A 115,343-nucleotide genomic window follows, 5' to 3' on the forward strand; every position below is an offset into this window, starting at 1 on the left:
CAAGTGCCTGACCTGTGTGGATGATTTCACGAAGGAGTGTCTGACGATCACCGCTGCTTTCGGTATTTCAGGCGTTCAGGTCACGCGTATTCTGGACAGCATCGCGTTGTTTCGGGGCTATCCGGCGACAATAAGAACCGATCAGGGCCCGGAATTTACCTGCCGCGCGCTCGATCAATGGGCCTTTGAGCATGGTGTGGAACTACGGCTTATCCAGCCAGGTAAGCCAACGCAGAACGGATTTATTGAGAGTTTTAACGGACGCTTTCGCGATGAGTGTCTGAACGAACACTGGTTCAGCGATATCGTTCACGCCAGGAAAACCATTAACGACTGGAGGCAGGATTATAACGAGTGTCGTCCACATTCGGCACTGAATTATCTGACGCCATCAGAGTTTGCAGCACGGTGGCGAAATGGAAAATGTGAAGGTAAACAAACCGACATTACTAACTGACGGTTGTATCTAATCCTGGGGGCAGGTCAAAGAAGATATTAAAATAATTGGCGAGACATATAATAGAGGTATTAGGCCAACATTAGAAGAGATAAAAAGAAACACTAGTTACGGTGATTTTATTGTACGAAATTGGAAAAAATTTCATAAGCTAGTATGGAGGTAACATGAGGGTTTTATTAAGGATTTGCATTTTACTTATTTATCTTTCTGCTATGCTTTTATTGTATGTACTTGGTGTTGATAAGTACTCATGGATAAGTGAAATGGACCCTTCGATGCCTCCTCACTCTATTGTTAATGATTCAAGTAATCAGCATCTTGTTTCCTCTATACTGGTTGCCTTTATCATCATGATGCAACTTTTCTATTTTATTTTTGAAAAGAGTAAAAAGTGGAAGGCTATCTCAGTGATATTATTTTCCCTTATTGTTTCATTGTACGTCTTCAGATAGTTCATCCCCGTACCTGTCAGCCCGGATCGCCCCGCAAATGATCGCTCCTCGATTATCCCCATAAAACAAGACAGGCATTAACCCGAGAGTGGCTGACCTTGTGGTCTGGTTGGCCAGCACAACCGACCGAGCCGTGGTGCTCACCCTTAGCCCGGGGCGCTCGGAAAAAAGGTTCGCGACTGCGGATGTATGCATGCCTTATTTATGGGGATGCCTCATTGGGTCCCCATTATTTTTCTGCATTACTGGCCCCAGAAACCGCACTGAAATAAAAAAAATTTTTTTTTCGAATAGAAACCCGCCCTGAGACGTTAACCGATCATCTTCCCCTGTGACAGGAAACCGATCGCCATGTCTCACACCTCTCTCCCGCTGCGTCAGCGCTATGACGCCTTTGCCCTGACGCTGCACTGGATCACTGCCGCCAGCGTCATTTTCCTTTTTGCTTCTGCCCATATCTGGGAACTGCTGGCGCGTGGCACGCCGCTGCGTAAAGGGTTGCAGTCCGTACATATATCCTGCGGCATTTTGTTGGCACTGGTGATGATTGTGCGACCGTTATGGCGTCTCTACAGCCAGCGACAGGCGCGTTTTGCCATGCCACCCGTGGCCGGGTCGCGACCGACGCGCATCCTGGCGCATGCCATGCACGGAGCGCTGTATCTGCTGCTGTTTGCACAAATCTCTCTGGGATTTCTGTTCCGCTGGGCACAGCAGGAGCCGTTCAGCTTTTTTGGCCTGTTAGATATTCCGGCCTGGATCGCGGTCGATCCGTCACTGCGTCATCAGATCGGCGGCTGGCACGATAACGTGGCCTGGGCGCTGATTATCCTTGCCTGCGCTCACGCGCTGGCTGCTCTGTTCCACCACTATGTTCTGCGCGATAACGTGCTGCGCCGTATGCTGCCCGCGCGTCGTTCCTCATCATCCCAATAAGGCTAACATCATGAAAAAATTAACGATAATCCTGCCTGCACTGTTACTGACGTTGTATGCGCCCCTGGCTCTGTCCATGGGCGACAGCAGCAGTGAAAGCAAAACCCCGGATTGCCCGAAAGGCCAGGTGTATGACAGCGGCAGCAAGCAGTGTGTACCCGAGAAAACCAGCCGTCTCAGCGATGATGATAAAACCCGTTATGCTTATCATCTGGCGAAAAAAGGGGAGTATCAGTCAGCACTTAACCTGCTGGATACCCTGAAAAATCCGGATACCCGCGAAGCCTGGAACTATCGCGGCTACGCCACACGCAAATTAGGGCGCACCGATGAAGGGATCGGCTATTATCAACGCTCGGTGGCGCTGGATCCGCGCTATGCCAAAGTGCGTGAATACCTGGGTGAAGCCTGGATGATCAAAGGACGTCCCGATCTGGCCCGTGAGCAGCTTGCTACCATCAAGACCTTGTGCGGTGTGAACTGTGAAGAGTATCGGGATTTGCAGGCCGCGATTAACGGTCACCCTGAATCCTGATGATGAATCCGTGTGGAGGGTAGAAAAATCACCCGTAGTGAAGTCCGAAACCATCTGGCTGCCCATCTTGAACGCTTATGGCGTTACGGGATGGTGCTGTCACGTAATCGTGATGTGGCCGAAGAGCTGGTACAAACCACCTGTGTACGGGCGCTGGAACGCAGCGCCCAGTTTACGCCGGGAACACGCATCGACCGCTGGCTGTTCACCTTGTTGCACTCGGTGTGGATCAACGATCTGCGTGCCAGGCGCGTGCGGCTCGGGCAGGGATTTGTCGACAGTGAGGATCTGCACGCAGCGGATACCTGGTCGCACGAAGAGGACCGTATGCAGTATCAGCAAGTGATGCAGCGCGTGGAAAGGCTGCCGGAGGCTCAGCGTAATGCGGTGTTTCTGGTGTATGTAGAAGGGTTTACCTATCAGGAAGCGGCTGACACGCTGTCCGTGCCGATCGGCACCATCATGAGCCGTCTGGCAGCGGCAAGAGCCACGTTGTCCCGTGCGACAACCTCAGCGCCTGCACAGGAGAAACGCCGGTGAACAGAGAACGTTTTTGTCCCCCATACAGCGATGAGGCGATAGTCGCGTGGCTGGACGCAGAAATGGATGCGGAAGAGGCTCAGGCCTTTGAGCAACAGTTAAAGCGCGATCAACCGCTGGCGGCCCGCACCGCCGAATTGATGAAAAGCAATCAGCCGTTTGCCGAGGCTTTCGACCCCCTGCTGGAGGCCGCCCCCAGCGCACGCCTGCACGCAAACCTGGAGCGTCTGCTGGCGCAAACCCCGGCAACGGCGCCCGTGGTCCGCGCTCAGGTCAGCCGCCGTGCGCTGATTGCTGCGTCACTGAGTTTCCTGGTGATCGGTTCCGGCTTCGGTTACTTCGTGCGCCCGGATAATCGCTCGCGCCGCGATAGCGAGAAAATCCGCGATCTGGAATCGCAGTATATGTCGCTCTACAGTCCGGAAACGTTGGTGGATGTGGACAGCACCGCAGCGGTGATCGACCGCTCACTGGCCAGAACGGCACAGACGATGGGCCTGCACCTGAACGCGCAACAGCTCATGCTGCAGGACGCTGAGTTAAAAAGCGTGCGCCTGCTGCGCTATGACGATACCCGCATTGTGCAGATTGCCTGGGAGCACAGTGCGTATGGCCCGATGGCGCTGTGTGTTTCCCGCGAGGATCATAACAGTGCCACCCCGGTGCTGGGCGAACAGCGCCACGGCATGAATCTGGCCTGGTGGCACGCGGGAGGTTACCAGTACGTGTTGATTGGGCGAAGCCCGGCACCGTGGCTACAGCAGAGCGCCGGGTTACTGCGTCAGGGACTGATGCCGACGTGATGACCACAGGCTTTGCCGACAGGGCGAAAATATCCTTGTTTTCACTCTGATGTTTATGACAGGGTGAACACCGGACATGTCACCCTTTCAGGAGCCACCGCATGAGTTCACATCCTCTTCGCCAGATCATCGAAGCCTGCGACCGCGCGATCACCGCCCGTGATTTTGACCAGTTGATGACGTGGTATGCGCCCGATGCCGCACTGGTGATTAAGCCGGGCATGATTGCCCGCGGCCACGATGAGATCCGCCGGGCGTTTATCGCCATCTCTGACCATTTTCAGGGGCAGCTGCGGGTTGAGCAGGGAACGATGCAGGTAATTGAAGGGGCGGGCGATGCGCTGGTGCTGATGGAAACGGTGCTGCATTACCCGGATGGCGCGGGCGAGACCCTAACCGTCACCCGTCGCGCCACCTATGTATTCAGGCAGGAGCCTGATGGCCGCTGGCTCTGCACCGTTGATAACTCCTACGGTACCGACCTGCTGGATGCCTGATATCGGCCCATTATTTGCGCGCAGCACGGCGATACAGCGTGCTGCGTGCCACGCCCAGCGCTTCTGCCGTTTTGCTCACATTGCCGTTGAAGCGTTGCAGAGTGGCGGCGATCAGTTGTTCATCATGCTGTTGCAGTGCAGGCAGCGGTTCACTCACCGCCAGCTGATACTCCGCAGGGAGGCTGTCGCAATCCAGCACGTCGTTATCATCGGCGAGCGCCAGCAGCACTTTCAGTACGCTGCGTAACTGACGCACGTTACCCGGCCACGGATGTTGCGCCAGAGTATCCAGCAGCAGCGGCGTCATCTCAATACCACGCTGCTCACCGCCCAGTTCCTGCCAGAGCTGGCGAATAAAAGCAGGCAGTTCTGCCCAGTCGCGCAACGGTGGCAGCGTCAGAGAGAACTCCTGCAAGCGATAAAGCAGATCCTCACGGAACGCACCCTCAGCCACTAACTGTGGCAGATTACGGTGGGTCGCGCAGATCACCGCAAAACTCACCGGCCAGCTGCGGCTGGAGCCGAGCGGGGCCACTTCTTTCTCCTGCAACACGCGCAGCAGACGGGTTTGCAGCGCCAGCGGCATATCGCCAATTTCATCAAGGAACAGCACGCCGCCGTCAGCTTCACGAATTTTCCCGATATAGCCATTCTTACTGGCCCCGGTAAAGGCACCGGGCTGATAGCCAAACAGCTCTGATTCGATCAGTGACTCCGGGATGGCCGCGCAGTTGATCGCCACAAACTTCCCCTGATGCCAGCGGCTCTGCTGATGCAGCGCCCGGCTGACATATTCTTTACCGCTGCCGGTTTCTCCATGCAGGCACAGCGACACCCCCGCATTGATCAGCCGCACCATCTTCTCGCCGCCATCACGCAGCGAGAACGGCAGAGTGGAGGAGGTGATGGCGGTCGAGGCAAAGTGTGTGCGGGCCGGGGCACGCAGTCGGAAAAAATAGTGCTGCTGGCTGCGGGTGGTGAGCGGCTGTGGCACCTGGTTTGCCTGCTGTTCGAGCTGTGGGAACAGCTGCTGGAAGGTCAGGCAACCCAACTGTTCCGCTCCCAGTTCCAGTTCACGCATCGCCACGCGGTTGGCGGCCATCAGAATATTGTCAGAGAACACCAGCAGCAACTCTTCCACACGGTCAATGCCCTGAACCTGGCGGTGCAGACTCATCATCCACTGATCGGGGTGCAGGCTCTGCTTGATCCACAGATATTCAATGTGCTTCGCGGCGTCTTTGATCCAGGCCAGGGTATGCGGATGCGCAAAGTGTGCCGGGCCGGAGATATCCAGCACCCCGGCAATCTGTCCACCAGGGCTTTGCAGCGGGATCGCCGCGCAATACAGCCCCTGGTTGCTGGTGAGAAAATGCTGCTGGCCGTCGATTTCACAACAGTCATCAATCGCCAGAGCGGTGCCGATGGCATTGGTGCCGCGCCCGCACTCACTCCAGAGATTGCCCGGTGCCAGCGCAAAGCGTTCCGCTTTTTGCAGCGCCTGCATATCACCAAAGGTGTTCAGCACCAGCCCGCTGGCATCCGACAGGATCACCACGGCCTGTTTCTCGGCAATTTTCTCGGCTAATGCCCGGATGGCAGGCTGGGCAAACTGTTGCAGCGTGGCGTGGTGGGCGAGAGCATCGGCCAGTTCTGCCTGGCGAATGCGGGGAAAGTCGTCGGACAGGCGATCCAGACCGTAAAGCTGGCTGCGAAACCAGGAGTCACTCAGCACTGGGTTTGGCGCAAACGGTGGCGTACTGACGGCTGACGAATTTCCCTGCATTGATAACCTCATGCCCTGGTGAAAGTGTTGCAATATTGTAGCCATCTGGTTTTATCGGTGTTGCGATTTGCAACACAGATGCGAAAAGTTTCCATTATGGCTTGCGATAGCGGCGGTCACTCACTTCGTATTACTCTGATAATCATCATTATTTTTACAATTCCACTAAGGTAAAAAATTGGCACGGGGTGTGCAATGGGAAAGAGGCAATCGTAACAACGTCCGGGACAGGATCGCGCTGCGGTTGTTTATCTCTCAAAGACCTACCCTACAAGAGGATTTTGCGATGCGTTATTCCCATCCTGGTACACCCGGTGCTTTAGTTTCTTTCAAAGCGGCCTATGGCAACTTTATTGATGGCAAATTCGTCGAACCGCAAAGCGGTCAGTATTTTATGAACACCTCTCCGGTGAACGGCAGCGACATTGCGCAGTTCCCGCGTTCTGATGCCCGTGATATCGAGGCGGCGTTAGATGCCGCCCACCGTGCGGCCGACGCCTGGGGAAAAACCAGCGTGCAGTATCGTTCTAATCTGCTGTTGCAGCTGGCCGATCGTATAGAAGCCAATCTGGAATACCTTGCCGTGGCAGAAAGCTGGGATAACGGTAAGCCAATCCGCGAAACGCTGAATGCCGACCTGCCGCTGGCGGTTGACCATTTTCGTTACTTTGCCGGGTGCCTGCGTGCCCAGGAAGGGAGCGCCAACGAAATCGATGAAAAAACCGTGGCCTACCATTTCCATGAACCGCTGGGCGTGGTCGGGCAGATTATCCCGTGGAACTTCCCGCTGCTGATGGCCGCCTGGAAACTGGCCCCGGCGCTGGCAGCCGGAAACTGTGTGGTGCTGAAACCCGCAGAGCAAACCCCACTGGGTATCACGCTGTTGCTGGAACTGGCAGGCGACCTCTTCCCGGCGGGCGTGCTCAACGTGGTGCAGGGCTTTGGCCGTGAAGCGGGCGAAGCCCTGGCAACCAGCAAGCGCATTGCCAAAATCGCCTTTACCGGCTCCACACCGGTTGGCCGTCATATCATGGCCTGCGCGGCAGAAAACATTATTCCCTGCACCGTCGAGCTGGGCGGCAAGTCACCGAATATCTACTTCGCCGATGTGATGAACGGCGAGCCGGAGTTTATCGACAAGGCGGTAGAGGGGCTGGTTCTGGGCTTCTTCAACCAGGGCGAGGTCTGCACCTGTCCGTCACGCGCACTGATCCACGAATCAATCTATGCGCCGTTTATGGAAAAAGTGATGGCGAAAGTGGCGACCATCCGTCGTGGCGATCCGCTGGACACCGACACCATGATTGGCGCACAGGCATCACGCCAGCAGTTCGACAAAATCCTCTCGTATATTGATATCGCGCGCCTGGAAGGCGGAAAAATCCTGACCGGCGGCGAACGTGCCAGCATCAGCAAAGAGCTGGATAACGGCTATTACATTCAGCCAACGCTCATCCAGGGCGACAATCAGATGCGCTGCTTCCAGGAAGAGATCTTTGGCCCGGTGATCGGGGTCACTACCTTTAAAGATGAAGCCGAAGCGCTGTCCATCGCCAATGAAACCCAGTTCGGGTTGGGCGCAGGTATCTGGACGCGTGACACCAATCTGGCGTATCGCATGGGCCGCAGCATCAAGGCCGGGCGCGTATGGACTAACTGCTATCACATCTACCCGGCACATGCGGCCTTTGGGGGATACAAACAGTCCGGCGTGGGCCGTGAAACGCACAAGATGGCGTTGAATGCCTATCAGCAAACCAAAAATCTGCTGGTCAGTTATGACACAGCACCGTTAGGGCTGTTTTAAGCCTGTTTTCTTTCGAGGATTGAATAATGAAAACGATGAAAGCCGCAGTAGTGAAAGCCTTTGGCGAACCGCTGGTGATTGAGCAGGTGCCGATCCCTGAAGTCGGGCCGGGCCAGCTGCTGGTGAAAGTGGTGGCCACGGGTGTCTGTCATACTGACCTGCATGCTGCCGAAGGTGACTGGCCGGTGAAACCTCAGCCGCCGTTTATTCCGGGCCATGAAGGCGTGGGGTATGTGGTCGCGGTAGGTGATGGCGTAAAGCATATAAAGGAAGGGGATCGCGTGGGCGTCCCCTGGCTGTACTCTGCCTGTGGCCACTGCGAACACTGTCTGGACAGTTGGGAAACCCTGTGCCATTCGCAGCAAAACGCCGGTTATTCGGTTAACGGTAGCTTTGCCGAATACTGTCTGGCCGATGCTAACTACGTTGGCATCCTGCCGGATAACATCGATTACAATGAAATCGCCCCGATCCTCTGTGCCGGGGTTACCGTGTACAAAGGTCTGAAAATGACCGAAGCCAAAGCGGGGGATTGGGTGGTCATTTCCGGTATTGGCGGGTTGGGCCATATGGCCGTTCAGTACGCCGTAGCCATGGGCTTTAATGTGGCCGCCGTCGATATCGACGACGAAAAACTGGCCTTTGCCAAACGTCTCGGCGCCACTGTCACAGCAAACGCCCGTAACGTTGACCCGGCAAAAGTGTTTAAAGACGCGTTCGGCGGCGCACATGCGGTGCTGGTGACGGCGGTATCACCCAAAGCCTTTGAACAGGCGATTGGTACGATGCGTCGCGGCGGCACCATGGTACTGAACGGTCTGCCACCGGGTAAATTTGACCTGTCGATCTTCGATATGGTGCTGGACGGCATTACCGTGCGCGGTTCGATCGTGGGGACGCGTAAAGACCTGCAGGAAGCGCTCGACTTTGCGGGTCGCCACAAGGTAGCGGCAAATATTTCGGTTGAGCCGCTGGCAAATATCAATGATATCTTTGCCCGCATGCATGCCGGGAAAATTGAAGGCCGCATCGTGGTCGATCTGGCCCTGTAATGTCTGTCTGACGACGGCAACACCGGATTAATCCGGGTTTCACAGCAGGTATAGCTTCAGCGCTATGCCTGTTCGCAAAATGTAAAGTATCAGTGATATCATCTGCCAGGTGTTCACTTATTAAAAGCCCGCATATGATCCTGACCCCGCAGAACATTGACTCTCTTAATACCATTTCACACTGGCTTGCCGTTAATGATGTCAACGGCGAACAGGAGCTGCACGCTGATGTGGCTATTCTGGCTGGCCATGCCGTGCTGCCGGGGCTGATCGGGGCCTTTACCCGGCTGGCTGACACCTCAATTCCTTTGTTACTGAGTGGCGGCACAGGTCACTCCACCGAACTGCTGAAAACCGCATTGAACACAGTACAGGTCAACAGCGATGCATCGAGCGAAGCACAGCTGCTGGCCGATGCAGCCGTGCAACTCTCCGGCATTAAGGCAGATCGGCTGATTATTGAAGATCAATCGCGTCACTGCGGTGAGAATGCTGCCTTCAGCCGTCGAAATCTGCTGGCGCGGGACCTGCCGGCACAGCGTATCATTCTGATTCAGGACCCGCTGATGCAGCGCAGAACCACCGAAACCTTCCATCATGAGTGGCAGCGCCAGGGGCAACAGGTCGATTTCATCAGCTGGCCGGTGTTCGTGCCGCAGCTGGTGCTACAGGACGGCCAGCCGGTGATCACCGGGGCGGCATCGCCACAGGGATTGTGGGCACTGGACCGCTATGTTTCGATGGTGCTGGGAGAAGTGCGGCGGCTGCGTGATGACAAAGAGGGCTATGGTCCCCTGGGCCTTGGGTTTATCGGCCATGTGGATGTGCCTCACGCAGTGGAACATGCCTGGCAGCGGCTGATGGCCGAACCTGAACTGACGGCGCTGGTGCGCTGAAATGACGACGGAACCCGATCTCAACTTACTGATTGCGCTGGATGTGCTGCTGAATGAGGCCAGCGTGGCGGCAGCGGCACGCCGTCTGGGTTTAAGCGCCTCGGCCATGAGCCGCACGCTCAGCCGCCTGCGCAGCGTTACGGGCGATCCGTTGCTGGTGCGTGCCGGGCGCAACATGGTGCTGACGCCCTGGGCCGAAGCGATCCGCGAACGCAGTCAGAACGCGGTCTTAGAAGCCCGTGCGGTGCTGCGTCCTGCGGTGGCCGAACAGCATCCCGCCAGTCTGGACTGCACGTTTACGCTGCGCGCCAATGACGGATTTGTTGAAGCTTTTGGCCCGGCATTGATTGCGACAGCAGCGCTATCCGCGCCGTTGGTCCGTCTGGTTTTTGCCCCCAAACCGGAGAAAAGCGTCAAGCCGCTGCGCGAAGGACGCGTGGATCTGGAGATTGGTGTGCTGGGCGAGATGGGCCCGGAAATTCGTGTGCAGGCGCTGTTCCGCGATCGTTTCGTCGGTGTGGTGCGTCAGGGCCATCCGCTGTCGCAGTTACCTGATGTCAGCGTCAGTGATTATGTTGCCTGGGGGCATGTGGTGGCCTCACGCAGCGGAAGGGCGGAAGGCCCGGTGGACCAGGCGCTGGCAGAACAGGGCGTGCAACGGCGGGTCAGCGCCGTGGTGCCTGCTTTTCCGGCTGCGCTGGCCGTGGCGCGCGCCTCCGATCTGGTGGCGCTGGTGCCGGCATCCTTCCTGCTTAATCAGCCAGCCGGGCTGTTGTACCGTTTTGAACTGCCGGTCAAAACCGGTGCCATCACCGTGTCACAGATGTGGCACCCGCGCTCGGAAGTGGACCCGGCGCACCGCTGGCTGCGGCAACTCCTGTTGACAGTATGCCGTCAGCGGGTGCCGGATTGATCTTCTCCTCCCAGGTGGATCGTCACATGATGGTGCTGCCCCTCATCCCGTAGGGGAATGCAATCCTCCGTCAGATCCGCGCCATCCAGCGTGATGTGATAATCCCCCTCACTGCGCACCACCTGAATATGATATTCGCTGCTGCCATGCTGATACGTCAGGCTGACGGAAGGCCAGTGTGCAGGCAGTAATGGCCTGACTGCCAGCGCATCCGCATGGCGGGTAATCCCCAGCAGAGACTCCACCAGCAGGCGGTAAGCCCAGCCCGCCGATCCGGTGTACCAGCTCCATCCACCGCGTCCGGTGTGTGGTGCGACACTGTAGACATCCGCCGTCATCACCCAGGGTTCAACTTTATAGCGTGCCACCGCATCGGCATCCAGGCTGTGATTGATTGGATTGATCAACGACCACAGTTGCCAGGCTCTTTCACTGTTGCCCATTTGGGCAAAGGCCATCACCGCCCAGATAGCACCATGCGTATACTGCCCGCCGTTTTCATGCACGCCCGGGACGTAGCCCTGAATATAGCCGGGATTCGGCCCATCGCCATTAAACGGCGGCGTTAACAGTTTGATCATCCCTGCGTTGTCATCAACCAACCGTGCATCCAGTGATTGCATGGCTTTTGTGCACTGTTCCGGCGTTCCGGCACCGGAGAGGACAGCCCAGCTCTGCGCGATAGCATCAATCTGGCAGGCCTGCGACAGATGGGAACCCAGCGGTTCGCCGTTATCAAAATAACCGCGTCGATACCATTCACCGTCCCAGCCGGCGCTGTTAAGGTTATCGCGAAGCTGGTCTGCCTCTTTGCGGCATTGCAGGGCAAAGCAGTTTTGGGCAATGACTGATTCATTGTCGTCCAGACGTTTCAGCAGATACCAGGGGATTTTATCAGGTGATAATCGATGCGAACGCGCCAGTTTCTGACCGAAATGCGCCATCTGGGCGGCTGAAAATAATTCTGCTTTAATCACACTATCCATCGCCCGGGCAGGTGCCCCCGTCCAGGCTGTTTTTATTGTGGCGATTTTTGCGCGTAACATCGTCATAAATGGAGATTTAATGCTTAATTTCATATTATTGCTCGTCAGGCGGGGAAACGCACAGGAGCAGTTGTGAAATCATTTCAGAAACGATCTCTCTGAATGGTGTAAACAATCAAAATTCAGCAGCTGCGAGAAGGGTGGTCGATGAAATAGGTGAAGTCGCGTTTACTGATGATTAACAATAAACAGTGATTTACAGGCAGGGCAAAGTAATGTCTGGTTTTGACGAATTTTGCTGGCTGCATGAGATGAACGGTGTCCACACAACGGGCACGTTACCGTCGATGTCGTTGCCGTGTTAATACGCTTCATAACATCACTAAGAAATGACATGGTACAGGCCTCACAAAACGAGAAATTAATTTCATTATGGCGATGTAGTTGTTTTTTTAAATTCTTTTATCCAGTTAGTGTAGAGATCTATCATTGCCACAATGTCTGTTCCTGGCGAAACATCACGGATAAATAATTTTGCTTTATTTTCATTGACATCAAAGGCATACAATGAAGTTTTGGCATTAAAGGTTCCATGATCGCCATCCTGAACAATGTTGGCATGATCGAATTTGATCAACGGCCACTTTTCCAGACGCGAGAAGAGATGATTTTTATCCATAACTCTCCGAATTAAAAGGAAAATAGACTTACCACAAAGAAAACAACACTAAAAATAAACACCCCTGCCTCGGCCTGATATGATCATTTTTAATGATTAAGTTTAGCCTTTGAAGGGTATTTATAAATCAACCTTCTTTTAACACTCTATACCCAGGGGGGGGCAATGTCGTGTTAAATCCTTAAAATATCGAATTACACCTCAATCTCTGTTTTAATGGCGCCAGGCGGTTGTTAAGCACCTTTCTACTGCGTCATTCAGGAGATACCACTGCAATTTGGTTTTTTTCCTAATTTTCACAACTCCAAATCCATAAAAAAACCTGGAAAATAAAATTTCATCCTATCGTGGCAATATTCTATTTCAGCGCATTCCTTTTTTACTTTTTTCATCATGATTTTCATTTAAAATTTATCTGTCGCAATGGTCATGAAAACAGCCCGTTGCTAAAGCCCCGCGCTTCGCCTGAATGCAATAATAACGTCATTTATTTACCGCCCCTCTTTTTTTATCGTTCTTTTATTGTGAAGTACGCCAGGCTTGTTAGGTCAGCACTCTAATTATCCCTGCTACTTATTGGAAGAAAATATTATGACAATTAAAACGCTTGAAGATCTTTTTATTCATGAATTATCTGATGTTTATAGTGCAGAAAAACAGATATCCCGTGCATTGCCAAAAATGGCGCGGGCAGCAACAGACGAGCAGTTGGTCGCCGCTTTTAAGCTGCACCTGGAGGAAACGCGCGGACAAATTGAGCGTATCGATCAGCTGGTGGAGATAACGGATGGCGTAAAAATCAAGCGCATGAAGTGCCACGCTCTGGAAGGTCTGGTGGAAGAAGCGCAGGAGATTATCGACTCCGTTGAGGCAGGCCCGGTACGTGATGCGGGCTTAATCGGGGCCGCGCAGAAAGTGGAGCATTACGAGATAGCGACTTACGGCACGCTGTCGGCGCTGGCCACCAAACTCGGCTATAAAGAGGCGGCTCAACTGCTGAATGAAACCTTGCAGGAAGAAAAAGACACGGACGATAAGCTGACAGCCATTGCACAACAGCAATCGGAGTGAGTTATGTTCAGACCGGTGCAGAACGACAACACACTATGACTGCCGGATAGTAAAGCACGCGGGCTCCTTCGGGGGCCTTTTTGCCGTTCAACGACCCCGTCGCCGTTCAGTATGCCAGGCTTAAAGAGTGGCCTGATGGCCAGATAGCATCAACATGAAATGAAAGGACGTGCGTGCATGAAGGCATTTGACTACCAGCAGGATTTTAAACAGATCGACTTTCGCCAGCATCCTGAGCAATACCAGGTCGGACGCGGTGAGCAGGGGGTATTGATGGTTGAACCTTACAAAAGTGAGATTCTGCCGCACTGGCGGTTCAAGACCGTAGCCCTGGCTGAAACATCGTCCGAAAAGATCATGTCACTGTTTGAACACTACCGCACTCACGATGATTTTGTCGGTATGGACATGGCCCGGAAGTTTATACAGATGGGCTACACGCGCGCCCGGCGTTATGCCAATCATAAAGGCGGGAAGAAATACGATGCCGATGGCAAGCTGCTGCCTTATGAAGTTAATGAGGAGAAAGCGGCTGCCGCCGCTGTATTTAAAACCTGCTGGGATAAGATCCGCGCCGATAAAGATTATCTGGCGCGGAAGAAAAAACATCAGCAGGCGTTTGGCTAGCAGGGCAGAAGACATTCTCGTATTCCAGGAAAAACCACTAGAGACGTAATCTCATATAATTGTTAAGGTTTAAGTCTCTTTGGCTTCTACATTCAATGTACCCATGACAGAGGTTTACAGCCATCCAGAAATTGCCAGGAAAAATAAAACAGAAGCGAGCACAGCAAAATGGAATTAATGAAATGCTTAATAGCTTCAATTTTGTTGATTCTCCCTTTATCACTGCAGGCTGGTGTGGAAATCACTCATCTGGAGATAGTGGAAAGCGGTCATTCGGTGGAAGACACTAAAGACGATCCCAATAACTATCGGATGATTTGTAAAGGCTGGAACCCGACCAAAGATCAATTGATCGATTTTTTTGCTAAAGCGCAGGTATCGGATCAAGGCTATAGATGGTTACACGACTATTACTCTCCTTGTATCGTGACGGGAACGGTCATTTTTAAGGATGGATCTTCTGGGAAGTGGGGTATTTACGATACTGGATATGGGTCTGTAGATTTCAAGGACGGAGCAAATAACATCGTAAAACAAAAGTATTTTCTTAATTTAAACAATCAGTGGTTGAAGGAATGATCCGCGCCGATAAAGATTATCTGGCGCGGAAGAAAAAACATCAGCTACCTGAGGCGTTTAGTCAGATAATGACGCTGCATACCCGGGTCGGGAAAATCGGGCAATGTCATTTGCAGCACAAATCCCTGCTTTTCATAAAAGGGCAGTGCCTGAAAGCTGAAGGTATCAACGAGAACATGCTGTGCACCTTTTGATTTCGCTTCTTCTTCGGCTATCTGAATCAGTTGAGCGCCAACGCCCGCGCCTCTGATATTTTCGCTGACCCATAAATAGTCAATCGACAGCCAGATCCCCACCAGAGACGCCATCACTCCCCCGATGATAATGCCCTGTTGATCGCGGCAAAAAACGCCGACAGGTCCCCAGCCGCTTTTATCAATAAACTGGCGGTTATATCCTCTCAGCCCTTCTAGCAGCGCTTCTCTGTCTGCCTCAGGGATATCGCCAACCTGGGTAAATTCCATTCATCAGTCCCTCTGAAATTGTGACCATTACGTGATAATTAAGTAACTAAATAAACTGTTTATTTAACAAATCCTGCCGATAACTGAGCGATTTTCTTAAACAATTGTTGTTCAACAACGGAAGGTTATCCAATGAAAAAGTTGTTTGTTTACTTTGAAAATATGAGCGTTGGGAAAAAATTGATGACAGGTTTCGGCATTGTGCTGATCCTCAGCATCGCTGTCGCACTCTGTGGCATTAAGAATCTTAATGATATCGCTGTCCGGGCAGAAAAAGTTCGTATGCTGAAACTCGTCACCGATCAGTTTGCGCTGGCGAAGGATACGCGTATGCAATTTATTAAAACCCATGACGAGCAGTTTATCATCGCTAATGATAAACACTTGCAGCAAATCGAAACCGAGATCGGCCTGCTGAAACAGCTGCCCTGGCACCCTGAGCAGTTGACCTTGCTCAACAGCCTGACCGGACTGATCGCGGAGTATCGTGATAAACGAGCCCAAACGGTGCTTGAAACCCAAAAACGCGTTCAGATAGCCGCAGCACTTTCTATCAGTAACGAGAAAAATGCGATCGCGCAGATTTCTTCAGGCTTTGCAGGCCGGGCTGATGCGGCAGCGCTGGAAGCAGCACTGTCTGAGGTGAACAAGCATCTTGATGGCGTCTCAACCCGCTTAACGCTGCTGGAATTGCAAAATACGGAAGCCGCGCAGAATGCGTTAACCGGTTTCCTGGCAGAGTCCGTGCAGTTAATACAAAATCTGGTGCCGCAAATGACGCCTGACAACAGCGAACGTTTACAGAACATCGCCAGTGTACTGAATCAGAAAAAAGAGAGCGTGGCGGGCTATCGCACCTCATTCCTGGCAGAACAGGAGGCGACAGGCACGTTGGCGAAGGCGGGTTCCAGCCTCACGACCATTAGCGGTCAGCTGTTTGAAGACGAGATCGGTGCCACGCAAACCGATATCGACGACGCCATCTTCTGGATGACGATCATTCTGCTGGCGGCGGTGATCATGGGCGTAGCCACCACCCTGATTATCACCCGTCAAATCACCACGCCGTTATCCGCCATTCTGGCCTTTACTCAGCGTATTTCTGGTGGGGACCTCAGTACCAGCCTGACCACCTCGCGCCGCGATGAGATGGGCACACTGACTAATGCCATCGGCGGTATGAATGAAGATCTGCGCCGCATCATCGGTGATATTCGCAACGGTGTTGCACAGGTGAACATGGCTTCTGCCGAGATTGCCGATGGCAATAATGATTTGTCTTCGAGGACGGAAGAGCAGGCTGCCGCACTGGAGCAGACCGCTGCCAGCATGGAGCAGTTAACCGCCACGGTTAAGCATAACGTTGAGAATATCCATCATTCCACCAGCCTTGCCCAGACCACGGCGGAAATGGCCAATAAAGGCGGGGTAATTGTCAGCCAGGTGACGGAAACCATGCGGGCGATTACGGCCAGTTCGACAAAAATCAGTGATATCACGTCAGTCATTAACAGTATTGCGTTCCAGACCAACATTCTGGCACTGAATGCCGCAGTTGAAGCTGCGCGTGCCGGGGAGCAGGGGCGCGGTTTTGCTGTGGTGGCCAGTGAAGTCAGAAATCTGGCGCAGCGCAGCGCCGAGGCAGCGAAAGAAATTGGCGGGCTGATTGAGGCATCGGTCAGGCAGATCGATATGGGGGCCGGGCTGGTGGAGCAGGCAGGTGGCACCATGCGTGACATTGTCACTTCTGCGGAGAGCGTAACCGGCATTCTACAAGAGATTGCTCAGGCTTCCGACGAACAGAACCGGGGTATTTCGCAGGTGGGCGTAGCGATTAACGAGATGGATAATGTGACACAACAGAATGCGGCGCTGGTTGAGCAGTCGTCATCAGCGGCAAATTCCCTGCGCGATCAGGCGGAGGGTCTGCTGCATTCCGTTTCGCGCTTTACCACCGCGGCATAAGGCGGTAACACTCTTAACCTAACCCCGGCACGGCAGAGAGCAGCGCCGGGGTTAGGCCGCATCAAACTTTATGCGGCCAGGCCACGGCAGGTATTCCATTAAGCAGCGGCCGGGCAAAAAGGTAACCCTGGAAATGGCGGATACCTGCGGCTTCCAGCCAACGCCACTCGGCAGCGGTTTCCACGCCTTCTGCCACCACGGTGATCTCCAGTGAGGCGCAGCAGTTCACGATAGCCTGAACAATTGCCTGCTTAGGGCCATTGGTATGAATCGCTTCGATCAGACAGCGGTCGATTTTCAGCTTTTCTGGCTGAAGGCGGGCCAGCAGTGATAACCCGGCAAATCCCGCACCAAAATCGTCAATCGCCAGGCTGATCCCGGCATGACGTAGCTGATGGATGGCTTTTTCAAACTCATCGAAACGGGAAATAAACTCATCTTCGGTCACTTCAACTACCACCTGTTCCGGCACCAGACCATTACGGGCGATTTGTTCCAGCAATATATTCACCGCATCAGGCAGCATCACCAGCGACATTGGTCGCAGGTTCACCGCGATTTGCGCGCTGCCAATATCCATTTGCCTGGCCAGCGCAAAGGCGACATCTTTGGCCTGGAGATCGGCTTCGTAGAGCTTATCGGCCGGAATGGTGGCGAAATAATCCGCGGGGGAGCCGCCGGAAGCACTGCGGATCAGGGCTTCCAGATAGCTTATTTTCCCTGTGGCCGGTTCAACAACAGGCTGTAGTGCAAACTGGCAGGCTGCCTGTTCAGATGCCACCGGCACGACCTGGACTGACGGTGCCCGGCATTGAAAATCCCACTGCGCGCTGTCATCAGGCTGGGCCAGATCGTTTTTACGCGGGCCTTTAACAAAGGTTCGGATGAATTTAAACACCCGATCACCGTAAGTGAGCAGGTATCTGGCGGTGCCCTGGTTCAGGACCTGCTCAATGATTGCCTCAGCGCTGGCATTGCGCATATCAATCACCGCCATGCCCAGCTTGCCGAAACGGCGATCCGGCGCATAATCACGCATCAGTTGCACAATCTGGGTGTGCCGGGAGTCAGCACAGACGCGGTGGAACACCTGATCAATCGACTCAGAAGGACCTTCCAGTATCTGAAAGAAATAGTCGCCGTCGAAAAGTAAAATTCCGGTGACATTGACCGTTTCATTAAAACGTTGCGCTTTAGCCGCAAGGCGTTCCAGAAAATGCGGACTGACGCTTTTGCACAGGCGACTACGATAAATAAGCGTCGTTAACATACATTCCGGACCTGATAGAGAGGTGAGCCATTTTGTCTTAGAGAACGAATCTATCGCAGACTCCGCCTCTGCCGCAAGCAAGCGTTAATGCAGATGGACGTAAAAAAACCGGCCCGAAAGCCGGTTGAGGGAGCGTGCCAGTCTATCAAGTGATAACAGCCTGTCCGGCAAGGGGGGTAACACACCGGATCAGGAGAGGTGCAAACTCACCTCCAGATTACCCCTGGTGGGCATCGAATTTTTTCCAGGTTTCCGTTAAATCAATGACCTGACGTGTTTTTCTCGCTTCATCAATCTTTATCGCGGTCAAACCGGCTTCCAGTGCATCTACCACGGAGACTTTCAGCGGCGTTCCCTGAGTGATGTGTTTGACGATCTCTTCCGCCATCAGTGCATCGGCACCGTAATGACCGTCGTACGCATTGCCACCGTAAGAGGTATCCACTTCTTTTTCGCCCGTACGCGCGTTGTGAACGCGGAAGTAGTTACGCACAAAGTCCCCTTCGGCCATACCGTCGGTGCCCATCACGCAGAAACGGCGGAACTCGTCAGGCACATTCAGATTGGCATGGAAGGACAGGGTGGCACCGTTGGCGTATTCAATGATCGCTGTCTGGTAGTCAACAATATCTGCGTCGCTGTCAAAGACAGCATCCGTGCTGGACCAGCCGCTCGGTTTCTCGTGATAAATCTCGGATGCTGCGGTGATCGCGCCCTGCGGGGCATGTTGGGGAGTGAACGACTTACGGCCGCCAAAGCTGGCCACCCGCACCGGGCGTTCAGCCATCAACCCCTGATAGAGGTCGATATCATGGCAGCATTTTTCCAGAATGTAGGGACCGGCATACTTCTCCAGACGGCGCCAGTCACGCTGGAAGAATGCACCGTGGTAAGGCTTGATGTGTTCGGTGGCTTCCATCGAGGTGATTTCGCCCAAACGGCCCTGATCGCGGGCGGCCAGCAGATCGTGGTAGAGCGGGGAGTAACGCAGTACCAGACCGACCAGAATACGTTCCTTGCCGTACTGGCGCACCAGCTTCGCCATCTCCATCGTCTGTTCTTCGTTAATCACCACCGGCTTTTCAGTGAACACGCGGTAACCCGCCGCCAGCGCCTGGCGAATATGTTCCAGATGCATAAAGTTAGGGGAACCCACCAGAATCAGATCGAGTTCACCCGCTTGCAATAACGCCTCGATGGAATCAAAGGCCGTACCGGGTGCAATACCGAAGCTGGCCAGATTAGGCAGCCCCGCCGGGGCGGGATCGAAATAGCCGGCGATTTCAAATGATGGGTCGGCTTTGCTGAACTCGTGAACCACATGGGACAGGCGAAAACCAAGACCGATAATGCCTACTTTCATGTTAAAACCCCTGACGGAAATGCATGAGCGTGAGGTGAAGGCCAGTTAACCGTATGCAGACAGGTTCGCTGGAGATTATCTGACCACCAACTTATTACGGCAAGAAAACTAATGTCAACACGCGCACTGAGACATTTCACCAGGTTATTGGTTAATGCATTGTTATAAAACATTTTTAATGAAGGTGATTTTCGTCATATTTATTTGTTATTGCGATTTAAGTTTTTTTCACCTATCGTTCGGTCAATAATGAAACAACGATTAACGTGGGAGCAGCCCGTGCATTCTGACTATCTCCTTGGTATTGACGGCGGTGGCACCCATTGCCGTGCAAGGCTGACCGATAAACAGGGCGTTCTACTGGCCGAAGTGACGGGGGGAGCGGCCAATGTCTGGTCAGACTTCGCACAGGCCATCGACAGCGTTGAGCAGTTGATCGCCCGGGCGATGGCCACGGCGGGCCTTCCGCCTGATGCATTGAAGAAAACCGCGCTGGTGGCGGGTCTGGCAGGGGCCAATGTCGCTTCCGTTGCTGCGCAGCTGGCAGACTGGCAGCCCGCCTGTGCCTCTTTGCAGGTGCTGAGTGATGTTGAGATCGCCTGTGCAGGCGCTCACGCAGGCAGCGCGGGTGCGGTGTTGATTGTCGGCACCGGCAGCCAGGGTGCCGCCTGGGACGGTGAACGCTTTACGCTGCTGGGCGGTTGGGGGTTTGCACTTTCCGATCAGGGTTCGGGAGCCGAACTGGGCCGTCGGGCGTTGCGGCAAGCGCTGCTGGCTCATGAAGATCTCATTGTCAAAACCGACTTTACCCAGACCGTGATGGCGCGTTTTCAGCACAGCGCGGAAACCATGCTGTTGTGGACACGTACGGCAACGCCGGGCGACTGGGCACGTGTGGTGCCTGAGGTGTTTAGCGCTGCCGCCGCGCAAGACCCTCATGCGGTAAAATTAATCCGGCAGACTGCCGAGGATATTGCGATGATAGTCCGCCGCCTGCGCCTGCTGAGCAGCGGTCATATTGCACTGATGGGCGGGCTTGCTGCGCCGATCGAACGCTGGCTGGATGATGATATCCGGGCGCTGCTGGTGCCGCCGCAACAGGATGCACTGGCAGGCGCATTGCTGCTGGCCCACTATCACGCCTCATTTGCTGAATAAGGGAACGATGACAGCGCCAAATGTAACCGCGCGCATTCTGCGCCTGATTGTTGAAAACGCCCCGATCAGCCAGTCCGACCTAAAAGTACGCACCGGGCTGAGCATGTCGACGGTCTCACAGGCCACTAACCGGCTACTGGCTCAGGAAATTATTCAGGAGTTGGGGCTGCGGCGGGTGTCGATGGGACGGCCTAAAACGCTGCTGGGACTGAATCCTGAACGCGCCAGCGTGGTCGGTATTCAGCTCAATGCTGAACGCAATCTGATCGTGATGACGGATCTCAACGGGAACTTACTCGGTGAACAGCAGATCCCGTCGGGCGCCATGACGCCACGCCAGCTCAGTGATGCGCTGGCGAAATTTTTACGTGGCGTGGAGGGAAAGCGCGTCAGTGCCATCGGGCTGGCGCTGTCCGGGCTGGTCGACGCGGAGCAGGGCATCTGTATCCGCTCTAATGTGCTGGACTGGGATAATGTGCCGATTGCGCAGCTGCTGTCCGAGCGTTTCTCGTTGCCGGTGTTTATTGAGAATGATGCGAATGCGATGGCGATGGCTGCCATGGTGTTTGGTCAACTGGGCAATGTACACTCTGCGGTGATTGCCACCTACGGTAAAGGGATTGGTGCCGGCATTCTACTGGATCGCCAGCTTTATCGTGGCCGACATGGTAAAGCGGGGGAGATTGGTCACGCACTGCTGGGTGATGGCTCGATGCGTCTGTTGGAGGATGTCGCTTCTTCCCGCGCTATTCTTCAGCGTCTGGCTTCAGGTCAGGCAAGCAAATCAGTAACGCTGAAGTCGCTGGACGCGGCACCCACGCCGGATGCGCTTGAGGCACTGGAGGAGGCGGGGCGCCATTTAGGCATTTCGCTGGCCAACCTGTCGATTGCTTATGATCCTGACGTGGTGTATCTGGCGATGGAGCCGCAGATGGCCTCACGCATCCTGCTCGACCATATTACCCTCAACTTCCAGGCTTACCGCCTGAAGCTGACGCCGCAAACCACGCCCCTGCAATTTTTGACTGAATCCAGCCGTATGTGGGCGCTGGGGGCGGCCGGTTTTGCGATCAATAAGCTGTTGGATTTGCTGGCGGCGCAGGCGAATGATGAGGCAGAGAATCCCGTTAGTTAGTGCTGACGTTGTCAGGGGCAAGGTCTTATGGTCCAGGTCAAAGGCGTTTCGCTTTCCCGCTGCGCGGGCGAAGCGACAAGGGGCGGCCAGTCGCCGCCGCCCCTTGACCCCGGGCTTGCGGCAGGCGCTGCGCCCGCTTGCAGCGGGTGCCTTCGCAAGCGTTGTTCACCGACGGACCGTTCGTGACGTCACATCCCTGTGCCGACACGCCCTTTCACCGCCGTCCTGGCGGTTCATCCTGGTTCACATCGCTTCCTCAGCGCAGCTTAATTGCCGCCTCAACATCAAAACCCAAACCCAAACCCAAACCCAAACCCAAACCCAAGAAATTAAAACACCAACAAAAACCCAAAATAGTTCTTTTGTGTTTGGTTTATTTTTAGTCTGTCTTTGATTGTTCTTTTGAAGTGGATTTTGACCTTTGAGCGGCAATTAAGCCTCGCCGAAGGAGAGTGGATTTCCAGGACAAGCCAACAGGACGTTGGCGAGAGGGCGTGTCGGGACAGGGATGTCCCGTCACAACCAGTCCGTGCGGAAAGCCAGTCGACTGAGGGAATCCACGCAGTGGACGATGCGCCTGCCGCAAGCCCGGGTCCCCAGGGTGGTGGCGATTGGCCACCCTGGGTCGCTCAGCCCGCGCAGCGGGAAAGCGAAACGCCCTTGACCTGGCCGTAGACGTTGACCCGGCCGTCAGGCCCCGTCAGCGCACTCGCTGTCCCTGCTCATCAAATACCAGACAATGCGTTGGCGGGATCACCCATTCCACCCGTGTACCGATCTCCCGCTGATGCACTTCGCGCTCCTCCACCACCAGCATCTGCTCATCCCCGGTATTCAGATAGAGATAGTTAGTGTGCCCCAGCAGCTCACAGTAGGTCAGCTCCGCACTGAACTGCGAGGGGCTGGCGCTGTCTTTCACCGGCTGGAAGTGCTCAGGGCGAATACCCAGACGCATTTTCTGCCCTTCGTGGCAGGGGGTATCCAGCGCCAGCGTCAGATTATCAATGCCCAGCGACGGCAGACGCAGTTGCACCTGGCCTTCGCGGGTCGCAACCACCTGGGCATCAATGAAGTTCATTTTTGGCGAACCGATAAACCCGGCGACGAACAGATTGTCCGGGTTGTGATAGAGATCCAGCGGCGTACCCACCTGTTCAATGCGCCCCTGACGCAGCACCACAATGCGATCTGCCAGCGTCATCGCTTCCAGCTGATCGTGGGTCACGTAAATCATCGTATTCCCGAGGGAGGCATGCAGGCGGGCAATCTCAATACGCATTTGAAGGCGCAGTTCCGCATCCAGATTCGACAGAGGTTCATCGAACAGGAAAATACGCGGTTGGCGAATAATGGCACGCCCGATGGCCACACGCTGACGCTGGCCGCCTGAAAGGGCACGTGGATGCCGATCCAGCAGTTCGGTCAGATGCAGTTTTGCCGCGGTTTCGGCAATGGCGCTGGCGATCTCGGCTTTAGGCCGTTTGGCCACCTCAAGCGGATAGGCCAGATTGCCGCGCACCGTCATATTCGGGTACAGCGCATAGGACTGAAAGACCATCGCCACACCGCGTTCGGTCGCGTGACGCTGGGTCATATCCTCTTCATCAATCAGCAACTGACCACCGCTGATCTCCTCCAGCCCGGCAATCATTCTCAGCAACGTGGACTTACCGCAGCCAGAGGGGCCGACAAACACCACAAACTCACCGCTGTTAATCGTCAGGTCGATACCTTTGATGACACTGATGTGATCGTAAGACTTTTGAACGTTCTGCAATCGCAAACTGGTCATGAACTGCCTCACTCAAAGTAACTGGCCCATATAAATGGCATTGCTGCGCAGCAGAGGCTGGAAGCCCAGGCGCTGATAGAACGCGCACACCTGTTCATTTTGCAGGCTGACGCCAAGATGCACACCACCGACACCCGCTGCGCGCAGGGCATTCAGCTGATGTTCAATCAGTTTGCGTCCCCAGCCCCCCTTTTGTTGTGCAGGTAACAGATTGATATGGAGATGGGCAGGATAGAGCGTGACCAGTTCCCCGGCGGCAGCATCAGGATGGCGAATACTGTTTAGCACGTTGGCATCCAGCGCAGCCTCAGGCTGACGCTGGCGATATTTTTCCTGTAATTCAGGCCACCATACGTTGTTCAGCGTGGCTTCAAAGGCGCGCGTATCAGGGGCGGCAACCACATAGCCCATCACCTCACCGTCCACATCCAGCACGAACGCGAAGTCGGGCGCAAAGCGCGCATAGGGAACAGCAAAACGTTGCCCGGGGTACTCCGGGTCGGAATAGAGCGCACTGGCATCAACCCCCGCATTCGCCGTTTGCAGGCAAATTTGGTAGAGCGCCGGATAGTCGTCCGGGGTGGCTGCACGGATCACAGGGTCATTATTCATCATCAATTCTCGTTGGTCAGCAGATGAGCAATTTCAACGTTAATGAATGCCGACTTAGTTTTCAAGATGAAATAATTGCGTGACATCACAAAGCAGACGTAATAGTGCATCATTCTGCTCACCGATAACCACGGTCATCCGCCGGGTACGCCTTTAGCGCTGCGGCCTGCGCCTTTCATGGTGTAGTGGAACCCGCAACGCGACCGGAAAATATATGATTTTCGTATGGTAAAACAGGAGGTTAGTTTTCCCCAATTTTTATCAGCTTAAGATGCTGGCAACAGGGAGATAAGCGGAGTGAATCACAGGCTATCGACCGCGTCTGCGCGATGGCATGCTGAATCGGTGCACAATATGTTGCTTTTATGCACGCGCTCACAGTGCTGTAAATCGCTACAGGCGGTGTTTGACTTTATTTTCCTATTAAAGTAAGTATGAAGGGGTGCATAAATAATCGTAGCTTCAATCTGCGGGATTGGCAGATGTCGACATGAAAGGATGCCCATTCAGTGATGGAGAAACCGAGCACTATGTCTAGTTCATCCGTTCGTTCGTCCCAGTTTCGTACTTCAGTGCGCCTGCTCTCACGTTTGATAGCGGCCGGCGCGCTGGTCGGGTGTATGGCGCAAAGCGCCCATGCCGTCACGCTTAATGAATGGGATATCTATAACTATCCTCAGCAGACCGCCGCAGTAGATGAAGGGATAAAAGAGTTCTCACAGAAAAACCCGTCAATTGTGATCAACCGATCCGTTCACTCGTTTGAAGATACCCGCATCCCGCTCAAGCTGGCGCTCACCGCTGGCGATGGTCCGCAGATTGCCCAGGTCAATCAGGGCGGCGGCGATATGGGGTCATTGGTGAAAGACAAGCTGCTGGTGCCGCTGGACGGTTATGCCAGCATCTATGGCTGGACCAAACGCTTCCCGGATTCCATCCTGAAACGTAACCGCTGGTCCGACACGCAGGACTTCGGCAGCGGTAAGCTGTATGGCGTGGCAAGCCTGGGGGAGATGGTCGGGCTGTATTACAACAAAGCGCTGCTGGATAAAGCCGGCATTGCCGTGCCGAAAACGCTTCCCGAACTGGAAAGCGCAATGGCAAAACTGAAAGAGCAGGGCGTGGCCCCGATGATGCTGGGCCTGCTTGATGGCAATATGGGTCAGCAGATGCTGAGTACACTCTGGCAGGCGCAGATCGACAGTAAGGATCGTAAAAAGCTGGATGACCTTATCTATGATGTTGGCGGCACCTTTAAAGATGACAAGCTGAGCCGGGCGGCAACGATGATGAAGGACTGGAACGAGAAAGGGTACTTCTTCCCGGGCTTCCAGGGCATCGGTAACGATGATGCCGCAACACTGTTCCAGAACGGGCAGTCGGCCTTCCTGATCAGCGGGACCTGGTATCTCGGCCAGTTTAAAGATAATAAAGATCTCCACTTTGCCGCGATGCCTGCAGGCGAGGGCGTACAGCATGCGCTGATGGTCGGGGGCACCGATTTAGCGTTCTCCGTGACCAGCACGGCGAAGGATAAAGCGCAGCAGGATGCCTCGGCGAAATTTATCGATTATATGGTGTCAGATGCCATGGCCGACCGCTGGTTAAAAGCCGGTTTCCTGCCGGCCAGCTCCAGTAAGAATGCCCAGGTTCCTGCGGATAACGTGCTGCTGAAAGAAGCCTGGCAGGTGTGGTTAACCCTGAATGAGAATGACGGCCTGGGCCATTATGTGGACTGGGCGACGCCGACCATGAACGCGGAGCTGAATCAGAATGTTCAGCTGCTGCTGGGAGGGCGTCAGACGGTCGATAAGATGGTGACCAATTTCGATAATAACTATCAACGCTACCTCAAAAGCATGAAACATTAAGCCGCATTGCCCGGCAATCCTGCCGGGCAGTCAGACGTTCTGGCCTGTGAGTCCGTTTATGTTGAATCTAAGCCCCTGGCGTAATTTTCTTTATCTTCTTCCTGCGGTGCTGGTGTATGGCGTCTTTTTGCTGCTGCCACTGTTGGCATCGCTGGGTATCAGCTTTACCGAATGGGACGGTACCTCGTCCCCGGTATTTGCCGGTATCAGTAACTATATGCGGATGTTCAGCGATCCGGTGTTCTGGATTGCGCTGGGGAACAACGCCCTGCTGATGCTGTTTTATACGCTGCTGCCTATCGGCATTGGGCTGCTGCTGTGCAGTTTCCTGAATGATATGCGCAGCAATACAGAACGCAGTCTGCTGCGCATCCTGTTCTTCCTGCCGTACATTATGCCGATGGCGGTACTGGGCGTTGTATGGCGCTGGCTGTATAACCCGGCCTTTGGCCCCATCGATCAGCTGTTGCGCGCCATCGGCCTGCCACATCTGGCGCTCTCCTGGCTGGGCGATTTTACCTGGGCGCTGCCCGCCGTTGGTATGGTCGCGACCTGGTATTTCTTCGGCTTTTGTCTGGTGCTGTTTATGGCGGGCCTGCAACGTATGGATCCGTCACTGTTGGAAGCGGCCGATCTTGATGGCTCGTCAAGACGACAAAAATTTATGCGCATCACGCTGCCGGGGTTAAGACCTGAGGTGCGTATCGCACTGCTGCTGACGGTGATCGCCAGCCTGAAAACGTTCGACCTGGTGTATGTGATGACGCAGGGCGGCCCCGGCACCTCGACCATGGTCACCAATATCTTTATGTATAAGCAGGGCTTCGACCTGCACTATTTCGGCTATGCCTCTTCGGTTGCGGTCTTCAGTATGGTGATCGTCTTGCTGATTAACTGGCTGATTCATCTGGCGTTAAAGGAGCGTTAATCATGCACAAAACGCCGGTAAGTTCCCGTGCGCTGATCTGGGTGGTGGCGCTGCTCACCGTGCTGCCGTTTATGCTGGCGCTGCTGACTTCATTTAAAACGCAGATGGAGCTGTTTCAGGGTGTGTTTACGCTGCCTGGCTCTTTCAATGTGAAAAATTACATCACGGCCTGGCAGCAGGGGCATTTTAATGTCTATTTCCTGAACTCTGTGCTGGTGGTGATCCCGGTGGTGGTGTGCAGTATTTTTCTCGGCATTCTGGCGGGGTTTGGGTTCGCCTGGTTGAAGATCCCCGGTAAGAAAGTGATTGCCGCGATGTTTGCCCTCGGCATGGTGCTACCGAGCGAGGCGTTTATCATTCCGCTTTACCATGAGTTGCGCTGGATGGGGCTGACCAATACCTATCTGGCGTTGATCATTCCGCAGATCGCGCTGTCGCTGCCGTTTACCACGCTGATGATTGCCAGTGCGTTTCAGCAGGTGCCGAAAGAGCTGGTGGAAGCGGCGGTGATGGACGGCGCATCACGGGTGAAAATTCTCTGGGGGTTGCTGGTGCCCGCCATCGGGCAGACGCTATCAACGCTGGCGCTGCTGCTGTTTATCTGGACGTGGAATGAGTTTTTGATGCCGCTGATTCTGGTGAATAAAGATGAGCTGCGCACGCTACCCATCGGCATGATGTTATTCCAGAACCGCAACACCATTGATATTCCGGTGCTGATGGCCGGCGCGATGATCGTTATCCTGCCGTTGATGGCGGTGTTTTTAATCTTCCAGCGCAAGTTTATCAGCGGCGTGACCGAGGGCGCGGTGAAATAGGGGGCTGATATCCCCCATCCTGTTAACGACCTTTTTCTTTTCTGACTAATGCCGGGTAACTGTATTCCGCCGCGTTCCCGGTGCGGATGTCTAAGACCGTGTAACGGGCATCCGGGAAACGGCCTGCTTTGCCGGTTACCAGCAGGGCGCGGCCGCGCTGATCGTTAAACATCTTTCCCGCAGGGAACCTGGGGGCGTCCGGGTTTTTACAGGGGCAGTCAGAGCGGCATGTCATGATGGTGCCTCGCGATGGCAGAGGGATAACAGGAATAGGTCCGGGTGATATTGTGCCACAGCGGCGGCCAAAACGTCGTGGTGGAACGAGGTTTTTTGGCGCCTATCGGTAAATTTTGCCTGTGGTTAAAACGTGTTAGCCGGATATACTGCGCGCAAACTTATTCAATGACTCTGCGGGTAATGCAAAAAAAATACACTTTCCCTTTGATTGCGCTGCACTGGCTGACGGTGTTTCTGCTGCTTCTGGCTTATGGTTCCATTTTGATCAGCGACTATGCACAGCCGGGAACCTGGCACGGTTATGCTATTGCAGTGACCCACGTGACCGCCGGGGCAACGGTGCTTGTCACCATGATCATGCGTTTGATGATCCGTATGCGCAGACGATCGCCCGCAATTATTCCCCCACCGAAACGCTGGCATACCGCGCTGAGTCATTTAACCCATACCTGCATTTACGCCCTGTTTATTTCCCTGCCAGCGCTGGCGCTGACCTCCCATTACTTCTGGGGTGGGGAGTGGAGCCTGTACGGACTGCCGATGCCCGTGGCCGCCGTGCCCGATACTGAACTATCGGAAACGCTGATCCACTGGCACGCCGTAATGGCGCCCCTCGGCTACTGGCTGATTGGTTTACACGCGCTGGCGGCGCTGGTGCATCACTATATTTTTCGTGATAACACCCTGATCAGGATGATGCCATCACTGCGCAAAAGAGCATAAATTCCGAAGCAATCCTGTTTATGAAAAGGTTAACTGACTGGCGCTAATATCATCGGGCCATATCAGGTATCGTGATGATAGCCATGATGGTTAACTTTTCAGAAAAGGACGTTATATGAAAATTTCTAGCCTGACCGCCTGTTTAATACTGGTGGGTTCTTGCTTTGCGGTGAATGCCGCGATGCAAGATAATGTGATGGTCTACGCTTCAGCCAGATCGGATGGATCAATGTCAGCCGGAGCGAAAAGCTTTTATACGAAAACTTTTGATGTCAGCATCACAAACATGTCCAATAAAACCATTGATTTATCGAAATATTGTTTAACAGCTTACTCACCCGATCATCAGGCGTTTAAGCTGGACACCGTTGATGACATGCTCACCAACGGTAAACTTAATGAAGGCAAATCAGTCAAAGGTCAGGCGGTGTTCTCCTCCGAAAGTGAAAAAGTCTATCACGCCGCGATGATTAAAATTAAAGCCTGCCAGTAAAATAAAGCAGCCGGTAACGGCTGCTATTTACCCCTGACCGACAGACTATTCCACGCCCGCATTTGACGCGGTTTTACGCTGTTCCCACTCCTCGTTGCTCAGGGTTTTGATATCGAACTGGTCGCGCGTGCGGGTATACGTGTGCCCGCCCATACGGCCAACGGCATCCATCAACTGCTGATCGACATGCAGGTTTTCCAGGTTAACCGCATCGCTGCGGACATAAACGCCCAGCACTTCGCCGAGGATAATCTCGCGTGCCGGGCCCACTTGTAAAGTGGTATGGCGGCGGCACTCCAGCGCGGCCGGGGCGGCCAGAATCCGCGGACTGCGTACCATTTTACCGGGTGTGGTTTCCAGCCCGGCTAACGCTAGTTCGTCCACCTCCGGGCCAAACTTGATGGCGCAGATCTCCATCTGTTCAACCAGTGCATCATCCACGATATGCACTGTAAATTCGCCCGTTTCACGGATATTGCGCGCCGTATCTTTAAAACGCATATCCGCATAGTTTTCCACGCCGATGGCGACAATCGCCGGATCATGCGTCAGTACGTTAAAGAAGCTGAACGGGCCGGCATTGGGCATACCGTCCTTACTCAGGGTGGTGACCAGTGCGATAGGGCGCGGGATTACCGTCCCGATGAGCAGCTTATAGCGATCGCGTTCGCCCAGCTGGGCAAAGTCAAACCAGGTATGTCCCGGCATATTTTTCATTTCAGACTCCGGCAGTTATGCGGTGAGTGTCCAGCGGGGTATGGTGGCTGAGGTTTTCAAATCCCTCTTTCGTGACAACGTAACAATCACCGATATTGCAGCCCGCTGACAGCGGCTCCAGCCACTGTGTGTGCATCACGAAAATCATGCCTTCTTCCAGACGCTCGTAGTTATGAGAGGAGATGTTGAAACTGTTCTGACCGCCCGCCATGCCGACCGAATGGCCCAGGTTCGGGTTATGCGGCCCGTGCGTTGCCGGGTAGACGTGCATCAGCTTGCGCCCCTGGGCTTCATAATCGGCATCAGGCACATACTGCTGTGGGATCAGACGCGCTGTTCCGTCGGGCATCGGTGACCAGTTATAGGGCATGGTGCGCGCCTCCGGGGAGGTCAGCAGCCCGGCATCAATCATCGGTGCAAACGCCGCGTTGTTGATATCGCGCATCAGCGCCCCCGGTTTAATCAGCTTTTCGGCCTGCTTCACGCCAGCGGTGCAGGCAGCCAGCACGCGCTCCTGACGTTCAGTTATCTCACCCACCGCAATCATCCGCGCGGTCTGTGCGGTATAGCCGCGCCAGGTCACGTTGGAAATGTACAGATTGATCAGATCGCCCGGCCGCACAACGTGACCATAAGGTTTGCCGCAGTGGGTGCCGAACTGGTTAATGCCAATCTGATAGCCATCACCCGTTTCGCCGCCGAACGCCAGCTGCGCACAGCTGAAGGCCGCATAGATTTCATGATCGGTGACGCCCGGTTTCGTCACGTGATACGCCGCCTGGGTGCCAATGCTGATGAGCTGCGCGGCAGCGCGGAACATCTCAACTTCACGCGGCGAGCGGACCTTCTGCAAACGCTCAAGGATGGCACTATCCTCGACATATTTCGCAGCGGGTGTCAGCGATGCCAGCGCCGCCCAGAAGGTTAACGAGGTCCGATCACCGATTTTGCCCATCTGCGCTTTTGCCAGCCCGAAACGGGCCAGCACCTCAGCACATTTTTCTGCCGTTTTGACCACCGAATCGCCGGGGCGGTCAGCGTATTCGCGACCAATCGGGCCAATCTGCCAGATTTCATCAACCAGCAGCGGCTCACCACCGGGGGGAAGCAATACCGACTGCGTGAAAAAGGAGAGCAGTACCAGCGGTTTGTTACTGTCGGTCGGGATAATCAGCACACCTTCACGCATCCAGTCACAGAGATAGCGCAGCCAGGGGTTAGAAGCATGGAACCAGCCAACGCTCCCGGCATGGACGATAATCGCGTCATGTCCCGCCTCCACCGCCTGACGACGCACTTTACGCAAACGTTCTTCGAACTCTTCTAACGGTAACGGCAGCGGCGCTGAAAATTCAAAATCCGGCTGGAAATCGGCCAGCAGCGCGCCAATGCGATAGCCAGCGGCCTGAGTCGCACGAGTATTCATAGTCTTTCCTTGTCGTCAAAAAATCAGGGTTGCTGTGGTCGCGGTGCCAGCACGCGCCGGGCGACCAGCAGACCAAGCAGGGTGATCGCGATTAAAATCCCGGAGATGGCCGCAACACGAACGTCGAGCGACTCCTCGATCAGTGCGAACATACGCAGCGGCAAGACGGTGGTGCGGGCATCGGCAAGGAACAGCGAAACCGAGACATTATCCAGAGACTGAATAAACACCAGAAACGCCCCTGCCATAATGCCCGGCATCAGCAGCGGTAAGGTGACGCGGCGCAGTGTCATAAACCAGCTGGCCCCCATCGTGGCCGAGGCTTCCGCCAGCGAAGGGTTCATCCCCTGCGCCACCACCGACACGGCGCGATACATCAGGGGGCCAAACACCACAACATGGCCAAGAATGGTCAGCCACAATGACGGCGGGAAGCCGATAAAATTGGCAACAATCAGCGCGGCCAGCCCGTAGACCAGGCTTGGCAGCACCAGCGGTGCCAGCAGCAACGGTTCGATGGTGCTGACATTTCTGCGCTTCATCCGCGTCATACCGATGGTGGCAGGCACGGCGAAGATCAGCGCACCCAGTACGGCCAGGGCGGCGATTTTTAACGAATTTCCGGCGGCAACGTGCTCCGTGGCTGAGCGGACCGGATCTAACAAGGCCTCGTACCAGCGCAGAGAGAAACCCTGCGGCGGGTATTTCAGGGTCTGCCCGGAGGTGAATGACATCATCAGTGCAATCACTATCGGGGCCACCAGATAGATCACGCAAAGCGAGCCAAATCCGTAGACAAAGAGTTTATACAGCAGGCCGGGAACAGGGTTTTCGCGTCGATTAAGCATGACCGTTCAGTCTCCGGTGGCGTGAAATCATCGTGAGTGCGACCAGCAGGCACCCGGTGGACACCAGGAGCACCACGGCAATAGCGGAAGCCAGCGGCCAGTCGAACAGCGTACCCACTTCGCGGTAAATCAGCTGAGGGACATACACATTACGCGCTCCGCCAATCACCGCCTGGGTAACGAATGAACTGCTGGTACTGGCAAACACCAGTATCCAGCCTGCCAGCAGGCCCGGCAGCATCAACGGCAGCAGCACGGTGACCAAAATTCGCCATGCGCCCGCTCCGGACACCTGAGCGGCTTCGGTCAGTTGATAAGGTGTGCGCGACAGAATGGCGATCAGCGGCAGGATGATCAGCGGGAGATCAATCTGGCACATCGCCATCACCAGTCCGGTTTCGGTAAACATCAGACTGGTCGGCATTCCCGTTATCCCCATGGCCATCAGCGCCTCGCTGATCGGCCCCTGGCGGCCAAGGATGACAATCCAGGCAAAGGTGCGTACCACGTTACTGGTCAGCATCGGGATCAGCGTCAGGAAGATCAGCACCTGACGTAAGTGACGCCCGCTGTGCCAGTAAAGCAGGGCAATCGGCACGCCCAGCAGTGTCGTTCCTATGACCGTTTCAATCCCCAGCCTGGCGGTGTTCATCAGCACACGGAAGTTAAAGCTATCACCAAAGAAACGCGCGTAATGGCTTAACGTGACACCGTCACCGGACGTGAAGCTGAAACCAACCAGAACCGCCAGCGGTGTGGCAAAGAACACCAGTGAAAGCAATAACATGGGGACAACATAAGGAAAGCCGCTCTGTTTCATCACATCACCTTAACCGGCAACCAGGGAATCAAACTGGCGTATCCAGTTATCACGGTTTTTGTTAATCGCAGTCCAGTCCGGGTAGACCAATGATTTCAGCTGCTCACGCGTGACATAGGCAGCAATTGCCGGTGTCAGGGCGACGTTTTTATTGGTCGGGAACATCTCGACGGGGGGTTGCATCAGTGCGGTTTGTGCCGCCTGAGAGATGGCGGCATCCATATAGGCATAGGCCGCAAGTCAGTGATTTGTTAACCTTAAAGGAATCGTCAATGAAGTTAGGCATCGATGGGTTGAAACTACCCGAAGTTAAAAAACGTGGCCCGCTGGCCAGCCTGGATCATGTTAAGTCACTGGGGCTTCAGGGCATCTTCTTCAGCACGGTGCTGGATATGAGCCCCGATCTGGACAGCGGTTTACTGCGGGATATCCGCGCAAAAGCCGATGAACTGGGTCTGTATCTGGAAAGCGGCCTCGGAAAAATCAACCCTTATTGCAGCGCAGAAGCACCAGAACTGCGGGCCATCGGCAATGGCGATATTATTGCAGGGCTGACCCGCATGATTGAAGCCAGCGCAGCGATTGGCTGCCGGGAAATGTGGGTTTCACCGGGTAATTTTAAACCTGCCTATCCTGGCCGTCTGGCGGCCGACCGTTTCCGTACCGATGTCACATGGGAAGAGCAGCTGGCAGGCATGGCAAATGTCATGCGTAAGCTGGCCCCGGTTGCCCGCGCTCACGGCGTGCATATGAATATCGAGACTCACGATGAGATCACCTCTTTCGAAATACTGCGGATGATTGAGGCCGTAGGGGAAGAGTGCGCGGGGGTGGTGCTGGATACTGCCAATATGCTGCAACGCGGCGAAGACCCGGTGCTGGCCACTCAACGCCTGGCACCCTGGGTGCGTCAGACCCATATTAAAGATGCGTACATTGGACGCGCTCCGGGGGGACTGGATTTTCAGCCGCGCCCATGTGGCAGCGGCGTGGTGGATTTTGCTGCTATTCTGTCGATTCTGGCACAGGTCAACCCACAGCTGAATCTGTCGCTGGAAATCGCCCAATCGACCGACGATAATCGACGCCGTCCTCATCCGCGTCAGTGTATTCAGATTGACGATCCGCTCTGGCGCGCCGGGCATCCCGACCTGACGGCCAGCGAGCTGGAGGCGTATTTTGCCACCATTGATGCCTGTGCTCAGCGCGTTGCCGCTGGCGAGGTTGAAGACTGGGAAAGTTATGAACGTAGCCGCTACGGTTACCCAAGCTACGAGCATCAATCTTACGGGTTTAATGAAGCGATTCGTTTTATTCAGCAATCGGCAGCACATATCCGGGCCATCTGTCGCGCTCAGGGCATCGTGTTATAACCCGGTTACGTATCAATATCATTATCACGATATAGAAGGCAGTCACCGTTGTGTTGCGGTAACGTACTCAGCATGCGGTCAGGGTTCAGACAGAGGATGAACAAGCTAATGAAAAAAACGCGTGCCAGGGCGACACCGGTTGCTAGCGCCGACAGTCATGATGACGTATCCGAGCGGATTCGCGTCACGCTGGCGGCGGCAATTGGTGAAGGGGCGCTAAAGCCCGGCAGTAAAATTCTTGAGGAAGCTATCGCCGAACATTTCGGCGTGAGCCGGACGGTGGTGCGGGGCGCGCTGGGCGTGCTGGAAAGCGATCATCTGCTGGAGCGCAAAAGAAATCGCGGCACTTTTGTTGCCGAACCGAGCGTTGAGCAGGCCAGGCACTTGTTTGAAGCCCGGCGTCAGTTAGAGGGTATCCTGCTGGCGTTCGTGGTGGATCGGGCCACCCCAGAGCAGCTGGATAGCCTGGAAAAGCTGGCAGATGAAGAAGAACAGATCCATCATCATGGCGACGAGAAATCGAAAACAGTGTTGTCCGGCAAGTTCCATATCGTTCTGGCAGAGCTGGCCGGTAATCCCGTGCTGACCGAGATGCTGACGAAGATTGTTGCGCGGCTGTCGCTGGTGATGTCGCTGTATGAGGAGGATCGCAAAGATGATTGCGGTGCTGACCATCATCGCCAGATTGTCGCGGCGCTTAAAGCGAAAGATTTAGCTAAGGCCCGGGCGTTGATGGACCACCATCTTGCCGATATTGAGGGGCGGGTGCGGCTGACGGAAGGCCATGGTGACCGGCATTCCTTTATGTCGATGTTGGAAAACTTTTCCTGAGCCGACATCACAGTATTGTCACCAGGAGCGCAGATAATGTCAGCTGGCTCCTCAACTGATAACGGGATTATGACGATGACGGAGAACATTTCTGCTCAGTGCCACTGCGGCGCAGTGGCCTTTAACGTTACGCTTATTGATGGCCTGAATAGCGCGCGGCGCTGCAACTGCACTTTTTGCCGGATGCGGGGCGCCGTGGTGGTGTTTGCGTCAGCAATCGATGTGATAAAGGGCAAAGAAGCCCTGACGGAGTATCGGTTTAACAGCCGGGAAGTGGCACACTATTTCTGTTCTGTCTGCGGCATCTATACCTTCCATCAGAGCCGCTCGAATCCTCATCAGTACGGGGTCAATGCGGCCTGCCTCGAAGGCGTATCGCCGTTTGATTTTACCGCTTTGAATGTCACAGATGGAGTAAATCATCCGAAGGATGGCGGTGCAGGCGGGGTGGCGGGTGTATTATCGTACGTCCCCAGCGAGAGGAAATAACGCAGGCGTTGAGAAAAAGGGTAAGCGGCATGGATCCGCTTACCCGCAGGAATTACTGAACGTCGAAACGATCGAGATTCATGACTTTCGTCCAGGCAGCGACGAAATCGAGCACAAACTGATGCTGGTAACTGTCGCTGGCATACACTTCCGCCAGTGAACGCAGTATTGCGTTGGAACCAAACACCAGGTCTGCACGTGTTGCGGTGTATTTCAGCTGACCAGTGGTACGATCATGCCCTTCATAGTGTTCTTTAGCGTCATCACTTGCGCGCCAGACGGTGCCCATATCTAACAGATTGACAAAGAAATCATTGCTGAGCACACCCACCCGGTCGGTAAACACACCGTGCGGGGTGTTATCGACGTTCGCCCCGATAACACGCAGCCCACCGATTAACACCGTCAACTCAGGTGCGGTCAGCGTAAGTTGCTGCGCTTTGTCGATCAGCATATTTTCTGTCGATGCACTGCTTCTGCCACTTTTGTAGTTACGGAAACCGTCAGCAACCGGTTCAAGTACCGCAAAGGAAGCCACATCCGTTTGCTCAATGCGCGCATCCACCCGGCCAGGTAAGAAGGGCACATCAATCAGGACGCCCGCAGCTGCGGCCGCTTTTTCAACGCCCACTGTACCTGCCAGAACAATCGTGTCGGCGAGAGAGAGCTTCCCTGACTGCTGTTGAATCGCCTCAAGCTGAGGTAGCACACGACTGGCGATACGGTTAACTTCCCAGTGACGTTGCGGCTCAAGGGCCAGACGCGCACCGTTGGCACCACCGCGTTTATCGCCACCGCGGAAGGTGGAAGCAGAGGCCCACGCCACTGATACCAGCTCACTCACCGAAAGAGAGGAGTCCGCAATCCGCTTTTTCACCGCGGCAATATCCGCAGGCACCGGGTGATGCACCGCAGCAGGCAACGGATCCTGCCAGATAAAATCTTCCGCCGGGATTTCAGGCCCCAGATAGATACTTTTCGGCCCCAGATCGCGGTGGGTCAGTTTGAACCAGGCGCGGGCGAAGGCGTCATTGAACGCATTGTGATCGTTCAGGAAACGACGTGAGATTTTCTCAAACTCAGGGTCAAAACGTAACGTCAGGTCGGTTACCAGCATCGTCGGTTTACGTTTTTTCGTTGCATCAAACGGATCGGGGATCAGGTCTTCCGCATCTTTAGCTTCAAACTGGATCGCGCCTGCCGGGCTGCGGGTCTGCACCCACTCATATTTGAACAGGTTCTCGAAAAAGTAATGGCTCCAGTGCATTGGCGTCTGGCTCCAGATCACTTCCAGACCTGAGGTGATGCTGTCCGCGCCGATGCCCGAACCGTGAGTACTGACCCAGCCAAGTCCCTGCTGCTCAAGCGATGCCGCTTCAGGTTCAGCGCCAACGTGGGTCGCTTCGCCCGCGCCGTGGGTTTTGCCCAGCGTATGGCCACCGGCAATCAGGGCAACGATCTCTTCGTCATCCATCGCCATATTGCCGAAGGTTGCCCTGATGGCCGCCGCTGCCGAGGCCGGGTCGCCGCTGGCGTTCGGGCCTTCAGGGTTAACGTAAATCAGCCCCATTTCAGTGGCAGACAGAGGATTGCTGGCGAGACTTTCCGGGTGACGGTGCGTCAGCCATTCTTTTTCATCGCCCCAGTTCACGTCCAGATCGGGTTCCCAGACATCCTGGCGGCCCGCCGCAAAGCCAATCGTCTGGAAACCGGAGTTTTCCAGTGCCACATTCCCCGCCAGAATAATCAGGTCAGCCCAGGAGATCTGTTGACCGTATTTTTGCTTCACCGGCCACAGCAGACGTCGTGCTTTATCCAGACTGACGTTATCCGGCCAGGAGTTGAGCGGGGCGAAACGCTGCTGACCGCGCCCGGCACCGCCACGACCATCCACCATGCGGTAGGTGCCAGCACTGTGCCAGGCCATACGAATAAACAGCCCGGCATAATTACCCCAGTCAGCGGGCCACCACGGCTGAGAATCGGTCAGTAATGCTTTGAGATCGGCTTTAAGGGCAGGGTAATCAAGCTTCTTGAATTCTTCACGATAGTTAAAATCAACGCCGAGGGGATTGGAACGGTTGGAATGCTGGCTCAGAAGATCGACTCTTAGCTGTTTTGGCCACCAGTCATTGCTACTGGTGCCACTGCCTGCAATGGGTTTGGCGGCTCCCGCGTGGAAAGGACACTGCGCGGCTGAAGCATTTGGGTTTTCCGACGATTGGCTCATTTCTCTATCCACCTTTTTATTGTGTGGTTTTAAAATAGTGCATTCTGAGGTGGGGGTACATCTGGATAACCCTATTAATGTGATAGAGAATAAGTACGTGGCTAACAAAGGGGCTGAGTGGCCACGCTGGCGGTGGCCACAACGGTAAGTTAGTGTTTTTCACCCACAGGCAGGATGCTGCGACCGAACTGCTCATTCAGCACTTCAGCCATCGCCAGATAAAACGCGCTGCCTCCGCAGACAACACCAATCCAGCCAGCAACGTGAATGATCGCCGGGTTATCCACCAGATGGCCAATCGCCAGCAGGGCGAACAGCACGGTCAGGCTGAAGAACACACATTGAAGTGCGCGGTTGCCTGCCAGGGTGCCGAAGAACATGAATAACGTAAACACGCCCCACAGACCCAGATACGCCCCGAGGAAATGCCCGTTTGCTGCCTCTGTCAGACCCATTTTCGGCATCAGCAAAATCGCTACCAGCGTCAGCCAGAAGCAACCGTAAGAGGTAAATGCGGTTAAACCGAAGGTGTTCCCTTTTTTATATTCCAGCAGACCCGCGAATATTTGCGCGATGCCGCCATAAAAGATGCCCATTGCCAGGATAATAACATCCATTGGGAAAAAACCTATATTATGCAGGTTCAGCAAAATGGTGGTCATGCCAAAACCCATCAGGCCCAGCGGAGCCGGATTAGCTAACTTAACGGTGCCCATAAATCCCCAGAAATATTGATTAAGATGTTGAAAGGGTTCAACCCTCGCCAGCACTCCCTGGCAGGGCGCGAGATCATAATCAGAGCCCATCAAAGCTTCTTTGATCTAAAGAGGGTGAAACTCACTATTTATATTCTTATATGCTGCTGGGTATCTCAGCCAGTGAAATAGGTGCGTATAAAATAGATTGAGACTCAGGCCATCGTTCTTTTCATCGCCAACCGATGCCCATGGCGGAAGAACAACAACCCGGCTGCGGAGAAGCCTATCAGAGCAATAAACATGACCGGTGGAGGGGTATAGCTGAGTAAGAATCCACACAGTACGGGGTTAACGGCACCGCCGATATTGCTCAGATTTTGTACACCGTAGTAACTGCCTTTCATATTATCGGGCGCGATGAAATCGATGAACATATATTCCACGGGGATCACAATCAGCTCGCCGAAACTGAAAATCACCATCGCTATCATCCAGAGCAGTATCGAAGGCCCCGCGAGCATAAAGCCGGCCAGGCCGAGGATAAAGAATAACGTGCCGAAAAATAACCATCTCAGCAGGTTGTCCTGTTTCATGCGGCTGCTCATCACGTACTGAAAGGCAATAACAATCACCGCGTTGGTGATCATAATGGCGCCAATCACTTTATAGGCGTAAGCGGCATCCGCGATAATAATCAGGTATTGCGACAGATATCCGGTGAACTGACCAAAAACAATCGCACCGAAGGTGCTGCCCAGCGTGAAATAGATCAGGCAGCGATCACGCATCAAGATGGATAAAGTCTGGCGTAAGTCGGGTTTTTCCAGTGGTTTCAGCTCAACATCGTTACGCGCAGGGCTGTTGGGGATATTGCGTAATCCCACCATCAGCGCAATAACCGTGACCAGCGCCAGAGTGCCCGAAATCATAAACGGTAGCGTTGGGTCAAACCCCGCCAGCCAGACACCTAATGAAGAGCCAACGGCCCAGCCCACATTGATCAGCGTGTAGTTCATCGAGAATGCTTTGACACGTTTCTCGACGGGAAGCCACGCGGCAATGCAGGCTTTGATGGTGATGCTCAGTAGCGCATAGGATGCGTTGAGCAGGGCGATTACCACGACCACACTGCCGACCTCTGGCAGTAGCGGAAGCAAGAAAAAACTGAGGGCGAACAAACTGATAGAGACACCAATTAACAAGCGGTGGCTGAATTTATCGACCAGGTAGCCACCGTAGAGACTGCTGAAAATACCGATAGCAAGGCTTGCTCCCATAATGATGCCGACACTTTTGGGCAGCAGATTATAGTGCTCGGTGAGGTAAATAGTCAGAAAGGGCAGCGTGACCCCACGGCCAATTGTCAGCACCAGTGAGCCAGCAAGCAGGGCAAGAATAATTGGCGGCATTCCTTTCATTTATTACATTCATCCATCAATTTATTAACAACCAGACCCGTTACTCTACTCTGTTATCAGGCATTTTTTGTATCGTAAAACCATAATGTTTCAAGGTGTTAACTGGAGAAAAAACTATAGAAATATCTTATTCCAGTGGGGAATACTGCGCTGACGTCAGGCGTTCCCGCTCTCCCTTTTTCAGGGTATGAGCGGGGTGCTGGTTTTACTTCTTACGCGTCAAGGTGATGCGGGTCAGTTCCGATGGGCGTCCTACTCTTACCGCCATACCTGGCCAGAGCCCGGTACCGTTATTCACGTACAGTTGCATGCCATCCACATCATAACGGCCTGAAACAAAACCATTATTGGGTTTGGCAAACAGCCGATCGAATCCCCAGATTAAGCCACCGTGCGTATGGCCTGAAAGCTGGATATCGACGCCCTGTGTGGCATTTTCACGCGCATTTTTGGGCTGATGATCGAGTAACACAATCGGTGCGTTTTCCGGTGCGCCTGCTAACGCTTTGGTGAGATCCGGGCCATCGGCACCTCGCGCGGTGGCTGATGCATCGGTCAGGCCGGCGATCACCAGTTTTGCCTCTCCGCGTGCGATCACCTTGTGGCGGTTGAGCAGGGGATCTAACCCTAAGGAAGCCAGATGCTCCGTCCACGCCTGTTGTTCGAAGAAGTATTCGTGGTTGCCGGTGATGGTCAGTACGCCATCCGGGGCATGCAAACCGCGCAGCGGTTCGACATCGTTACGGCGGTTTTCCAGCGTGCCATCAATAACATCACCGGTGATGACGATCAGGTCCACATTCAGCGACATTGCCTGTTTCACCATGGACGCCGTCCAGCTGGCATTGAAAAGCCGGGTGATGTGCAAATCGGTGAGCTGGAGCAGTTGATAACCTTCAAATGCCTGCGGCAAATTGGCGACCTCAAGAGTGACATCTTTCAGCGCGGGAACGCGGGTGGCCTGTTGAACGCCATACGTAGCCAGACCCATGGCAAACAGTGCAGCCAGGTAACGAATGCCAGGCGCAATCTCAAGCGGGTGCCTGACAATCAGTGAAATCAGTGCGACCACATCAATCACCAACTGCGTGAGCGCGAGGAACAGCACCGCACTGAACGCCCAGTTAAAGAGAATAATCACCATGCGCGGCATTTCAGGCGCAAAAATGCTGCCAGAGGTGAACCGGCTAACCAACAGATACTGAGAAGCCAGCAGCACCAGCAGCGATAACAGGATTTTTAGAGCAATGGGCATGGAAAGCGGGATAAGAAAACGGGCGATAACATACCAACTCGGTATGCTGAAGATCAGGTGAAACATGGAAATATTCCCTTTAAAAGTGGTGCACGATAATGCAAAGATGAAATGAAAAGCATCGGTCACTGAACAATCTGAAAAGTTGTAGCATAGATCCCGTATTAATCTAAGTGCTAAGGTCATTACACAGAGCAAAAGGAGGAGGGTACTCATGCGGACCGTGACTGTGACCGCTTACGACAAGCGGTGGCCCGATCTATTCGAGGCAGAAAGCGCGCTATTACTGGCCACCCTGGGCAATATTATTTTCCGCATTCACCACATTGGCAGCACGTCAGTACCCGAGCTGGCAGCAAAACCCGTCATAGACATATTGTTAGAGGTGAATGGGCTGATAGAACTGGATAACGCCAATGCTGCAATGAAGCTCAATGGCTACACAGCCCGTGGTGAAAATGGCATCCCCAATCGTCGATATTTCACTAAAGGTGGCGATCAACGCAGTCATCAGGTTCATGCTTTTGCTGTAGGCGACAGCCAAATCATAAAGCATCTGGCGTTCCGGGATTATCTGATCAACAACAAGGACGCAGCAGAAAAGTATGCCGAAATAAAACGTGCTGCGGTGCTGGCAAGTGGCAACGATGTTCATCGTTACAGTGCTTTCAAGACGGCGTTTATTGAACACCATCTTCGGTTGGCACTTACTGGCGCTGAGTGTTCAGCCAGTCACACCAAGCCTTAGCTGTGAATTTCATCAGTGGAGAGAGAGCTTCAGACGCCATCAGTGAACAGCAGAGGATGAACCGCGGATAAACATCAGATTCAATGTACCGCTACGTTGGTGCGCATAATGTATATTATGTTAAATCTTGTTTAATGGACACTTAGTTCATGAATGCTCCATGGTTACCTAGAATCATGAAGTTACAGTAACCCTCACCTTTCTCTTGCTTGATGTTATGTTTAAGAGTTATTTTCTTCATATCCATACTTTTAATGAGGGATTTATGGTGTTTGTAGTCACTCAACTCAATGTTGTGCCGCACCAGAGACTGTGGGTGTTGGTCGATTCAGAAACAAGCTTGCCACTCTTGTTTCCACTTAGATTTCTTATAGATCGCCTGTTTTTGCGTTCTGCGTCCACTCAGGCAACTGCACTCCAGTCGCTAAAGTTTTTCTATGATTTTTGGTTTAAGAAATATGGAGTAACTTTCTGCTTCAGTTTTCACCAGTCGGGACACAACCCTCTGATTGCTATCGAAGAACTTGAATCCTTTTTTCATTATTTGGAATTTGGAAACTCTAATGTTCCTAAACTCAGGATCGTAAACCATCATAAACCCGCGACTCACAGTTGTACGAATGTAAGGCATGTGCATGCGGTCATTCGTTTTATCACATATATGATTAATACTTATATTTCGCCACGGTATATGGATGAGTCTCCCAAGGAATTGTCTCGTCTTTCCTCTCGATTAACAAATCGAGTGTCGATGCTCCGGGATGAGTTTCAAACTGGTAAGATAAAGAACTCTCACAAACAATTCCGTAGTTTAACGGCTGAGATGGTTAGAGTTTTTTACGAGGTTATCCGACCGAGTTCAAGCTCCCGAATAAACCAGCTTAACCCCTTCCCTATCGGTGAAATTCAGTTTCGTAATTATTTGATTTGTAGGCTTCTTCTAAATTATGGTTTGCGTGTTAGTGAAGTTCTACTTCTGGAGATAAATTCAATTAAAACAAATATTCGCGGAGATCAATTCAGTATTATTGTGTCTTCTGTCGAAGATGATGTAATGGATCCTAGAAAACGTTTACCAGCGTTAAAGAACACTTGGGCAAGTCGTGTTTTAGCACTTGAACGGCATGATTATCAGCATTTGATTGTTTATATGAATAAAATACGACATAAAGTCAAACATGATTTTTTATTTACTTCCACTAAAAATAAATTCTCCCCACTATCCTATCACTCTGTATATAGTCTATTTACTAGAATAGATAAAATTTTAGATGATAAATATTCAAAATACAAAAGAGCAGACTATTTCGATTCTGTTGATAACATCACCCCTCATATCACTCGTCACACATGGGCTTACCAGACATTGCAACGAATATACTGTGAGAAATATCATAAAATTAAACATGATTCACGGCTTTCTGGAGTTGATTTCTCAATTGCTGGTTTAATGAGTGAAGCAAAGGATGAACTACGGATTCTAGGAGGGTGGAGCCACGACAGTAATATGCCAGATCTTTACGCACGTCGTTTTCTGTCAGAACGAGCGAATTTAGCCAACATCAACAGAATTATCATGGATATGTCAGAAGATAATGTTTTTGAGATTACAGATCAGATATTTACGGAGATAAATACATGAACAATAATCAGTTGGAAATTGGTGGGCCTGAGCATGGTCTTTATGACGTTAAACAAATTGAGAAAATAAATAAACTTAAAATTCCATTTGAAATATATCTAAAATCGGCTGATGCCTTTGATGATAAGCATATAGTGTCAAAAGATAATGACTGGATTTTTAACTACTCTGGTTGCCGCTTGCACATTCACTTAAAAAAAGATAAAAACAGCAACGGATTACTTAAGTACATATTGTATCATTATGCTTCAACTAGATCTCCAGCATCATTATATCGAGTATATCAGGCATGGTCAGATGTTATTGACCACTGTAATAATCAGCAAATTTTTAACTTTCAGGTCATAAAAAATTATCTTGAATGTAATAGCATTCATTCCACATATTTCTTCTTCATTATTTTTGGCCTAAAGGTGCTCTGCTTCGAAGAATTCCCCGGTTTCACCCTCGACAATTACGAAGAACTCGAATTCATCCCTCGTCCGCATTCTAATTGCTGGGGTATCTATCAAGAAATTGACAATGTCCTGGATCCACTTGAGAAAAGCATGATCAGTAAGGGCCTATTCGAAATGGGTTCTAACATACGCAAGGGTAGGCTTTACCAGCTAAAAGTTCTGCGTGATGCTGCCGTCCTTGGATTAACCTATGTCACTGGCGCTCGTCCAGTACAGCTTGCCAAACTGGCAGTAAGGGATTTCCGTATTGATACTCGCAGTCTTGATACCGGGCTAATTCGCTATAGCATTCTTCTGCCCTACGCAAAGCAGCGTCGTATAACCACTGAAAAGTTGTTTTTGGCGATCCCACCGGAAATCGGGGGACTTATTCTGCATTATATCGAACGTACTGAAATGGATCCATGCGACAAACTATTTGAGATGGGCTACTCCGCACCTGAATTTGTTTCAAATGCTATCAACCGCGCCATACTTAACTTTAGTCCGCCAGATTATCAGGCAGCAATCATTCGCGGAGAGGCTGCCGAATCCATAATTACACCCACTGATTTACGGCACAACGTTGGTCACTCTCTGGCCATGCAAGGTGTAAGCGCTGAGGAAATAGCCCATATACTTGGACATTCCTCATTGGTGGCCGCAAAGCATTATATTTTAGCTACACCAGCGCTGGCATTGATTAGAGCCAAAGCGCTCGGGGTTAATCCTGTCTGGCAAAATATGGTTGCCATGATGCTGACAGGACAACTGACCTCCGCTCAAGAGTGGCAAGGTTACCGAGTGGCAGGAGTGGTTGGCGACCAATTGCATTATGATATAGGCGGCTGTTCCAGAACTGATTGTGAGTGCCCTTTCTGTGAAGTACGCTGCTGCTATGGCTGCTTATATTACCGCCCTTTTACTGACGGCGACCATCAGGCAGTTATGGATAGTGTAATCAAAGAAGTCGATGAATTAATAGTTATTTCAGATAGTGTTGGTAACGCGAGAAACCCTCTCATTTCCATTCATGAAATAACACAATTTGAAATCCAGTCTGTTATTTCCCGCTGCCGTTTTCATAAGAAAAAAGAGGCAAAAGATGAAAAAGAATTTTGAGCAATTTCAAACATTCATTACCGAACAAAAAACCTGGTTTGAACAACATCTGGCAGCTGACTTTTCCCCGTCATGGGATGATTATGTGTGGCCATGTGGTGCTAAAGGCAGCGGTTGGTTACGAGGTAACGGCAAAGGCTCGTTACGGTTTGATGAAATAAGTCACTTTAAAGGTATTACAGGGATGCTAACAATTGATGATGCCTATATAGAGTTTATGAAGTCCATGCTGGTACTTGTATACCGAGGAAGGAACCGCACCATATCTCCGGCTGTAGCAACAGCAACAATGATGATTTTGAAACGCTGTTACCACGCGTTGGTGGAGATCACAGGGCAAACCCACCCGGTGTACTTAACCACAGACGTTATTCGTCGTGCAATGGATGTTCTCAGTGCCTCGTCAACACCGAATGATTCAAATACGGCCAATTATAAAGGCCGCTGTGTCAGCCTTCAAAAACTGATCAATCATCAGGCGTTTACTTTAGTGAGTTTGCAATACGTTTCAGATATCCAATATACCAATCACACGAATTTGACTCGTAAGGCTCGGGAAACCATTTCCTTAAAACACCAGGATAAATTGGATGATACGACCACGAATGGTGAGGACTCATTGATTACTATTCGTGGTTTCTTGAATATTGTCACTTTAATCTATCGAGTGGAAAGTATTGCAGAGAAGATCGCTCTGAATTGTTTGTTGTTACTCGTTATCACCGGCTTTCGTTCTGTTGAAGCATTTAACCTCCGGCAGGATGCGTTAGTCAAACGTCATATTGATGATTCAGTAGCAAGTAAACGACTTAAGGATAAGGGACTACCAGATTATTTCCTCGGCATACGCTATGTTGGTGTTAAAGGAGCAGGAGAGCGTACACACTGGGTTGAACCGTTGGCTATACCACTCGTTGAGAGCATTTTCAGCGCTGTCAAAAAGCTAACCGCACCGATGCGGAATCATCTGATCTTTTTGCGGGGAAAAGCATTCAGCGATTACCTGCCAATTGGCATCAGCAACCAGCCCTGCGAATTAGTCGAATTGGATAATGTAGTTGAGCATATCGTCCAAACCTCATCAAATAATCGTGGCCGCGCTGGACGGCGCGATAAGGCTACCAAGGCGTTGACAAAGCGCAACATTCTACCTGTCAAAGAAATTCCGGGACCGAGAAACACCAAATCCATTTATTATTTTAAAGCAGACCTAAGCGGATACCTCAAAACTGAATTCGGAGGGGACGATACTCGTTCCCCCTGCACTCACGCCTGGGCCGAAGGCGGAAAAAATCATACGATCAACTATGAAGACTTGCTATTCATACACGCCAAGGGTTCGTTGGCATTGAGGCGTACTCTGTCATTAATGGCTGTTCCTGTACCGTTTGATAACCGGTTGATCAATACATTTCTAGGTAATTATGATCCTGCTGGGTCGGTGTTCAGTAAATACAAATTGCTTGAAGATGATGGTATCCCCACGCAGATGCGTACCCACATTCCCCGACATAATATCAATACCTTCCTCGCTATTGCGGAAGTTTCCGACCACTTACAGGCAATGCTAATGGGACGCGTGGATATTACCCAAAATCGTCATTACCAACATCTGGCACTTGCTGAGCGTAGAAAGTCGGCGTCGCTGAGTGGTTACCGATCAACATCCAAGGCACTAGTCTCTGGGCCTGATGCGTCTTCAGCTTTGACGCCGCTGGATATCGTTAAACACACCGGACATATGGTGGTCACCGATAGCTTGGCGCTTGATAACAACATAAAAGCCAATCTGCACACCTTTGATGATCGCAGTGATGTGGCTGGGTATATCGAGGCGTCTTTTTCTGACGGCTTATTTGAGGATATTGCCGCAGCCTTTGCAGAAATCAGCAACAATGAAGATCCAGAACAAGCAGTCGCAATGGTGGAAAGACATGCAGTGCTATATCCACTGAAATTCGGCTCTTGTATGAGAGCAGTTGACCTTTGGGGATGCCCCTACCGGCTGAAATGCCAGAGCATGATCTGTTGCGAACATTTCACCCTGACTGGCCGCATCGATGAATTTCCCAATATCTTTGCAAAAAAGCAGGCGCTCCTGCAATCGCGCTCAAAATTAACTCAGATCGGAAGCAGCCAGCCTGGTTACGAATCGAAACTGGCTAACATTGAGCAAAGTTTGCAATATCTGGACACGATTCAGTCGCAATGGCAGAGTCATGCCGAAGTACAGCGGCTGGTATCTGTGGATGACGTACTGTCCGGTGAGATAAAAGTCACAGGAGAAATCAGGACATTGGCACACCTTTTTGCTTTAGAACACAAAAAACTGAAACAGGAGAGCTTCTGATGCGTGGAAAAGAACTGGACACACGGATTGAACACGAGCTTCAGTTGATGCTAGTTGAAGGTTTTGACAAGTCCCCTATTTCCGCAAAAGCCTTGCATACCCGTCTTAAGGAAAAGGGTATCCTCAACGGAGGTTTAAGCACGTTGAGCAGTCTGGATCGGAAGCGACTGATTGCTGCCTATGTTGATCAGCAGCTCAATCCGTTAAATTTGATGCCAAAAGAAAAACAACAATACATAAATCGTAAAACCCGGCAAGCACTACTGACCCGGAATAAACAACTCCAATTGGAAATTTTTGATTTGCGCCAGCAATTAGCGCTGAATACATTATCACTAATTGAAATAGTCAAAGCGGTAAAAATTAACACTACATTCCCAATAGAAAGTCTCCTCGCACCTCATGTTCTCAGAGAGTTAGTGAATTCAAATAAATGAGGTGGTTAGATATTTTACAGCGTTATCTGTTGAAATGAATTTGTTTAGGTTAGATCATGAGAGGATGATAATCCTTTCGCCTGCTTCAGGAAATTAACACTGAATCGTCTTGCATCAACAAAAGAGCATCGAAAGAAGGATGGGAAATTTTGACAATTTGTGCCTCCAGGACATGAATACGCCTGGCGGCTGCCAGGCGTATAGAGACTTATGGATGCTGGTAACATCATAAGAACGTATTGCTTGCATCTGTTCACGACAAAAATGTTACCACACGAAGTTACGGCTTTGCACGCCATACATTGCGTGCCGTGACATACAATGTGGATCGTTGAAATTAGTCATGGCTAATCAATCGTCCTGCGTCAACATAGTACTTTATTCTTTGATTTTTTTGATGATATTGTCACAACAAAACAATAGGTTATCATATTTTTCGTGCTTGCTGCTCTTGGGTTAGAAGTTGATATCACTTATGAAAAAATCAACTTTAGCAATGCTTCGCGAGCTTTTCTGACTCAGAAAAATGTTGATGCCAGACGATTGCACAGGACAGATGCTTGGATTTGTTGATGCAAGGCGATTTTTAACCGTTATTTGCGATTATTGGGCATCTTGATATTTGCCAATCCAGGCAGATAAACGTATATTTATAAGCCATAACTGCCCTATTCCTTCAGCTAACGGTGAACAAAATGTCAGCTCAAGAAGAAAAAGTTCGACATCAAAAAAACTATCAACAGGAAGTTGAAGCTATACGAAGCGGCAAAATTCCGGGACGAGTGATGGTGAAACCACCTGCTGGTATTGTTCAATGTAAAAATGCTCGTAAGATTAATTTTTTTTAAAATTACCGTTTATAAATACCCTTTCATTAGTATCGTCATCTAATGCCTGGCAAGCGAAAATAGTATTAAAGTTCATTATATAACCCTCCGAGTCCCGGTCTGGAAAGAAACTGGGAAGCCCTTCCTGGTTTTATATCCCCTCGACTATTGAAGCGCCGCGTCGAATGCACCAGAACGACCGCTTTTCGTGCTCGGGAAACCCCAACATAATGGAGATTGAGACACTGCTGTTCGTTCTGATAGACAACATCCCAGCTGCCTTCTATGAATTCTCGAGCGGGTAACACCCAGTCATACAGATCCAGATGCAGGACGACGTCGAACTCAAGTCCTTTAGATTTGTGCAGCGTCATGATTTGCACTTCATCCTCCCGGACGCGTAAGTAATTGTTTCTAACACGTGGAACCGTAAGCACATCAGTAATGCCGGTTATGTGTACATCGTTAAGTTCCTTGCCTGTAAAAGCAAAAATTGCTCTGTTGATCGCATCCAGAAGGCCAGCATCCGTCGCAGAACGCACCTGTCGGATGAGCTTACGAGCCAGAAGAACATCGGCCCGTTTAGTCACAGGACTAAGATACTCATCCAGAAGCGGCTGAGCCAAGGTTTTATCGCTGTATCTATATTGCAGCAATTTTTTTATTAATCCTGATACCACGTCTCCGGCCTTGCTCAGAGCATCATCGATATATGCCCTGGATGGGACTGCCAGACTGTCTGAAATCAGCTCAGCACACTTATTACTCCGGACCAGGATGGCAATGCCCATATTGTGCTCTATTGACAAATGTTGTTTAAGACCGGCGATTTGCGCATCAATCCAAGTAGCGATATCTGTCTGATCCCCTGTTATTCTTTTGTGATATACCCGGATACTGTCGCTCTCAAGCAGCACGCAGTCAGGATCCCTTAGCCGGTTAGCATAGTTAATTACCGAGGGATGACATCGGTGATTAAGGGTGATTTGTTTATGACTGAAATCAGGATCGCGGATGAAATCCTTTAGGGCGTCAGCACTGCGATGGGCGTAAAGATAGATGGACTGGTCGATATCCCCGACTACGGTGAGTTTAATTTCCAGTGTCGAGATGCGCCGGAAAAACTCGTGGGCGAAGAATCCGGTATCTTGGTATTCATCGACAAAAATGCTCGTGTATCTGGCGGTTAAATAACGCCGACACGCGATAGCTTCATTCATTATGTATAAAGCCATTAGAGGAACCGTTTCGAGAACAATGAGTCCCCGTTCGTAAAGTTGTTCCAGAGAGGACATCCCAGATTTTGTCTGATTTTTCGGGAAATTACCAGGGACTAGATATGGAGCAAGCATCTCTTTTTCATCTAGTGATAGCTCGTCAGCTTTAATAATATCTGGCTGGACTGAAGGACTGCGCCAAACGTGCTTAACAAACGGCAGTACTATTTCTTTAAGCAGAAACTTATCTGTTGTGCCGAAGAAGCTGGCTTTAATATCCCTGTTTATGATGGCGCAACGGGCCTTGAGTTCATCACTGGATTTATTCGTGTATGACAAAGACACCACTCCCTGATGCTCCACACAGCCATTCAGCGCCTGGATGATTTTGTATGTCAGGATAGTTGTTTTACCGCTACCTGGACATGCGGTAATGACAAGATTCCCTGTAAACTCGACAGCATCCTGTTGTTCAGCCGTCAGTCTCATTACTCACCTCTTACCAGTTTTTGTACTGCGAAAAGCGGACGAGCAATATCTTTGTTAACAAGCTCGGTTAGAAAATGGCTTTTCTGCTTCAGTAATGCGCGCATTCTGGTGGCCTTCTTTTCCCGAAGAAAGTTAGCAGCGCCCTTAATGTCGTCTGCACCTGAGAAATCCATTAGATGCTCAGTAAAGTCATGGGCGAGATCGCCTTCTAGGTCAGTAACTGACAGAAAAACCCCCTGTTTATTTATTTGAGGAGTAACCCTTCCCCAGGCATTGAAGAGATCACTGGATGTTATTTTGTTGGCGACGTGCCCTTCTTTATGCAGGCCACACAGAGTAAGAGCTCGGTTGATTCCCGCATAGCTCCATTCCTGTCTGTACGGCACTCTTGCCACATCATTATCCGTACGAGCAACCCAACCAATGTGCAGGGCCATTAAGATTTTCTTGTAAACTTCAAACTGAACGCCGTCAACGGAAAGAATGCTTATATTTAGGAGATCAAGGTCGATATTTAGGGCTTTTGCCAACTCAGTATAAAAGATGACCTCTGAAGGCCCTTCTACCAAAAACACAGCGCTGGCAAAAAAGGCTTCCGCAGGAATGATGCTCATGCGATAACCCATTTCATCCCAAGCGGTACTGATACAGTCAGAACAACCTTTACTTGCTGCCGTCGTGGCTCCTTTACTTGAACACAGTCTAATAACTGAATCAGGCCTGAAGTTAACGGCTATCTGAGGGGAATGTGAAGTAATGATTGACTGACCGGGTAAATTTGCTGTCAGGTATGATGCCAGTTTTCTTTGCTGATGAGGAAAAAGATGAGCCTCTGGTTCCTCAATGCAATAGATGACAACCTCACTATTGACATCATGTTCCCGAACACTCTTGGCTTTCCACAATGCAAGTAATATCTGGTTATTGAAGCCGTCACCGCCAAGCATGAGTTTTTTACCGTTGCTGCTAGCACTGAGCTCCAGTTTTTCAATGAACTGGTCCACTCCTATCGCACCAGTATCCAGCTGCACCTTTAGTCGCTCATGGTTGTACGAAAGCTTACGCAATTCGGTGTTGAGCTCGGTGGTGGCAGAAGCCACATAACTGATTCCCCTTACCTTTTCATTTACTTCAGCCAGTAGTGTATTTAGGACGAGAAACGCTTCATTGTCTTGCTGACTTTCCTCCTCAGTTCGGACATCTTGAGCCAGCCTTAGCAGATGTTTTTTTTCCAACCGAATATACTTTTCGAGGTCACGTTGGGAGTTGATATATTTGAGGCTGAGATATTTTAAATAAAATCGATTGGGAACTTCTTCGTAGCTTAATCCGTCATGGCTAAGGCTAATGCTGTAATCCATTTCAGACTGATAGGCGTGATATTTTATATAGAGTTCTTCTTCCTCACTGATATATCCTCCAAGCCTTGAAATAACAGCATCTTCCCGAACCTCTGAAAAGTAAATGACAATTTCCAGTTCTTTGGACTGATTACCTGCTTCATCTATGTGAAAGTCGTTACTTCTTGGCTCTAGATCCAATTCAGACAGACTTTTATCCAGCAGGAGGCGGATTGCGTAAAGAAGATTAGTTTTTCCGATATCGTTGGCACCAATAATCAAAGTTGATTCTTTGAGGTTTATTTCAGCCATATGATAATTTCTAAACCCATTTATATATACCGTTTTTATTAACATAACCTCTTTCCATATAAATGACTTTAATACTGTGAATATTCATCTTTTGCATGCGACGCGAGTGAATTTGTCGAGTCAGGAGCAAAATGTTAATTTTATTGCTTCCATATGTCAGCAGTTCCTGCACGGATCGCTGCTACAATAAATTTGGCAGATAGCACGCAACCAATTCGATGGAACGAGTCTCCTTTATTTTCATCTCCATCGTCGACAACCGTTTTAGCAGCAAAAAAAGCTGTACGTTTAAGGGCATGCCTTGCGGCTTCGTAGACTGAGTAAATTTCCATGTCAAAACCTGTCAGTTTTCTCTGTCCAACCGCCAAGGTGGAGGTTTTTCCTTCTTCCGCAATGACCGCACTTCCACTGCTAGTGATTGCATCAGATACAATCTTGCAATTTATACGTTCTTTGCCATTCGGTACTTCCGACCGGGCCGGATCTAGAGCATCTTGCAAATTTGCGCCAGCCGGACCCGAAGCAACCTCAACTAATTTATTGTAAACGTCGACATCTAATTGCACATCGTAGTGTTCAGATTTGAAGCCTGTCGAACTCCACTTCCCAGCATCATGTTGATGACAACTTTTGGTAACTAATAAATCATAAATTTGAGACTCTCCAACTACTCCGCCACAGATACCACTCATGCATATCAGACGCGGCTCAAATCGGTCTAAAGCGAACGCAGCTGCAACTGCTGAAGCAACTAGGCCCATGCGATTTGATCGAACAATAACAGTCTTGTTTTCACCTATTTGAACTTCTCGGCACACTAGACCAGAGATGGTACTTATAGGCCCCCAAGTATCTGTTAGACCCTCGAATGCATTAGCCTCTTTATCCAATGCACATAAGATAACAACATCGAATTTTTTCGCAGGCTGAGCTGCCATAAGTTTGATTTTAAGTGCATCTCGCCACTTGCCATGATCATTGAAAGATATAACATTGATGTCAACCAGATTCAGGTCGTACACAAAATCCCCATCGCTGAGGCTGTGTTGAGTTAAAACAATAGCTGGAGTTTTGAAAGACTTACTACGATAATCTCGAGTGGTTTCAACCAACGTTGTAGAATGGTCTTCAATAGTACTGTCTCTAGCTGAACGAGGCACCAACAGATCAAGAAGAATCAAATCGAATTTAACATCGGCTACAGCGCGGGAGTAGTCTAGCCAATTTTTCTCACGCTGAATCCTCGCATCAGGTACGATTTCAATGACATGCTGACGAATTTGCTCAAATTTTACATCCTCGTCTTCCAGCACTAAAATGTTCATAACCGCTCCAAAATATAAATTATTTCTTCTTTCCATTGGTTGTCATTCTCAATATATCGGACACAACCGGCTACTTCGATCTCAAATTTATCGAATATTTCATTTTTGGCTAGATCAACAGGAATTGGTATACCCTCGATCTCGATATCTGGATATTGAGTAAGAATAATACAGTGTGTTTTATTTTGGGTGTAGTCAATCTCGAATAATACATCCAATCCACCCGATGACAGGGGAAATGGGGAACCTGCACCAGCTTCAGGTTCATGACTATGTATAGACATGTCAATGATTGCTAAGTTGAATTCATGCAATGCTAACAATGCTGTCGCAGAGGATAGTGCGTGACATTCGCATGTTTCAATTCTTTCCTTAAATATCAACTTGAGATGCGAGCGGATTCCTTCCATCTTGAATTGATCATCTTCTACGATCAGGCATTTTATCTTCTCAATGTTCCAGAGCATAAGAAAGCCTCACTTGAACTTCATTACCTACGACTTCGTACTGATCTAATTCGAAGTCTTTCCGATTACTGGCTAAAAGCAGTAGTTTTGATATTCCACTTTTCTTGTCATATAAATTTGCATCTTGGAAACCTGCTCTCTTTCGCGTCTCTATATATTCTGATACTTCAGCAGGGATATCTGTTGTTTTGATTGAAGAGGAAATTTCAATGATTAAGTGTTTTTCCTTACCGGGCACTATTTCAAACTTTCGCTTTAGTGGGAGGTTACGGTCCGCATATTTAGCAGCATTGCCAACCACTATTGCAAGGGAGTCGTAAATAAGATGATAGAAATTACCGACAAGCTCAATATCTTCTTTACTATTGTCAGCATTCTGGGGGTCGAAATCTGGAATTGTATCTTTAACTTCTGCAACTGTCGCAGCAAATAGCAATGAGACGGATGCTTTAGGTGCAACTATTGATGGACGCTTAAACCATCCAAGCATAGTTGAAAGCTTCCTGTCAATAGATATTTCTAATTCCCGCCGGAAAACATCAGCGAGTCTAGTGCTGACAGCAGCAGCAGCTGGTACTAATTCTTCATCGAGAAACTTCAAATTTTTCAATGGCACCTGCTGTGCTTTCAAATAGCGAATCACTGCAACTAAATCTAATTCTGCGAGTCGCCAGCTATAATCTATAATTGTTGGACAAATATCTGCGGTTGAAGTCGTTTCTATATAGTTGTTACTTATGTTAGACACAGCGGCCGACAACACCTCCTGTTTGCTCGGGCTATAAACCTCCGGGGTCAATAGCCCCAAAGGTTTTGCCTTCGAATAAACATGCAAGCGCTCCGCAATGATCTCCTCAACTGCATTGTTATAAATATCCTTCCAAGAGTCCCATTTAGAAACGAATTGATGATTTGTAAACAACGAATTAAATTTACTGGATTCCTCTATTTGATTAATTACACTTGAATACATATGCCCATGAAATGTACCGTGGCGGATTCGGCGACCAATGTAAGACGCAATACCAAAAACTGCGTTTGAGCAAAATGCGCTATAACTCTGAGTCATTACCATTGAAAGTACGGTTTCGTCGCAGGTTACAGATACACCTTTCTTTCCAGATCCTGTTGAAGTCAATGCGCTATTTAACTCAATCATCATCTCATCTTCTACCCAGGAGGTGAAACGCATGGGATCCACATAAATCCTATGATCATCAATCTCATTTCGAACTCTGTTGATTTGGTGATCGATCCTTACAGCACGAGCACGTTGTAGAAAGTACTCATCTTTCGTATATTTAGCCATCCATTCATGCAGTGATGCCCGAATCTCGGGGATATCTGCACGATGTGGCGCAAGTTTAGTTAGTTTGGCTAAAAAGTCTTCAGTCGCAATTTCATATATATATTCTGCTATGTATGGATGAGACATTTCATAAGCTTTTACAAGCTCGACCAGCGAACCACCATGAAGTTTGAAAGTAATATCTTCTAATAGTTTTCTCAAATGAAAGCTATCAAGTTCATTTTTACTACGCTTGGCTAGCAGTAATAATAAAATCAACTTTACTAATTCTTCCTTTGCAAGTTTTGCCGCGGTACGTACAGAATTGATAGGAATCGTTCGGGCTAAGTCGCGCGTCAGCCCCATAAGGGTGAATAAATCTTCTTTATCGAAACCGACCTGCCCCTCTGACTCAGTCAACCAGTAGTTAAATAGCGCCGATCTTGTTACATCTCCCGCAATTTCCAACTTTGCTAAAGCAGGATAGTCATGGTTGGTGAACTGCCCACCACATACGAGATCTCGTAGAGTAATTTTTCCAACCCAAGTCCGTAGTGATTGTTCAAGCTCGTTAGGTAATTTGATCGCTTGTTCACGTGATGAGTCATAATAGCTATCGATCAGCATTCTATATTTTCGAATCGGCTCATATTCCAACCATGCACTGGATTGTTTAAAGAAAGTGTACTCACCTTCACTATTAGAAGCATCATAAGTTTTTACTAGATGTTCGAAGAGTTCTGGACGCCCGAGATTGTTAGCTATTTCCGAAATAGTTGGGAAATGGTTCATTTGGAATAAATGACTATTGAATTTCGCTAAAATTATGGCATCAATTAGTGAGCACTTTAAGACTTCCTTAAGAAAACTCCCCAAATCTTGGCTTGAAGATGCAGTAGGTTGAATGCTTAGTTTTGATAGCGTTCGGGTAAAGCGGTTTATGGCTCCACGATCAGTTATATTTAGCACTGATCTTTTACTCATCAAAATACTCTGATCTCGTGTAAAAGTGTGGATTAGCGATGAGACCACTATGCCTTTAATACCAGCCTGAAGAACGAGTTTTTCAATGCGTTCGTTGAAGCAATCTTCCCTACTGTTTTCACGGATAAGAATGATACGTCTTAAAATGGCGTGACTCCACCCATCCTCCTCCAGGACATTATCGATAACATCCAAACAAGTATTTAAGTGTTGAGAAGAATATAATTCATCAATTTTTTGCAGGGAATTAGCCAACCTTTTTAGTCTATCTTTGTGCTTATGTGCGCTGATTTCTATGCTCTTGAGTATCTCAATCAAGCCTGCTTCACGATGCACTTGAAGAGTATCAATAAAGGGTGGTTTTTTGGGGAAGAGTATTGGGGTTCTTATTGCTTTAGATAAGAACGAACTATTCAAAATATCATCAAGGGTTTCAGATTGGGCTTTTCCAAACTTGGCGCTTAGTTTGGCTATCTTATTGATTGCATTGCCTTCTTTGTTGCTGAGTATTGCTCTAATTTGGTTTCTTGTTTTTATGTCGAATCGTTTAAGTTTTTCATCTCTGCGCATTATTGATCCCTGACAAGCATAAATTGGTGTGTAATGATGTTTTCTTCATTGAGTGGTCAACAGAAAAAGTAAGTTTACCACTCAACTTTATTTAAAGATAAATATAATTAAAGGAATTAGTGAGATCACCATCCCAATATATGCCAAGACATAAAATGAAACCCGAAAACATTTTCCATAAGTCCACATGGAAAAAAAACCATTATTTAACTGAATATTATTATTTTCTATTGTAAATATTTTAATCTCATAAATATTTATATTTCCCTCTAGCTTTATCAATGCCAACTCTGAGTTTTTAATCAGAAAGGATATTCTGTCATCTAACTTATAAAATATAAATGTGATAAAGGTAATAAAAATTCCGAGCGCAGAGGTAAAGTAAATAAACGTTCCTCCAAGTTGCAAGCAAATACCGCTTCCTGTACCAAGTAGTCCGATAACAGCAATGTAAAAATTAAACACTGTCATTCTTTGTTGAGAATGTAGCTCAAAGTACTTCCATGCATGCTCGAAAGCTAATGTGTGTTCTTCCTTCATTTATCCCTACTTGATAATTAAATGTTAAATCAGATTAAATCGACCTCAATAGCATCGAAGGTTTTTATTAAAAGCGCACAGAAGGTGGTGTTGATATCAGCACAAAGTTCAAAATGGCCAAATCGCCATTATCAGATAAGACGATCCTCAGATCTTTGGCAAGTTTAGTTATTAATTCGTCCTTACCCGACTGATACGATACCCCTCAGGTAAACCTAGCCAGCCTTGACAACGCTACCGCCCTCAGAGATATCAGTTGTGATTAAGCATTGATGTATCTAAATGTTACCAGAAATCATGAATTATTCAAGAAAACAATCAGATAAGCCCTAAACCTTGATGTACTTGGTTATGCGATTACGGCGAGAAATGGTTCACGAACTGAAGCAGAATAAGCTGTCAGGAAATGCTTATAAGAGGCACATTTCCTGTTAGTTCATGAAGTTATCTGGAAGTGAATTCGTCTTTTTTATCAAAAATATTCATTTAAAGCAGAGGTATATGGAATCTGTGATTTATGAACTTGGTTCTCGCTCAACATAAGTTAAATTGAATACCAGGAGGCACTCCCGCTGGTTGCAACCGGCTCGCCTTCTTTTCCTGACTGAATCTACATCTACTCATCTCTCCGTGCCAACGGTACACCAATGTGTCGCTACGTGAAAAGTTGGGGATAACTCCCCTTCTCTTTTCGTAGAATTCGCGTAGCGACGCCAACTTTGCAATGCCATGCAATTATTTTCATTTTTCCCTGAACCTTTCCACGCATTTGCCGATACCCGTTAAGGACACCAGTTACGTGCCCGTCACCATACTTGTTAGAACACCAGGAATGCACAGACTATCATCCCGGCAAGCACCCCCTTGGGTGTAAAGAGATACCATCTTTCGTGACTGACTGATGACCAAGTGTCCCGCCTGGAAAAAACATTCAGCCCACTATGGGCTTGCCGAGAAGAATTCAGTTGCGATGGTTATGCCACAAACCGGCCTGCGCGTATCTGGTTCATCGAGATGTTGATAACTTCCTGAGGTGTTCTATGTTTGGTATGAAAAAATCGAGCTTTTCACTGCCCTCGTCCAAAAGTAACGGCATCACCCGGGACATCAATGCAATAAAACAGCATGTGGCATGGATTGAGTTTTCGCCTGATGGAGAGATTCTCAACGCCAATCAACAATTTCTCGATGTCACTGGTTACTCACTGAGTGAGATTCAGGGAAAACATCACCGGATTTTTTGCAAACCGGATTACTGCCGTTCAGCAAGCTACAGTGCCTTTTGGCAGACACTCGCAACAGGCGAATCGGTAACGGGTATCTTTGAGCGTTTCAGCAAACAGCATCAGCGCTTTTATCTCAGTGCCACCTATTTCCCGGTTACCGATGATAACGGCATTGTTTATAAAGTAATTAAGGTCGCCTCCGATATCACCGCCCGCCATCATGAGTTAGAGCAAAAAGAAGCGGTGATCACTGCGCTGGACCTGTCCATGGCGGTGATCGAATTCACGCCTGACGGTCAGATTCTTACGGCTAATAGCAACTTTCTTACCCATATGGGCTTTAACTTGTTTGATATTGTGGGCCAGCATCATCGCATCTTTTGCTATGAAAGTTTTTATCGTGAAAACCCCGATTTCTGGAAAAAAATTGGCAAAGGTCAGCACTTTGTTGGGCGCTTTGAACGTAAAACGGCCAGCGGTGAGCGCATTTGGTTAGAAGCCAGTTACAATCCCGTCTATGACGCTGATGGCCATGTTTGTAAGGTGATTAAGATCGCATCTGATATCACAACCCGTGTCGAAGCCGCAAAACGGGTGGCCGATATCGCCGTTACCACCTCAGAAGAAACCTCGCAAATCACGCATAATGCCAATGAGGTGCTGGAAGAAACGGTGCGTAACTCCGGGCTGGTTGCTGTTCAGGTAAATGCCGCAACCGAGATTGGCGCAAAGCTCAATGCTTCGGCCAAAAGCATTACTGAAGTCGTTGATACAATTAACGTTATTGCCGCACAAACCAATATTCTGGCACTGAATGCCGCCATTGAGTCAGCGCGGGCTGGCGAAGCCGGACGCGGATTTAGTGTCGTCGCTGCGGAAGTCCGCCGACTGGCTGCATCGACCGCCAGCGCTACGCAAAAAATAACGTCCGTCGTAGAAGTGAATGCTGATTTGATCCAGCAGATGTATCAACAGTTGGATGCGGTAAAACAATTCGTGGTCACCGAACAGGATAAAATCAGCGACCTCTCGCGGAGCCTGAAGGAAATTAATCGCGGCGTGCACCAGTTTGTCAGCGTCATCCATCGTCTGGATGTGTAATCCACCCTGTTCAGTCGACGGGTTTAGATGGCGGTGAAAGAGCAATGATGAGCGAATACGGCAACAAGCTTATCTGGTCAGCAGCCCTGTGCTGCTGGCTTTGCACCACGTCCGGACCCGGCGGACATCAATGAAGAAGTGCCCCATCTCCCATGCTAAAATAGTATATTAATCGCATCTCTTAAGTTTAATCAGACCATTTTTCGTATGATCTTGCACAAAATCTGGACCATCAACCCAAACATATTTTTTCTTACTTTTATCAAAGAAACCATGCCATCTGAACACCCCTGAGCTGCCCTTAATGGTCATTTCAGCCACCGATTTCGTTGTGCTGAAACTATCCCACGCAAGGTTCATTCCACCCGTACCCAGATCCAGCGTTTTATCAAAATACACAGCAACCTGATTAGCGGAGATCTCTTTTGAATGGATTGAGATGATGATTTGATTTTCATTCACAATAAACGGTGTGGTGTTTTTACTTAACTGAATAGAAAAACCCTCGTCATCACAGGTCGTTCCCCATGTGCCGAGATGAGATTGTGCATAAGACGTAAATGACAGAAAAAATAAACCAGCAATTAAAATTTTCATTCATACTCTTCAAGATGCTTCAATAAAATGACGATGTTCTATGCCAAACAATAAATTCGGATCAGTTAGCGCTCCACAAACAGTGACTGATTCTTTGCCAGATAGAAAGGCCTCAGATAAGCCACGGTATTGGACAATGGCAGTATTTCCTCACTCAGGTTGATGCCAATTTCCTCACGCAGATAACGCCGTCTCGTCTCAATACGATTCCATAACGCCGGATAGTGTTTGCTGATCTCTGCCTGAAGCGTGATATCCGCAAGTACCACGCACTCTTCCGCGCTAACGCCTGTGTAACCCGCGACCGAAGGGATGATATCAATCTGCATGATCATGCCGCTTTTCAGCGGTTCATCCGACCCCTCATAGACCGGGGAAGACATCCATTCTTCATCTGAAACGAGGTGACCCGGATTCAGGTGCCAGCCATAGCGTTCTTTCGGTAATACACGTTCCACCAACTGGTAAAGCTCGTCGCCGGTCATGCCACAGTGAATATTTTCCAGCCAGGCGACAACCGCAGCGAAATACGGTTTAGCCATACGCTGCAACCACTCTTCCTGCCCGGCAGGCAATTCACTCTCATCGGCAATAACAAAACCGGTTCTGCTGGACAATCCGCCTTTAAAGCCAGTGGTCAATGATAACGGATCACCCTTCTGCACTTTCTTATAACTCGGGTATATATTGGCTTTATCGAAGCGGCTACCGGTGGCGGCAATGGATACCACCGTGTTGTCCTGGCCTTCCGCGGCCAGCAGTGCACCCAGATCAACTTCACGGACGCCAACCTCAATCGCATTGATGGCATCAAGAATACAGTTTGATGCGAGGTTAGCGCCGTATTCATAGTGAGCAATTTCGTTTGCATTACAGGTCGCACGCGCGCCCGACTTGCCGCTAATAAAAAGGTGAGCGGCATTCTCCAGCTCTGCACTGGCTTGTAGCGTGCGTCTGACCGCCTCAACAATAAAATACGGCAGATCAAAGAACGTTTTGCCGTTCCCGGCCGCCGGAGTGAACATCTTCCAGCCCACCAGCCCTACCTTACTTTTATTGTTAAGCCCGGCGTCGGTGAAGATACTTTCCAGCGGCGCTTCGTTATCCATTGGCTGATTTGGCAGAGAGAAGTACGGGCTGTGTGCCAGCGTGACCGGCACGCGTGAAAAGCGCGCGCTTCAGGTTTTCATTGCCCAGCACCAGCGTACATTTGCCACTGGTTTCCAGAATCAGCAGGCCTTCTTCAAAACGCGGAATAAATCCCGTCAGATAGGCGAAGTTAGCGCCATGCTCTTTGTCTGCGTAAATCACAAGAGCATCGAAGCCTTCGTTCTTCATCCCATCCAGGATTTTTGCTTTTCGCGCCAGAATCGTGTCATCTGTCAGGAGAACAGGCTCAACCTGGGTAAATTTCACCGGGGCGACGGTCGCTCCTAACGTAATTTTTGTGGAAACCATAATGTACTCCCTCAGGTTACGTATTAATGGTTAAGCAGCAGATGGATCACAGTGCGCAGCAGGATACCCAGCAAAACACCGGGAATAACGTAACGAAACAGCCTGACAAAGCGACTGGCAATACCCAGAAAAATACCGATGCCAGGCAGATCAAAGGTCTGAATCATTAAGCCAGCAGAGGCGTTAATCTGCTGAGGGGTTATCAGCCCTTTCTGTATCAACTCCGTCATCACGCCGTAATATGCGGTGCCCCCTGCCAGCATTTTGGTCAGTGCCGGCATAACAAAGATATCCGGGATATTGAACATGCCGAGCAGCGGGGCAAGCAGTGCGGTCAGCCCTTCAATCGCCCCGGCCGCTTTCAGTATGCCTACCACCGTCAGCGACAGGAGAAGCATGGGAACGGATCCCAACGCCAGGCGGATTGCGTCTGAACCGGCACCGTTAATGACGGCGATCAGCCCCTGAGGCGCATTGCCCTCCAGTCTCTCTTTTTCCGCCAGCGGCAGAGAATCCGTCGACAGCCTGCGCCCGCTAAGGTGATAGGTGAACGCCGCCGCAGCCAGCCCCCCGACGATTGAAATGATCACGGCTTCGCCCCAGTGCAGGCCAAAAGGGATAAGGGGATAAAACACGTTCCCCTGGCCCATGGCAAAAAGCATCGCCAGGGCTGCCGCGAGGTGACGGTCGGAAGTGCCGCGTTTCTCCATAATCGCCAGCGCCGCCAGCGGTGCGGCGAAACTAACAAAGTTCAGCTGGATCAGCGCAAAAATAGCCAGTCCGGTGATGCCAAATGGCCTGAATATCGGCGTCATCACACGCACAATCGCGTCAAGCACGCCCTTCTGTTCCAGATATCTCATGATAATCAGCATGACTACCATCACCGGGATCAGGGTGTAAAGTGCAACATCAACAGAGGTTCGCCCTGCCGACATAATAATGCCAATGATATCCATTAACGGGTTCCACAAGGGTATAAGAAGAGCCGACTGCCCACTATTCGTTAGCAACGGGATAAGATATAAAATCCCGCTCTACTTCAACTCTTTCAAGTCAAGAAAGGCTTTCATCGTTATCCCCATTGGCGCAAACTGTCGCGATTCAAGCCTGATCAGAGCAATGTATGCACGCTAAAATGATTGAATATATTAATATATTTTTGCAGGTTGTTGAACAGGGTAGCTTTACTAAGGCGGCCGATGTTCTGCAACTTCATCGCCCTGCCGTGAGCAAAGCGATTCAGCAGCTTGAGGATGATCTCGGGGTGAAACTGATCCACCGTACCACCCGTAAGCTGAGTGTCACCGCAGAAGGCGACGACTTCTATCAGCGTTCAAAGCATCTCTTGGCTGAAGTGAACGATATGATGGCAAACTTCTCACCCACGCTCCCTCCGCGTGGGCGTCTTACGCTGGATATGCCGCTGGCGCTGGCGCATAGCATTCTGATCCCTCATCTGGCGCAGTTTAAAGCGCTGTTCCCTGATATTGAGGTCGTACTGGTCTCCTCGGATAAGAAAACCGATTTAATTAGCGAAGGCGTCGACTGCGTTGTGCGCCTGGGAGAGTTGACGGATTGCAGTTTTATCTCCAGACGGCTGGGCGATATCCGCATGGTCACCTGCGCGGCCCCTTCCTATCTGCGCAAATACGGTTACCCCCAGACACTGGCGGATTTGGACTCGCATCAGGCCATTCATTTCTTTAGTGATCATAGTCGCGATGTTATGGCGTGGAAATTCATTGAAAACGCTGAGGTTGTTGCAAAACGTCCCGCCAGTAGCCTGCTTGTAGATAACTCCGATATTTTACTCTCCTGCGGCCTGGCCGGGCTGGGGATTATTCAGGCAACCTGCCATGCTCTGGCTCCCCATATTGCTTCCGGTGCGTTGGAAGAAATACTGACTCAGTATCCTTCCGTCCCAAAACCCGTTTCCGTGATGTATCCGGACAGACGTCATCTGTCGTCCAAAGTGCGTGTTTTTATCGACTGGTTTAGCGAGATTTTTGCCCGGCAGCGCTGCTGAAACCAGGCGATTGTTACTGAATCAGTAATAGTGATGTTCCGCCACGCCTGTTTTTACCTTGAGTCTAACCCCGTAAATTACTCGCAGATAAACCGTGCATACCCGCTCCAGGGTATGCCGTTAACTGATGAGGTCTGAATATGTCTAAAGTGGTGACGTTTAACCGTACCGGTGGCCCGGAAGTGCTGGAGGTTATTGATGTTGACGTACCTGCCCCTGCGGCGAATGAAGTTCAAATCCGCGTACAGGCAATCGGCCTCAATCGTGCAGAAATCATGTACCGCAATGGCGAGTATGTGATCGAACCTGTATTTCCGGCCCGGCTGGGGTATGAAGCTGCGGGCGTGGTTGACGCCGTTGGTGCAGACGTTGTCGGATTCATGCCAGGCGATAAAGTTAGCGTTATTCCTTCATTTACCTTTACGCAATATGGCATGTACGGCGAAGTGGTCAATGCGCCGGTTCATGCTGTGGTTAAACACCCTGAGAACCTGTCGTTTGCAGAAGCGGCCGCCAGCTGGATGATGTACGTCACCGCTTATGGCGCGCTGGTCGAGTATGGCAACCTGCAGGCAGGCCAGAACGTGGTGATCCGTGCCGCATCCAGCAGTGTCGGGCTGGCGGCAATTCAGATTGCTAACATGCTGGGCGCGAAACCGATCGCGCTGACGCGCACCAGTGAAAAACGAGACATGCTGTTGAAAGCCGGGGCTGTTGCGGTGATCGCTACCGCCGAACAGGACATGGTGGCGGAAATCACGTGCGTCAGCGGCGGTGAAGGTGCGCATATCGTTTTTGATCCCGTTGGTGGTCCGGATGTGGCAAAGCTGATCCAGGTGATGGCACCTCAGGGCATGTTCTTCCAGTACGGTGCGCTCGACAGCCGCGATATGGTCATTCCTGTCTTCGATATACTCGGTAAGCATCTGACTGTGCGCGGTTATGAACTGTTCGAAATCACCACCGATGCCGATAAACTGGTGCGCGCTAAAGCGTTTGTGAGTGAGGGGTTGCGGTCGGGGAAACTCAAACCGGTGATTGATAAAACCTTCCCGCTCGATGATATCGCAGAGGCTCAGCGCTATATGGAAGCCAATGGTCAGGTGGGTAAAATTGTCGTGACCGTTCAGTCTGCCGTCTGATCGCCTTTCTTTTTCACCTCATCTGTCGACAGGCAGATGAGGCTCTGTACGCTTCCCCGCCCCCTCATCCATTGACTTTACGGCCTGAAATAAGAGAATCTTCTTCTCACTCGACCATCAGAAAGAACCGGAGCATACCATCACCCGTTCTCGCCGTATTCCCGCCGTCATCGCCCTTAAAAGGTCGGCCGCACTGGCTATCGCCGCGCTGTTGCTGTTCAGTTGTTCTTCCGAACCGCCGAAATCGCTGGTCACCCCGCTCCCGCCGGTGGCAAAACAGCCACTGCCAATCCGGCCTGAGCTGGCGAAGGAACCGATGCGTGGCGTCTGGCTGGCAACCGTTTCGCGGCTGGACTGGCCTCCGGTCTCTTCGGTCAATGTCAGCAGTGCGGCGCTGCGTATCAGCCTGCAGCAAAAAGCGCTGACCGATAAGCTGGATAAACTGAAAAGTCTCGGCATCAATACCGTATTCTTCCAGGTAAAACCCGATGGTACGGCACTGTGGTCGTCAAAAATCCTGCCGTGGTCAGATATGCTGACCGGGAACATTGGCGAGGATCCGGGCTACGATCCGTTGCAGTTTATGCTCGACGAAGCGCATAAACGCGGCATGAAGGTGCATGCCTGGTTAAACCCTTATCGCGTATCGGTGAATACCCAATCCTCTACCGTTACCGAACTGAACCGCACGCTGTCGCAGCAACCTGCCAGCGTCTATGTACTGCATCGCGACTGGATCCGCACCTCGGGGGATCGTTTTGTGCTTGACCCCGGCATCCCGGCAGTGCGCGACTGGATCACCAGCATCGTCGCTGAAGTGGTGGCGCACTATCCGGTCGATGGCGTGCAGTTCGATGACTATTTCTATACGGAATCGCCAGGATCTGCCCTCAATGACAGCCAGACGTTCCGGCAATACGGTCAGGGATACAGTAGCAAGGCCGACTGGCGGCGGCACAACACGCAGCAGTTGATCGAGCAGGTGTCGCGTACCATCAAACAGTTAAAACCGGATGTTGAATTCGGCGTCAGCCCGGCTGGTGTATGGCGTAATCTGTCACACGACCCGGCAGGCTCCGATACGCGCGGTGCGGCTGCCTATGATGAGTCCTTCGCCGATACCCGCCTCTGGGTGCAACAAGGCCTGCTGGACTATATTGCCCCGCAAGTATACTGGCCTTTCGCACGCCAGGCGGCACGCTACGATGTGCTGGCAAAATGGTGGTCAGCGGTGGTGAAACCCACCAGCACGCGCCTGTATATCGGCATCGCGCTGTATAAAGTCGGGGAACCGTCGAAGAATGAGCCAGACTGGACGGTGCAAGGCGGCGTGCCGGAGCTGAAAAAACAGCTCGATTTGAATGAGTCACTGCCGAATATTGATGGCACGATCCTGTTCAGAGAAAACTACCTCAATCAGCCACAGACTCAGGATGCGGTCAACTACCTGAAAAGCCGCTGGGGTAACGCCGCAGCCAAATAAGCTAACAGGATCAGCAGGGTAGCGCCCTGCCGATCCTGCTTTATCCCGCTTGTCTCCCCGCAAAAGTTTCTACCAATCTCAGCCCGCTTTACACGCAAATCTGTTATTTGACGGCCGATAAATTCCGTAATCTGTTCAGTAAACCCCTTAATCTGGATAACGAACCGGGATAATGCTTTATAGCCGCCATAACACCGTCACCTGAGGAATTATATTGATGAAAGTGCAGAAAATAGAACAGCCCGCCGCCATCGAATCGCTGGAGTCATGGGGAACCGTTGAAGGCCTGCCGGGCACCTCTGCCATCAAGCTCTCCGGCCTGCAAAAAGTGATTCCGGGGAAGGAAGATATTGATACCGGGATTTTTCAGTGTGGCGCGGGCAGCTATCGTCGCTCGGTTAAACAGGCTGAGATTATGCATTTCCTCGGCGGCTCCGGGTCATTTACACCCGATGGCGAACCAACGTTAACCTTCAAAGCGGGTGACTCCTTCTTCTTCGAAGCCAACACCGAAGGCACCTGGGTGGTGGAAACCGAGATGCGTAAGCTGTATGTGATTTTTGATGCGGAAGTCTGAGTAATTCAGCCCTACCTGATCCCCTGTTTTGTCCTGCGGGGATCGGGGGTTAAACCCATAACCCCCCTTTTTACATCAATATCTTACGCAATCGATAATTGATAAAACTCTGGCCACGCACCGACACCTGCTGGGCTTCAACCAACTGGAAGCCGTGTCGGATAAAGAAGGGTTTCGCGGTAATGCTCGCCTCGGTAGAGATAACCGGGATGTCCATCTTCACTACCGCCAGCTCCAGCCACTTTAGCAGCGCGGTTGCCACACCGCAGCGCTGATGCCGGGGATCGGTAAATAACATATCCAGATGTCCGTCATACTCCACGTTGCCAAACCCGGCGAGCTCGCCATTGCGGATCGCTAACCAGCACTGACTCTCTTTGAATCGTTTCTCCCAGGCCGTCCTGTCTACCTGCACCCAGGCGTCAATCTGTTCCGGGTTGTAATCCTGTGAGGCTATCTGACGCACCGCGCCCTGAAACAGCGTAATAGCAGCATCAAGATCGCTGGCCTGGAATGCTCTGATAGTGATGCTCATCGGTTCTCCATCTTGCCTGGGGTTATCACTTGTCCCTACATCTTAGTCTATGATTGTTATGGCCTGACAGCTATCCCGATCCCGATAACACCTTTTCCGACTAACGCTCAGAGTAGCGGAGCGCCGTTGTGTTGCCAGCGATCCCCGAGCGCTGGATAAAACGAGGACAGTGAATGGAAACCCGATCATATTTAAAACATTGGGGCGCCGAGTATGTGGCCACCGATACCGTTCGTTTTCGCCTCTGGGCCACGGGCCAGAACAAGGTCAAACTCCGGCTCTCCGGTAAAGAAACGGACATGCAGCCCACGGGCAACGGCTGGTTTGAGCAGCAGGTCAGCGGCGTGTTACCCGGTGCGGAGTATCAGTTTGTACTTGCCGATGGCATGACAGTGCCGGACCCCGCTTCCCGCGCGCAGCGTGATGATGTCGATGGCCCTTCGCTGGTGATCGACCCCACCGCTTACGTCTGGCAGAACACCCAGTGGTCAGGACGGCGCTGGGAAGAAACCGTGGTCTATGAGCTGCATATCGGCACCTTTACGCCGCAGGGCACATTCCAGGCGGCGGCAGAAAAACTCCCTTACCTGGCGGAACTGGGCATCACGATGATCGAAGTGCTGCCGGTGGCGCAGTTTGGTGGCCGTCGTGGTTGGGGTTATGACGGCGTTCTGCTGTATGCCCCCCATGCCGCCTACGGCACACCGGATGATTTTAAAGCCTTTATCGATGCGGCGCACGGTTACGGCATCTCGGTGGTGCTGGATATCGTGCTAAATCATTTTGGTCCGCAGGGGAATTATCTGCCGCTGCTGTCCCCCGACTTCTTCCACCCGGAGCGGATGACACCCTGGGGAGCGGGTATCGCCCATGATGTCGATGCCGTACGTCACTATATCGCAGAGGCACCGCTCTACTGGTTGCAGGAGTTTAACCTCGACGGCCTGCGTTTCGATGCCATCGACCAGATTGAAAACACCACCGATCCCCATATCCTGATTGAGATAGCCCAACGCATCCGTGCCGAACTGCCTGAGCGACCGATCCATCTGACGACCGAAGACTGCCGTAACGTGATTTTCCTGCACCCACGCGACGCTGACGGCAACGCCCCGCTGTTTAACGGTGAATGGAATGATGACTTTCATAATGCGATCCATGTGTTCGCCACCGGGGAAACCCATGCCTATTACCAGGACTTTGCCGATCACCCAGAAAAAGGCGTGGCGCGGGCGCTAACGGAGGGCTTTGTCTATCAGGGTGAGGTTGCCGTTCAGTCTGGCGAAGCGCGCGGCGTCGACAGTCGCGGTCAGCCCCCTGCGGCGTTTGTTGATTTTATCCAGAATCATGATCAGGTGGGCAACCGCGCGCAGGGCGACAGGTTGCTCACCCTGACCGGTGCCGACCGTAACAAAGTGCTGCTGGTAACACTGCTGCTCTCACCGCATATCCCGCTGCTGCTGATGGGCGAAGAGTATGGCGAGACCAACCCATTCCTGTTCTTTACTGATTTTCATGGCGATCTGGCGCGTGCCGTACGCGAAGGGCGCGCCCGGGAGTTCGAAGGCCATGCGGGGCATGAAGGGGAAGTCGTCCCCGATCCGAACGCGGAAACCACCTTCACCCGTTCTAAGCTCGACTGGCATAAGCCTGACAGCGCAGAGGGTAAAGCCTGGCTGGCACTGACCCGACAGCTGCTGACGCTGCGTCAAAACGTTATCGTGCCGCTGCTGGCGACTGCGGGCGGTCATGCAGGCCAGGTGCTGAAGACCGCACCGGGGTTTGTGGCCGTCAGCTGGACCTTCCCCCGGGGCCAGTTGTCCATCGCCCTGAACATCGGTGCCACTACGCAGCCATTGCCCGCACTGCCCGGCAAAACGATTTTCGCCTGGCCGGCTGATACGCAGGATCTTCCACAGCACGCCATCGTGGTTCGTCTTCTGCCAGGAGAGGAAAAATGACCATTCCAACCGCCACATGGCGTATTCAGTTTCGTAACGGCATGACATTTGATCGCGCTGCCAGCCTCGTGCCCTACCTGAAACAGCTGGGGATCAGTCATCTCTATGCTTCCCCAATTTTTACGGCGACCGCCGGGTCAACTCACGGCTATGACGTCACGGATGCCAATGAGATCGACCCATCGATTGGTGGCCGCGCGGGCTTTGACCGTCTGGTCAGCGCGCTGAAAAATGCCGGGCTGGGACTGATCCTCGACATCGTGCCGAACCATATGGCGGCCTCGCTGGAAAATGCCTGGTGGCGCGATGTGGTTGAACACGGTGAGGCAAGCCGCTACGCGCGACATTTTGATATCGACTGGTCCCGCCGTTTGACGCTGCCGTTCCTGGGCGATGCCTTTGAGACGGCGCTGGATAACAATGAGATCACGGTGCAAGCCGATCCCGACAGCGGTAAACCCGCGCTGGCGTATTACGACACCTTCTACCCGCTGAAACCGGAAACCTGGCAGGAATGCGAAGCCGATGTACTGGCACTCACCGATCGGTCGGAGATTGCGGCACTCCACCAGCGTCAGCCTTGGCGGTTGATGTGCTGGCGTGATGCGGCCAATGAACTTTCCTACCGCCGTTTCTTTGAAATCACCGGACTGGTGGGAATGCGGGTTGAGGATCGCGGCGTGTTTGATGATACCCACCGTTTGATCCTCGAACTGGTCCATTCCGGTGCCGTTGACGGGCTGCGGGTTGACCATGTTGACGGGCTGGCAAACCCTCAGGCGTATCTGACGCGTCTGCGCCAGCAGGCAGGCCCGGACTGCTATATCACGGTAGAGAAAATCCTCGGCAAAGATGAACAGCTGCCGACTGACTGGCCGGTTTCTGGCACCACCGGGTATGAGTTTATGGCAGCGCTCTCCGATGCGCTGGTCGATGGCAGTAATATCAGTGCCCTGCGCAAAATCTACAATGATGTGCTGGATAAGCCGGTGAATATGGCCGCCGAACTGCGCGAAGCCAAGCGGCTGATGGTGGATAAGAATTTCGCCGGGGAGTTTACCACCCTGCTGACCCTTGCCCGTGAGATTGCCGCAGAAGAAAGTGCGCTATTGCCGGAGAACAATCTGCGCCAGGCGTTGCGTGAACTGTTGATTGCCTTCCCGGTATATCGCACTTACGGCACGGAAAACGGATTGCCTGCGGCCGATAGCGAATTATTGCAACAGGTAGCAGACCGCGTCAAAACCCGTACCGATGCCCCCGATCCGGCCGCACTTAATCTGATTCTGCGCATTCTCACGGGCGATATCCCGACACACACGCGTCAGCAGGCCACCACGTTCCGCATCCGTTTCCAGCAACTGACTGGCCCGCTGATGGCGAAATCGGTCGAAGATACCCTGTTCTTCCGCCAGCATATGTCGCTGGCGCTGAATGAAGTTGGCGCGGAACCGCTGCCGCGTGCCTTCTCACTTGACCGCTTTCACGCAGAGATGAAAGTGCGCCTTGAGCGACAGCCGGATGCCCTTTCCGGCACCACCACGCATGATACCAAACGCGGCGAAGATGCCCGGGCGCGGCTTTATACACTCTCCGAGGCCCCGGCGCACTGGGCTGCGTGTGTGGCGCGCTGGTGCGAGATGAACCGCAGCTGCGTGGTGACGCTTGACGATGGCCGGGCGCCAAAACCCTCTGTCGAGTGGATGCTCTACCAGGCGCTGGCCGGTGTCTGGCCTGCGACGCTTCAGCCCCGGGATCACGCCGGGCTGGCGGCGCTGGAAGAGCGTTTTCTCGCCTATGTGCAAAAAGCACTGCGCGAAGCGAAGCAGCGTACCAACTGGACTGCCGTAAACGATGACTACGAGAATGCGGTGCTCGACTATGCGCGTCACCTGCTCTCACCAGCTAATACCGACTTTTTGCATGATTTCTCCGCCTCGCTGCAACCGTTTATCCAGGCCGGGCTGGTGAACAGTCTTACCCAGACGGTGGTGAAACTGACTGCGCCAGGCGTACCGGATATTTACCAGGGCAGTGAAACGCTCGATTTCAGCCTGATCGATCCGGATAACCGCCGGGAGCCGGATTTCGCCAGGCTGCAACAGATGCTGACGGCACACAAAACGCCGCTGGATAGCGATCCGGCACACTGGCTGAGCGGCCAGCTCAACCAGCATGTGATCGCCAGCCTGCTACAGCTGCGTCAGGCCCGTCCGGCACTGTTTCGTCATGGCGATTATCTGCCGCTGAGTGCACAAGGCCCGCGCGAAGACCATCTGATCCTGTTCGCCCGGCTGGACAGTACCCATGCGCTGATGGTGATTGCCCCGCGTCTGGCGCTGAAGCTGCCGAATAACGCCGGAGAATCTGATCAGACGGCGCCTTCTGCCTCGACCACCATCGCGCTGACGGCACCGCTTTCCCACCGTCGCTACCGTAATATCCTCAGTGGAGAAGTGATGTTTGTGACCGATCAGATCACGCTGGCCGCCACAGACACAGGTTTGCCGCTGATACTCAGCAGTGAATAGCATCCAGAAAAGTGAATAACAGACGCTACCGCTTACCATTTGCCAAGGGATGAAAAGAACGCTATGTCGAACGCAACACCTTATGTCATCGAAGCCGGGTTAAGCCACCAGCTGGGGGCCAATTTTGATGGTGAAGGGGTGAATTTCGCCCTCTTCTCCGCGCACGCTGAGCGCGTTGAGCTGTGCCTGTATGACCCCAGCGGACAGCAGGAGATCGCCAGGCTGGAACTGCCGGAATACACCCATGAAGTGTGGCATGGTTATGTGCGGGGGCTCCAACCGGGTGCACTCTACGGCTACCGTGTTTATGGTCCCTATGAACCGGAGAACGGACATCGTTTTAACCCGCATAAGCTGCTGATCGACCCGTATGCCCGTGAACTGTCAGGGGATATTGAGTGGAATGAGGCGCACTTTGCTTACGATTTGTATGATGATGAGAAGGACCTGACCTTTGATACCCGGGACAGTGGCCCGTATACCCCCAAATGCCGGGTTATCGATCCGGACGAATTCCTCTGGCATGATGAAAATCGCCCGGTGGCCCCCTGGTCAACCACCGTGATCTACGAAGCGCATGTCAAAGGCTTTACCCAGTTGAACAGTGCGGTACCTGAAGCGCTACGCGGCACCTATGAAGGCATGGGCCATCCGGCCGTCGTGGATTACATCAAAAGCCTTGGCGTGACGTCAGTTGAATTGCTGCCAGTCCACTGGTTCCCGGACGATCAACACCTGCTGGACAAAGGGCTGAAGAACTTCTGGGGCTATAATTCGCTCGCGTTCTTCTCTCCGGCTTCGCGCTACTTTGGCCCTAACGGCATTCAGGGTTTCCGCGATATGGTGCGCGCCTTCCACGATGCCGGGATCGAGGTGATCCTCGACGTGGTGTATAACCACACGGCAGAAGGTAACGAACTCGGCCCGACGCTGTCCTTTAAAGGCATTGATAACTTCTCTTACTATCGCACCTTGCCGGATCAGCACCGTTATTACATCAACGACACCGGCACCGGCAATACGGTCAACACCTCACATCCCCGGGTATTACAGATGGTAATGGATTCCCTGCGTTACTGGGCAGAATCGATGCATATCGACGGTTTTCGCTTCGATCTGGGCACTATTTTGGGCCGTGAACCGGGTGGCTTCGATCCCCGCGGCGGTTTCTTCGATGCCATTATGCAGGACCCGGTATTGTCACGTCTGAAGCTGATTGGCGAGCCCTGGGATATTGGCCCGGGCGGCTATCAGGTTGGCGCTTTTCCACCCGGCTGGGCGGAATGGAACGATAAATACCGTGACACGGTGCGGGAATACTGGAAGGGAGACAATGTCTCAACCGAATTCGCGGCTCGTTTGCTGGGCTCAGGCGACCTCTACGATCAGCGCGGGCGTCGTCCCTGGGAGAGCGTCAACTTCATCACCGCCCACGACGGTTTTACGCTAAATGACCTGGTGTCGTACGACAACAAACATAACGACGCCAACGGTGAGGACAACAACGATGGTCATAATGATAATCGCTCCTGGCATTACGGTGTCGAAGGACCAACGGAAGATGAAGGGATCAACGCGATACGCGAACGGCAGAAGCGTAACTTTCTCGCCACCCTGCTGTTCTCCCACGGGACACCGATGCTGCTGGCGGGTGATGAATTTGGTCGCAGCCAGCGCGGCAACAATAACGGCTACTGCCAGGACAACGACATCTCCTGGATTAACTGGGACGATGTACCGGAAAGCGGCGAAATGCTGCGTGAATTTACCCGCCAGCTGATCGCCCTGCGCACCGCTCAGCCTTTACTGCGGCGTGAAAGCTGGCGCGATAATATGGATATCAAGTGGTTTAATGCAGGCGGCGGTTTTCAGCAGCCGGAACAGTGGGATGAAGGTTCAACGCTCGGCGTCTATATTGGCCGGGCAGACCTGACGGAGGAGGAGGGCATCTGGCATGACGTGCTGATGTTGTTTAACCCGTTTGAGGGCAATGTGCCCTTCCTGATCCCGCAGTTTGGCGAAGGTGGCTGGGTACTGGAACTCTGCACATCGGACAGAGCCAAACCCGGCCAGGTGATCACCAAAGAGAAAAATGTCGAGCTGGAAGGTCGCAGCATTGCCCTGTATCGCAGGCCTTAATCGTACGCTTTCTTATCGGGTTAGCGCAGGTCAGCTTAACGGCTGACCTGATGCCCAATTACACCACCGATGGCTGCGCCGCCCAGTGTTCCCCAGGTGCTGCCTCCGGTCAGGACCGCACCACCCACCGCCCCCACACCCGCACCAATAGCGGTGTTTCTGCCACGATGAGACATGCCACAGGCCGTTACTGAAAGAGTCACCAGCAAAACAATGGCAATAGTACCGCTGCGTTTTAACAACATAAAAACCTCATTACCATTACGCATAATGGAAGGCAAAAAGTTAACGTTTTATTGTTCTTTTCCATCCCCTGGAAGAACCGCTGCTCCAATGCTGCAGAATATAGGCCTTGTTGTTGACCTCGGGCAGGTAAAAATTCTTATAAAATGGCACTATTTTTTGCCACCCCTGACACCCCGCCAGCCACTGCTACAAGCGACCTGTACGCGATTTAACCTCTGAATTCGTGATGATGCATAAGCCCCCCTTCAGCGTTTTCGCCGTGGTTTAGCTCTCACATCCACTGCCCTGTAGCCCGAAATGAAACCCTGTGAAACAGCTCACGCTCTGATATGAAACCGGTTGCAGAAATCGGTTTCACTGATAGCATCAAATCAGTTTCACCCTCTGTTACATAACCAGCTACCCATAATAAAAAGGTCTGACAATATGGCAGTTATCAGGGATTACAATAAGTTAGCGACTGATATTCTTCACGAGGTTGGCGGTGAAAATAATATCAATACCTTCTCGCGCTGTGCGACACGTTTGCGTCTGGTACTAAATGAAACGCCGGACGGCGCTAAGGCGAAAGTCCAGAGTCTGCCGGGCGTCATCGCCGTGGTTGAGAGCGGTGGACAGTTTCAGGTGGTGATCGGCACCCACGTGGCCGATGTGTTCAATGCCCTCTCGTCTTTGATTGGCGAGCAGCACGCCGGCGGCAGCGCTAAACAGAAAACGCGCGTGCTGGATGCCGTCATCGGCACCATGTCGGCGGTGTTCGCGCCCATCGTTTATATTCTTGCTGCCGCCGGTATTCTTCAGGGGATCTTAATTGTCGTCGGCCTGATTGATGCGGATATTAAAACCTCCGGCACCTTTGCCATCTTCAACTTTATGTCGTGGACACCGTTTGCCTTCCTGCCGGTGTTTATTGCGATTACCGCGGCCAGACACTTCAAATGTAATCCGTTTATCGCCGTGCTCTGCTGTTGCGCCCTGATTAACCCGGAATGGACATCCATGGCAGGCCGGATTGCCGGGGGCGAAACCATCAGCTTCCTGTTTATCCCGCTGGCCAAAACCGTGTATACCTCATCGGTATTACCGCCGCTGTTCCTGGTCTGGGCGCTCTCCTGGCTTGAAAAACGCGTTGAGAAAATCCTGCCGGAGGTGATCAGCGCCCTGTTCACACCGTTGATCTGCTTCGTGGTGATTGTGCCCCTGACGCTGATTGTGATTGGCCCGATCACCACCTGGGCAGCGATGGGCATTGCCAGTGGCTATAACGCGCTGTTTGCTTTTGCCCCTGCCGTTGCGGCTGCCGTTATTGGCGGTGTCTGGCAGATTATTGTGATCTTCGGCGTTCACTGGGGCATTACGCCGGTGATAATGGCGAACTTCGATACACAGGGTTATGACTCCTTCCAGGCCTACCAGACGATTGCGGTGATCGGTCAGATGGCCGCCGTGTTCGGTGTGTTCCTGAAAACGCGTAACCGGGCGCTGAAAGCGACCTCCTTATCAGCCGGTGTCACTGCGATTTTCGGTATCACCGAACCGGCTATCTACGGTGTGACGCTGCGTTTCAAAAAACCGTTTATCTGCGGCTGTATTGGTGGCGCCATTGGTGCCGTCGTGGCCAGTATGTTTGGCTCACTCTACTACGCGTATGCCGCCTTGCCGGGTCTGTTTACCCTCGTCAATGCCATCAGCCCCGATGCCCCGATGTCGTTTATTGGTGAACTGGCGGGCAGCGCCACGGCCATTATCCTGACGATTGTCATGGTGCAGTTTGTCGGCTTTGAAGATCCGATTGATGAAGAAATCCTGAGTGAAAAAAGTCAGCAGGCTCCTGCTGCGACTGCCACTACTGCTACCGCAACTGCTAAAGATACTGCGGCTCCGGCAGAGAGCCTGGCACTGTTCAGCCCGCTGTCGGGTACGGCCATCGCGCTGGAAAGTGTTAACGATGAAACGTTTGCCGGAAAAATGCTGGGTGACGGCATCGCCATCAGCCCGAGTGAAGGCCAGGTGGTGGCACCGTGTGATGCCGTGGTGGCCACGTTGATTGATTCTCATCATGCTATCGGGCTTCTCTGCGATAACGGTGCTGAGCTACTGATCCACGTAGGCCTGAACACCGTTAACCTGCAGGGCAAGCACTTCCACCCGCTGGTGAAAGAAGGTGACAGGGTCACGGCCGGGACGCCGCTGCTGGCATTTGATAAGGCCGAAATCGAAGCGGCGGGTTACGACCTCACTACCCCGGTACTGGTGGTTAACAGCGACGACTATCAGCTGGATAAACATCAGTCCCAGGGTGTGATTCAGCCACTGACACCGTTGATGACCCTCTCCTGATGACATAAAAACCCCGGCGTGCCGCGCAATGGCACGCCGGGGTTTCAACCTCTTCTTCCACCGCTGATTGCCAACACCCCGGGTATTCTGCTGGGGCTGATTACTTTTAGTACCGGGTTGTAATGTTTTTATGTCTGCGATATCTCCAGTTTTTAGTCGCTGGCTATTTAGTGTAAGGTCCGGGGCCAGTTTGAGCACGCCGGATCGGCAAAACACGCATCCCTGCGGGCCTCGGCACGCGACGTCCTGTCGCGTGACGTCCGGCTTACCTCAAACTGGCCCCATCCCCTCAGAAAATGTACTTGCGGTGGGTTCTTATATCCCGAGATATTGAGACAGGATGTTTACAATTTTCATTCGTCCTCCCAAGCGTTATCCAGATAAAGAAACGACTTTCTCTTCCCAAAATTATTTTTATCTTGAAAAGTGACGCCACCAAGACCACTGGAGTGCAACCCCCAGGTCCCATAGGACCCATCTTTGAAAGTCACAGTACCTGATGCTACACAAGGAGAATAATGTTCATGAAGCCACTCGCCGATATAATCAGCTTCTTCAGCCTTAGCAAAGTAATTAATTAACTGCTCTTTAGTGGGGTTGAAAAGTTTACACCACTTAGCATACCCATCTTTATCTTCAGCAAGTCCATCATAATGACCACTCTCAATCACCTCTATATGTTCTACTTGCCTGGCCTGAATAACCAGCGAAGAAGATAATAAAATAAAGATCAATGTTATTTTTATTCCCATTTTGCTGTGCTCGCTTCGGTTGTGTTTTTCCTTCCAATATCAGGATGTCGGTGAACCTCAGTCATGGGCACTTGAAATTGACGAGTCAGCTCTGACACCAGCCATTTAAGGGATCGATTTTGTTCATCAGTGACAGATTCGAAAACTTTTTTATTCTCAGGCCCAACAGCCATTCCAACGATTTCAATGCCGATGCTGTCAGTATTGTTTGGGAATCGCGCAGGGAAACTTTTCTCTCTTTATATATTGGATATTTCCTGCGAAATTCCATCTTTCCAATAAGTTTTAGTATGCAATGCGAGCAGACGTGTTTCTGTTGGTTGGCATACTTTCTGTAAAAAACATTTGGACTGCACCAGACCAACATGCCAGGTCATTTTGAATAACGAAGCCGTTTGATAAACCTTGCCATCCTTGTCGATCAAAAAATGTGCACCGTTAGCCGATTTGTTGCCATACTGTTAAAGGTGCTTTGCGCTGTCGGACTGGCAGTTTGATGCACCACAATACCATTAACGCTATCGAGAACCGCTCTCTCAATCGTTTTAAATATTTTTCGCTCAATGCGATCATCATAAATATAACCATCTTCATCGATATACATTTTATACTCCTTTATAAATGTACTAAATAATCGCGTTAGCTTTAATGTCATAACCCATTGCTACCACGCCCAGTTTATTTCCTTCTGCGCTCTGTGGTACGTATTCTAATTTCACTCTTGAAAAACTGAGGCCGACTCTTTCTATCGGCATTGGCATGTGGTTCATACCCATCGGCTCTACGCTGGTAATAATCAGCTCTTGCAGGGTTATTGTTAAGAAGTTCAACGTGGTTCCACCGGCTTTTCTGACGGTCAGAATAGCCTCCGGGATATGTTTTCCCGCCAGGCAATATTGAATGAGAGTGGTCGAGGATTTATCAATGTAATGTTTGAAATATAAATCGTGTACGGTTGATTTACCTGCACCTCCGCCACTTCCCGAGTGCATATTCGCGGGCTGGGCGACTGACCAGTTCCATCTTAAAACCTCGACTTCCCCTTTATGAGAATAATCAAGTGATTCGCCCTCAATACCATTGATATTGAAAAACATATCCTGAGCCATACATCCTCCGTGGCGGGCATCCAGTTATAACGTGAATCTTTCCTCTGTTTGGGTGCTGCGCGCATAACCTGACAGGCCCCATAACGAAATGGGGACCCTATCAGTTATCTGTGGCAACGTCAGTCATGGTTTTGCCTGGAATATCAGAAGTTCTGGTGCGATCGCATTCAGGAGTGCGGTCGGGTTTTCCCGGCGGAAAAGGCGGTCATACTCACCCCGGCGAACACCAGAGCCAGACCTGTCATAAACAGCCCTGATAGCGAGGTACCCAGAAAGACCACCGATGCCAGCGCGCCAATCAATGGCAAAGAAAATCAATGGAATGGTGGCAATCAGCATTTGCCAGGGGGCCAGTGATAGCGGCGTTGCCGTCCACTTATGGTGCTTCACATGGATAATCACCAGTGACCACGAGATGGAACGCCCGGAGGTCATGGAGTGCTATCTGATGACCGGGGAGTCGAATTTTCTTCGTACTGACGTTAAAAGGGGCGGAAAATCGCCCCTTTTAACGTCCTGTTTTATTCCGTGAGACGAAATGTTTTACGCCACTCACTCGGGCTGACGCCGAATTTTTCGCGAAACAATTGTCGAAAGGTCACAGCAGACTGAAATCCTACCTGCCCGGCCACCTGTTCTACAGGCATCGCCAGCGTTTCAAGGAGTTCCTGGCTACGATAGAGTCGCGCCACGGTTAGCCATTCGACCACGGACATGCCGGTGGCTCTATTGAAATGCCGGGTTAACGTCCTGCGGCTCATTGACGCCCTGTTAGCCAAAGAATCAAGATCGTGGGGTAACTGAAGGTTCCTTTGCATATAGTCGAGTAGCATATTCATTCTGTTATCTGTCGTATTGTGCGGGATTGACTGTTCAATGAACTGAGCCTGGCCACCGTCACGATGCGGAGGCGTCACCATTCTCCTTGCGATCTGATTCGCGATCTGGCTTCCCAAACGCTGCCGAATAACGTGCAGGCAACAGTCCAACGCGGCAGCGGTCCCTGCAGAAGTGATCAGGCCGTCGTCTTCCACATAAAGCGCATTCACATTCAAATGAACGTTCGGGAATAATGTGCGGAAAATCGCTTCATATTCCCAGTGTGTCGCGGCCTGGTGCCCATCAAGCAGCCCGGCATAAGCCAGTACAAACGTCCCCAGACATAATCCCACAATCTGGCTGCCCCCTGCTCTCGCCTTGACCAGGGCATCAAGCAACGGCTGCGGCGGGCGTTGCTCAACCTGGTTCCAGAAAGGCACGATAACAATATCCACCTGCGCCAGCGCATCAAACCCGTGGTCCGCCTGGATTGCGGTTGCTTCTTTTGACCAGATGAGTCCGGGCGTCTCGGTACAGATAAGGCGTGTAAACAGCGTGTCATCTGTCGTGGCATCCCCAAACAGAATCAGTGGAACTGACACGTGAAAGGTGCTGAACCCTTCAGTAACAACAATCGCAACCGATGCCACAGACATACAACACTCCAGGACTGATTTGAGGATATTAGAACGTGACTGACTCTCCGTCTGCAGGTGCGCTGACAAAATCCTCCAGATGATTAATCCGTGCATACTCCAGCAACGCCTGGCGAGTCACCAGGCAATGATTGATGGCTTCCATGTGGGTAGCAACAATCTGGGCTTCTGGCAGCACAAGATGGGCTTTCAGGACATCTTCTTTACCGAAGATAATCGAACCATATCCCAGAACATGCGCCCAGCCCGTGTTCATTATCACCACGCCGGGCAGATATTTACGCATATTATCCTCAACAGCATCGATCCAGATGGAGTCACCCACCAGATAAAGTGATTTCTCATCCGGGTGCTGAAACACAATCCCACTGGACTCTCCCAGCCGCTCTGCTAATTGAGGGTTGGCATAAGCTTCATCAGACCCATGCTGGCAGCGGGTCTTGATGAGCGATATGTCGCCAAACTGACTGGTTTCAGCCAGCACCACCAGGTTACTGAACCCTTGCGATCGCAGAAGCTGTTCATCACTGTCATTTTGCACAAAAATCAGCTTCTCTTTTGGAATGAGCGCCACGGCCGCTTCGTCCCAATGATCCTGATGCGTATGCGTGACAATGATGGCGTCAACGTCCAGCAATACTGGCACATCGAAGGGCAGCTCAACCATCGGATTACGGATTTCTGAGCGGACAGTACCTGGAAACCCCGGCCATGCCTCTTTTTTGGATAGCATGGGATCGATTAGAAACGTCTTTCCTGCATAAACAATCCGTTGAGTCGCATTGCGTACCTGAGTAATTTTCATCGTTATTTACCTTAATGTTATGCCTGTTGGCAGTGTCGGTGCTTAACCTGGCCCGAAAAACATTATCGATGATATCAGGACAGTCAGCGATCCCCCTTTAGGCCATATTGCGATGGGATCGGGTCAACACCACTGTCAAACCACTGATCTAACGACAAACACACACCGTGTTTCAGGTGGTGTCAAAAAAATAACAATGATTCTATAAAAGAAAATGATTATCATAATCATTAGTATTGAACTTTAGCTACGCCACCCTGTCTCGGGGCCATCTGGCCCGTGACTGACCGATAAAAAAATGGCCACGCTTTTTGTTATTCCCTATTTCGCACAAGGAAAAACCATGTCTTCCCGCACCTTCTCATCCCACACCAGGGGAAAGGGCTCGCCTCTGCGCGTGCCGGGCCAAAAAACGACGTTGTCCGTTTCACTGCTGGCGCTGATGATCCATGCGCTGGTTAACCCGGCCATGGCGCAGGAAGCCGCCTCCCCGCAGGAAATGGTGGTGGATGCCACGGCAGATGATACCGCCGCCAGCGAGAAGCAGGATTACACGGTCAAAACCACCCGCGCCGGCACCAAAATGCTGATGACCCCGCGCGATGTCCCGCAGTCATTAAGCGTCGTCACCGAGCAGCGGATGCTGGACCAGAATCTGCAAACCGTGGGTGAGGTGCTGGATAACACCACCGGGATCGCCACCCAACTGGTCGACAGCGAACGCTCCTCCTACTTCTCTCGCGGTTTCCAGATCACCAATTACACCTTCGATGATATCCCTACGTCAGCGGCAGATAACTGGAACTACGGCGATGCCGGAGAAGACACCGCCATCTATGACCGCATCGAAGTCGTGCGCGGCGCAACCGGGCTGATGAGCGGTGCGGGCAGCCCGTCGGCGTCGGTCAATATGGTACGCAAACATGCCGACAGCAAGACCGTGACCGGCAATCTGAGCGCCAGCTATGGCCGCTGGAACACCCAGCGTTACGTGGCCGACCTCTCTGCCCCGCTGAATGAAGAAGGCACCGTGCGTGGCCGCGTTATCGCCGGTTATCAGGATCAGGACGGCTGGCTGGATCGCTACCATAAAAGCAAAAAGTTCCTCTACGGCGTGCTGGATGCCGATGTGACCGACAACACCACGGTGTCGCTCGGCTACGACTATCAGGAGAGCAACACCGGCAACCCGACCTGGGGTGGATTGCCGACCTGGTACAGCAACGGTTCGCGCACCCATTACAACCGCAACCTCAATCCGTCGGCCGACTGGACGCGTTACAGCCTCGATTCGCGTAAGGTTTTTGCCAACGTCAAACATGACTTTGATAACGGCTGGACCTTCCGCGTCAATGCCACGCATGCTGAGCAGACCTTTGCTGACAAGCTGCTGTATGTGATGGAGTTCCCCGATGCGGTGACCGGCACCGGGGTCAGCGGCTATGGCAGCCTGGATCGTGGTAAGCGCACGCAGGAATCCATTGATACCTATGCCAGCGGTCCGTTTGAACTGCTGGGGCGTAACCATGAGTTGATGGCCGGCGTCAGCTACAGCCGCCAGCATAACCAGACCTACAGCGTGGACGGTGCACTGGATTATGCGCAGATGGGCAGTTTTGATAACAACTGGAACGGCAACGTTCAGGAGCCGGAATGGGGTGACTGGTATCTGAATGCCGATGACGTGATCCGCCAGAAATCGGCCTACACCGCCGCCCGCTTCTCGCTGGCCGACCCACTGTCGCTGATCCTCGGCGCGCGTTACACCCAGTGGAGCACCGTTGGCAGCAGCGGCAATATGAGCAAAAATAACATCACGCCGTACGGTGGCCTGGTGTATGACATCGATGACACCTGGTCGGCTTACGCCAGCTACACCTCGATCTTCCAGCCACAGACCTACCGTGGCACTGATGGGGCCTATCTGTCGCCAGTGACCGGGAAAAACTATGAAACCGGACTGAAGTCTGACTGGTTTGATGGGCGTCTGACCGCCACCTTTGCGGTATTCCGTATTGAGCAGGAGAACGTGGGTCAGGAACTCAGCGGCACGTTTGTGAATGGCTCCAGCGAGCAGGCGTATGTTGCGGCTAAAGGCGCGGTCAGTAAAGGCGCGGAGTTTGAGCTGAACGGTGCCGTCACCGACAACCTGCAAATGACCTTCGGGGCAACGCGCTATGTGGCGCGAGATACCTCCGGCCGCTTCAACAGCAATATGCCGCAGACCTCATTTAAACTCTTCTCCCGCTACCGTTTACCGATGTTGCAGGACCTGACCATCGGCGGCGGGCTTAACTGGCAGAACCGCACCTTCCAGGATGCCACCGGCCCGGATGGTGAAGTGCAGCGCGTCTACCAGGGCAGCTATCCACTGGCCAACCTGTTTGCCCGCTACCAGTTCACCAGACAATTGGCGGTACAGGCCAACGTCGATAACCTCTTTGACCGCTCTTATTACTCATGGGGCAGCGATTATGTGGTTTACGGCGAACCGCGTAGCTACTCGGTCAACCTGTCGTACGCCTTCTGATGAAAAAGCCCCGGCACGATGCCGGGGCTGATCATGCAGACAAGGTGATTAGTGCATAAATGTCTGGTAATTCTCCGGTGTAACCAGCCGGAACGGGATCATCACTTCATCCTGCACTTTCTCTCCCCTGGCAACACTGGCCGCCATATCCACCGCCTGATACGCCTGGGCTTTAGCATCCTGGAAAACCGTCACTGAAAGCAGCCCGCTTTTAATCGACTGCAAACCGTTAGGGCCGCCATCGGTTCCCCCCACCAGAATGTCCTTACCGATTTTTATGCCATTGCTTTTCAGCGCCATCGCGGCGCCAATCGCCATTTCATCCGCATTAGAAGAAAGGATATCGATTTTACGTCCGGAGAGTATCCAGTTGTTCATCAGGTTCATGCCATCCTCGCGCATCCATTTGGCGGTATCTTCCACCACAACATGCATGTTCGGATGCTGAGCAATCACCTCTTTGGCGCCCTGTGTGCGAAAACGCGTGGCATCATTACTGAGCAGTCCTTTCATAATGGCAACATTCACCTCCTTTTTATCCTTCACCTTTTCCGCCAGATACTGCATTTGCAGGCGTCCGGCTTCAATTTCATCACTGCCGGTATAGCTGATCCCGTTGCCCAGTGTCGAATCAGCCGGTTTACGGTTCAGATAAATGAGTGGGATTTTTGCCGCGCGCGCCGCCTCAGAGATGTTTTTTGTGCCCTGGGTATCCACCGGGTTCACGATAATCACGCTAACCTTCTGGTTAATAAAACTCTGCACCTGGGTAAGCTGTTTATCTACCGCACCCTGAGCATCTTCATACTGCACATCGAGTTCGGGATGTGTTTTCGCCCGCTCGCTGATATAACCACGCAGGCGTGAGAGAAAAACATCATCCATTTGCGCCATGCTTACACCAACGCGTGTTTCGGAAAAAGCAGGAGGGACAACAGTTAACAATGCGATAAAGGCAATGAGTGTTTTTTTCATATTATTTTCCATACTTGTAGGATCAGGATTTTATAATAAGCCAAAGTAAACTGGCTTATTTACGGATCATCCCTGCCATCGGTATACGGCTCATCATTATCGAAATACAGGCTGGGGAATTTATTATTCATGCCGATTGCACATTACGTTACAGCGTAATCCAGCGCTGTTCGCGGGAAGATCGCACCGCGGTATCAATGATCTTCTGAATTTCCCAGGCATCGCGGAAATCCGGGCCACTGACGGCTTGCCCCGCGACTGCACGCAAAAACTCTGCGATTTCGATGGTCTTGAGATCGTTAAAGCCCAACTGATGACCCGGTGCGGGGCAAAACGCACCATAAGGAGCATGTTGAGGCCCGGCCTCAATTTTCTGAAAGCCACGATGTTTACCTTCGCTGTTGGTGCTGTAAAAATGCAGCTCATTGAAGCGCTCTTGGGTAAAATGCAGCGCCCCTCGGGTGCCATAAATCTCAAATCCCAGCTGCATATTCCGTCCGGTGGCGACCCAGCTGGCTTCAATGCTGCCTTTACATCCACGAGCGAATTCCACGGTGAGCCGTGCAATATCGTCTACTTCCACCTGCCGCAACCCTTGTGCACCATTCAGAATCGGCCGCTGTTTAATCACGGTTTCCAGGTCAGCTTGCACAGCCACCACCGGGCCAAGCAGATAGCGCGCCATCGCCACAATATGGCTGCCGAGGTCGGCCACTGCACCGGCACCGCCTGCCGGCTCAAGACGCCATGACCACGGCGTTAACGGTGACGCCATAAAGTCTTCCGCATGGAGCCCCCGGAAGCTGACGATATCCCCCAGTTCACCACTATCAATCATGGTGCGCGCCAGCTTAATCATTGGGTTTTTCAAATAGTTAAAACCGACCTGCGTCACCACCCCCTGCGCTTCGGCTGCCTGCGTCATGATGCGCGCATCGTCGCTGTTTGGGGCGATAGGCTTTTCACAATGCACATGTTTACCCGCTTTTATCGCGGCCAGCGCCTGCTCCAGATGGAAACGGTTTGGCGTGGTAATCGATATCACGTCAATATCCGGGTCGTTAATCAGCGACTGCCAGTCATCTGTCGCACGTCGGAAACCAAACCGTCTGGCGGCATTTTCAGCCGCTTCCTTATCAATATCGGCCACCGCAATCAGTTCTGGCGTCACTTCATCCGGTAAAATCGCGGCGGCGGCGCGGTAGGCCAGCGCGTGTGACAACCCCATAAACCCGGTACCAATAATGCCAATGCCAATTTTATTCATCGCTTCATTCTCCTGAGGGAACATTAATCAACGCTGACCGGCAGCCCGGTTTCAGCAGAACGCTGCGCACACTCGGCAAGTTTCAGCGCCCGCACACCGTCATACGGCGTCACCGGGATCACCTGATTGCCCTGCACCACCTGAATAAAGGTGTCCATTTCATGGCGGTAGGCATCTGCGTAACGTTCAAGGAAGAAATTCACCAGCGGCACCCGGGCTTCGGTCACCTCGCCCGTATAACGCCGTACGCTGGTGGCACGCATATTGTCGTTCAGCAACATACCGGCTGAACCGTACACCTCCAGCCGCTGATCGTGGCCGTACACCGCCTGGCGGCTACAGTTGATATGGCACTGCTTGCCTGAGGCGGTAGTCATCTGCACCATGCAGGTGTCGAAATCATTAAACTCCGCCAGCGCCGGATTCAGCAGACGGCTGCCTGTGGCATAGACACTCACAGGCTCTTCTCCGAGCAGCCAGCGTGCCATATCAAAATCGTGGATCACCATGTCACGGAAAATACCGCCGGAGTGGCGCAGATAGTCGACAGGAGCAAAACCAGGATCGCGGCTGGTAATGATCACCTGCTGCAACTCACCCACTTCGCCACGGGCAATTGCCTGACGGATTTGCTGTGCACTGGCATCGAAACGGCGGTTAAATGCCACCATTACAGGCACTTTAAGCTGGGCAAGTTCATCGCAGGCGCGCTGTGCGCGGGAGAGGTCCAGATCCACTGGTTTTTCACATAACACGGCCTTGCCATTGCGTGCGGCTGCCAGCATTAAATCAACGTGCGTATCAGTCGGTGTTGCAATAACCACCGCATCGATATCGTTATCATTAATTAATTCCAACGGGTCTTTCACCGCGCGCGCGCCTGTTAATTTCGCCAATTGAACAGCATTGTCTAAATAAGGATCGGCAATCGCAATCAGCGTTGCCTGCGGGTTAGCAGCAATATTGGCGGCATGGATTTTCCCAATGCGGCCCGCACCTAATACGGCTATTTTTAGCATGTGATATTCCTGTAGGGTAACGTTGTTTATTCTCTTTATTATTTACGGTTAAATCGCATCTGCTTTATTAATTTGTCGGTGATTCACAATCAGATTTTCTTCCAGCGTGCCATTAAAGTAATGAATAATATTATTCACCGCCGATACCGACATGCGCATGGCCGCTTCCTGCGTTAATCCCGCCGAATGAGGGCTGAGGATCAGACGATCGCTTCCCAGCAGCAGGGGAGAATCCGGCGCGGGGGGTTCCTGACTAAATACATCCAGCCCTGCCCCCGCCAGCGTTTCATTTTTTAACGCCTCAACCAGCGCTCGTTCATCGATAATTCCGCCGCGTGCCGTGTTGATCACAATGGCATTCGGTTTCAGCAGTGCCAGCTCGGTGCGTCCCAGCAGCGGCTTACTGTCGCTCAAAGGCAGATGTACCGTCAGGGCATCGGCCATTTTCAAACCGTCGGTCAGCTCTTCCGCGCGCTGAACATTGAGCGCACTAAAGGTTTCTGCGGCAACAAACGGGTCCCATGCCACCACGTGCATATTAAAACAGCCCGCCAGCCGCGCCACTTCGCGACCAATACGACCAAAGCCCAATACCAGCAGCGTGCGGCCGGATAACTCAATGGCAGAGAAGCTGTTGCGGCAGTTCCAGTTCCCACTGCGGATGCCAGCATCATACACGCGCACCTGTTTCGCCACCGCCAGCAGCAGAGCCAGGGTGTGTTCCGCCACCGACAGCGAGTTAACATCGCCCACGATGGTCAACGGAATACCGCGCTGGTTCAGTGCGGCCACATCGATCGCGTCATAACCCACACCGTGACGTGACACCACCTGCAAGTTGTCGCCCTGTGCAATTTCTTTGGCGGTCAGCGGCTGGGTGCGTAACAGCAGCGCATCGGCTTGGGCGATAAACGGTGCGTAGCTGGCCGTGCTCACTTCCTCCACCAGATCCCAGGTAAACCCGGGGGTATTTTTCAGGATGGTGAGTCCTGCTTCGTGGATCTTTCCGGCAATCAGGATATGGGGCATCTCAGTATCCTCCTTCAGGCTGGTCCATTGTGGCGCTTGCCGCCCCTGTTAGCTGGCGAAACTGCCCGACACTGGCGGTGGCTGCTGAGCGCAGCAGTTGCACATCATTCGATACCGTGACGAGGTCAAATCCCCACTGCGCCGCCCGTGCAGCATATTCCGGGCTGCCGTTGTGCAACCCGGCCCGAATCCCGGCGCGGTGCGCGCAGTCGAGGATCTGTTTCAGGGTGCTGACGATTTCCTCTTCTTCACGATCAAACCCGGTGCGGTACTTGCGACCGGTCAGCCCCAGGGTTAAATCAGCAGGACCAATATAGATGCCATCCAGCCCCGGCGTATTAACGATCGCCTCGATGTTTTTCACTGCATCAGCCGTTTCAATCATCGCAAAGCACAGCACTTCGTTATCCGCATGCTGGCCGTAGTCCTGCCCGGCGGAAAAGGTCACACGCGTTGGGCCAAAGCTGCGCGCACCCAGCGGCGGGTAACGCACGCAGGAGACCAGCTGCCGCGCCTCCTCCGCGTTATTGATCATCGGGCAAATAATGCCGTAAGCCCCAGCATCCAGCGCTTTCATAATGTCACCGGGCGACAGCCAGGGAACGCGGACCATAGGCGTAACGCCGCTGGCGCGCATCGCCTGCAACATAGTGGTGGCGGTTTCATAGCCCACCAGCCCGTGCTGGATATCAATCGTCACCGAGTCATAACCCTGCGCCGCCATGATTTCAGCGGTAAACGGACTGGCGACCGACAGCCAGCCGTTGAGCACCGTGTGCCCCTCTGACCATAAGCGTTTTACGTTGTTGGCAATCATTGCGGTTTCCTTACAGGACCACCTGCGTCAGTTTGACAGTCATATATTCGTAAATCCCTTCGCTGCCCCCTTCACTGCCCATTCCGCTGGCTTTGATGCCACCGAAGGGTACATCGGCGGAGGCCAGTGCAAAGCTGTTAATGCCGACCATGCCCGCCTGTAACTGCTCAGACACGCGGCGAATGCGTGCCGCATCGCGGGTAAAGGCATAAGCAGAAAGCGCATAATCGCTGCGATTCACCCGCTCCAGCACCTCGGCTTCATCGCTGAAAGTGGTGATGGCGGCAATCGGGCCAAAGTTCTCTTCTGCCAGCGCCAGCGCATCGTCCGACACATCGGCCAGCACCGTTGGGGCAAAATAGAATCCCGGAGCATCCGTTAAACGGTGGCCGCCCGTGACCACGCGAGCCCCCTTCTGCCGCGCATCCTCAACGATTTTTTCAATCGCGTTCAGGCGGCGCTGGTTAATCAGCGGCCCCATCTCACTGCCCTGATCCTGACCGTAGCCAACCTTGATCGCGACGGCACGCCTGGCAAAGCCCTCAATAAAGGCCTCCGCTACCGAGTGATGGACATAGAAACGATCCGGCGTTACGCAGACCTGGCCACAGTTGGCAAACTTGGTCGGCACCGCCATATCCAGTGCTTTTTCGATATCAGCATCGTCAAAGACGATCATCGGCGCGTTGCCGCCCAGCTCCATGCTCAGGCGCTTAATGGTGGCCGCAGAGTCGCGGATCATCTGCTGACCAATAGCGGTCGATCCGGTCAGCGTCACTTTGCGCACAACCGGGGAATCAATCAGTGGCTGATAAGTATTGGCGGTGACACCCACCACCATATTCACCACGCCTGCCGGGATCGCCGCCTTTTGCAGGCAGGTCATGATCAGGCTGGCACAGCCCGGCACTTCGCTGGAGGGGCGCAGCACCACGCTGCAACCCGCCGCCAGTGCAGGCGCAACCTTGCGGGCAATCAGTACCACCGGGAAGTTCCACGCGGTAAAGGCCGCCACCACGCCAACGCCCTGATGGGACACTTCACAGCGCCCACCCGGCACACGGCTTTCCACTATGCGGCCATACACGCGGCGCGCCTCCTCGGCGTACCAGGTGAACTGATCAATCGCCAACGTCCATTCACGGCTGGCCTGCGCCAGCGGCTTACCGCTTTCCAGAGAGATAATCAGCGCGGCCTGTTCACGCACCTGTTCCATCTCAGTTGCCATCCGGTGCAGTGCGCTGGCACGGTCCCAGGCGGAAAGTTGTTGCCACAGCGGCAGTGCAGCCTGAGCACTGGCGATGGCATCCAGTGTGTCCTGTTGTGAAGCCCCCCGGATCTCCCCGAGCTTTTCATTACGGCCGGGATCGGTCACCACGATGGTTTCAGCTCCCTGGCCCTGACGCCAGACGCCATTAATAAACTGCCCATAGTTTTCGTACATCTTGCGCTTCCTGTTTGCTGAAGGTGTTGCAATTACTACAACCTCGCAATAAAAATTGCAAAGACTTTATTCTGCACAATTCCTGTTGCCGCGCATCGGTGGATTGGTTTTTATATCATTGAAAAATAACAACTTAATTTGGATATAAAACGTTTTACTCACCCTAAAAGAGCCGATGGAATGAAAAATCCAAATGTTGATTATCTGAAACAGATCACGCTTTTCGCTATTGGCATTGCAACGGAAATTGAATTGCAATTTTAGTTGCGTTAGCCTGATGGCAGGATAAGCAGATGTGAATGTAAGGGCATGACGTTATGGCGAGTCGCAAAGAAACCTCCCGCAAGGATTCTCCTCCTCCTCATCGTAATTACGAGCAGGTGGTGAATGACATTACTGAGCGCTACCCGCAGCTGTCCGATCGTTTTCAGCAGGTTGCCCGCTTTATTACCCAAAACCCTAACGCCGTGGCGCTGGAGTCCATCAACGCCATCGCGGCAAAGTGCGAACTGCACCCTTCCACGCTGGTGCGTTTTGCTCAGCAGTTTGGTTACAGCGGGTTCAAACAGATGCAGTCGGTGTTCCAGACGCGGCTGGCAACCACCGCACCTGGCTACAACGAGCGTATCGTCGCGCTGGAAAACGACCTGCAAAAGAACGATCAGCAAGGCAGCCTTGGCTTCTTGCAGAACCTGGTGGTGCGCGATATCGCCACATTACAGGGGATGCTGGAAGGGATTGCCGCCAGCGATCTGGACCGCAGTGCACAGCTGCTCAGTCGGGCAGAAACCATCTTTATTGCCGGGCAGCTGCGCTCCGAACCGGTGGCGATCCTGCTGCGTTATCTCCTGACCATGCTGAACCGTAAGGTGATCCTGCTGGATACGCCGGGTGGGCTGGCGCCGCATATGGCGATGAACATGACGCATCGCGATGTGCTGGTGGCCGTCTCCTTCCGTCATTACGCCCAGGAAGTGGTGAAGATCAGCGAGATCGCCGAGCAGAAAGACGTGCCGACCATCGCCATCACCGACAGCGTGCTGTCACCGCTGGCACGAAATGCGAACGTGCTGTTTACCATTCCTGAAGAGGAATACAGCTTCTCGCGCTCGCTGGCCGCCCCGGTGTGCCTGGTGCAATGCATCGCGCTGGCGCTGGCCGCCGCCCTGCACCCGGAAGAAGAGCAACCCCGTATTGAAACGCTAACCGAACGTACTCAGCGGTCGGCGTTGAAATAAACTGACCCTCTCTGCGGAAGGCGGCCTTCGTGCCCCTTCCTGCCGGGATCAGCACGATCTTTTTTTGCAAAGAAAATTGCTTAAATATAATTATAGCAACGTAAATTCCAAAACCAGCCTGTTTTCCAGGCCCTACAGCAGGTAGAAATTATGTCGACGACGCGTTGTACCACCGCGCAGGCTGTGGTTCGTTACCTCAGCAACCAGTTTATTGAAGTTGATGGCGAGGAAGTCCCGCTGTTTCCCGGGGTATTCGGCATCTTTGGCCACGGCAACGTCACCTGTCTGGGTGAAGCGCTGGAAAGCGTGCAGGATGTGCTGCCGACGTGGCGCGGCCAGAATGAACAATCCATGGCCTTTGCCGCTGCGGGGTTTGCCAAAGCCCGTCTGCGCCAGCAGATCATGGTGGTGACCGCCTCAATTGGCCCCGGCACAACCAACCTGCTGACCGCCGCCGGAGTGGCGCACGTCAGTCGCCTGCCGTTTTTGATGATCTGCGGTGATGCTTTCGCCCGTCGTCATCCCGACCCGGTGATGCAGCAGATTGAACACTTCAACGACCCGACGCAGACCGTCAATGATGCGTTTAAAGCGGTGACCCGCTACTGGGATCGCATCACCTGGCCTGAACAGATCCTCTCCTCCCTGCCACAGGCGGTCGCCACCATGCTCGACCCCGGCGACTGCGGCCCGGCATTTATCGGCCTGTGCCAGGACGTGCAGGAGATGGCGTATGATTATCCTGACGCGTTCTTCGCCCGCCGGGTGCATGTGATCCCGCGTCCACGCCCGGATCAGCAGCGGCTGCAACAGGCCGTAGAGCTGCTCTCGCAGGCAAAACGCCCGCTGATTATCTCCGGCGGCGGTGTGCGCTATTCCCGTGCGGAAGCCGAACTGGAAGCCTTCGCACTGGCGCGGGGGATCCCGGTAGTGGAAACCATCGCCGGAAAAGGCACCTTCAGCCATGATCACCCGCTGAATATCGGCCCGGTGGGGATTCTTGGCTCCACCTCGGCCAACGCGCTGGCGGCAAAAGCTGACGTGGTGATTGCCATCGGTACTCGCCTGATGGACTTCGTGACCGGTTCCTGGACGGTATTTGCCGATGATGCTCGCTTTATCGCGCTGAATGCCGCCCGCTTCGATGCCAATAAGCACCTTTCTCTGCCGCTGGTGGCGGATGCGCGTGAAGGTCTGCGCGAACTGCATGCCGCACTGGGCAACTACCGCGCCGACGCGGGCTGGCTGCAAAGCGGTCAGACTGCCTTTGCAGCCTGGAATCAGCTGATTGCCGAACGCCAGCAGCGCACGGTGAAGGAAGGCGTCCCGAGCTATGCGCAGGTAGTGGGCGTGGTGAATGAGCGTGCGGCCGCAGAAGATTACGTGATCAGTGCGGCGGGTGGCCTGCCGGGTGAGTTGGTGAAAGGCTGGAAAGTGAAAAATCCCGGTACCTTTGACTGTGAGTTTGGTTTCTCCTGTATGGGTTACGAGATCTCCGCAGGTTGGGGCGTCGCCATGATGGAGCAGCCACGTGATGTGTTTGTGCTGATCGGTGACGGCACCTACATGATGATGAATTCCGACGTCTATTCCAGCGTGCTCTCCGGCCACAAAATGATCCTGCTGGTCTGCGATAACGGCGGCTATGCGGTGATCAACCGCCTGCAAAATGCCAAAGGCGGCGCCTCCTTTAATAACCTGCTGAAAGACTGCCGGGTGACCGAACCCTTCCACGTTGATTTCGTTGCTCATGCGCAGGCAATGGGCGCACTGGCGCGTAAAGTCAGCAGCCTGGACGAACTCTCCGATGCCGTGGACTGGGCGAAATCCAATGACCGCACCACGGTGATCTGCATTGACACGCATCCGCACCAGTGGACGCCGGGCGATGCCTGGTGGGATGTCGGCGTGCCCGAAGTCAGCGCACGGGAAAGCGTTAACGAAGCGCGCCGTGAACACGAAGCCGGACGTAAAAAACAGCGTATTGGTATTTAACTGATTCAGGAAGCGACAACATGAAGCTGCACGCTCAACTTGGTATTGCCCCGATTGCCTGGTCCAACGACGATCTGCCGCAGTTAGGCGGAGACACCCCGCTCTCCGTCTGCCTTGCGGAGAGCCACCAGGCCGGATTCTCCGGCGTGGAAACCGGCGGCAAATTCCCGCGCACCAGCGCTGAACTGCTGCCACAGCTGGCGGAACACCAGCTGCAACTGGTGTCGGGCTGGTATTCCGGCACCCTGCTGGATAACGACCTCGCCAGCGAGATTCAGAAGGTCACCCCGCAACTTGAGCTGTTTAAAACCTGCGGTGCCGCCTGCCTGGTGTACGGTGAAACCGCTGGCACCATTCAGAACCAGCAGCATATCCCGCTGAGTCAACGCCGCAGGCTGAGCGATGACGAGATCAAGGAATATGGTGCGCGACTGACCCTGTTTGCCCGCTACTGTGAAGATTTCGGCGTTCCGCTGGCCTTCCATCACCATATGGGTACCGCGATTGAAGATGAGCGCGATATTGATTTGCTGATGGCCGCCACCGGGCCGGAGGTCGGGCTGCTGTTTGACTCCGGGCATCTGGTGTTTGCTGGGGTTGACCCGCTCAGCATCCTGAAAAAACACGGCCAGCGCATTAACCATGTGCACACCAAAGATATTCGCGCCGATGTTCGCGCCTCGCTGGACTGGAACCGTGACTCCTTCCTGGATGCGGTGCTGAAAGGGGTTTACACCGTTCCCGGCGACGGCTGCATTAATTTTGACGCGCTGATTGCCGAGCTGGCACGCATCGGCTATCAGGGATGGTTCGTGGTCGAAGCCGAGCAGGACCCCGCCCTTGCCCCGCCGCTGGAGTACGCCATCATCGGCTTTAACAGCCTGAAGAAATCACTTAACGCTGCTGGCTATCACCTCGATGCGGGAGAAAACACATGACTCACTCGCTTAATGGGCATATTGCCGTAATCACGAGCGGCTACGACAACACGCCTGCCCCGGCCAATCCGCTGTAACCTTCAATTGCAGCCAGCTCCGCGCTGGCTGCCGTTAATGGAGCCTGACGTTTCGCTATGATGAATGTTGATAAAATGAAAGATATCACCGAGTTTTATCAGGAACTGCTGATGGTAATTCATGACGCCATCGGTAGCTCGCTTTCCCGCCAGGAGGAGGAGAAAAAAGCGATGATCAACCGCTGGCTGGCAAAAGCAAGCCGCGCACGCCACTGTCGGGCGCACCGTAAAAACGAAATCATCATCATGTTCGACGAGGTCGAAACGCATTCACTCAAGACCCTTGAACGCCGGGTCAGAACATTGCATGAGAACTGCGTGGTGATACTGGAAGAGATTGGCTGACGCGGTTGATCAGTTTTTTTTAGAGAAAAAAATCCTGACAGTACCGACTGCAACGATGGTTAAAAGACTACTTAAAAACCAATAATCCGGCACAACAAAATAATAAAAAACAAACAAGAAAATAACCACCATATTCACGATAAAATCAGATGCCGTATCCTTTAAGAAATATAACAATGTCTTCATTTTTATTTATTTCCTTTTTAGCTATTGTTAAACTATCACAAACAAAATAACCAATAAAAAACGAAGAATAAAATCATAAAATATCCAATAACGTTGGCGATAAAACTCAACTGTTGTAACTACTCTATACCCGTTTCCCAACCCGCGCCTTATCAGCGCGGTAACAATCGATGCGATGAATCCTTATAACCGACGTGAACACAGTGTGACAGGATGGTGTTATCCGCGCCAATGCGGCCCTGTCACCGTCATTAAGGAGTGCCTGTGTCTGCTATCGAATCCCTGGCTGAAGCCACTGAATTTTATGTTAACTCCCCGGAACACTTCGCTCCGCTGCCGCGACCGTCACAGCCTGCGAATATCATTACCAGTGATGCTGAAGCGATTGCTGTCGCGGAACGGCTGGCGCAGCAGTTTGCACCGGGGGCTGCCCGCCGCGACCGTGACGGTATTTTACCGGTGGCCGAGCTGGACGCGTTCTCCCAAAGCGGCCTGTGGGGCATCAATATCCCGCGGGAATACGGCGGCGCGGGTGTTTCCTATGCCACGGTTGCGAAGGTGATTGCCATTATCTCCGCTGCCGACTCGGCGCTGGGGCAGATCCCGCAAAATCATCTGGCGGGTGTTGCCCATCTGCTGGAGGACGGAACGGAAAGCCAGAAGCAGACGCTGCTGGCCGGCGTGTTATCGGGACTACGCTGGGGCAACGCGTTCTCCGAAAAAGGCACCGCCACGGTGGCCGCCGCTACCGTCGCCACAGCCGAAGCCAAAGTGCTGTCCACCGAGATCGCCATTCTTGCGGGTAACAAGCTGTTTGAACTGGCCGGCACGCGCTCCACGCTGGCGGAATATCAGCTTGACCGCCCCTGGCGCAATGCCCGCACGCACACTCTGCACGATCCAGTGCGCTGGAAGTATTTCCATGTCGGGAACTACTATCTGAACGGCGTTAACCCACCGCGCCATGCGTGGAGTTAATGCAGAAAAAAGCCCGCATCAGCGCTGAGGTATCCCCACAAAAATGAATGGCTTCCCGTCTGGCGTCAGGTCCGGGCCAGTTTGAGCACGCCGGAGCGGCAAAAGACGCATCCCTGCGGGCCTCGGCACGCGACGTCCTGTCGCGTGACGCCCGGCTTACCTCAAACTGGCCCCATCCCCGCAGAATCGTTGCTCGCTACGGGTATTACCCCCCCACTTTGTGACAGCCTCTGCGGATTGACTGAAATCAGAATTTTGGGTTTTGGGATGGGTTTGGTTTTGACCTGGATTTCGACGTTGAGGCGGCATTCAGCAGCGCTGAGGAAGCACAGTGAACCAGGACGAACCGCCACGACGGCGGTGAGAGGGAGAGCAGGCACAGGGATGTGCCGTCACGACCGGTGCGTCGGTGAACGACGCTTGCGAAGGCATCCACGCAGTGGACGCAGCGCCTGCCGCAAAGCCCGGGTCCCCAGGGTGGGGGCGACTGCCCACCCTGGGTCGCTCAGCCCGCGCAGCGGGAAAGCGAAACGCCGTTGACGTTGACCTGAACCTGGCCATCGTGCAGGCCTGCGTCACTGGCCGACCGGAAAAGAAGTGGCAAGGTGCTTTGCCTGGTCGATAAAATGATCGAAATTGATCATATTGATCACTCCCTGTGAGATGTCTCAGCTGGGATGCCATCATACGCGACACTTAAAACATGCCTATTGCCGATGCTGCGTGTTCAAACTGCCTTCAGCCTTTGTCACACCTTTTTACGGGTATACATCGCCAGCACCCCGCCTGTGAGAAGCAATGCAACAATCGATGTACCGATCACCGAAACAAAGCCACGGCTAAAGGCCGCTTCGGCCAGATTCAGCAACTCGCGCCCTTCCGCAGGTATCAGCGATCCGGCGGCAATTAACGCACCATCAATACTGTCCTGCGCCAGCGCAGGCAGATGCGGAATGGCAGACATATCATACGAATACAGCGCAGCCAGAATTCCTCCGAGAATGGTGATGCCGATTGCGCCACCGAACTCAAACGCCACGCCCTCAATCGATGCTGCCGTCCCTGAGCTGTTTTCCGGTGAGTTGAGGATGATCGCGGTCGATGCCGCCGTCATCGCGCCACCAAGTCCGGCGCCGGTCAGCGCCAGGGCTGCGACCGTCATCCACAAGGCGGCATCATACACCATCAGGTAAACCGCCAGGCCCGCCGCAGAGAGCAGCAAGGAATACTGAATCGCCCGGAGTGAGCCTATATGCGGCACCAGCCATCCTACCGCAGGCCCGGCAATAAAGGAGGCGAGCGGCAGCGGCAAAATAAACAGCCCGGCCAGTAAAGGCGACATAGACAGCACCAGTTGCAGCCGCTGCGTCACGGCCAGTTCAACGCCGATGACGCAGGCAATCGACACCATTGCGGCGATCACACCCGCCGTAAAGAACCGGTTGCTAAACAACGCCAGATCGAGCATTGGGCTGGCTGAGCGCTGCTGTTTTCTGACAAACAGCAGCGTCATCATCACCCCGATTACCCCGGCGATCACCGCAATGCTGAGCTGCGGTGACGGCTTGCTGAACTCCTTCATGGCATAGATCAGCCCGGTGAGGCCCGCCATAATCTGAACGGCAGCGGTCAGACTGAATACCCGGGTGTGGTCGCCCGGTATCGGTGGGATCAGTTTCAGCGAAAACAGCAGCACCAGAACTACAATTGGCACGTTAATCAGAAAAACCGATCCCCACCAGAAATACTCCAGCAGCAGCCCGCCAATCACCGGACCGAGCGCCGCCCCGCCGGAAGCCACCGCGGCCCAGATGCCAATCGCCAGTGAGCGCTCGGCGGGATCGTCAAAGGCTCTGCGCACAATCGTCATGGTTGCGGGCATCATCATCGCCGCCCCCACGGCCAGCAGCGCACGAGAGGCAATCAGCATCTCAGCGGAAACGGAAAATGCCGCCGCCAGCGAGGCGATGCCAAAAATGACCAGCCCGAGAATGAAGAAACCGCGTGCGCCAATGCGGTCGTTCAGCACGCCCATACTGATCAGCAAACCCGCCATCGTCAGCGGATAGGCATTAACGATCCACAGCTTCTGCGTTGCCGTTGCCTGAAGATCGTGCGTCAGGCGCGGTAGTGCGGTATAGAGCACGGTCATATCAATGACCACCAGTAATAACGCGCTGGAGATCACCGCCAGGATTATCCAACGAAATGAGGAAGACATATCAACTTTCCTTGTGGGTTATACGATGGCGGCTAAACCTGCCTACGATGCTCATCACGCTGAAATAGAACAGCGGAACAAAAAATATCGCCAGCAGCGTACCGCTGATCATGCCGCCAAACACGCCGGTACCGATGGCATGCTGGGTTTCAGCGCTCGCACCGCTGGCTATCATCAGCGGTACCACGCCCAGCGTGAACGCCAGTGACGTCATCAGGATCGGACGCAAACGCATTCTGGCCGCTTCCAGCGTCGCTTCCGCCAGCCCTTTGCCATTGTCATGAAGCTGTTTGGCGAACTCGACGATAAGAATGGCGTTCTTCGCCGACAGCCCAATGATGGTGATCATCCCAACCTTAAAGAACACATCGTTCGGCATATCACGCAATATGACCGCCAGCACCGCACCCAACAGGCCTAACGGCACCACAAGCATTACGGAGATGGGAATGGACCAGCTCTCGTACAGCGCGGCCAGTATCAGGAATATCACCAGCATCGACAGCGCCATCAGCATCGGCGCTTCAGAGGCAGATTGCTGCTCCTGCAGTGACAGCTCGGTCCATTCCACCGCAAAACCCTCAGGCAGTTCAGCAGCCAGGCGCTCCATCTCCTGCATCGCATCACCACTGGAGTAACCCGCGGCGGCGCTGCCGGTGATTTTCACCGCCTGATAACCCTGATAACGCACCATTTGCAGCGGTGAGGTTTCCCATTTCGCCTGAACAAATTCCGACAGCGGCACCATGCCGTTGTTGGTGTTACGCACATTCAGTTTCAGAATATCGTTCAGTTCCATACGGAACGGGGCATCGGCCTGAATGATCACCTGCTGCATCCGGTCGCCGTTCGGGAAGTCATTCACATACAGCGAACCTGTCGCCCCTGAAATCGTCTGGCTGATATCGTCAAACGAAACACCCAGCGCGAAGGCTTTCTGTCGGTCAATACGCAGATTGATCACCTGACCTTCAGGCAGACCATCGACATAAACGCCCTGCACCACCTTGCTGCCCGCAGCCAGTGCCAGCAGTTGGTTCTGTGCGTCCTTCAGTGCCGCATAGCCTTTACCCGCGCGATCTTCCAGACGCAGGGCGAAGCCCGATGAGTTACCTAGCTCGTCGATGGCCGGTGGCATCAGACTGTAGACCTCACCTTCCGGGATATCGTGCAGGGTTTCCAGAACATGACGGGCTTCGGCAGCGGCTGTGGCTCCTTCACGTTTATCCCAGCCCTTGAGCGTGGTAAAAGCCAGCGCGGAGTTCGGGCCAGAACCGGCAAAGCTGAAGCCCATAACGGCCAGGTTAGCGTCAATGCCTGGACGCGCCAGCACGGTTTTTTCAAAGGATTTTACCACCTCTAACGTCCGCTCACTCGTGGCATCCGACGGCAGCTGAACCGACGTCAGAAAGTAGCCCTGATCCTCTTCCGGCAGAAACGACGAAGGCACACTGCGCATCGCGAAGAACAGCACCACGCAGAGCACGCCATACAGTAGTAGGCTCCGGCCCGTCCGCTTCAGCATACAACTGACGCCATTTTCATAGTGGTCGGTCATGGCGTTAAACCGACGGTTAAACCAGCCAAAGAAACCTTTTTTCTCGTGATGACCTTTGTTCACTGGCTTGAGTAACGTGGCACACAGTGCTGGCGTCAGGCTCAACGCCAGGAACGCTGAGAACAGGATCGAAACGGCCATCGACAGGGTGAACTGCCGGTATATCGCCCCCACCGAGCCGCTGGCCATCGCCATCGGGATAAACACCGCACTCAGGACCAGCGTAATACCAATGACCGCGCCAGTAATTTCCTTCATCGCTTTCTGGGTGGCTTCTTTTGGCGGTAGCCCCTCCTCGACCATGATGCGTTCCACGTTCTCCACCACCACGATGGCATCATCGACAATAATGCCGATCGCCAGCACCATGCCAAACATGGTCAGCACGTTGATCGAGAACCCCGACATCAGCATCACGGTAAACGTCCCGAGTAACGCGATGGGCGCAACAATGGCCGGTATAAAGGTGTAGCGCACGTTTTGCAGGAACAGATACATCACCAGGAACACCAGCACCATCGCTTCGATAAAGGTATAAATCACCTTCTCGATAGAGACTTTCACGAACGGCGTGGTATCAAACGGAATGCTGTACTTCATCCCGGCGGGCATGGCTTTACTCAGTTCTTCCAGCCGTGCTTTCACCTCTTCAGCCGTGCGCAAGGCGTTTGCGCCAGGTGCCAGCTGAATCGCCGCTCCGGTCGAGACGCGCCCATTCTCCCTTGTGGAGAAACCGGAGGTTTGTGGGCCCAGCTCAATCCGTGCGACATCAGAGAGCGCCACGCGCGAACCATCCAGATTTGCCCGTAACGTAATGCGCCCAAACTCCTCCGGCGTGCCGAGCTGGCCCTGTACCGTCATCGGGTACGTCACGCGCTGGCCTGTAACGGCGGGATCATCCCCAATGCGGCCCGGCGATATCTGTACGTTCTCAGCGCTGATCGCCTGACTGATATCCCGAATGGTCAGGTGGTACTGCGTCAGTTTTATCGGGTCCAGCCAGATGCGCATCGCCTTTTCAGCGCCAAACAGCTGAACGCGACCCACGCCATCCATTCGGCGTAGCTCTTCCGACATATTGCGCGAGAAGTAATCGCTGAGATCGCCTTCAGTGATATTCCCCTGTTCTGACGTCAGGCCGACGATCATCAGAAAGCTGGACGATGCCGCCTCAACGTTAAGCCCGTTTTGTCGCACGACCTGCGGCAGACGCGGCTCAACGATTTTAATGCGGTTCTGCACATCCACCTGCGCCAGCTCTGGATCGGTGCCCGGCTGGAAGGTCACGGTGATTGTCGCCTGGCCGCTGGTATCCGCTGATGACTCAAAATAGAGCAGATTTTTCACCGAGGAGAGTTCACGCTCAATCAACGCAACCACGTTATTGTTCATCGTCTCCGGGGTTGATCCCGGATAACTGGCATAGATGCTGACGCTTGGTGGTGCCACCGACGGATAGCGTGCGATCGGCAGTTTGGGGATCGCCAGCAGCCCAACCAGGATGATAAACACGGCAATAACCCAGGCAAAAACCGGGCGATTAATAAAAAACTGTGGCATAGGAGTTCCTGGATAAAGTGAGGCTCAGCCTTAAGGATGTTGTTTCTTATCACCGGCATTCACCGGCATCCCTTCCTGCAATTTGCCACCGCCTTGGGTTATCAGGCGGTCCCCGGCGTTAAGCCCGGCGCGCACAAAATAGTGGCCGCTCAGGGTTTCACCAAGCCGGATAGTGACGGCTTTCGCCTTGCCGCCCTTATCCAGCCAGACCTGCGTAACATCACCATTGCGCACCAGGGCTTCCTGCGGGATCACCACGCCTTCAGCCGCCAGCTGTCGTGAAATTTTGGCCTGAACGTACATGCCCGGCAGCAGCGCGTGCTGCGGGTTATCCACCTCAAGGCGCATCATCACATCACCCGTTCCGGTGTCCACGCTGATGCCCGTAAACAGGATGCGCGCACTGTTGCTGAACGGCTCACCGGAAGCGGAAAGAATATCCGCCCGACCGGGCGCGGTGGCGGGCAATGTCTGTATGGCCGAGGCGGGCTGGCGCACGTCGACGTACACGCGATCGATTTGCTGCACTATCGCCATCGGCTGGCTGTCGCTGCTGCTGACCAGCGCCCCTTCTGTGACGAAGTTCTCATCGATGCGACCGCCTATCGGTGCCTTGACGGTGGCATAGGACAAATCAAGCTGTTTACGCGCCAGCATCGCGCGGGTTTCAGACACCGTGGCCTTTGCCTGAGCAGCGTTTGAGGCGGCATCTTCATGATCCTGCTGGCTGATGGCCCCGCTGCCGTGCAGTTTTTGTAACCGGGCAGCACGCGCCACCAGCTGGCGATAACTGGCTTCGGCCTTCTCCACTGCCGCCGCTGCGCTGTTCACGTCAGCTTTGAACGGCGCCGGGTCGATCTGGAACAGTGCCTGACCGGGACGGATTTCACTGCCCTGGCTGAAGTGCATCGCCGTAATAATGCCGCTGACCTGCGGGCGGATTTGCGCCGTGCGAAATGCGGTGACACGGCCTGCAAAAACCTGTTCCTGCGTAACGGGCTGCAGTACCAGCGTTTCAACTATCACCGATACTGGAGGTGTTTCGCTGACCGTTGTTTCTGTCGGCGCATCGCAGCCCGACAGAAGATAAAACATCGGTATCAATGATAATCTTGCTATGCTTTTGTTAAACATACCGACCGCTTTCCTGATATTTTTAAAGTTAACTTATGTGTTAACGTAATAATAAAGGCCGTACGTTGAGGCTGCGTGGAGGTTATGTGGAGATTGTGTGGAGAAGAAATGAGATGACACGAAAATCGGGCCGAAGATGAAAAACATTAAAATATTGCTCGCTGAAGACGAGAAAGATATTGCCGACATCCTTTTTGCTTACCTGCAAAAAGAAAGCTTTACCATTATTCATGCCGCTAGCGGTCGTGAAGCACTGGAGCGTTATTTTGAGGAGCGGCCTGACTTTGTCATCCTGGATATTAAAATGCCATTTATTGATGGCTGGCAGGTACTTAACGATATTCGTAAAGACTCAGACGTCCCCGTGATGATGCTGACAGCACTGGATGCCGATGTGGACAAAATCCATGCACTAAGAGTCGGGGCCGATGACTACATCGTTAAACCCTTTAATCCAGCGGAAGTGGTGGCAAGAATCCACGTGATATTACGTCGCCTGCCCTTTTACAGTCATAATAAAAACCAGAATATTTACAGCAGTAAAAATATCGATGTGGATACCGTTAATCATCTGGTGAAAATAAAAAATAGCGGTACAGAGATTGGCAATATGCTGACCTCAACGGAATTTAAAATCCTGATGCATCTGATCCGTTATCCGAAGCGTGTATTTACCCGCCGGGAGCTGCTGGAGCATTGTCTTCCCGAAGGTGAAGCCAGTGAGCGCACCGTTGACAGCCACATCAGCAAGCTGCGTAAAAAGATAGAACAGGCCGGGCTACCCTCAGTGCCTGAGAGCATTCGCGGCTTCGGCTATCGGCTGGGAGACTAAGATGGCAACGCCTGGCATCCGCTATCAGCTGTTTATCCTCACCTCAAAAGTCGCCGTCAGCACGCTGGTTCTGCTGTCGGTGGTGTACAGCGTGTATATCGGTATTTTTTATGATGGCAAAGATGAGTACAGCTGGATACCGACTTCTCACGACTGGATACTGACGCTGCTCGCGGGTATTTTATCGTCGGCAGTGGCGCTCTATTTTGTCTGGGGCTTTGCCAAACGCGTGATTATTCCGCTGAATGCGGTTGCCCACAGTGCGCGCCAGGTGGCAGAGGGCAATCTGAGCATCCGGGCAGAACATAGCGCCGCAGAAATACGCGAAACTGCACTGCTGATTGATGACTTCAATTCCATGGCGGAAAAGCTCGAAGTGATGTCGCATGAGATGAAAAAGTGGAATGCGGCCATCGCCCATGAGCTGCGCACGCCTGTTACGGTGTTACAAGGGCGCATACAGGGAATGGTGGACGGTATTTTCGACAGAGACGATCGGCAGTTCGATATCTTACTCCGGCAGACGGAAGGATTATCTCGGCTGATCGACGATCTTCGCGTACTCAGCCTGTCCGACAGCGGCCAGCTCTACCTCTACCGTGAAACGCTGCATCTTAAAGAAATACTGACGTCATCTGTCGATTCTTTTCGTGACAAGCTTAAGCAACGTGGGCTTGAGCCGGTGATTGAAGCCGAAGATATTGTCTGTTTTGTCGATGACGTGCGCCTGCGCCAGGTGCTGTCCGCGCTACTCAGCAATGTCAGTAAATACGCCCTTCCTGGCGTGGTGATGATCACCTGCCGCATCTCCAGTAATGCCATTGTGCTCACGGTGGAAGACGAAGGCCCCGGCATTGGTGACGCCGATCAGGGGGCGGTTTTTGACGCCTTTTTCCGTGCAGAGAATGACCGGGTGCAAAAGCCGGATGGCTCCGGCCTGGGGCTGGCGGTGGTTTATGCCATTGCCCGGGCACACGGAGGCACCGCACGCTGCCAGCGCAGTCGGCTTGGCGGAACCTGTATGCAGATTATGCTTCCGGCGAGTGGGAAATAGAGATGCAGGCCAACGGGGTCACTTCCCTGGCCTGAATCAGCGACTACCAGTTGCCGTAAGGGTATTTTTTCCCTTTGATAAACGCTTCGATGTCTTCGTCGTATCCATAAGAAAAATCGCTTTTAGTTATTCCTTTGCAAATCTCTAATTTTTCCCCGGAGAGCGTTTTCAGGACAGACGGGGTGACACGATAATTAGGCTCAAATCCTACCCCTCTTAGCCAGATAGCCACCTGCCCCTCCGGCGCCAGCCCAATCTGGATATTGTCGTAATACGCCGTTTTGCCAAGATAGTTTTTATATACGCTCGGCCTGCGCATTTTATCTACTACTTCCCAGGGGAAAGTCAGATGGGTTTCATAGAGCTTTTTATCAATCACAGAGTCCCAGCAAAAAATAATATGCTTGGGCGGTTTTTCAACGTGATTCCAGTGTCCGCCAGGTGCCCGCGAAATGTCGTTCCACTCACCGATGACCTTATCCAGATCCGGGGTGTTGTTGAGCGTATTAAATTGATAAACGGTGCCAACCGCATCCTGGACCACGACAAAGGTCACCAGGGCAGGCAACGCTTTGGGTGTAAAAAAGTTAAATTTCCACTCTTTTGGCTCCGTGTTTTGAGTCGCTTTGTTGAGTTGTCCTGCTCCCTGGCAGGCCGTCAGGATCAATAGCGAAAGCAGTCCGGCAATACGTTTTATTTCCATATTCTGTTCCCGTCCATATCGTAAATCGTCCGTTGCCAGCGTTCATCCGGCCGGTTGGTAAAGGTCACCAGCTTCGCGGGCTTCACCGCCCCGGTGATCCTTCCCTGAGTGTCCCGCATCACGCTGTTCCAGTTGGCCGAGCAGTGAAGGTATTTTCCCGCCAGCGCAGTAATTTCCGCGGTGGTAAACTCGCTGACCGATTGACCATTGCGGACGGCACGGCCCATCACAATGGCTTTTTTATACATGCGGTTCAACTCTTCAGGCAAGGCAAAGTCAGGGACCGTTGCATCAATAGGGTTAAACACCACTCCCGCATCCTGCGCGGCATCGATCATCACCCGTAGCGCCACCTTTGACCAGTCATTGCGCGTGGGGCGCTCGAGGATCAGCGCGGCACCGCTGCGTTTTTGCAGCATACCATAGCGGTCAGCGGGCATTCGGTCGTCATGCCAGGCTCTGAGTTTAATCACGTTACCCTCAAGCAGCGGCGCTATGGCCGGATAACGCGTCATGATCCCAAACTGTGCACCGGCATGACGATACGTTGCGGTATCCTTATCAGAAACAGAAGCCTGAACCGTTTCAAACTGCGGGCGGGTGAGGAAACAGGCTTCGTACTCGTCGGGATTATACCCGCCGCCAATATCCGAGTGTGCCCCGGGCAACGCCAGTTCCGGCCAGGCAGGCTTTACGCTGTTCAGCGCAAAGTTAAAACGTCACTCGTGCTGCGCGGTGATATGAAAAACCTTCTCCGCCACGCCGGGACGCAGCGCGATATTCACCTCTCCGGTATCCGCGCTGTGCGGGTTAAAACCGTTAAGCGGCGTACCGATGCCCGCCACAGTATCAAATATCCCCAGAAAACGTGTTTTCCCACCGGGGGTACCCGTAAATTTAATCTCGCCCAGACCAGCGTTAATGGCCGCCATAATGGCAACATCCTGCTCGAACACCCGGTTGGCAAAATGCCGTGCTGCCGCTGCCCCCCGGCTAAAACCGAAAATATCAAACTGTAATTCTTTGATAATACAATCTTTGGCTTCAGGGAATCTGAAAAGATAATCCTCGATACCCGTTACCAGCAACGCCACCGCCTTATCGGTTTTACTGGCTACGCCAGTGTTACCTCTACCGGTTCCCATCCCGTAAGAGCTGTCACCCTTTCCGCTTTCTGTACCAATTCCTTCGATATAAATGGCACTCTGTCCATGTCCGGTATCGGTGGTAATTTTCTGGTTATACAGCGTATTCAGCCAATACACATTGGTGTAATAACCAAGATAACTTCCTGCGGCAATACCGCTATGACTCCGTTTCAGCCTTACGCACTGAGATAACGTAGATTCGGCATCCCCGTCACTCATACCATAATGCTCGCCTGCACAGGCATTCTGACGGTCAGCACTGTTATCCGCATTATTCCCCGTCCCATCAAAAAACACCCCGATCGTCAGCGTGATTTCGCGCCGCTTTATCTTCGCGGACTGGGCGTGTTGTTGCGGTACGTCTGCCGGAGAGGGAGCAAACAGGGGGATATCAATCGGCGCAACGGGTTTTCGTTGCGTTACGCTGGCGGGTTCTTTGCCGTAACCGTCAGGAATGGAGGAAATAAATGTCGCCCCGCAGGGGCAGGAACTGACGCTGTCGAGCGTACCGGCCAGCGGCATCCCGCCCACCCTGATTTTGCCCGGCCCGCTGATGATGCTGTACGTCATACCGGGGTTCTTACCGCAGGAGACCAGACTGCCCTCCCGCGGAAGCTCCGCGCCACGCAGAAAGACGGTCGAGTGACCGCTCAGTATTTCCCCACCGCAGCTGGTTTTATCGCCGACGCGAAGAAAATAGCCCTTTGCCATATGCTGTCCTTAGCCTGTTTACGTTGAACATAAAATGTGCGAAGGACAACTTAACCAGATATTTTCATAAAAAAAATACGCGTACCGCTAACACACCCCTGTTATTTACGATTTATCGCCTGTAACGCTGCCCCGCACTGATGAGGTTCAAAGTCCGCAATCTGGACGTTTTCCCCGATGGTGGTATTATCCCTGCGCCGCCAAAACTTCAATGGAGTCAAGCATGTCCACACTGCGTTTACTGTTATCGGATTCCTGGGACCCCTGGTTTAACCTGGCCGTGGAAGAGTCTATTTTCCGCCAGATGCCGGCGACTCAGCGAGTGCTGTTTTTGTGGCGCAATGCCGAGACAGTCGTCATTGGCCGTTCGCAGAACCCGTGGAAAGAGTGCAATACGCGGCGCATGGAAGAAGATGGCATCCGCCTGGCGCGACGCAGCAGCGGCGGTGGCGCGGTGTTTCATGACCTGGGCAACTGCTGTTTTACTTTTATGGCCGGGAAACCGGAGTACGACAAAAGCGTGTCGACCGGGATTATTCTGCGGGCGCTGGCGTCACTGGGTATTCAGGCTGAAGCCTCAGGCCGTAATGACCTGGTGGTGAATACGGCCGACGGGGTGCGTAAAATTTCCGGTTCCGCCTATCATGAAACCCACGATCGCGGTTTCCATCACGGCACCATCCTGCGCGATGCCGACCTCTCCCGCCTCGCCGATTACCTCAATCCTGACGTCAAGAAATTGCAGGCTAAAGGCATTACCTCCGTGCGCTCGCGCGTGGCGAATCTGGAAGAGCTGGTGCCGGGGATTACCTTTGAAGCGATTTGCAGCGCGGTGACGGCGGCCTTCTTCGACCATTTTGGCGAAGCATGCCAGCCCGAGCATATCTCCCCAACGTCCCTGCCCGACCTGCCCGGCTTCGAGGCGCAGTTCGCCAAACAGAGCAGCTGGCAGTGGAATTTCGGCCAGGCACCGCAGTTCCAGCATCTGCTGGATACCCGTTTTAGCTGGGGTGGCGTGGAGATCCACGTCGATGTTGAGCGCGGCAAGGTCAGCCGCTGCCAGATTTTCAGCGACAGCCTGAACCTGACGCCGTTAGAACAGCTGGCAGAGCAGCTGCCCGGCACCGAGTATCGGCCAGAGGCGCTGGCAGCCCAGGTGGCACGGCTGAGGGAGGCGTTTCCTCAGCAGGCGGTGGAGCTGACGGAGCTGGAGTTTTGGCTGGCGGAGAGTGTGCGCTGATGAGGCGTCTGGTCATTAACCGGGTCAAGGTTTTAAGGTTAGGGTCAAGTGCTTAAGGTCAAGGGCGTTTCGCTTTCCCGCTGCGCGGGCTGAGCGACCCAGGGTGGGCAATCGCCCCCACCCTGGGGACCCGGGCTTGTGGCAGGCGCATCGCCCGCTTACAGCGGGTTCCCTCAGTCTATCGGCTTTCCTGCCGGATCGGTTGTGACGGGACATCCCTGTCCCGGCACGCCCTCTCGCCAACGTCCTGTTGGCTCGTCCTGGAAATCCGCTCTCCTTCGGCGAGGCTTAATTGCCGCTCAAACATCAACGGCCAGGTCAACGTCAAAAGAACAAACACGGAGCAAATATAAAAACCCCTTTTGGTCTTATTCAGTTTTTGTCTTTTTTAATTTTTAGATTTTGAATTGGGTTTTGACGTTGAAGCGGCAATTAAGCAGCGCTGAGGAAGCGATGTGAACCAGGATTCACCGCCAGGACGGCGGTGAAAGGTCGTGCCGGGACAGGACGTCCCGTCACGAGCGGTCCGTCGGTTAACGGAGCTGACGAAGGCATCCACGAAGTGGACGCTGCGCCTGCCGCAAGCGCGGATCCCTAAGGGCGGGGCGACTGCCGCCCTTAGGTCGCTTCGCCCACGAAGTGGGAAAGCGAAACGCCCTTGACGTTGACCTTAAGGCGTTGACCAGGAACTTGAACTTAGCCATGGCCAAGCCATCCCCGCCACACTTCCCAACGTTAAACGCCCATCACCACCACACATTGCCCTGCCCGCACCGATGACCCCGGTTCCACCCGGATGGACTCAATCACCCCACTGACGGGTGCCAGCAGCGGGATCTCCATTTTCATCGCTTCGATAATCACCAGGACATCACCTTGCGTGACACTGTCACCCACTGCACACTTCACCTGCCACAGATTGCCGGTAATCGCGCTCTCCACGGCCAGCATGCCTTCCGGCAGTACCGCTTCTTCGGTAACATCCCCTACCGCCTCCTGACTGTCAAAATGTGCCTGACCGCTGGCGATCCAGCGCTCGCGTTCGGCATTAAAGGCCGACTGCTGATGCTGACGGAAGTCGCTGATGCCCGTCGCCTGCTCCGCCAGGAACTGCTGATAGTCGGCCAGCGCCAGTTCGGTCTGCTCAATACGCAGCGGGTAGCGACCCAGCGGGAAATCACGGCGGATGCGCAGCAGCTCTTCGGATGACACCGGGTAAAACTTAATCTGGTCAAAGAAGCGCAGCAGCCAGGGCTTGCCGCCAAAGTCGGCGACCTCGCGGTAGCGATTCCACATTTGCAGCGTGCGCCCGACAAACTGATAGCCGCCCGGCCCTTCCATGCCGTACACGCACAGATACGCCCCGCCGATACCGACCGAGTTTTCCGCCGTCCAGGTTCGCGCCGGGTTGTATTTGGTGGTGACCAGGCGATGGCGCGGATCGAGCGGTGTGGCTACCGGTGCACCAAGGTAAACATCCCCCAGCCCCATCACCAGATAGTTTGCGGCAAACACCGTGTTGAACACGGCATCGATATCCGGCAGATCGTTGATGCGGCGAATAAACTCCAGATTGCTCGGGCACCAGGGGGCGTCGCGGCGCACCGTGGTCATGTATTTATCAATCGCCAGCTGGCAGGCCGGATCATCCCAGGAGAGTGGTAAATACACCACCCGCGACGGTACACGCAGATCGTCGCGGCTACTCACCGTCTGCCAGCGATCCCGCACCATCGTCAGCAGTTCGTCCTGCGGCAGTCTGTCGGGTTGATAGTGGATTTGCAGTGAGCGGATACCCGGCGTCAGGTCGATTATCGCCGGATGCTTGATCGCCTCAAGCGCCTGCATCAGCGCATGACCGCGAAAACGCAGTACCAGGTCCAGCTCCGGCGCCCCCATTTCCAGCAGCAGATGGGTATCCCCGGACAGCCGTGCCACCAGGCGACGATCGCCCTCGCCGATATCCAGCACCACCGGGGAGATCAACGCCGAAGCCTGCCAGACCGGTTCAGCCAGGGCGAGCTGTTGCAGCTCGGTATGGCGTGCGGCGTTCAGCTGGCGCGCCGTGGTGATCTTCACCGGAACAAAGCGCAGGCGGTCGCCCGCTTTAAGCTGGCCCACCAGCCACAAGTCAGCCTCGATGATGGTGACCGGGCAGACAAAACCGCCCAGGCTTGGGCCATCCGGGCCGAGAATAACCGGCATATCCCCGGTAAAGTCGACCGCGCCCACCGCATACGGGTTGTCGTGGATATTGGACGGATGCAGCCCGGCCTCGCCGCCGCTCTCACGCACCCACTCCGGTTTCGGGCCAATCAGGCGTACCCCGGTGCGGCTGGAGTTGAAGTGTACTTCCCAGTCAGTGGCAAAGAAGGTGTCGATATAGCCAGGCGTGAAATATTCCGGTGCCGCATGCGGGCCGTAGATCACCCTGAGCGTGCGGGTGGCGGGCAGTGCCGGGGTCAGTGCCGCAGGGAGTGCCTCGCCAGCGGTCGTATCCGTCAGTTCTGCGAGGTGAAGTACATCCCCGGTACGCAGCGCCCGACCCGCGTGGCCACCAAACTGGCCGAGGGTGAAGGTACTTTTACTGCCCAGATAATCGGGCACGGCAATGCCGCCGCGCAGGCAGAGATAGCTGCGTACCCCGGCGCCTTCGATGGCCCCGAGGGTTAACGTCGCGCCAGCCGGGATCAGGAAACTCTGGTTCATCGGCAACACTTCGCCGTCCAGCGCGATGGGGATTGTTGCACCGCACACCACTGCCACACTGGCGGTGTTAAAGCGCAGCGTTGGCCCGCTCAGGGTGATCTCCAGCGCGGCGGCATCGGTCGCGTTGTTCAGCAGACGATTGCCGAAGCGCAGCGCGCGGTCATCCATCGGCCCGGACGGCGGCACTCCCACCGCCCAGTAACCCAGGCGACCGGGGAAATCCTGCACCGTGGTCTGGGTTCCGGCGCTCAGGACTTCAACGGTAGTGGCCTGATAGTGCAAGGCATCCAGGAAGCGCGTCCAGGGTTCACCACTGGCAAACGGCGCGGCGTGCAGGATCTGTTGCAGGTACTGGCGATTGACCTCCACGCCGTACAGGCGCGTCTCGTTCAGCGCCGTGTCCAGCGCGGCAATTGCCTGTTCGCGGGTGGCGCAGCAGGTAATAATTTTTGCCAGCAGCGGATCGAAGAACGGCGGAACGTCGCAGCCGGACTCGACCCAGGTATCGATGCGTAATTGCTGACCATCGACAGGCGGGAAACTGACCTCGGTCAGCAGCCCCGGTGACGGCTGGAACTGGCGGCCCGGATCTTCCGCGTAGACACGTGCCTGAATGGCATGACCTGTAGGTGACAACGTCACGTAAAGGTCATTCAGCGGCGGCAACGTGCCCGCGGCCAGGGCGATCATCCAGCGCACCAGATCCACGCCCCACACCTGTTCAGTCACGCCGTGCTCTACCTGAAGCCGGGTATTCACCTCCAGGAACCAGAACTGCTGCATCGCACTGTCGTAAACAAACTCCACCGTACCGGCACTGCGGTAGTTCACCGCTTTTGCCAGCGTGATGGCCGCGCTGCACAGCGCCTCCGCCATCCCGGCCGGCAGATTCGGTGCCGGGGTTTCTTCAATCACTTTCTGATTGCGGCGCTGCACGGAGCAGTCGCGCACGCCCAGCGCGATCACCTCGCCCTGTCCGTCACCGAAAATTTGCACTTCAAGATGCCGCGCGCGTTCGATGTATTTTTCGATAAACACACCCGCATCGCTGAAGTTGTTCTGACCAAGACGCTTCACTGCATCAAACGCCTGGCTCAGCCCCTCGGCATCGTGACAGACGCGCATACCGATGCCGCCCCCGCCGGCGGTGCTTTTCAGCATCACCGGGTATCCCACCTGGCGGGCCGCCGTCAGCGCCGCGTCAATATCATCCAGCAGGTCGGTGCCTTCCAGCAGCGGGATCTGCTGCTCTCGCGCCAGCGCACGCGCCGTATGTTTTAAGCCAAACAGCCGCAGTTGTTCTGCCGTGGGGCCGACAAAGGCGATGCCCGCTGCGTCACAGGCGTCGGCAAAGGCGGCATTTTCCGAGAGAAAACCGTAGCCGGGATGGATCGCCTGGGCACCACTCTCCAGGGCTGCGGCAATGATTTTTTCCACCACCAGATAGGTTTGCGCCGCCGGACCGTCGCCGAGGCTGATGGCCTCATCGGCCTCGCGGATATGCAGGCTGGTGGCATCCGCTTCGGAGAAGACCGCCACGCCAGTAACGTCCATCGCACGCAGCGTACGCAAAATACGGCACGCAATCGCGCCACGATTAGCAATCAGCAGTTTTGTAAACATAGAGGCAGACTCACATCAGGGCGGGCCGTCCCGCCAGAATCCTGGCCGCCTGAGGTCGTCCTCAGGGGAAAATGCATTTTCTCAGCTGAGTATCAGCAATCAGTTCCACACCAGCACTTCGGCAGCGGTGGGGTTCCAGCCGTTGCAGGGATTATTCAGCTGCGGGCAGTTGGAGATCAGCACAATCACGTCGCATTCCGCGCGCAGTTCCACGTATTTCCCGGCGGCAGAGATCCCGTCTTCAAACGTCAGGCCGCCCTCAGGCGTCACCGGTACATTCATAAAGAAGTTAATGTTGGCAGTGATATCGCGCTTGTTCAGCCGCCCGTCGTGCAGGCAGGCGCAGAGGAAGTTATCGCGGCAGCTGTGCATATAGCGCGTATCGGCGTGATAGCGCACGGTGTTACTTTCCTGCGCACAGGCTCCGCCAAGCGTATCGTGGCGGCCACAGGTATCGGCAACAAGGGTCAGCAGCGGGTTGCCGAGGTTGGAATAAAGCACGCTGCCGCAGGTCAGATAGGCATTGTTTTGACGGCGTAACGTTCGCTGGGCGTCATAGCGCTCACGCGGGCTGGCGGCGCGGTAAAACAGCGTATCCACCGCCTGGTTACCTTCCAGATCGTGCAGGCGCACCGTCTGGCCTTTTTTTACCTCAAACAGGAACGGCTCTCCCGCCGGGATCGTGTGGCGATAGACCGCATCGGCAGGGTTTTTGTCACTGGTGGTTAACGTCATCGGGTGGCTCCTTATACGACAAAGCGCTCAATATTCTGGAAGGCGCGCAGATTTTCCGGGCGCGAGGTTTTGCACAGCGTCAGCCCTGCCGGATCGCTGGCAGGCATCAGCGCAAGCCGTACCGGACGTGGCGTGTATTCCTGGTTTGGGTCCATCGGGTGCGGCAGCGCAGTCAGCACCACCAGGATATCCATCGGCGCATACAGCTCTACCACGCTGCCGGGGGCGGAGTGCTGCGGATGGAAGGTGAATGCGCCCTGCTCATCTACCGTCACTTTGCTGAACAGATTGAGCACCATGTGCAGATCTTCGAGGTTGAGATTCCATTTACCCATCTCGATCAGCAGGTTATCCATCCCGTTGCGATGGAAACCATTGCGCCGTTCCTGATAGCGCCCCTGACCGTATTTTTCCGCCACTTCCTCCGCGTTCAACACGCCACCGAAGCTGTCGTGCCAGCCACAGGTGTCAGTGACGATGGCCGCCAGCACGCGGCCCATATCGGAGTAGAGGCAGTGCCCTGCGCCCAGCCGCGCGGTGTGTTGCCCTTTCAACGTGTCCGGCAGGTTCAGCCGCTCGCTTTTCTCATGGGCGTTAAACAGCATCAGGCTGACATTGGCGCCCCCCTCGATGTCCGTCAAACGCAGGCTCTGCCCCTGTTTCACCACAAACGAGGTATGACCGCCGCCGGGTAACGTTTCTTCATAGGGATGTGTCATGTGAAATCTCCGGGTTAAATGATTGTGCTGCCAGTGCCGGGTACGGGATCACCGCACCCGGCTGCTGACGCTGCCGCAGGCGAGTTTCATTCAGCGGCAAATCGTAGGTCACGCGCGCTCCCCATGCGTTGGGCTCATGGGGGTCGATGCGGACTTTGTCGAACACCAGCAGGCGGGTGCCGAGGTTGAAGCCTTCTGACAGGTCGTGGGTGACCATAAACACCGTCAGCTGAGTTTCCTGCCACAGCGAGAGCAGCAGACTGTGCATATCCTTGCGAATGCCGGGATCGAGCGCGCCGAACGGTTCATCCAGCAACAGAATGCGCGGGCGCATAATAAAGGCCTGGGCGATCGCCAGCCGCTGTTGCATGCCGCCGGAGAGCTGGGCCGGATACTTCTCCAGTGCATGCCCCAGTCCAACCCGCTCCAGCATCTCAGCGGCCTGTTCACGTGCCGCTTTTTTACGCCGTCCAAACAGACGCCCGAGAAACGCTGCCTGCGGCAGTTCCAGCCCGATGGCGACGTTATCCAGCACATTCAGATGGGGGAACACGGAGTAGCGCTGAAACACGACGCCACGGCTGGCGTCCGGCTCTGGCGTCAGCGGCTGGCCTTCCAGCAGGATGGTGCCTTGACTCGGTTTCTCCTGGCCCAGTAGCAGGCGCAGAAACGTCGATTTCCCGCAGCCAGAGGCCCCGACCATGGTGCAGAACTCCCCTTCGTTAATGCTCAGGTTGAGGTTCTCCAGCACCACGTGGTTGCCGTACTCCTGCCAGATATGGTTGATATCGATAAAACTCATGATTTTTCTCCCTGTGCCCAGGGGAAGCACAGCCGGTTAAGGTGGCGCAGCCCGAGGTCCATCAGCCACGCCAGCAGCGTGATCCAGATGACGTACGGCAGAATGACGTCCATTGCCATGTACCTGCGCACCAGGAAGATGCGGTAGCCCAGTCCGGCAGTGGATGAGATGGCTTCTGCGGAGATCAGGAACAACCAGGCCGATCCCAGCAGCAGGCGCAGTGAGGTCAGCAGCCGGGTTAACAGCTGCGGTAAGACCACCCGCAGCACCACTGTCCAGCTGTTGGCCCCGAGGGTCTGCGCCTTAATCAGGATCTCCACCGGAATTTCCCGCGCCCGCTGCTCAAGGTCACGCGCCAGCATGGGTGTAATCCCAATGACGATCAGCATAATTTTCGACAGTTCATCGAGGCCGAAGACGATAAACAGCACCGGGAGGATCGCCAGCGGCGGGACCATCGAGACCACCGTCATAAACGACGACAGCGGCGATCGCCACATAGGGAAAACCCCGGAGGCGATACCAAAGCACAGCCCCAGCAGTGAGGCGATGCCCAGCCCGATCAGCAGCCTGCCGAGACTGACGGCGGTGTCCATCCACAA

97 protein-coding genes and 4 pseudogenes (2 of these 101 cut by a window edge) are annotated in these 115,343 nt (G+C 53.1%); 48 read left to right on the forward strand and 53 right to left on the reverse strand.

The genetic code is table 11. The features are described 5' to 3' along the window. The 6 genes from LJN55_RS11355 to LJN55_RS11380 all read left to right on the forward strand — a co-directional run. The gene (locus LJN55_RS11355) for an IS3-like element ISRaq1 family transposase (protein ID WP_227536282.1) occupies positions 1 to 457 on the forward strand (it extends 664 nt beyond the left edge of the window). Within the gene, positions 1 to 457 belong to an annotated coding region that runs on past the window's edge; the region does not span the whole gene. An 806-nt stretch (positions 458 to 1,263) separates the two neighbouring features. Beyond that, a complete protein-coding gene (locus tag LJN55_RS11360) occupies positions 1,264 to 1,848 on the forward strand; it encodes a cytochrome b (RefSeq protein ID WP_133846520.1) in 585 nt (194 codons plus the stop codon). 10 nt (positions 1,849 to 1,858) lie between these two features. After that, complete coding sequence (locus LJN55_RS11365) at positions 1,859 to 2,383, forward strand: tetratricopeptide repeat protein (protein ID WP_133846521.1); 525 nt, start codon at positions 1,859 to 1,861, stop codon at positions 2,381 to 2,383. A gap of 12 nt (positions 2,384 to 2,395) precedes the next feature. Next, positions 2,396 to 2,923, forward strand: coding sequence for a sigma-70 family RNA polymerase sigma factor (locus tag LJN55_RS11370; protein WP_227536283.1), 528 nt, complete (start codon positions 2,396 to 2,398; stop codon positions 2,921 to 2,923). Next, on the forward strand, positions 2,920 to 3,726 hold the full coding sequence (locus LJN55_RS11375; RefSeq protein WP_159338165.1) for an anti-sigma factor family protein: 807 nt from the start codon (positions 2,920 to 2,922) through the stop codon (positions 3,724 to 3,726). Before LJN55_RS11370 ends, LJN55_RS11375 begins: the two co-directional genes overlap by 4 nt. Positions 3,727 to 3,827: 101 nt before the next feature. Beyond that, positions 3,828 to 4,223, forward strand: coding sequence for a YybH family protein (locus LJN55_RS11380; RefSeq protein ID WP_167863941.1), 396 nt, complete (start codon positions 3,828 to 3,830; stop codon positions 4,221 to 4,223). A gap of 10 nt (positions 4,224 to 4,233) precedes the next feature. Here LJN55_RS11380 and LJN55_RS11385 read toward each other — a convergent pair whose 3' ends face one another. Then, positions 4,234 to 6,009 carry a sigma-54-dependent Fis family transcriptional regulator gene (locus tag LJN55_RS11385; RefSeq protein ID WP_133846525.1) on the reverse strand — a complete coding sequence of 592 codons (1,776 nt, stop codon included), beginning with the start codon at positions 6,007 to 6,009 and terminating at the stop codon, positions 4,234 to 4,236. Positions 6,010 to 6,295: 286 nt separating this feature from the next. On the opposite strand from LJN55_RS11385, the gene exaC reads away from it, so the two are divergent. From exaC to LJN55_RS11405, 4 genes are all read left to right on the forward strand, one after another. After that, positions 6,296 to 7,816, forward strand: a complete 1,521-nt coding sequence (exaC, locus tag LJN55_RS11390) for an acetaldehyde dehydrogenase ExaC (protein ID WP_133846526.1) — start codon at positions 6,296 to 6,298, stop codon at positions 7,814 to 7,816. A 26-nt stretch (positions 7,817 to 7,842) separates the two neighbouring features. Next, positions 7,843 to 8,868 carry an alcohol dehydrogenase AdhP gene (gene adhP / locus LJN55_RS11395; protein WP_200642050.1) on the forward strand — a complete coding sequence of 342 codons (1,026 nt, stop codon included), beginning with the start codon at positions 7,843 to 7,845 and terminating at the stop codon, positions 8,866 to 8,868. Positions 8,869 to 9,002: 134 nt separating this feature from the next. Beyond that, positions 9,003 to 9,764: a YdcF family protein gene (locus tag LJN55_RS11400; RefSeq protein ID WP_227536284.1), complete on the forward strand. Its 762-nt coding sequence runs from the start codon at positions 9,003 to 9,005 to the stop codon at positions 9,762 to 9,764. Position 9,765: 1 nt separating this feature from the next. Continuing rightward, positions 9,766 to 10,677, forward strand: coding sequence for a LysR family transcriptional regulator (locus tag LJN55_RS11405; RefSeq protein ID WP_159338160.1), 912 nt, complete (start codon positions 9,766 to 9,768; stop codon positions 10,675 to 10,677). Here the strand turns inward: LJN55_RS11405 and LJN55_RS11410 are convergent. The 3 genes and pseudogenes from LJN55_RS11410 to LJN55_RS11420 form a co-directional block, all read right to left on the reverse strand. Beyond that, a pseudogene (locus LJN55_RS11410) lies at positions 10,659 to 11,504 on the reverse strand (GH36-type glycosyl hydrolase domain-containing protein); the annotation flags it as partial. The gene LJN55_RS11405 and the pseudogene LJN55_RS11410 sit on opposite strands and share 19 nt — an antisense overlap. 387 nt (positions 11,505 to 11,891) lie before the next feature. Then, a complete protein-coding gene (locus tag LJN55_RS24040) occupies positions 11,892 to 12,059 on the reverse strand; it encodes a YnfU family zinc-binding protein (RefSeq protein ID WP_213202360.1) in 168 nt (55 codons plus the stop codon). Between the two features lie 34 nt (positions 12,060 to 12,093). After that, positions 12,094 to 12,342 (reverse strand): hypothetical protein, encoded by a 249-nt coding sequence (locus LJN55_RS11420; protein WP_227536285.1) that lies wholly within the window; start codon positions 12,340 to 12,342, stop codon positions 12,094 to 12,096. Between the two features lie 591 nt (positions 12,343 to 12,933). On the opposite strand from LJN55_RS11420, the gene LJN55_RS11425 reads away from it, so the two are divergent. The 3 genes from LJN55_RS11425 to LJN55_RS11435 all read left to right on the forward strand — a co-directional run bounded on the left by LJN55_RS11425 (position 12,934) and on the right by LJN55_RS11435 (position 14,619). Next, positions 12,934 to 13,413: a YciE/YciF ferroxidase family protein gene (locus LJN55_RS11425; RefSeq protein ID WP_159338158.1), complete on the forward strand. Its 480-nt coding sequence runs from the start codon at positions 12,934 to 12,936 to the stop codon at positions 13,411 to 13,413. Positions 13,414 to 13,590: 177 nt separating this feature from the next. Continuing rightward, entirely contained in the window at positions 13,591 to 14,040 is a 450-nt protein-coding gene (locus LJN55_RS11430; RefSeq protein WP_133846533.1) for a DUF4385 domain-containing protein, read from the forward strand. 168 nt (positions 14,041 to 14,208) lie between these two features. Further along, positions 14,209 to 14,619, forward strand: a complete 411-nt coding sequence (locus LJN55_RS11435; RefSeq protein ID WP_227536286.1) for a hypothetical protein — start codon at positions 14,209 to 14,211, stop codon at positions 14,617 to 14,619. A gap of 44 nt (positions 14,620 to 14,663) precedes the next feature. Here the strand turns inward: LJN55_RS11435 and LJN55_RS11440 are convergent, their stop codons facing one another. Continuing rightward, the gene (locus tag LJN55_RS11440; protein WP_227536287.1) at positions 14,664 to 15,083 is read right to left on the reverse strand and encodes a GNAT family N-acetyltransferase; all 420 of its coding nucleotides are present in this window, start codon (positions 15,081 to 15,083) and stop codon (positions 14,664 to 14,666) included. Positions 15,084 to 15,215: 132 nt separating this feature from the next. Here LJN55_RS11440 and LJN55_RS11445 point away from each other — a divergent pair, with 132 nt between their 5' ends. Then, entirely contained in the window at positions 15,216 to 17,048 is a 1,833-nt protein-coding gene (locus LJN55_RS11445; RefSeq protein ID WP_171148528.1) for a methyl-accepting chemotaxis protein, read from the forward strand. A gap of 61 nt (positions 17,049 to 17,109) precedes the next feature. Here LJN55_RS11445 and LJN55_RS11450 read toward each other — a convergent pair whose 3' ends face one another. Next, a complete protein-coding gene (locus tag LJN55_RS11450) occupies positions 17,110 to 18,318 on the reverse strand; it encodes a diguanylate phosphodiesterase (RefSeq protein WP_227536288.1) in 1,209 nt (402 codons plus the stop codon). Positions 18,319 to 18,535: 217 nt separating this feature from the next. After that, positions 18,536 to 19,681: a Gfo/Idh/MocA family protein gene (locus LJN55_RS11455; RefSeq protein WP_159338152.1), complete on the reverse strand. Its 1,146-nt coding sequence runs from the start codon at positions 19,679 to 19,681 to the stop codon at positions 18,536 to 18,538. A gap of 279 nt (positions 19,682 to 19,960) precedes the next feature. Between LJN55_RS11455 and LJN55_RS11460 the strand changes: the two genes are divergently transcribed. Together LJN55_RS11460 and LJN55_RS11465 are read left to right on the forward strand one after the other, a co-directional pair. After that, positions 19,961 to 20,839: a BadF/BadG/BcrA/BcrD ATPase family protein gene (locus LJN55_RS11460; protein ID WP_133846541.1), complete on the forward strand. Its 879-nt coding sequence runs from the start codon at positions 19,961 to 19,963 to the stop codon at positions 20,837 to 20,839. Positions 20,840 to 20,846: 7 nt separating this feature from the next. Then, positions 20,847 to 21,974: an ROK family transcriptional regulator gene (locus LJN55_RS11465; protein ID WP_227536289.1), complete on the forward strand. Its 1,128-nt coding sequence runs from the start codon at positions 20,847 to 20,849 to the stop codon at positions 21,972 to 21,974. Between the two features lie 700 nt (positions 21,975 to 22,674). Here the strand turns inward: LJN55_RS11465 and LJN55_RS11470 are convergent. Both LJN55_RS11470 and LJN55_RS11475 read right to left on the reverse strand, forming a co-directional pair. Further along, positions 22,675 to 23,766 (reverse strand): ABC transporter ATP-binding protein, encoded by a 1,092-nt coding sequence (locus LJN55_RS11470; protein WP_171148524.1) that lies wholly within the window; start codon positions 23,764 to 23,766, stop codon positions 22,675 to 22,677. Positions 23,767 to 23,778: 12 nt separating this feature from the next. Beyond that, positions 23,779 to 24,378 (reverse strand): GNAT family N-acetyltransferase, encoded by a 600-nt coding sequence (locus LJN55_RS11475; RefSeq protein ID WP_171148686.1) that lies wholly within the window; start codon positions 24,376 to 24,378, stop codon positions 23,779 to 23,781. 530 nt (positions 24,379 to 24,908) lie between these two features. Between LJN55_RS11475 and LJN55_RS11480 the strand changes: the two genes are divergently transcribed. Genes LJN55_RS11480 through LJN55_RS11490 form a run of 3 tightly spaced genes read left to right on the forward strand, consistent with a single transcriptional unit; the run spans position 24,909 to position 27,995 of the window. Next, positions 24,909 to 26,249: an ABC transporter substrate-binding protein gene (locus tag LJN55_RS11480; RefSeq protein ID WP_133846544.1), complete on the forward strand. Its 1,341-nt coding sequence runs from the start codon at positions 24,909 to 24,911 to the stop codon at positions 26,247 to 26,249. Between the two features lie 58 nt (positions 26,250 to 26,307). Then, entirely contained in the window at positions 26,308 to 27,177 is an 870-nt protein-coding gene (locus LJN55_RS11485) for a carbohydrate ABC transporter permease (RefSeq protein ID WP_133846545.1), read from the forward strand. A 2-nt stretch (positions 27,178 to 27,179) separates the two neighbouring features. After that, positions 27,180 to 27,995, forward strand: coding sequence for a carbohydrate ABC transporter permease (locus tag LJN55_RS11490; RefSeq protein ID WP_133846546.1), 816 nt, complete (start codon positions 27,180 to 27,182; stop codon positions 27,993 to 27,995). Between the two features lie 22 nt (positions 27,996 to 28,017). Here the strand turns inward: LJN55_RS11490 and LJN55_RS11495 are convergent, their stop codons facing one another. Further along, positions 28,018 to 28,167, reverse strand: coding sequence for a hypothetical protein (locus tag LJN55_RS11495; protein ID WP_159338149.1), 150 nt, complete (start codon positions 28,165 to 28,167; stop codon positions 28,018 to 28,020). Positions 28,168 to 28,412: 245 nt separating this feature from the next. On the opposite strand from LJN55_RS11495, the gene LJN55_RS11500 reads away from it, so the two are divergent. Both LJN55_RS11500 and LJN55_RS11505 read left to right on the forward strand, forming a co-directional pair. Then, on the forward strand, positions 28,413 to 28,955 hold the full coding sequence (locus tag LJN55_RS11500) for a cytochrome b/b6 domain-containing protein (protein ID WP_227536290.1): 543 nt from the start codon (positions 28,413 to 28,415) through the stop codon (positions 28,953 to 28,955). A gap of 115 nt (positions 28,956 to 29,070) precedes the next feature. Further along, complete coding sequence (locus LJN55_RS11505; protein WP_227536291.1) at positions 29,071 to 29,448, forward strand: DUF4354 family protein; 378 nt, start codon at positions 29,071 to 29,073, stop codon at positions 29,446 to 29,448. A gap of 45 nt (positions 29,449 to 29,493) precedes the next feature. Here LJN55_RS11505 and LJN55_RS11510 read toward each other — a convergent pair whose 3' ends face one another. Genes LJN55_RS11510 through LJN55_RS11530 form a run of 5 tightly spaced genes read right to left on the reverse strand, consistent with a single transcriptional unit; the run spans position 29,494 to position 33,481 of the window. After that, entirely contained in the window at positions 29,494 to 30,165 is a 672-nt protein-coding gene (locus LJN55_RS11510) for a flavin reductase family protein (RefSeq protein ID WP_227536292.1), read from the reverse strand. Between the two features lies 1 nt (position 30,166). Beyond that, complete coding sequence (locus LJN55_RS11515) at positions 30,167 to 31,591, reverse strand: M24 family metallopeptidase (RefSeq protein WP_227536293.1); 1,425 nt, start codon at positions 31,589 to 31,591, stop codon at positions 30,167 to 30,169. A gap of 23 nt (positions 31,592 to 31,614) precedes the next feature. Next, positions 31,615 to 32,439 (reverse strand): ABC transporter permease, encoded by an 825-nt coding sequence (locus LJN55_RS11520; RefSeq protein WP_133846549.1) that lies wholly within the window; start codon positions 32,437 to 32,439, stop codon positions 31,615 to 31,617. Further along, positions 32,432 to 33,259 (reverse strand): ABC transporter permease, encoded by an 828-nt coding sequence (locus tag LJN55_RS11525; RefSeq protein ID WP_159338147.1) that lies wholly within the window; start codon positions 33,257 to 33,259, stop codon positions 32,432 to 32,434. The genes LJN55_RS11520 and LJN55_RS11525 overlap by 8 nt, the downstream gene beginning before the upstream one ends. Positions 33,260 to 33,268: 9 nt before the next feature. Continuing rightward, complete coding sequence (locus LJN55_RS11530) at positions 33,269 to 33,481, reverse strand: hypothetical protein (RefSeq protein ID WP_227536294.1); 213 nt, start codon at positions 33,479 to 33,481, stop codon at positions 33,269 to 33,271. Between the two features lie 50 nt (positions 33,482 to 33,531). On the opposite strand from LJN55_RS11530, the gene LJN55_RS11535 reads away from it, so the two are divergent. The 3 genes from LJN55_RS11535 to LJN55_RS11545 all read left to right on the forward strand — a co-directional run bounded on the left by LJN55_RS11535 (position 33,532) and on the right by LJN55_RS11545 (position 35,952). Further along, entirely contained in the window at positions 33,532 to 34,632 is a 1,101-nt protein-coding gene (locus tag LJN55_RS11535) for a sugar phosphate isomerase/epimerase family protein (protein ID WP_227536295.1), read from the forward strand. Positions 34,633 to 34,740: 108 nt separating this feature from the next. Then, on the forward strand, positions 34,741 to 35,463 hold the full coding sequence (locus LJN55_RS11540) for a GntR family transcriptional regulator (RefSeq protein ID WP_133846554.1): 723 nt from the start codon (positions 34,741 to 34,743) through the stop codon (positions 35,461 to 35,463). Between the two features lie 75 nt (positions 35,464 to 35,538). Continuing rightward, positions 35,539 to 35,952, forward strand: a complete 414-nt coding sequence (locus LJN55_RS11545) for a GFA family protein (protein ID WP_159338239.1) — start codon at positions 35,539 to 35,541, stop codon at positions 35,950 to 35,952. 52 nt (positions 35,953 to 36,004) lie between these two features. On the opposite strand, the gene katG is transcribed toward LJN55_RS11545, so the two are convergent. The 4 genes from katG to LJN55_RS11565 form a co-directional block, all read right to left on the reverse strand. Further along, a complete protein-coding gene (gene katG / locus LJN55_RS11550; RefSeq protein WP_167863955.1) occupies positions 36,005 to 38,182 on the reverse strand; it encodes a catalase/peroxidase HPI in 2,178 nt (725 codons plus the stop codon). A gap of 149 nt (positions 38,183 to 38,331) precedes the next feature. Then, positions 38,332 to 38,898, reverse strand: coding sequence for an acetate uptake transporter (gene satP / locus LJN55_RS11555; RefSeq protein WP_227536381.1), 567 nt, complete (start codon positions 38,896 to 38,898; stop codon positions 38,332 to 38,334). A 194-nt stretch (positions 38,899 to 39,092) separates the two neighbouring features. Then, positions 39,093 to 40,298: an MFS transporter gene (locus LJN55_RS11560; protein WP_227536296.1), complete on the reverse strand. Its 1,206-nt coding sequence runs from the start codon at positions 40,296 to 40,298 to the stop codon at positions 39,093 to 39,095. 205 nt (positions 40,299 to 40,503) lie between these two features. Beyond that, positions 40,504 to 41,619 (reverse strand): metallophosphoesterase, encoded by a 1,116-nt coding sequence (locus tag LJN55_RS11565; RefSeq protein WP_227536297.1) that lies wholly within the window; start codon positions 41,617 to 41,619, stop codon positions 40,504 to 40,506. Positions 41,620 to 41,767: 148 nt separating this feature from the next. On the opposite strand from LJN55_RS11565, the gene LJN55_RS11570 reads away from it, so the two are divergent. The 6 genes from LJN55_RS11570 (at position 41,768) to LJN55_RS11595 (ending at position 49,137) form a co-directional block, all read left to right on the forward strand. Beyond that, positions 41,768 to 42,301 carry a GrpB family protein gene (locus LJN55_RS11570; RefSeq protein WP_227536298.1) on the forward strand — a complete coding sequence of 178 codons (534 nt, stop codon included), beginning with the start codon at positions 41,768 to 41,770 and terminating at the stop codon, positions 42,299 to 42,301. Between the two features lie 268 nt (positions 42,302 to 42,569). Next, a complete protein-coding gene (locus LJN55_RS11575) occupies positions 42,570 to 43,943 on the forward strand; it encodes a site-specific integrase (protein WP_227536382.1) in 1,374 nt (457 codons plus the stop codon). Continuing rightward, positions 43,940 to 45,502 (forward strand): site-specific integrase, encoded by a 1,563-nt coding sequence (locus LJN55_RS11580; protein ID WP_227536299.1) that lies wholly within the window; start codon positions 43,940 to 43,942, stop codon positions 45,500 to 45,502. The genes LJN55_RS11575 and LJN55_RS11580 overlap by 4 nt, the downstream gene beginning before the upstream one ends. Beyond that, positions 45,486 to 47,852 (forward strand): hypothetical protein, encoded by a 2,367-nt coding sequence (locus tag LJN55_RS11585; protein ID WP_227536300.1) that lies wholly within the window; start codon positions 45,486 to 45,488, stop codon positions 47,850 to 47,852. The genes LJN55_RS11580 and LJN55_RS11585 overlap by 17 nt, the downstream gene beginning before the upstream one ends. Further along, on the forward strand, positions 47,852 to 48,289 hold the full coding sequence (locus LJN55_RS11590) for a hypothetical protein (RefSeq protein ID WP_182320694.1): 438 nt from the start codon (positions 47,852 to 47,854) through the stop codon (positions 48,287 to 48,289). The genes LJN55_RS11585 and LJN55_RS11590 overlap by 1 nt, the downstream gene beginning before the upstream one ends. 695 nt (positions 48,290 to 48,984) lie before the next feature. Next, entirely contained in the window at positions 48,985 to 49,137 is a 153-nt protein-coding gene (locus LJN55_RS11595; protein WP_227536301.1) for a hypothetical protein, read from the forward strand. A gap of 65 nt (positions 49,138 to 49,202) precedes the next feature. Here the strand turns inward: LJN55_RS11595 and LJN55_RS11600 are convergent, their stop codons facing one another. The 6 genes from LJN55_RS11600 to LJN55_RS11625 all read right to left on the reverse strand — a co-directional run bounded on the left by LJN55_RS11600 (position 49,203) and on the right by LJN55_RS11625 (position 57,648). Further along, positions 49,203 to 50,822, reverse strand: coding sequence for a UvrD-helicase domain-containing protein (locus tag LJN55_RS11600; protein WP_227536302.1), 1,620 nt, complete (start codon positions 50,820 to 50,822; stop codon positions 49,203 to 49,205). Further along, positions 50,822 to 52,519, reverse strand: a complete 1,698-nt coding sequence (locus LJN55_RS11605; protein WP_227536303.1) for an ATP-dependent nuclease — start codon at positions 52,517 to 52,519, stop codon at positions 50,822 to 50,824. Before LJN55_RS11605 ends, LJN55_RS11600 begins: the two co-directional genes overlap by 1 nt. 95 nt (positions 52,520 to 52,614) lie before the next feature. Next, entirely contained in the window at positions 52,615 to 53,835 is a 1,221-nt protein-coding gene (locus LJN55_RS11610) for a phosphorylase family protein (protein ID WP_227536304.1), read from the reverse strand. Next, positions 53,796 to 54,266, reverse strand: coding sequence for a hypothetical protein (locus tag LJN55_RS11615; RefSeq protein WP_227536305.1), 471 nt, complete (start codon positions 54,264 to 54,266; stop codon positions 53,796 to 53,798). The genes LJN55_RS11610 and LJN55_RS11615 overlap by 40 nt, the downstream gene beginning before the upstream one ends. Further along, the gene (locus LJN55_RS11620; RefSeq protein ID WP_227536306.1) at positions 54,250 to 57,108 is read right to left on the reverse strand and encodes a hypothetical protein; all 2,859 of its coding nucleotides are present in this window, start codon (positions 57,106 to 57,108) and stop codon (positions 54,250 to 54,252) included. The genes LJN55_RS11615 and LJN55_RS11620 overlap by 17 nt, the downstream gene beginning before the upstream one ends. An 87-nt stretch (positions 57,109 to 57,195) precedes the next feature. Continuing rightward, positions 57,196 to 57,648 (reverse strand): hypothetical protein, encoded by a 453-nt coding sequence (locus LJN55_RS11625; RefSeq protein ID WP_227536307.1) that lies wholly within the window; start codon positions 57,646 to 57,648, stop codon positions 57,196 to 57,198. Between the two features lie 1,040 nt (positions 57,649 to 58,688). On the opposite strand from LJN55_RS11625, the gene LJN55_RS11630 reads away from it, so the two are divergent. Next, positions 58,689 to 59,975: a methyl-accepting chemotaxis protein gene (locus tag LJN55_RS11630; RefSeq protein ID WP_227536308.1), complete on the forward strand. Its 1,287-nt coding sequence runs from the start codon at positions 58,689 to 58,691 to the stop codon at positions 59,973 to 59,975. 168 nt (positions 59,976 to 60,143) lie between these two features. Here the strand turns inward: LJN55_RS11630 and LJN55_RS11635 are convergent, their stop codons facing one another. From LJN55_RS11635 to LJN55_RS11645, 3 genes and pseudogenes are all read right to left on the reverse strand, one after another. Then, on the reverse strand, positions 60,144 to 60,572 hold the full coding sequence (locus LJN55_RS11635; protein WP_227536309.1) for a hypothetical protein: 429 nt from the start codon (positions 60,570 to 60,572) through the stop codon (positions 60,144 to 60,146). A 65-nt stretch (positions 60,573 to 60,637) separates the two neighbouring features. After that, positions 60,638 to 62,030 (reverse strand): annotated as a pseudogene (locus tag LJN55_RS11640) (M24 family metallopeptidase). A gap of 23 nt (positions 62,031 to 62,053) precedes the next feature. Further along, entirely contained in the window at positions 62,054 to 62,989 is a 936-nt protein-coding gene (locus LJN55_RS11645) for a nucleoside recognition domain-containing protein (protein ID WP_167863959.1), read from the reverse strand. A gap of 179 nt (positions 62,990 to 63,168) precedes the next feature. On the opposite strand from LJN55_RS11645, the gene LJN55_RS11650 reads away from it, so the two are divergent. The 4 genes from LJN55_RS11650 to LJN55_RS11665 all read left to right on the forward strand — a co-directional run bounded on the left by LJN55_RS11650 (position 63,169) and on the right by LJN55_RS11665 (position 67,261). Next, on the forward strand, positions 63,169 to 64,059 hold the full coding sequence (locus LJN55_RS11650) for a LysR family transcriptional regulator (RefSeq protein WP_227536310.1): 891 nt from the start codon (positions 63,169 to 63,171) through the stop codon (positions 64,057 to 64,059). A gap of 140 nt (positions 64,060 to 64,199) precedes the next feature. Beyond that, on the forward strand, positions 64,200 to 65,201 hold the full coding sequence (locus tag LJN55_RS11655; RefSeq protein ID WP_227536311.1) for a zinc-dependent alcohol dehydrogenase family protein: 1,002 nt from the start codon (positions 64,200 to 64,202) through the stop codon (positions 65,199 to 65,201). Between the two features lie 157 nt (positions 65,202 to 65,358). Continuing rightward, a complete protein-coding gene (locus LJN55_RS11660; RefSeq protein ID WP_227536383.1) occupies positions 65,359 to 66,684 on the forward strand; it encodes a glycoside hydrolase family 10 protein in 1,326 nt (441 codons plus the stop codon). A 217-nt stretch (positions 66,685 to 66,901) separates the two neighbouring features. Further along, a complete protein-coding gene (locus LJN55_RS11665) occupies positions 66,902 to 67,261 on the forward strand; it encodes a cupin domain-containing protein (protein ID WP_212815387.1) in 360 nt (119 codons plus the stop codon). 70 nt (positions 67,262 to 67,331) lie between these two features. Here LJN55_RS11665 and LJN55_RS11670 read toward each other — a convergent pair whose 3' ends face one another. Then, positions 67,332 to 67,796, reverse strand: a complete 465-nt coding sequence (locus LJN55_RS11670; RefSeq protein WP_227536312.1) for a GNAT family N-acetyltransferase — start codon at positions 67,794 to 67,796, stop codon at positions 67,332 to 67,334. 173 nt (positions 67,797 to 67,969) lie between these two features. Here LJN55_RS11670 and treZ point away from each other — a divergent pair, with 173 nt between their 5' ends. The 3 genes from treZ (at position 67,970) to glgX (ending at position 74,427) form a co-directional block, all read left to right on the forward strand. After that, on the forward strand, positions 67,970 to 69,757 hold the full coding sequence (gene treZ, locus LJN55_RS11675) for a malto-oligosyltrehalose trehalohydrolase (RefSeq protein WP_227536313.1): 1,788 nt from the start codon (positions 67,970 to 67,972) through the stop codon (positions 69,755 to 69,757). Next, entirely contained in the window at positions 69,754 to 72,288 is a 2,535-nt protein-coding gene (gene treY / locus LJN55_RS11680; protein ID WP_227536314.1) for a malto-oligosyltrehalose synthase, read from the forward strand. The genes treZ and treY overlap by 4 nt, the downstream gene beginning before the upstream one ends. A 63-nt stretch (positions 72,289 to 72,351) precedes the next feature. Then, positions 72,352 to 74,427: a glycogen debranching protein GlgX gene (gene glgX, locus LJN55_RS11685; protein WP_227536315.1), complete on the forward strand. Its 2,076-nt coding sequence runs from the start codon at positions 72,352 to 72,354 to the stop codon at positions 74,425 to 74,427. Positions 74,428 to 74,462: 35 nt separating this feature from the next. Here the strand turns inward: glgX and LJN55_RS11690 are convergent, their stop codons facing one another. After that, complete coding sequence (locus LJN55_RS11690; protein ID WP_133846571.1) at positions 74,463 to 74,672, reverse strand: glycine zipper 2TM domain-containing protein; 210 nt, start codon at positions 74,670 to 74,672, stop codon at positions 74,463 to 74,465. A gap of 427 nt (positions 74,673 to 75,099) precedes the next feature. On the opposite strand from LJN55_RS11690, the gene LJN55_RS11695 reads away from it, so the two are divergent. After that, a complete protein-coding gene (locus LJN55_RS11695) occupies positions 75,100 to 77,013 on the forward strand; it encodes a beta-glucoside-specific PTS transporter subunit IIABC (RefSeq protein WP_227536316.1) in 1,914 nt (637 codons plus the stop codon). Between the two features lie 353 nt (positions 77,014 to 77,366). Here LJN55_RS11695 and LJN55_RS11700 read toward each other — a convergent pair whose 3' ends face one another. The 7 genes and pseudogenes from LJN55_RS11700 to LJN55_RS11735 all read right to left on the reverse strand — a co-directional run bounded on the left by LJN55_RS11700 (position 77,367) and on the right by LJN55_RS11735 (position 81,154). After that, a complete protein-coding gene (locus LJN55_RS11700; protein ID WP_212815392.1) occupies positions 77,367 to 77,765 on the reverse strand; it encodes a hypothetical protein in 399 nt (132 codons plus the stop codon). Continuing rightward, a pseudogene (locus LJN55_RS24045) lies at positions 77,756 to 78,190 on the reverse strand (peptidoglycan recognition protein family protein). The gene LJN55_RS11700 and the pseudogene LJN55_RS24045 overlap by 10 nt, the downstream one beginning before the upstream one ends. Further along, positions 78,187 to 78,369 carry a hypothetical protein gene (locus tag LJN55_RS11715; protein WP_227536318.1) on the reverse strand — a complete coding sequence of 61 codons (183 nt, stop codon included), beginning with the start codon at positions 78,367 to 78,369 and terminating at the stop codon, positions 78,187 to 78,189. The pseudogene LJN55_RS24045 and the gene LJN55_RS11715 overlap by 4 nt, the downstream one beginning before the upstream one ends. A 22-nt stretch (positions 78,370 to 78,391) precedes the next feature. Then, positions 78,392 to 78,874 (reverse strand): Hcp family type VI secretion system effector, encoded by a 483-nt coding sequence (locus LJN55_RS11720; protein ID WP_227536319.1) that lies wholly within the window; start codon positions 78,872 to 78,874, stop codon positions 78,392 to 78,394. Positions 78,875 to 78,997: 123 nt separating this feature from the next. After that, entirely contained in the window at positions 78,998 to 79,309 is a 312-nt protein-coding gene (locus LJN55_RS11725; protein ID WP_227536320.1) for a hypothetical protein, read from the reverse strand. 86 nt (positions 79,310 to 79,395) lie between these two features. Further along, a complete protein-coding gene (locus LJN55_RS11730) occupies positions 79,396 to 80,349 on the reverse strand; it encodes a GlxA family transcriptional regulator (RefSeq protein WP_227536321.1) in 954 nt (317 codons plus the stop codon). Between the two features lie 28 nt (positions 80,350 to 80,377). Beyond that, entirely contained in the window at positions 80,378 to 81,154 is a 777-nt protein-coding gene (locus LJN55_RS11735; RefSeq protein ID WP_133846582.1) for an MBL fold metallo-hydrolase, read from the reverse strand. A gap of 442 nt (positions 81,155 to 81,596) precedes the next feature. On the opposite strand from LJN55_RS11735, the gene fhuE reads away from it, so the two are divergent. Then, complete coding sequence (gene fhuE / locus LJN55_RS11740) at positions 81,597 to 83,684, forward strand: ferric-rhodotorulic acid/ferric-coprogen receptor FhuE (protein ID WP_265106038.1); 2,088 nt, start codon at positions 81,597 to 81,599, stop codon at positions 83,682 to 83,684. Positions 83,685 to 83,732: 48 nt separating this feature from the next. On the opposite strand, the gene LJN55_RS11745 is transcribed toward fhuE, so the two are convergent. The 6 genes from LJN55_RS11745 to LJN55_RS11770 all read right to left on the reverse strand — a co-directional run bounded on the left by LJN55_RS11745 (position 83,733) and on the right by LJN55_RS11770 (position 90,235). Next, positions 83,733 to 84,659, reverse strand: coding sequence for a sugar ABC transporter substrate-binding protein (locus LJN55_RS11745; protein WP_227536323.1), 927 nt, complete (start codon positions 84,657 to 84,659; stop codon positions 83,733 to 83,735). Positions 84,660 to 84,807: 148 nt separating this feature from the next. Further along, the gene (locus LJN55_RS11750; RefSeq protein ID WP_227536324.1) at positions 84,808 to 85,926 is read right to left on the reverse strand and encodes a Gfo/Idh/MocA family protein; all 1,119 of its coding nucleotides are present in this window, start codon (positions 85,924 to 85,926) and stop codon (positions 84,808 to 84,810) included. A gap of 23 nt (positions 85,927 to 85,949) precedes the next feature. After that, positions 85,950 to 86,945, reverse strand: coding sequence for an inositol 2-dehydrogenase (gene iolG, locus LJN55_RS11755; RefSeq protein WP_227536325.1), 996 nt, complete (start codon positions 86,943 to 86,945; stop codon positions 85,950 to 85,952). Positions 86,946 to 86,993: 48 nt separating this feature from the next. Then, on the reverse strand, positions 86,994 to 87,974 hold the full coding sequence (locus LJN55_RS11760) for a hydroxyacid dehydrogenase (protein ID WP_227536326.1): 981 nt from the start codon (positions 87,972 to 87,974) through the stop codon (positions 86,994 to 86,996). Between the two features lies 1 nt (position 87,975). Next, entirely contained in the window at positions 87,976 to 88,791 is an 816-nt protein-coding gene (locus LJN55_RS11765; RefSeq protein WP_159336670.1) for an HpcH/HpaI aldolase family protein, read from the reverse strand. 10 nt (positions 88,792 to 88,801) lie between these two features. Beyond that, on the reverse strand, positions 88,802 to 90,235 hold the full coding sequence (locus LJN55_RS11770; RefSeq protein WP_227536327.1) for an NAD-dependent succinate-semialdehyde dehydrogenase: 1,434 nt from the start codon (positions 90,233 to 90,235) through the stop codon (positions 88,802 to 88,804). Between the two features lie 317 nt (positions 90,236 to 90,552). Between LJN55_RS11770 and LJN55_RS11775 the strand changes: the two genes are divergently transcribed. From LJN55_RS11775 to LJN55_RS11795, 5 genes are all read left to right on the forward strand, one after another. Continuing rightward, positions 90,553 to 91,473: a MurR/RpiR family transcriptional regulator gene (locus LJN55_RS11775; protein ID WP_159336668.1), complete on the forward strand. Its 921-nt coding sequence runs from the start codon at positions 90,553 to 90,555 to the stop codon at positions 91,471 to 91,473. A gap of 150 nt (positions 91,474 to 91,623) precedes the next feature. After that, positions 91,624 to 93,468, forward strand: coding sequence for a 3D-(3,5/4)-trihydroxycyclohexane-1,2-dione acylhydrolase (decyclizing) (gene iolD / locus LJN55_RS11780; protein ID WP_159336667.1), 1,845 nt, complete (start codon positions 91,624 to 91,626; stop codon positions 93,466 to 93,468). 26 nt (positions 93,469 to 93,494) lie between these two features. Further along, a complete protein-coding gene (gene iolE / locus LJN55_RS11785) occupies positions 93,495 to 94,406 on the forward strand; it encodes a myo-inosose-2 dehydratase (protein WP_227536385.1) in 912 nt (303 codons plus the stop codon). Positions 94,407 to 94,540: 134 nt separating this feature from the next. Continuing rightward, positions 94,541 to 94,828 carry a hypothetical protein gene (locus tag LJN55_RS11790; RefSeq protein WP_159336666.1) on the forward strand — a complete coding sequence of 96 codons (288 nt, stop codon included), beginning with the start codon at positions 94,541 to 94,543 and terminating at the stop codon, positions 94,826 to 94,828. 519 nt (positions 94,829 to 95,347) lie between these two features. Continuing rightward, entirely contained in the window at positions 95,348 to 95,992 is a 645-nt protein-coding gene (locus tag LJN55_RS11795) for an acyl-CoA dehydrogenase family protein (protein ID WP_227536386.1), read from the forward strand. Positions 95,993 to 96,740: 748 nt separating this feature from the next. On the opposite strand, the gene LJN55_RS11800 is transcribed toward LJN55_RS11795, so the two are convergent. The 3 genes from LJN55_RS11800 to LJN55_RS11810 are packed head-to-tail and all read right to left on the reverse strand — an operon-like array spanning position 96,741 to position 102,465. Further along, on the reverse strand, positions 96,741 to 98,213 hold the full coding sequence (locus LJN55_RS11800; protein WP_227536328.1) for an MFS transporter: 1,473 nt from the start codon (positions 98,211 to 98,213) through the stop codon (positions 96,741 to 96,743). A gap of 1 nt (position 98,214) precedes the next feature. Beyond that, positions 98,215 to 101,331 (reverse strand): efflux RND transporter permease subunit, encoded by a 3,117-nt coding sequence (locus tag LJN55_RS11805; RefSeq protein WP_227536329.1) that lies wholly within the window; start codon positions 101,329 to 101,331, stop codon positions 98,215 to 98,217. A 30-nt stretch (positions 101,332 to 101,361) separates the two neighbouring features. After that, a complete protein-coding gene (locus LJN55_RS11810; protein WP_227536330.1) occupies positions 101,362 to 102,465 on the reverse strand; it encodes an efflux RND transporter periplasmic adaptor subunit in 1,104 nt (367 codons plus the stop codon). A 136-nt stretch (positions 102,466 to 102,601) separates the two neighbouring features. Between LJN55_RS11810 and LJN55_RS11815 the strand changes: the two genes are divergently transcribed. After that, entirely contained in the window at positions 102,602 to 103,297 is a 696-nt protein-coding gene (locus LJN55_RS11815; RefSeq protein WP_159336663.1) for a response regulator, read from the forward strand. Position 103,298: 1 nt separating this feature from the next. Next, positions 103,299 to 104,351 (forward strand): ATP-binding protein, encoded by a 1,053-nt coding sequence (locus LJN55_RS11820; protein ID WP_227536331.1) that lies wholly within the window; start codon positions 103,299 to 103,301, stop codon positions 104,349 to 104,351. A gap of 43 nt (positions 104,352 to 104,394) precedes the next feature. Here the strand turns inward: LJN55_RS11820 and LJN55_RS11825 are convergent, their stop codons facing one another. Further along, positions 104,395 to 105,054 (reverse strand): DUF2931 family protein, encoded by a 660-nt coding sequence (locus LJN55_RS11825; RefSeq protein WP_227536332.1) that lies wholly within the window; start codon positions 105,052 to 105,054, stop codon positions 104,395 to 104,397. After that, positions 105,045 to 106,913 (reverse strand): annotated as a pseudogene (locus LJN55_RS11830) (phospholipase effector Tle1 domain-containing protein). Before LJN55_RS11830 ends, LJN55_RS11825 begins: the two are co-directional and overlap by 10 nt. 223 nt (positions 106,914 to 107,136) lie before the next feature. Between LJN55_RS11830 and LJN55_RS11835 the strand changes: the two are divergent. After that, positions 107,137 to 108,153, forward strand: coding sequence for a lipoate--protein ligase A (locus LJN55_RS11835; protein WP_227536333.1), 1,017 nt, complete (start codon positions 107,137 to 107,139; stop codon positions 108,151 to 108,153). A gap of 735 nt (positions 108,154 to 108,888) precedes the next feature. Here LJN55_RS11835 and uca read toward each other — a convergent pair. The 5 genes from uca to LJN55_RS11860 all read right to left on the reverse strand — a co-directional run. Continuing rightward, complete coding sequence (gene uca, locus LJN55_RS11840; RefSeq protein ID WP_227536334.1) at positions 108,889 to 112,485, reverse strand: urea carboxylase; 3,597 nt, start codon at positions 112,483 to 112,485, stop codon at positions 108,889 to 108,891. A 99-nt stretch (positions 112,486 to 112,584) separates the two neighbouring features. Then, the gene (locus LJN55_RS11845) at positions 112,585 to 113,220 is read right to left on the reverse strand and encodes an urea amidolyase associated protein UAAP2 (RefSeq protein WP_133842059.1); all 636 of its coding nucleotides are present in this window, start codon (positions 113,218 to 113,220) and stop codon (positions 112,585 to 112,587) included. Positions 113,221 to 113,231: 11 nt separating this feature from the next. Then, complete coding sequence (locus LJN55_RS11850) at positions 113,232 to 113,939, reverse strand: urea amidolyase associated protein UAAP1 (protein WP_133842058.1); 708 nt, start codon at positions 113,937 to 113,939, stop codon at positions 113,232 to 113,234. Then, positions 113,923 to 114,741: an ABC transporter ATP-binding protein gene (locus LJN55_RS11855; RefSeq protein WP_227536335.1), complete on the reverse strand. Its 819-nt coding sequence runs from the start codon at positions 114,739 to 114,741 to the stop codon at positions 113,923 to 113,925. The genes LJN55_RS11850 and LJN55_RS11855 overlap by 17 nt, the downstream gene beginning before the upstream one ends. Next, positions 114,738 to 115,343 carry the 3' portion of an ABC transporter permease gene (locus tag LJN55_RS11860; protein WP_133842056.1) on the reverse strand. Its footprint extends 210 nt past the window's final position, so the window shows 606 of its 816 coding nt (coding positions 211-816); the start codon falls outside the window, past its right edge; the stop codon is at positions 114,738 to 114,740. The genes LJN55_RS11855 and LJN55_RS11860 overlap by 4 nt, the downstream gene beginning before the upstream one ends.

This window comes from Erwinia rhapontici (genome assembly GCF_020683125.1).
Taxonomy (GTDB): Bacteria; Pseudomonadota; Gammaproteobacteria; order Enterobacterales; family Enterobacteriaceae; genus Erwinia; species Erwinia rhapontici.

Excerpts from the sequence above, each read along its gene's own strand:
- LJN55_RS11635 (WP_227536309.1), bottom strand. The coding sequence starts at position 60,572 with ATGAAAATTTTAATTGCTGGTTTATTTTTTCTGTCATTTACGTCTTAT.
- fhuE (WP_265106038.1), top strand. The coding sequence starts at position 81,597 with ATGATCCATGCGCTGGTTAACCCGGCCATGGCGCAGGAAGCCGCCTCC.
- LJN55_RS11775 (WP_159336668.1), top strand. The coding sequence starts at position 90,553 with ATGGCGAGTCGCAAAGAAACCTCCCGCAAGGATTCTCCTCCTCCTCAT.
- katG (WP_167863955.1), bottom strand. The coding sequence starts at position 38,182 with ATGAGCCAATCGTCGGAAAACCCAAATGCTTCAGCCGCGCAGTGTCCT.
- LJN55_RS11730 (WP_227536321.1), bottom strand. The coding sequence starts at position 80,349 with ATGTCTGTGGCATCGGTTGCGATTGTTGTTACTGAAGGGTTCAGCACC.
- LJN55_RS11465 (WP_227536289.1), top strand. The coding sequence starts at position 20,847 with ATGACAGCGCCAAATGTAACCGCGCGCATTCTGCGCCTGATTGTTGAA.
- LJN55_RS11495 (WP_159338149.1), bottom strand. The coding sequence starts at position 28,167 with ATGTTTAACGATCAGCGCGGCCGCGCCCTGCTGGTAACCGGCAAAGCA.
- LJN55_RS11690 (WP_133846571.1), bottom strand. The coding sequence starts at position 74,672 with ATGTTGTTAAAACGCAGCGGTACTATTGCCATTGTTTTGCTGGTGACT.
- LJN55_RS11835 (WP_227536333.1), top strand. The coding sequence starts at position 107,137 with ATGTCCACACTGCGTTTACTGTTATCGGATTCCTGGGACCCCTGGTTT.
- LJN55_RS11380 (WP_167863941.1), top strand. The coding sequence starts at position 3,828 with ATGAGTTCACATCCTCTTCGCCAGATCATCGAAGCCTGCGACCGCGCG.
- LJN55_RS11715 (WP_227536318.1), bottom strand. The coding sequence starts at position 78,369 with ATGTATATCGATGAAGATGGTTATATTTATGATGATCGCATTGAGCGA.
- LJN55_RS11760 (WP_227536326.1), bottom strand. The coding sequence starts at position 87,974 with ATGCCCCATATCCTGATTGCCGGAAAGATCCACGAAGCAGGACTCACC.
- LJN55_RS11790 (WP_159336666.1), top strand. The coding sequence starts at position 94,541 with ATGATGAATGTTGATAAAATGAAAGATATCACCGAGTTTTATCAGGAA.
- LJN55_RS11545 (WP_159338239.1), top strand. The coding sequence starts at position 35,539 with ATGACGGAGAACATTTCTGCTCAGTGCCACTGCGGCGCAGTGGCCTTT.
- LJN55_RS11655 (WP_227536311.1), top strand. The coding sequence starts at position 64,200 with ATGTCTAAAGTGGTGACGTTTAACCGTACCGGTGGCCCGGAAGTGCTG.
- LJN55_RS11625 (WP_227536307.1), bottom strand. The coding sequence starts at position 57,648 with ATGAAGGAAGAACACACATTAGCTTTCGAGCATGCATGGAAGTACTTT.
- LJN55_RS11745 (WP_227536323.1), bottom strand. The coding sequence starts at position 84,659 with ATGAAAAAAACACTCATTGCCTTTATCGCATTGTTAACTGTTGTCCCT.
- uca (WP_227536334.1), bottom strand. The coding sequence starts at position 112,485 with ATGTTTACAAAACTGCTGATTGCTAATCGTGGCGCGATTGCGTGCCGT.
- LJN55_RS11800 (WP_227536328.1), bottom strand. The coding sequence starts at position 98,213 with ATGTCTTCCTCATTTCGTTGGATAATCCTGGCGGTGATCTCCAGCGCG.
- LJN55_RS11570 (WP_227536298.1), top strand. The coding sequence starts at position 41,768 with ATGCGGACCGTGACTGTGACCGCTTACGACAAGCGGTGGCCCGATCTA.
- LJN55_RS11385 (WP_133846525.1), bottom strand. The coding sequence starts at position 6,009 with ATGCAGGGAAATTCGTCAGCCGTCAGTACGCCACCGTTTGCGCCAAAC.
- LJN55_RS11560 (WP_227536296.1), bottom strand. The coding sequence starts at position 40,298 with ATGAAAGGAATGCCGCCAATTATTCTTGCCCTGCTTGCTGGCTCACTG.
- LJN55_RS11765 (WP_159336670.1), bottom strand. The coding sequence starts at position 88,791 with ATGATTGCCAACAACGTAAAACGCTTATGGTCAGAGGGGCACACGGTG.
- LJN55_RS11630 (WP_227536308.1), top strand. The coding sequence starts at position 58,689 with ATGTTTGGTATGAAAAAATCGAGCTTTTCACTGCCCTCGTCCAAAAGT.
- LJN55_RS11700 (WP_212815392.1), bottom strand. The coding sequence starts at position 77,765 with ATGGGAATAAAAATAACATTGATCTTTATTTTATTATCTTCTTCGCTG.
- treY (WP_227536314.1), top strand. The coding sequence starts at position 69,754 with ATGACCATTCCAACCGCCACATGGCGTATTCAGTTTCGTAACGGCATG.
- LJN55_RS11670 (WP_227536312.1), bottom strand. The coding sequence starts at position 67,796 with ATGAGCATCACTATCAGAGCATTCCAGGCCAGCGATCTTGATGCTGCT.
- LJN55_RS11665 (WP_212815387.1), top strand. The coding sequence starts at position 66,902 with ATGAAAGTGCAGAAAATAGAACAGCCCGCCGCCATCGAATCGCTGGAG.
- LJN55_RS11365 (WP_133846521.1), top strand. The coding sequence starts at position 1,859 with ATGAAAAAATTAACGATAATCCTGCCTGCACTGTTACTGACGTTGTAT.
- LJN55_RS11600 (WP_227536302.1), bottom strand. The coding sequence starts at position 50,822 with ATGAGACTGACGGCTGAACAACAGGATGCTGTCGAGTTTACAGGGAAT.
- LJN55_RS11855 (WP_227536335.1), bottom strand. The coding sequence starts at position 114,741 with ATGAGTTTTATCGATATCAACCATATCTGGCAGGAGTACGGCAACCAC.
- LJN55_RS11770 (WP_227536327.1), bottom strand. The coding sequence starts at position 90,235 with ATGTACGAAAACTATGGGCAGTTTATTAATGGCGTCTGGCGTCAGGGC.
- LJN55_RS11645 (WP_167863959.1), bottom strand. The coding sequence starts at position 62,989 with ATGGATATCATTGGCATTATTATGTCGGCAGGGCGAACCTCTGTTGAT.
- LJN55_RS11535 (WP_227536295.1), top strand. The coding sequence starts at position 33,532 with ATGAAGTTAGGCATCGATGGGTTGAAACTACCCGAAGTTAAAAAACGT.
- LJN55_RS11530 (WP_227536294.1), bottom strand. The coding sequence starts at position 33,481 with ATGGATGCCGCCATCTCTCAGGCGGCACAAACCGCACTGATGCAACCC.
- LJN55_RS11440 (WP_227536287.1), bottom strand. The coding sequence starts at position 15,083 with ATGGAATTTACCCAGGTTGGCGATATCCCTGAGGCAGACAGAGAAGCG.
- LJN55_RS11510 (WP_227536292.1), bottom strand. The coding sequence starts at position 30,165 with ATGAAAAATATGCCGGGACATACCTGGTTTGACTTTGCCCAGCTGGGC.
- treZ (WP_227536313.1), top strand. The coding sequence starts at position 67,970 with ATGGAAACCCGATCATATTTAAAACATTGGGGCGCCGAGTATGTGGCC.
- LJN55_RS11720 (WP_227536319.1), bottom strand. The coding sequence starts at position 78,874 with ATGGCTCAGGATATGTTTTTCAATATCAATGGTATTGAGGGCGAATCA.
- LJN55_RS11605 (WP_227536303.1), bottom strand. The coding sequence starts at position 52,519 with ATGTTAATAAAAACGGTATATATAAATGGGTTTAGAAATTATCATATG.
- LJN55_RS11725 (WP_227536320.1), bottom strand. The coding sequence starts at position 79,309 with ATGACCTCCGGGCGTTCCATCTCGTGGTCACTGGTGATTATCCATGTG.
- LJN55_RS11610 (WP_227536304.1), bottom strand. The coding sequence starts at position 53,835 with ATGGAAAGAAGAAATAATTTATATTTTGGAGCGGTTATGAACATTTTA.
- LJN55_RS11825 (WP_227536332.1), bottom strand. The coding sequence starts at position 105,054 with ATGGAAATAAAACGTATTGCCGGACTGCTTTCGCTATTGATCCTGACG.
- LJN55_RS11425 (WP_159338158.1), top strand. The coding sequence starts at position 12,934 with ATGACAATTAAAACGCTTGAAGATCTTTTTATTCATGAATTATCTGAT.
- LJN55_RS11845 (WP_133842059.1), bottom strand. The coding sequence starts at position 113,220 with ATGACGTTAACCACCAGTGACAAAAACCCTGCCGATGCGGTCTATCGC.
- LJN55_RS11810 (WP_227536330.1), bottom strand. The coding sequence starts at position 102,465 with ATGTTTAACAAAAGCATAGCAAGATTATCATTGATACCGATGTTTTAT.
- iolD (WP_159336667.1), top strand. The coding sequence starts at position 91,624 with ATGTCGACGACGCGTTGTACCACCGCGCAGGCTGTGGTTCGTTACCTC.
- LJN55_RS11485 (WP_133846545.1), top strand. The coding sequence starts at position 26,308 with ATGTTGAATCTAAGCCCCTGGCGTAATTTTCTTTATCTTCTTCCTGCG.
- LJN55_RS11450 (WP_227536288.1), bottom strand. The coding sequence starts at position 18,318 with ATGTTAACGACGCTTATTTATCGTAGTCGCCTGTGCAAAAGCGTCAGT.
- LJN55_RS11620 (WP_227536306.1), bottom strand. The coding sequence starts at position 57,108 with ATGCGCAGAGATGAAAAACTTAAACGATTCGACATAAAAACAAGAAAC.
- LJN55_RS11515 (WP_227536293.1), bottom strand. The coding sequence starts at position 31,591 with ATGAATACTCGTGCGACTCAGGCCGCTGGCTATCGCATTGGCGCGCTG.
- LJN55_RS11735 (WP_133846582.1), bottom strand. The coding sequence starts at position 81,154 with ATGAAAATTACTCAGGTACGCAATGCGACTCAACGGATTGTTTATGCA.
- LJN55_RS11695 (WP_227536316.1), top strand. The coding sequence starts at position 75,100 with ATGGCAGTTATCAGGGATTACAATAAGTTAGCGACTGATATTCTTCAC.
- LJN55_RS11455 (WP_159338152.1), bottom strand. The coding sequence starts at position 19,681 with ATGAAAGTAGGCATTATCGGTCTTGGTTTTCGCCTGTCCCATGTGGTT.
- LJN55_RS11500 (WP_227536290.1), top strand. The coding sequence starts at position 28,413 with ATGCAAAAAAAATACACTTTCCCTTTGATTGCGCTGCACTGGCTGACG.
- LJN55_RS11470 (WP_171148524.1), bottom strand. The coding sequence starts at position 23,766 with ATGACCAGTTTGCGATTGCAGAACGTTCAAAAGTCTTACGATCACATC.
- LJN55_RS11400 (WP_227536284.1), top strand. The coding sequence starts at position 9,003 with ATGATCCTGACCCCGCAGAACATTGACTCTCTTAATACCATTTCACAC.
- LJN55_RS11815 (WP_159336663.1), top strand. The coding sequence starts at position 102,602 with ATGAAAAACATTAAAATATTGCTCGCTGAAGACGAGAAAGATATTGCC.
- LJN55_RS11505 (WP_227536291.1), top strand. The coding sequence starts at position 29,071 with ATGAAAATTTCTAGCCTGACCGCCTGTTTAATACTGGTGGGTTCTTGC.
- LJN55_RS11565 (WP_227536297.1), bottom strand. The coding sequence starts at position 41,619 with ATGTTTCACCTGATCTTCAGCATACCGAGTTGGTATGTTATCGCCCGT.
- LJN55_RS11805 (WP_227536329.1), bottom strand. The coding sequence starts at position 101,331 with ATGCCACAGTTTTTTATTAATCGCCCGGTTTTTGCCTGGGTTATTGCC.
- LJN55_RS11750 (WP_227536324.1), bottom strand. The coding sequence starts at position 85,926 with ATGAATAAAATTGGCATTGGCATTATTGGTACCGGGTTTATGGGGTTG.
- exaC (WP_133846526.1), top strand. The coding sequence starts at position 6,296 with ATGCGTTATTCCCATCCTGGTACACCCGGTGCTTTAGTTTCTTTCAAA.
- LJN55_RS11430 (WP_133846533.1), top strand. The coding sequence starts at position 13,591 with ATGAAGGCATTTGACTACCAGCAGGATTTTAAACAGATCGACTTTCGC.
- LJN55_RS11540 (WP_133846554.1), top strand. The coding sequence starts at position 34,741 with ATGAAAAAAACGCGTGCCAGGGCGACACCGGTTGCTAGCGCCGACAGT.
- adhP (WP_200642050.1), top strand. The coding sequence starts at position 7,843 with ATGAAAACGATGAAAGCCGCAGTAGTGAAAGCCTTTGGCGAACCGCTG.
- LJN55_RS11595 (WP_227536301.1), top strand. The coding sequence starts at position 48,985 with ATGTCAGCTCAAGAAGAAAAAGTTCGACATCAAAAAAACTATCAACAG.
- LJN55_RS11580 (WP_227536299.1), top strand. The coding sequence starts at position 43,940 with ATGAACAATAATCAGTTGGAAATTGGTGGGCCTGAGCATGGTCTTTAT.
- satP (WP_227536381.1), bottom strand. The coding sequence starts at position 38,898 with ATGGGCACCGTTAAGTTAGCTAATCCGGCTCCGCTGGGCCTGATGGGT.
- LJN55_RS11615 (WP_227536305.1), bottom strand. The coding sequence starts at position 54,266 with ATGCTCTGGAACATTGAGAAGATAAAATGCCTGATCGTAGAAGATGAT.
- LJN55_RS11585 (WP_227536300.1), top strand. The coding sequence starts at position 45,486 with ATGAAAAAGAATTTTGAGCAATTTCAAACATTCATTACCGAACAAAAA.
- LJN55_RS11405 (WP_159338160.1), top strand. The coding sequence starts at position 9,766 with ATGACGACGGAACCCGATCTCAACTTACTGATTGCGCTGGATGTGCTG.
- LJN55_RS11475 (WP_171148686.1), bottom strand. The coding sequence starts at position 24,378 with ATGAATAATGACCCTGTGATCCGTGCAGCCACCCCGGACGACTATCCG.
- LJN55_RS11420 (WP_227536285.1), bottom strand. The coding sequence starts at position 12,342 with ATGGATAAAAATCATCTCTTCTCGCGTCTGGAAAAGTGGCCGTTGATC.
- LJN55_RS24040 (WP_213202360.1), bottom strand. The coding sequence starts at position 12,059 with ATGTCATTTCTTAGTGATGTTATGAAGCGTATTAACACGGCAACGACA.
- LJN55_RS11490 (WP_133846546.1), top strand. The coding sequence starts at position 27,180 with ATGCACAAAACGCCGGTAAGTTCCCGTGCGCTGATCTGGGTGGTGGCG.
- LJN55_RS11480 (WP_133846544.1), top strand. The coding sequence starts at position 24,909 with ATGTCTAGTTCATCCGTTCGTTCGTCCCAGTTTCGTACTTCAGTGCGC.
- LJN55_RS11525 (WP_159338147.1), bottom strand. The coding sequence starts at position 33,259 with ATGAAACAGAGCGGCTTTCCTTATGTTGTCCCCATGTTATTGCTTTCA.
- LJN55_RS11445 (WP_171148528.1), top strand. The coding sequence starts at position 15,216 with ATGAAAAAGTTGTTTGTTTACTTTGAAAATATGAGCGTTGGGAAAAAA.
- LJN55_RS11520 (WP_133846549.1), bottom strand. The coding sequence starts at position 32,439 with ATGCTTAATCGACGCGAAAACCCTGTTCCCGGCCTGCTGTATAAACTC.
- LJN55_RS11650 (WP_227536310.1), top strand. The coding sequence starts at position 63,169 with ATGATTGAATATATTAATATATTTTTGCAGGTTGTTGAACAGGGTAGC.
- LJN55_RS11850 (WP_133842058.1), bottom strand. The coding sequence starts at position 113,939 with ATGACACATCCCTATGAAGAAACGTTACCCGGCGGCGGTCATACCTCG.
- glgX (WP_227536315.1), top strand. The coding sequence starts at position 72,352 with ATGTCGAACGCAACACCTTATGTCATCGAAGCCGGGTTAAGCCACCAG.
- LJN55_RS11820 (WP_227536331.1), top strand. The coding sequence starts at position 103,299 with ATGGCAACGCCTGGCATCCGCTATCAGCTGTTTATCCTCACCTCAAAA.
- LJN55_RS11435 (WP_227536286.1), top strand. The coding sequence starts at position 14,209 with ATGGAATTAATGAAATGCTTAATAGCTTCAATTTTGTTGATTCTCCCT.
- LJN55_RS11590 (WP_182320694.1), top strand. The coding sequence starts at position 47,852 with ATGCGTGGAAAAGAACTGGACACACGGATTGAACACGAGCTTCAGTTG.
- iolG (WP_227536325.1), bottom strand. The coding sequence starts at position 86,945 with ATGCTAAAAATAGCCGTATTAGGTGCGGGCCGCATTGGGAAAATCCAT.
- LJN55_RS11360 (WP_133846520.1), top strand. The coding sequence starts at position 1,264 with ATGTCTCACACCTCTCTCCCGCTGCGTCAGCGCTATGACGCCTTTGCC.